General features: G+C 42.5%; 95 protein-coding genes, 1 tRNA gene and 2 pseudogenes. 54 read left to right on the top strand and 44 right to left on the bottom strand.

The features are described from left to right. Window positions 1-179: 179 nt before the first annotated feature. From DWW10_RS19610 to DWW10_RS19595, 4 genes are all read right to left on the bottom strand, one after another. On the bottom strand, window positions 180-1358 hold the full coding sequence (locus DWW10_RS19610; protein WP_118422144.1) for a TolC family protein: 1179 nt from the start codon (window positions 1356-1358) through the stop codon (window positions 180-182). Window positions 1359-1362: 4 nt separating this feature from the next. Beyond that, window positions 1363-4458, bottom strand: a complete 3096-nt coding sequence (locus tag DWW10_RS19605) for an efflux RND transporter permease subunit (protein ID WP_118422143.1) — start codon at window positions 4456-4458, stop codon at window positions 1363-1365. An 18-nt stretch (window positions 4459-4476) separates the two neighbouring features. Next, window positions 4477-5991 carry an efflux RND transporter periplasmic adaptor subunit gene (locus DWW10_RS19600; protein ID WP_118422142.1) on the bottom strand — a complete coding sequence of 505 codons (1515 nt, stop codon included), beginning with the start codon at window positions 5989-5991 and terminating at the stop codon, window positions 4477-4479. A gap of 96 nt (window positions 5992-6087) precedes the next feature. Continuing rightward, window positions 6088-6534: a DUF6769 family protein gene (locus DWW10_RS19595; RefSeq protein ID WP_118487244.1), complete on the bottom strand. Its 447-nt coding sequence runs from the start codon at window positions 6532-6534 to the stop codon at window positions 6088-6090. Between the two features lie 356 nt (window positions 6535-6890). Between DWW10_RS19595 and DWW10_RS26490 the strand changes: the two genes are divergently transcribed. The 6 genes from DWW10_RS26490 (at window position 6891) to DWW10_RS19570 (ending at window position 13916) form a co-directional block, all read left to right on the top strand. Next, window positions 6891-7037: a helix-turn-helix domain-containing protein gene (locus DWW10_RS26490; RefSeq protein WP_256141141.1), complete on the top strand. Its 147-nt coding sequence runs from the start codon at window positions 6891-6893 to the stop codon at window positions 7035-7037. Between the two features lie 155 nt (window positions 7038-7192). Then, complete coding sequence (locus tag DWW10_RS25910) at window positions 7193-7534, top strand: hypothetical protein (RefSeq protein WP_147350479.1); 342 nt, start codon at window positions 7193-7195, stop codon at window positions 7532-7534. 118 nt (window positions 7535-7652) lie between these two features. Further along, window positions 7653-8759 carry an efflux RND transporter periplasmic adaptor subunit gene (locus DWW10_RS19585; RefSeq protein ID WP_118422140.1) on the top strand — a complete coding sequence of 369 codons (1107 nt, stop codon included), beginning with the start codon at window positions 7653-7655 and terminating at the stop codon, window positions 8757-8759. 18 nt (window positions 8760-8777) lie between these two features. Beyond that, window positions 8778-11870 carry an efflux RND transporter permease subunit gene (locus DWW10_RS19580; RefSeq protein WP_007218461.1) on the top strand — a complete coding sequence of 1031 codons (3093 nt, stop codon included), beginning with the start codon at window positions 8778-8780 and terminating at the stop codon, window positions 11868-11870. Further along, a complete protein-coding gene (locus DWW10_RS19575) occupies window positions 11857-13119 on the top strand; it encodes a TolC family protein (RefSeq protein WP_118422156.1) in 1263 nt (420 codons plus the stop codon). The genes DWW10_RS19580 and DWW10_RS19575 overlap by 14 nt, the downstream gene beginning before the upstream one ends. Before the next feature lie 95 nt (window positions 13120-13214). Then, a complete protein-coding gene (locus DWW10_RS19570) occupies window positions 13215-13916 on the top strand; it encodes an SIMPL domain-containing protein (protein ID WP_022392923.1) in 702 nt (233 codons plus the stop codon). A 26-nt stretch (window positions 13917-13942) separates the two neighbouring features. Here DWW10_RS19570 and DWW10_RS19565 read toward each other — a convergent pair whose 3' ends face one another. Continuing rightward, window positions 13943-15475: a carbon-nitrogen hydrolase family protein gene (locus DWW10_RS19565; protein WP_007662724.1), complete on the bottom strand. Its 1533-nt coding sequence runs from the start codon at window positions 15473-15475 to the stop codon at window positions 13943-13945. Between the two features lie 218 nt (window positions 15476-15693). Between DWW10_RS19565 and DWW10_RS19560 the strand changes: the two genes are divergently transcribed. Beyond that, window positions 15694-18969, top strand: a complete 3276-nt coding sequence (locus DWW10_RS19560) for a TonB-dependent receptor (RefSeq protein ID WP_118422139.1) — start codon at window positions 15694-15696, stop codon at window positions 18967-18969. A gap of 97 nt (window positions 18970-19066) precedes the next feature. Here the strand turns inward: DWW10_RS19560 and xylE are convergent, their stop codons facing one another. The 4 genes from xylE to DWW10_RS19540 form a co-directional block, all read right to left on the bottom strand. Beyond that, window positions 19067-20518 carry a D-xylose transporter XylE gene (gene xylE / locus DWW10_RS19555; protein ID WP_118422138.1) on the bottom strand — a complete coding sequence of 484 codons (1452 nt, stop codon included), beginning with the start codon at window positions 20516-20518 and terminating at the stop codon, window positions 19067-19069. Window positions 20519-20603: 85 nt separating this feature from the next. After that, window positions 20604-21920: a xylose isomerase gene (xylA, locus tag DWW10_RS19550; protein WP_007214097.1), complete on the bottom strand. Its 1317-nt coding sequence runs from the start codon at window positions 21918-21920 to the stop codon at window positions 20604-20606. 93 nt (window positions 21921-22013) lie between these two features. After that, window positions 22014-23504: a xylulokinase gene (locus DWW10_RS19545; protein WP_007218455.1), complete on the bottom strand. Its 1491-nt coding sequence runs from the start codon at window positions 23502-23504 to the stop codon at window positions 22014-22016. Window positions 23505-23548: 44 nt separating this feature from the next. Then, window positions 23549-24280 (bottom strand): NUDIX hydrolase, encoded by a 732-nt coding sequence (locus DWW10_RS19540; protein ID WP_118422155.1) that lies wholly within the window; start codon window positions 24278-24280, stop codon window positions 23549-23551. Between the two features lie 466 nt (window positions 24281-24746). On the opposite strand from DWW10_RS19540, the gene fabD reads away from it, so the two are divergent. Together fabD and DWW10_RS19525 are read left to right on the top strand one after the other, a co-directional pair. Continuing rightward, window positions 24747-25634: an ACP S-malonyltransferase gene (gene fabD / locus DWW10_RS19535; RefSeq protein ID WP_007214093.1), complete on the top strand. Its 888-nt coding sequence runs from the start codon at window positions 24747-24749 to the stop codon at window positions 25632-25634. Between the two features lie 178 nt (window positions 25635-25812). Then, window positions 25813-26340 carry a hypothetical protein gene (locus DWW10_RS19525; RefSeq protein WP_409012382.1) on the top strand — a complete coding sequence of 176 codons (528 nt, stop codon included), beginning with the start codon at window positions 25813-25815 and terminating at the stop codon, window positions 26338-26340. Window positions 26341-26350: 10 nt separating this feature from the next. Here DWW10_RS19525 and DWW10_RS19520 read toward each other — a convergent pair whose 3' ends face one another. The 3 genes and pseudogenes from DWW10_RS19520 to DWW10_RS19510 form a co-directional block, all read right to left on the bottom strand. Then, window positions 26351-27082 carry a DUF4396 domain-containing protein gene (locus DWW10_RS19520; protein WP_182021477.1) on the bottom strand — a complete coding sequence of 244 codons (732 nt, stop codon included), beginning with the start codon at window positions 27080-27082 and terminating at the stop codon, window positions 26351-26353. Between the two features lie 118 nt (window positions 27083-27200). Continuing rightward, window positions 27201-27722: pseudogene (locus DWW10_RS19515) on the bottom strand (GNAT family N-acetyltransferase). Window positions 27723-27747: 25 nt separating this feature from the next. Next, window positions 27748-28143 (bottom strand): WG repeat-containing protein, encoded by a 396-nt coding sequence (locus tag DWW10_RS19510; protein WP_229114532.1) that lies wholly within the window; start codon window positions 28141-28143, stop codon window positions 27748-27750. Window positions 28144-28416: 273 nt separating this feature from the next. Here DWW10_RS19510 and DWW10_RS19505 point away from each other — a divergent pair, with 273 nt between their 5' ends. The 3 genes from DWW10_RS19505 to DWW10_RS19495 all read left to right on the top strand — a co-directional run bounded on the left by DWW10_RS19505 (window position 28417) and on the right by DWW10_RS19495 (window position 31162). Continuing rightward, window positions 28417-29262 (top strand): helix-turn-helix domain-containing protein, encoded by an 846-nt coding sequence (locus DWW10_RS19505; protein WP_118422135.1) that lies wholly within the window; start codon window positions 28417-28419, stop codon window positions 29260-29262. A gap of 125 nt (window positions 29263-29387) precedes the next feature. Then, window positions 29388-30479: an alpha/beta hydrolase gene (locus DWW10_RS19500; protein WP_409012381.1), complete on the top strand. Its 1092-nt coding sequence runs from the start codon at window positions 29388-29390 to the stop codon at window positions 30477-30479. Window positions 30480-30589: 110 nt separating this feature from the next. Beyond that, window positions 30590-31162 carry a DNA-3-methyladenine glycosylase I gene (locus DWW10_RS19495; RefSeq protein ID WP_007214080.1) on the top strand — a complete coding sequence of 191 codons (573 nt, stop codon included), beginning with the start codon at window positions 30590-30592 and terminating at the stop codon, window positions 31160-31162. 66 nt (window positions 31163-31228) lie between these two features. On the opposite strand, the gene DWW10_RS19490 is transcribed toward DWW10_RS19495, so the two are convergent. Then, window positions 31229-31882: a DUF4476 domain-containing protein gene (locus tag DWW10_RS19490; protein WP_118422134.1), complete on the bottom strand. Its 654-nt coding sequence runs from the start codon at window positions 31880-31882 to the stop codon at window positions 31229-31231. An 80-nt stretch (window positions 31883-31962) separates the two neighbouring features. Further along, a complete protein-coding gene (locus DWW10_RS19485) occupies window positions 31963-32838 on the bottom strand; it encodes an AraC family transcriptional regulator (protein WP_118422133.1) in 876 nt (291 codons plus the stop codon). Window positions 32839-33067: 229 nt separating this feature from the next. On the opposite strand from DWW10_RS19485, the gene DWW10_RS19480 reads away from it, so the two are divergent. Both DWW10_RS19480 and DWW10_RS19475 read left to right on the top strand, forming a co-directional pair. Next, window positions 33068-34213, top strand: a complete 1146-nt coding sequence (locus DWW10_RS19480) for an acyltransferase family protein (RefSeq protein WP_118422132.1) — start codon at window positions 33068-33070, stop codon at window positions 34211-34213. Window positions 34214-34332: 119 nt separating this feature from the next. Continuing rightward, window positions 34333-34929 carry a sugar O-acetyltransferase gene (locus DWW10_RS19475; RefSeq protein ID WP_007214070.1) on the top strand — a complete coding sequence of 199 codons (597 nt, stop codon included), beginning with the start codon at window positions 34333-34335 and terminating at the stop codon, window positions 34927-34929. 93 nt (window positions 34930-35022) lie between these two features. Here the strand turns inward: DWW10_RS19475 and DWW10_RS19470 are convergent, their stop codons facing one another. Both DWW10_RS19470 and DWW10_RS19465 read right to left on the bottom strand, forming a co-directional pair. Next, window positions 35023-35583, bottom strand: coding sequence for a flavin reductase family protein (locus DWW10_RS19470; protein WP_007214069.1), 561 nt, complete (start codon window positions 35581-35583; stop codon window positions 35023-35025). Between the two features lie 6 nt (window positions 35584-35589). Beyond that, window positions 35590-36126 carry a flavodoxin gene (locus DWW10_RS19465; protein ID WP_118422131.1) on the bottom strand — a complete coding sequence of 179 codons (537 nt, stop codon included), beginning with the start codon at window positions 36124-36126 and terminating at the stop codon, window positions 35590-35592. Between the two features lie 255 nt (window positions 36127-36381). On the opposite strand from DWW10_RS19465, the gene DWW10_RS19460 reads away from it, so the two are divergent. From DWW10_RS19460 to DWW10_RS19450, 3 genes are all read left to right on the top strand, one after another. Beyond that, window positions 36382-37122 carry a CPBP family intramembrane glutamic endopeptidase gene (locus DWW10_RS19460; RefSeq protein WP_118422130.1) on the top strand — a complete coding sequence of 247 codons (741 nt, stop codon included), beginning with the start codon at window positions 36382-36384 and terminating at the stop codon, window positions 37120-37122. 155 nt (window positions 37123-37277) lie between these two features. Then, window positions 37278-38099 (top strand): RNA polymerase sigma factor, encoded by an 822-nt coding sequence (locus DWW10_RS19455; protein ID WP_118422129.1) that lies wholly within the window; start codon window positions 37278-37280, stop codon window positions 38097-38099. 8 nt (window positions 38100-38107) lie between these two features. Next, window positions 38108-38431 (top strand): hypothetical protein, encoded by a 324-nt coding sequence (locus tag DWW10_RS19450; protein WP_118422128.1) that lies wholly within the window; start codon window positions 38108-38110, stop codon window positions 38429-38431. On the opposite strand, the gene DWW10_RS19445 is transcribed toward DWW10_RS19450, so the two are convergent. Further along, entirely contained in the window at window positions 38420-39517 is a 1098-nt protein-coding gene (locus DWW10_RS19445) for a 6-bladed beta-propeller (protein ID WP_118422127.1), read from the bottom strand. The genes DWW10_RS19450 and DWW10_RS19445 overlap by 12 nt on opposite strands. A 208-nt stretch (window positions 39518-39725) precedes the next feature. On the opposite strand from DWW10_RS19445, the gene DWW10_RS19440 reads away from it, so the two are divergent. Further along, window positions 39726-39950: a DUF4248 domain-containing protein gene (locus tag DWW10_RS19440; protein WP_118422126.1), complete on the top strand. Its 225-nt coding sequence runs from the start codon at window positions 39726-39728 to the stop codon at window positions 39948-39950. A 339-nt stretch (window positions 39951-40289) separates the two neighbouring features. On the opposite strand, the gene DWW10_RS19435 is transcribed toward DWW10_RS19440, so the two are convergent. Then, complete coding sequence (locus tag DWW10_RS19435) at window positions 40290-40850, bottom strand: GNAT family N-acetyltransferase (protein WP_182021476.1); 561 nt, start codon at window positions 40848-40850, stop codon at window positions 40290-40292. A gap of 698 nt (window positions 40851-41548) precedes the next feature. On the opposite strand from DWW10_RS19435, the gene DWW10_RS19430 reads away from it, so the two are divergent. The 7 genes from DWW10_RS19430 (at window position 41549) to DWW10_RS19400 (ending at window position 51936) form a co-directional block, all read left to right on the top strand. Beyond that, complete coding sequence (locus tag DWW10_RS19430) at window positions 41549-44467, top strand: SNF2-related protein (RefSeq protein ID WP_220395701.1); 2919 nt, start codon at window positions 41549-41551, stop codon at window positions 44465-44467. Continuing rightward, window positions 44464-45297, top strand: a complete 834-nt coding sequence (locus DWW10_RS19425; RefSeq protein WP_147350478.1) for a hypothetical protein — start codon at window positions 44464-44466, stop codon at window positions 45295-45297. Before DWW10_RS19430 ends, DWW10_RS19425 begins: the two co-directional genes overlap by 4 nt. Window position 45298: 1 nt before the next feature. Beyond that, window positions 45299-47089 (top strand): site-specific DNA-methyltransferase, encoded by a 1791-nt coding sequence (locus tag DWW10_RS19420; protein WP_118422123.1) that lies wholly within the window; start codon window positions 45299-45301, stop codon window positions 47087-47089. Further along, complete coding sequence (locus DWW10_RS19415; RefSeq protein WP_182021475.1) at window positions 47082-49826, top strand: DEAD/DEAH box helicase family protein; 2745 nt, start codon at window positions 47082-47084, stop codon at window positions 49824-49826. The genes DWW10_RS19420 and DWW10_RS19415 overlap by 8 nt, the downstream gene beginning before the upstream one ends. A gap of 105 nt (window positions 49827-49931) precedes the next feature. Continuing rightward, on the top strand, window positions 49932-50339 hold the full coding sequence (locus DWW10_RS19410; RefSeq protein ID WP_118422151.1) for a hypothetical protein: 408 nt from the start codon (window positions 49932-49934) through the stop codon (window positions 50337-50339). A gap of 33 nt (window positions 50340-50372) precedes the next feature. Further along, window positions 50373-50903 (top strand): hypothetical protein, encoded by a 531-nt coding sequence (locus DWW10_RS19405; RefSeq protein WP_118422121.1) that lies wholly within the window; start codon window positions 50373-50375, stop codon window positions 50901-50903. Between the two features lie 22 nt (window positions 50904-50925). After that, a complete protein-coding gene (locus DWW10_RS19400) occupies window positions 50926-51936 on the top strand; it encodes a virulence RhuM family protein (RefSeq protein WP_118422120.1) in 1011 nt (336 codons plus the stop codon). A 777-nt stretch (window positions 51937-52713) separates the two neighbouring features. Here DWW10_RS19400 and DWW10_RS19395 read toward each other — a convergent pair. The 3 genes and pseudogenes from DWW10_RS19395 to DWW10_RS19385 all read right to left on the bottom strand — a co-directional run bounded on the left by DWW10_RS19395 (window position 52714) and on the right by DWW10_RS19385 (window position 56021). After that, window positions 52714-53936, bottom strand: a pseudogene (locus DWW10_RS19395) (site-specific integrase). Window positions 53937-54200: 264 nt separating this feature from the next. Next, entirely contained in the window at window positions 54201-54929 is a 729-nt protein-coding gene (locus DWW10_RS19390; RefSeq protein ID WP_022392317.1) for a nitroreductase family protein, read from the bottom strand. A gap of 195 nt (window positions 54930-55124) precedes the next feature. Further along, window positions 55125-56021 (bottom strand): helix-turn-helix domain-containing protein, encoded by an 897-nt coding sequence (locus tag DWW10_RS19385; protein ID WP_118422150.1) that lies wholly within the window; start codon window positions 56019-56021, stop codon window positions 55125-55127. Between the two features lie 187 nt (window positions 56022-56208). Here DWW10_RS19385 and DWW10_RS19380 point away from each other — a divergent pair, with 187 nt between their 5' ends. The 4 genes from DWW10_RS19380 (at window position 56209) to DWW10_RS19365 (ending at window position 60286) form a co-directional block, all read left to right on the top strand. Beyond that, window positions 56209-56694 (top strand): transcriptional regulator, encoded by a 486-nt coding sequence (locus DWW10_RS19380; protein WP_182021473.1) that lies wholly within the window; start codon window positions 56209-56211, stop codon window positions 56692-56694. A 125-nt stretch (window positions 56695-56819) separates the two neighbouring features. Then, complete coding sequence (locus DWW10_RS19375) at window positions 56820-58511, top strand: alpha/beta fold hydrolase (protein WP_118422149.1); 1692 nt, start codon at window positions 56820-56822, stop codon at window positions 58509-58511. A gap of 10 nt (window positions 58512-58521) precedes the next feature. Beyond that, the gene (locus tag DWW10_RS19370) at window positions 58522-59193 is read left to right on the top strand and encodes a flavodoxin (RefSeq protein WP_118422118.1); all 672 of its coding nucleotides are present in this window, start codon (window positions 58522-58524) and stop codon (window positions 59191-59193) included. Window positions 59194-59539: 346 nt separating this feature from the next. Beyond that, on the top strand, window positions 59540-60286 hold the full coding sequence (locus tag DWW10_RS19365) for a DUF1349 domain-containing protein (protein WP_022392703.1): 747 nt from the start codon (window positions 59540-59542) through the stop codon (window positions 60284-60286). A gap of 107 nt (window positions 60287-60393) precedes the next feature. On the opposite strand, the gene DWW10_RS19360 is transcribed toward DWW10_RS19365, so the two are convergent. Both DWW10_RS19360 and DWW10_RS19355 read right to left on the bottom strand, forming a co-directional pair. Then, a complete protein-coding gene (locus tag DWW10_RS19360) occupies window positions 60394-61041 on the bottom strand; it encodes an outer membrane beta-barrel protein (protein WP_118422117.1) in 648 nt (215 codons plus the stop codon). A gap of 8 nt (window positions 61042-61049) precedes the next feature. Next, complete coding sequence (locus tag DWW10_RS19355; protein ID WP_118422116.1) at window positions 61050-61835, bottom strand: SDR family NAD(P)-dependent oxidoreductase; 786 nt, start codon at window positions 61833-61835, stop codon at window positions 61050-61052. Window positions 61836-61993: 158 nt separating this feature from the next. Between DWW10_RS19355 and DWW10_RS19350 the strand changes: the two genes are divergently transcribed. Together DWW10_RS19350 and DWW10_RS19345 are read left to right on the top strand one after the other, a co-directional pair. Continuing rightward, on the top strand, window positions 61994-62848 hold the full coding sequence (locus tag DWW10_RS19350; RefSeq protein WP_118422115.1) for a helix-turn-helix domain-containing protein: 855 nt from the start codon (window positions 61994-61996) through the stop codon (window positions 62846-62848). A gap of 208 nt (window positions 62849-63056) precedes the next feature. Further along, window positions 63057-63539, top strand: a complete 483-nt coding sequence (locus DWW10_RS19345) for an HU family DNA-binding protein (RefSeq protein ID WP_118422114.1) — start codon at window positions 63057-63059, stop codon at window positions 63537-63539. Between the two features lie 46 nt (window positions 63540-63585). Here the strand turns inward: DWW10_RS19345 and DWW10_RS19340 are convergent, their stop codons facing one another. Further along, window positions 63586-64413: a class I SAM-dependent methyltransferase gene (locus tag DWW10_RS19340; RefSeq protein ID WP_259320508.1), complete on the bottom strand. Its 828-nt coding sequence runs from the start codon at window positions 64411-64413 to the stop codon at window positions 63586-63588. A 16-nt stretch (window positions 64414-64429) separates the two neighbouring features. Continuing rightward, window positions 64430-65182, bottom strand: coding sequence for a class I SAM-dependent methyltransferase (locus DWW10_RS19335; protein WP_118422113.1), 753 nt, complete (start codon window positions 65180-65182; stop codon window positions 64430-64432). 296 nt (window positions 65183-65478) lie between these two features. Here DWW10_RS19335 and DWW10_RS19330 point away from each other — a divergent pair, with 296 nt between their 5' ends. The 9 genes from DWW10_RS19330 to DWW10_RS19290 all read left to right on the top strand — a co-directional run bounded on the left by DWW10_RS19330 (window position 65479) and on the right by DWW10_RS19290 (window position 74615). Next, complete coding sequence (locus tag DWW10_RS19330; RefSeq protein ID WP_118422112.1) at window positions 65479-66369, top strand: EamA family transporter; 891 nt, start codon at window positions 65479-65481, stop codon at window positions 66367-66369. A gap of 230 nt (window positions 66370-66599) precedes the next feature. After that, window positions 66600-67082, top strand: coding sequence for an HU family DNA-binding protein (locus DWW10_RS19325; protein ID WP_118422111.1), 483 nt, complete (start codon window positions 66600-66602; stop codon window positions 67080-67082). Window positions 67083-67190: 108 nt separating this feature from the next. Next, window positions 67191-68312 carry a DUF362 domain-containing protein gene (locus tag DWW10_RS19320; protein ID WP_022210096.1) on the top strand — a complete coding sequence of 374 codons (1122 nt, stop codon included), beginning with the start codon at window positions 67191-67193 and terminating at the stop codon, window positions 68310-68312. A 152-nt stretch (window positions 68313-68464) separates the two neighbouring features. Next, complete coding sequence (locus tag DWW10_RS19315) at window positions 68465-68974, top strand: hypothetical protein (protein WP_007214052.1); 510 nt, start codon at window positions 68465-68467, stop codon at window positions 68972-68974. Between the two features lie 24 nt (window positions 68975-68998). Further along, on the top strand, window positions 68999-69394 hold the full coding sequence (locus DWW10_RS19310; RefSeq protein WP_029328588.1) for a phosphoribosyltransferase: 396 nt from the start codon (window positions 68999-69001) through the stop codon (window positions 69392-69394). A gap of 38 nt (window positions 69395-69432) precedes the next feature. Next, window positions 69433-70368: a DUF362 domain-containing protein gene (locus DWW10_RS19305; RefSeq protein ID WP_007218418.1), complete on the top strand. Its 936-nt coding sequence runs from the start codon at window positions 69433-69435 to the stop codon at window positions 70366-70368. A 27-nt stretch (window positions 70369-70395) separates the two neighbouring features. Further along, on the top strand, window positions 70396-71913 hold the full coding sequence (locus tag DWW10_RS19300) for a 4Fe-4S binding protein (RefSeq protein WP_118487242.1): 1518 nt from the start codon (window positions 70396-70398) through the stop codon (window positions 71911-71913). A 163-nt stretch (window positions 71914-72076) separates the two neighbouring features. Beyond that, window positions 72077-72910, top strand: coding sequence for a patatin-like phospholipase family protein (locus tag DWW10_RS19295; RefSeq protein WP_022210100.1), 834 nt, complete (start codon window positions 72077-72079; stop codon window positions 72908-72910). 7 nt (window positions 72911-72917) lie between these two features. Beyond that, window positions 72918-74615 carry an alpha-amylase family protein gene (locus DWW10_RS19290; RefSeq protein WP_007214046.1) on the top strand — a complete coding sequence of 566 codons (1698 nt, stop codon included), beginning with the start codon at window positions 72918-72920 and terminating at the stop codon, window positions 74613-74615. An 84-nt stretch (window positions 74616-74699) separates the two neighbouring features. Here the strand turns inward: DWW10_RS19290 and DWW10_RS19285 are convergent, their stop codons facing one another. Further along, entirely contained in the window at window positions 74700-74936 is a 237-nt protein-coding gene (locus DWW10_RS19285; RefSeq protein WP_022393546.1) for a DUF6965 family protein, read from the bottom strand. A 300-nt stretch (window positions 74937-75236) separates the two neighbouring features. Between DWW10_RS19285 and DWW10_RS19280 the strand changes: the two genes are divergently transcribed. The 3 genes from DWW10_RS19280 to DWW10_RS19270 are packed head-to-tail and all read left to right on the top strand — an operon-like array spanning window position 75237 to window position 78427. Continuing rightward, window positions 75237-75902: a DUF2461 domain-containing protein gene (locus DWW10_RS19280; RefSeq protein WP_007218413.1), complete on the top strand. Its 666-nt coding sequence runs from the start codon at window positions 75237-75239 to the stop codon at window positions 75900-75902. A 39-nt stretch (window positions 75903-75941) separates the two neighbouring features. After that, complete coding sequence (locus DWW10_RS19275) at window positions 75942-76388, top strand: NanQ anomerase/TabA/YiaL family protein (RefSeq protein ID WP_007214042.1); 447 nt, start codon at window positions 75942-75944, stop codon at window positions 76386-76388. A gap of 29 nt (window positions 76389-76417) precedes the next feature. Then, complete coding sequence (locus DWW10_RS19270) at window positions 76418-78427, top strand: alpha amylase C-terminal domain-containing protein (protein WP_007218412.1); 2010 nt, start codon at window positions 76418-76420, stop codon at window positions 78425-78427. 72 nt (window positions 78428-78499) lie between these two features. Here the strand turns inward: DWW10_RS19270 and DWW10_RS19265 are convergent, their stop codons facing one another. Next, window positions 78500-79255 carry a tetratricopeptide repeat protein gene (locus DWW10_RS19265; RefSeq protein WP_007218411.1) on the bottom strand — a complete coding sequence of 252 codons (756 nt, stop codon included), beginning with the start codon at window positions 79253-79255 and terminating at the stop codon, window positions 78500-78502. A 473-nt stretch (window positions 79256-79728) separates the two neighbouring features. Between DWW10_RS19265 and DWW10_RS19260 the strand changes: the two genes are divergently transcribed. Next, window positions 79729-80355 carry an HU family DNA-binding protein gene (locus DWW10_RS19260; RefSeq protein ID WP_118422109.1) on the top strand — a complete coding sequence of 209 codons (627 nt, stop codon included), beginning with the start codon at window positions 79729-79731 and terminating at the stop codon, window positions 80353-80355. 6 nt (window positions 80356-80361) lie between these two features. Here DWW10_RS19260 and fic read toward each other — a convergent pair whose 3' ends face one another. From fic to DWW10_RS19235, 5 genes are all read right to left on the bottom strand, one after another. Continuing rightward, window positions 80362-80910, bottom strand: coding sequence for a protein adenylyltransferase Fic (fic, locus tag DWW10_RS19255; protein WP_118422108.1), 549 nt, complete (start codon window positions 80908-80910; stop codon window positions 80362-80364). A 79-nt stretch (window positions 80911-80989) separates the two neighbouring features. Next, window positions 80990-81063 (bottom strand) — tRNA-Arg (locus tag DWW10_RS19250). A gap of 100 nt (window positions 81064-81163) precedes the next feature. Continuing rightward, entirely contained in the window at window positions 81164-82618 is a 1455-nt protein-coding gene (locus tag DWW10_RS19245; RefSeq protein ID WP_029427959.1) for an AbgT family transporter, read from the bottom strand. Then, the gene (locus DWW10_RS19240; protein ID WP_007214038.1) at window positions 82611-83339 is read right to left on the bottom strand and encodes a DUF5932 domain-containing protein; all 729 of its coding nucleotides are present in this window, start codon (window positions 83337-83339) and stop codon (window positions 82611-82613) included. Before DWW10_RS19240 ends, DWW10_RS19245 begins: the two co-directional genes overlap by 8 nt. A gap of 11 nt (window positions 83340-83350) precedes the next feature. After that, window positions 83351-87697 carry a DUF5113 domain-containing protein gene (locus DWW10_RS19235; protein WP_118422107.1) on the bottom strand — a complete coding sequence of 1449 codons (4347 nt, stop codon included), beginning with the start codon at window positions 87695-87697 and terminating at the stop codon, window positions 83351-83353. A 178-nt stretch (window positions 87698-87875) separates the two neighbouring features. Between DWW10_RS19235 and DWW10_RS19230 the strand changes: the two genes are divergently transcribed. After that, window positions 87876-88814, top strand: coding sequence for a ribose-phosphate pyrophosphokinase (locus tag DWW10_RS19230; RefSeq protein ID WP_007214035.1), 939 nt, complete (start codon window positions 87876-87878; stop codon window positions 88812-88814). Window positions 88815-88912: 98 nt separating this feature from the next. Here the strand turns inward: DWW10_RS19230 and DWW10_RS19225 are convergent, their stop codons facing one another. The 5 genes from DWW10_RS19225 to DWW10_RS19205 all read right to left on the bottom strand — a co-directional run bounded on the left by DWW10_RS19225 (window position 88913) and on the right by DWW10_RS19205 (window position 95030). After that, on the bottom strand, window positions 88913-90076 hold the full coding sequence (locus tag DWW10_RS19225) for an MORN repeat-containing protein (RefSeq protein ID WP_022391322.1): 1164 nt from the start codon (window positions 90074-90076) through the stop codon (window positions 88913-88915). Window positions 90077-90201: 125 nt separating this feature from the next. Then, window positions 90202-91491, bottom strand: coding sequence for a M16 family metallopeptidase (locus DWW10_RS19220; protein ID WP_022391321.1), 1290 nt, complete (start codon window positions 91489-91491; stop codon window positions 90202-90204). Then, window positions 91485-92234 carry a 3-deoxy-manno-octulosonate cytidylyltransferase gene (gene kdsB / locus DWW10_RS19215; RefSeq protein ID WP_029427955.1) on the bottom strand — a complete coding sequence of 250 codons (750 nt, stop codon included), beginning with the start codon at window positions 92232-92234 and terminating at the stop codon, window positions 91485-91487. Before kdsB ends, DWW10_RS19220 begins: the two co-directional genes overlap by 7 nt. A 73-nt stretch (window positions 92235-92307) precedes the next feature. After that, on the bottom strand, window positions 92308-92673 hold the full coding sequence (locus DWW10_RS19210) for a 2-amino-4-hydroxy-6-hydroxymethyldihydropteridine diphosphokinase (RefSeq protein ID WP_007214029.1): 366 nt from the start codon (window positions 92671-92673) through the stop codon (window positions 92308-92310). Between the two features lie 35 nt (window positions 92674-92708). Continuing rightward, the gene (locus DWW10_RS19205; protein WP_022391320.1) at window positions 92709-95030 is read right to left on the bottom strand and encodes a transglycosylase domain-containing protein; all 2322 of its coding nucleotides are present in this window, start codon (window positions 95028-95030) and stop codon (window positions 92709-92711) included. A 727-nt stretch (window positions 95031-95757) separates the two neighbouring features. Here DWW10_RS19205 and pyrB point away from each other — a divergent pair. The 5 genes from pyrB (at window position 95758) to glyA (ending at window position 99934) form a co-directional block, all read left to right on the top strand. Next, window positions 95758-96687 (top strand): aspartate carbamoyltransferase, encoded by a 930-nt coding sequence (pyrB, locus tag DWW10_RS19200; protein ID WP_022391318.1) that lies wholly within the window; start codon window positions 95758-95760, stop codon window positions 96685-96687. A gap of 37 nt (window positions 96688-96724) precedes the next feature. Continuing rightward, window positions 96725-97186 carry an aspartate carbamoyltransferase regulatory subunit gene (gene pyrI / locus DWW10_RS19195; RefSeq protein ID WP_007214025.1) on the top strand — a complete coding sequence of 154 codons (462 nt, stop codon included), beginning with the start codon at window positions 96725-96727 and terminating at the stop codon, window positions 97184-97186. A gap of 20 nt (window positions 97187-97206) precedes the next feature. Beyond that, the gene (locus tag DWW10_RS19190) at window positions 97207-97773 is read left to right on the top strand and encodes a flavin reductase family protein (protein WP_022391317.1); all 567 of its coding nucleotides are present in this window, start codon (window positions 97207-97209) and stop codon (window positions 97771-97773) included. A 23-nt stretch (window positions 97774-97796) separates the two neighbouring features. Beyond that, the gene (locus DWW10_RS19185; RefSeq protein ID WP_022391316.1) at window positions 97797-98549 is read left to right on the top strand and encodes a porin family protein; all 753 of its coding nucleotides are present in this window, start codon (window positions 97797-97799) and stop codon (window positions 98547-98549) included. A gap of 104 nt (window positions 98550-98653) precedes the next feature. Continuing rightward, entirely contained in the window at window positions 98654-99934 is a 1281-nt protein-coding gene (gene glyA, locus DWW10_RS19180; protein WP_007218378.1) for a serine hydroxymethyltransferase, read from the top strand. 81 nt (window positions 99935-100015) lie between these two features. On the opposite strand, the gene DWW10_RS19175 is transcribed toward glyA, so the two are convergent. From DWW10_RS19175 to DWW10_RS19155, 5 genes are all read right to left on the bottom strand, one after another. Then, window positions 100016-101686, bottom strand: a complete 1671-nt coding sequence (locus tag DWW10_RS19175) for a formate--tetrahydrofolate ligase (RefSeq protein WP_022391315.1) — start codon at window positions 101684-101686, stop codon at window positions 100016-100018. A gap of 101 nt (window positions 101687-101787) precedes the next feature. Then, the gene (locus DWW10_RS19170) at window positions 101788-103347 is read right to left on the bottom strand and encodes a TlpA disulfide reductase family protein (RefSeq protein ID WP_118422106.1); all 1560 of its coding nucleotides are present in this window, start codon (window positions 103345-103347) and stop codon (window positions 101788-101790) included. Window positions 103348-103469: 122 nt separating this feature from the next. Continuing rightward, window positions 103470-104150 carry an ABC transporter ATP-binding protein gene (locus DWW10_RS19165; RefSeq protein ID WP_022391323.1) on the bottom strand — a complete coding sequence of 227 codons (681 nt, stop codon included), beginning with the start codon at window positions 104148-104150 and terminating at the stop codon, window positions 103470-103472. 37 nt (window positions 104151-104187) lie between these two features. Next, complete coding sequence (locus DWW10_RS19160) at window positions 104188-106596, bottom strand: FtsX-like permease family protein (protein WP_118422105.1); 2409 nt, start codon at window positions 106594-106596, stop codon at window positions 104188-104190. Window positions 106597-106616: 20 nt separating this feature from the next. After that, window positions 106617-107912: a DUF4933 domain-containing protein gene (locus tag DWW10_RS19155; protein ID WP_259320507.1), complete on the bottom strand. Its 1296-nt coding sequence runs from the start codon at window positions 107910-107912 to the stop codon at window positions 106617-106619. A 293-nt stretch (window positions 107913-108205) separates the two neighbouring features. On the opposite strand from DWW10_RS19155, the gene DWW10_RS19150 reads away from it, so the two are divergent. Both DWW10_RS19150 and DWW10_RS19145 read left to right on the top strand, forming a co-directional pair. Next, entirely contained in the window at window positions 108206-109597 is a 1392-nt protein-coding gene (locus DWW10_RS19150) for a sigma-54-dependent transcriptional regulator (RefSeq protein ID WP_118422147.1), read from the top strand. Continuing rightward, the gene (locus DWW10_RS19145; protein WP_022392490.1) at window positions 109594-110913 is read left to right on the top strand and encodes a sensor histidine kinase; all 1320 of its coding nucleotides are present in this window, start codon (window positions 109594-109596) and stop codon (window positions 110911-110913) included. The genes DWW10_RS19150 and DWW10_RS19145 overlap by 4 nt, the downstream gene beginning before the upstream one ends. Window positions 110914-111003: 90 nt before the next feature. On the opposite strand, the gene fucO is transcribed toward DWW10_RS19145, so the two are convergent. Then, window positions 111004-112158, bottom strand: a complete 1155-nt coding sequence (gene fucO / locus DWW10_RS19140) for a lactaldehyde reductase (RefSeq protein ID WP_022392491.1) — start codon at window positions 112156-112158, stop codon at window positions 111004-111006. 255 nt (window positions 112159-112413) lie between these two features. On the opposite strand from fucO, the gene DWW10_RS19135 reads away from it, so the two are divergent. After that, complete coding sequence (locus DWW10_RS19135; RefSeq protein ID WP_022392492.1) at window positions 112414-112698, top strand: hypothetical protein; 285 nt, start codon at window positions 112414-112416, stop codon at window positions 112696-112698. Next, window positions 112685-113029 (top strand): hypothetical protein, encoded by a 345-nt coding sequence (locus DWW10_RS19130; protein ID WP_022392493.1) that lies wholly within the window; start codon window positions 112685-112687, stop codon window positions 113027-113029. The genes DWW10_RS19135 and DWW10_RS19130 overlap by 14 nt, the downstream gene beginning before the upstream one ends. 120 nt (window positions 113030-113149) lie before the next feature. On the opposite strand, the gene DWW10_RS19125 is transcribed toward DWW10_RS19130, so the two are convergent. Further along, entirely contained in the window at window positions 113150-115276 is a 2127-nt protein-coding gene (locus DWW10_RS19125; protein ID WP_118422103.1) for an outer membrane beta-barrel family protein, read from the bottom strand. Window positions 115277-115343: the final 67 nt, after the last annotated feature.

The raw sequence follows: 115343 nt of genomic DNA, 5'->3' as shown, positions 1-115343 counted from the left end.
TTCTCCCGTAGTCCATGAAAGAGAAGGAAAGATTGTCAGACAGCAAAACAAGTGGTAATATCGTATCGGGCAATGCGGATCATCGCATTTCAGTACAAAATTCCACACAATCACGCCTGTAATAATACCAATCGCAAGACTTATAGCCCGTCTTACGGCCGGCTTCCTGACTGTCGGTGTCATAACATAGCTGCCAGAAGTTCAGCCAATGCCAATTCCAAATCCCGCTCTGCCTGCAATCTTTTGTTGTAGGCAACGAAATAATATTCCATCTCAAGTAGATAATTCAGCAAGGATATTTCCCCGTTACGATATGCCTTGAATAACAAATCACCATTGTCGTTCTGCTCGAACACGGAATTGTATTGTCTGACATTGTTCTGCAACCCGGACACCTGCACGTATAGATTCTTCAAGCGGTTGTAATATTGCATTCTTGCGTCTTCCACAATCCGCTCGGACGCCTTTACAGTCGCCTTGGCCTGTTTTACCTTATTCTTGTTTTCCCACAAGGGAATGGACATTCCGATCGTTGCACCCTGAAATTTTTGTCCTGCGACGAACTCTCCCATATAGCCTACGGAGAATTTGGGCAACGACGAGGCACGGGATAGTTTTACTTGACGATTGTCTATCTCCACTTGCGATTTGAGATACGACAATGCAGGGTTTTCAGCCTCGGCTTGTGCATACCAATTCTCAAAATCCGCAGGCAATACGGCGGTTTCGTAAACTGCCCGGTCGAAAACTATCGGATTTCCCCCGTTGAGCCGCGACAGTTCTGACAACAGCCTTTTGCATTCAAGGTTTATCCGCTTCACTTCGTTGTCCATGTTGGTGTAGTTCAAAACGGCCTTGTTATATTCGAGCTGATTGGCATCGCCTGTCTGCTTCATCCGTTCGTAAGCCTCCGCAATCTGTTTCGCGTTATCTAACTGACGTTCGTACAGTTTGCCGAGTGCGTTGTAATAGACCAGTTCGATACAGAACGTCTTAGCCGACAGCAACAGCTCCATCCGTTGGGATTTATACTGGTATTCCGCACTGTTGTTCTGCAAATCGGACAAACGGCTGCGCTGTGCGTATACCGTCGGGAAGTCGAACGTTTGCCGAATATTTATGTCCTTACGATTACCTATCGCGGAGGGACTTCCCCACAAGTATCCGAATTCCACTTCGGGATTGGCGGGATTGATACCCGTCTTGTTACCCAGCTTTTGAGCTTCCATCTGTTCTTTCAGAGCTTCCAATGTCGTACTGTTCTGCTCTATCTGCTCCAGAACGGAGGTATATACATCCTGACCGGATACAGACAATACGGAGAATAATACGATGATGCTCAATATTATTTTTTTCATACCCTTATTTACTGTTTAATTTTCTTTTTGCAAACCATTCATACACGACCGGCATCACGTAGATATTGAGCAAGGTCGAGGTCAGAAGACCGCCCAATACCACGATGGCCATAGGGCTTTGAATCTCATTTCCGGCCTTGTCGCCGTTGAATACCAATGGAATCAAAGCCAGAGCGGAAGTCAGTGCCGTCATAAGAATCGGGTTGAGACGGTCGATCGAGCCATGCAGCACCGTTTCATGCAGCGGAGTCCCTGCTTCCTGCAAATGCCGGTATTTTGAAATAAGCAGAATACCGTTTCGCGTGGCGATACCGAACAGCGTGATGAATCCGATAATGGATGGAATACTGATTACTCCCGAAGCAAAGAATACGGCCATAACACCGCCGATAAGCGCAAAGGGCAGGTTCAGCAATACGATGACCGCCAACGAAACATTCTTGAATTCCCCGTACAACAGCAAGAAGATGATGGTCAATGCCAGAACGGTCGTAAGGAAAAGCGTGCGGGATGCGCTTTGCGCACTCTCGAACTGTCCTCCGTATTCCACACGGTAGCCTTCGGGAAGAGAGATGTTCTCATCGATCGCCTTTTGTATGTCGCGGACAACGCTGCCCACATCACGCCCCGAAACATTGGCTGACACTACGAGCTTACGCTGCACATTCTCACGGGTAATCGTATTGGGGCCTCCGACAGACACGATTTCGGAGACTTCCTCCAAAGGTATTTTCCTGCCATCTCCCGTATCGATAAGAGCCTTGCGTACTCCATCCATACTTTCCGTATAGTTTTTGTCGAGACGCAGTACGATGTCGAACTTCCGTTGTCCCTCGTACATATCCGCAATCTTTTCTCCAGCGAAAGCCATTTCGATGAACTCATTGAAATCCTCCAATGTAATCCCGTATTTTGCCAACGCTGCACGATTGGCCTGCACCTGAAGCTGGGGCGTTTCGACCTGCTGCTCCACACTGATATCGACCAGACCATCAATACCTTCGATAGAACTTTTGATCTGGTTCCCCAACATGAACATACGGCTCAATTCCGTACCGAACAGTTTGATTGCAATATTGGCTCGTGTTCCCGACAACATGTGGTCGATGCGGTGGCCGAGCGGTTGTCCGATCGTAGCTGCTACTCCGGGAATGCCTGCCAGCCGTTCCCGCATATCGTTAAAAACCTCTTCCCGACTACGGTCTTTCAGAGCAAACTGAACATCCAGTTCGGCACTGTTGGTCGATTGTGAATGTTCGTCCAATTCTCCTCTACCGGTACGACGAGCAGTACCCGTTACTTCCGGAACTTTCATCAGTTCCTTCTCCATCATGTCCCCTAACCGATCGTTTACTTCGAGCGATACGCCGGGTTTGGCGACGGCGGAAACCACTGCCGATCCCTCATTGAATTCGGGCAGGAAACTTCGTCCCATCGTGGCGAACAGAGCTATGGCTACGATAAAGAATGCGAGGACTGTTCCTACTACCTTTTTCTTGTTGTCAAGAACCCATGCCAGCGATTTGAAATATCCAGCGGAGAGTTTCCGTGTCAGCCAGCTGTCTTTTTCATTCTTATTTAAATACTTGTCGTCGGACAGCATCATCTTGCAGAGTAACGGGGTTACGGTCATCGCCACGATCAGCGACATGAACAGCGAGATAATATATGCGGTTCCCAGCGGTTTCAGCATGCGACCTTCCATCCCCGTCAGGAAGAACAACGGAACGAATGCCACCATAATGATAAACGTGGCGTTCAGAATCGAAGCCCGTATCTCTTTCGAGGCTTCAAACACAACTGTAAAGACAGGCTGTCGTTCTTCTTTGGGTTTGTTATGGTTCTGACGCAATCGTTTATATACGTTTTCCACATCGATAATCGCATCGTCCACCAACGAGCCGATGGCGATACACATACCTCCCAAGGTCATGGTATTGATGTCCATTCCCAGCAGATAGAGTACGACACATGTACCCAACAATGAAAGAGGAATGGCAACGACAGAAATAAGCGTGGTGCGGAAACTCGCCAAAAAGATTACAAGAACAACCACCGCGAACAGTGCCCCTTCGAGCAACGATTGTCCCACATTATTCACGGAGGCTTCGATAAAGTCTGCCTGACGGAAAATGCGCGTGTCCATCCGGACATCCGCGGGAAGCGATTTTCGGATCTCCCGCAAGTTCGTCTCGATTTTCTCCGTTACGTTCAGGGTATTGATATTGGGTTGTTTCGAAACGGCAAGGATAACGGCGGGTTTTGCATCCTGCGAGGCGTTTCCCATCTTTACGGCATGACCGATTACCACATCGGCGACATCGGAAAGGACAACGGGTTGCCCGTTAGCCCTCTTTACGAACGTACTGCCGAGTTCCTCCAAATCGGTCGTCCGGGCCATGCCCCGCAAAGCGTATTCATTGTCATAGTCTCGGATCACTCCGCCCACGGAATTGTTGCTGAATGTTTTCCCAACCTCTTCCAGTTCGGCAAGCGTAACACCGTAAGCATCCATTTTTTGTGGATCGGCGAGAATCTGGTATTGTTTCAGTTCTCCTCCGATATTCGTCACCTGCGACACTCCGCCCGTGGCGAGTATGGCGGGCTTGATTACCCAATCGGCAAGTGTGCGAAGTTCCATCATCGAGGTCGTGTCAGCCTGCAATCCGATCAGCAGGATTTCGCCCATGATGCTGGATTGAGGCGCGAGTACGGGAGTGATTCCCGTAGGAAGGGCATTTCCGAGAGCGACCATTTTTTCAGAAACAATCTGCCGCGCCTGAAAAATATCCATACCCCAGTTGAACTCCGCCCAGACGAAAGAGAAACCCTGCATGGAAGCCGAACGCACCCGACGTACATTCGTCGCTCCATTTACCGCGGTCTCGATCGGAAAAGTAACCAGACGTTCCACCTCTTCAGCTGCCATGCCGTGCGCGTCGGTCATGACAACGACCGTCGGAGCTGTCAGGTCGGGGAACACATCTATATCCATCTTCTGTGAGGAGTAAAATCCGCCTACTATAAGCAACACGGCTCCCAACAGAACAACCAGCCGGTTCTTCAACGAGAACCGGATTATTCCATTTATGAATTCCATAAAGCTGTCCTCCCTTCTTTAATGAGCGTGTCCCGATTCAGCGTCGAGCGAACCCGTTGCTTGTGCGAGTTTTACCAAAACAGCCCCTTTAGCGACCACTCGTTCCTGTCCGTTCAGGCCGGAAAGGATTTCCGTCCGCACCCCGTCCGTTTGGCCGATTTTCACTTCCCGTTTCTCGAAATACTCCGGAGTCAGCTGGACATAGACGAAATAGTTGCCCATCTCCTCCACAAGCGACACGTTCGGTACGGTAATGACCGACTGCTCGCCGCGAGTCCTGATATACATTTCGACGAATGAACCCGGCAGCATTTCGGCGGTGTTGTCTACCTGAAACACGACCGGAAGAAGTGGGCTATTCGTTTCCACCGATTTCCCGTATGAAACCAGACGACCGTTCAAGTCATCCAGCGTATAAACCTTATCGTCATTCAACATGCGGAAACGGGCCGTCGAAATATTACTCAACAACGGGTAATACTTAGGCTGGATTTCAGCTTTGATAAAAAGATTGCGATTTTGAGAGATGGCGACGATCGGTTGTCCGGCCTCGACATATTCGCCGTTACGAACGAGCAGTTGTTTTACGAAACCTCCGATCGGAGCCGTCACCGATTGGCGGCCTGCGGAAAAGTTCTTGCGCAGGTTGTTGTAAACCGCATCGGCCGCTTCATAGTTTGCTTTAGCTTGAAGCAGTTCGCTCTCGGATACGATTCTGTCTTTTGCGAGTTCCTGCTTGCGTTCGTATTCCTTCTTGGTCAAGTTGTAGTTGCTTTCCGCTTCACGATAACGGACGGTAAGGTTATTGTCCGCCATGTCTCCACTCTCGATATAGAACAGAGTTTGTCCGGTATTCACGGATTTTCCGTCCACCAGACCGGCCTCCGGAATGGCAACGATTCCGCTTGTTTTTGCCGTTATGACACGTTCGTCGCCTTGCGACGGCTGAATTTGCGCCATCGTGCGAATGACTTGCCCGAACGGTTCATCGAGGCATGGAACGGTGGAGAAATTCACTTTCCAGCTCATCTCCTTGATGAAAGCGATTCCGTTACTGCTTGTTGCAACAGCCTTTGCCGCCTCGTGTTGCGCGTCATGTTTATCCTTATATACCGTGATTTCCGGTACGACAATTCGGGAGCTTCCCGCAGACGTTTGAATATCGAACTGTATGGTTCCTGGTCCCGCTACTTTCGGAGTAAGCATAAATTTATAAACTCCCGGACGAGACGGACTTTCCAATACCTGACTGATTCTCTCCGTTCCGACTACCAAACTTGCCGTTACCTTGCCGGCTTCGAGCGGTTTGAAATTTTTAAGGAACGTAAAATGGGCAAGAATGTCGCTTGCCTCTCCAGCGACAAAAGGCGTAGCTTCCGCGTATACCTCGAAGTCGTTGCTATATGCCGTCAGCTGGAGATTTTCTTCATGCACGTGCTCTCCTTCGGTTGCTGCGTGTTCGTGCTGATGGTTGCCGCAACCTGTTACGGTTACTGCCACAAGCAGCACCGCGAATAAAATGTATGATTTCATTTAGTTATTTTTTAATTTGTTGCAAATAAATGGACATACGAACCTGGGACAAGCGAAAATCGCCTGCCATACGTTGCGTAAAAAATAATTAAAAAATTAACAGATAGGAGGTGCGCGAAGACCGATGGCGCGAGCAACATAATCGAGATGACTGCCCGCAATATAAGGTTTGGGAACAAATGGCAAACTCCCGAGGAGTTCGGAAGCAACTGTACCGACGACTATATCGGCTGAAAATAAATCGAACTGATAGTCGAAATCAAAAGAACCTGAATCAAAGCTATTATCTTTCTGTAACCGGAAAACAGCAGCGACAACCGTTTCATTGATAGCGCATTCTTCCGAATTCGAACCGTGATGATGTGTCTCGCTGTCGTGTGAATGATTCAGTGCTTTTTGTGCGTCATCGTCAAGAACATTGACGATTGCTGCAAAAACCTTATTGTGATGATGATGGGGTACAACAGCATGGGCCAATATCGCAATATTGGCAAGCAATATAAAAAATATGGATATTGCTCTTTTCATTTGTTGTTCCAACATAATTCTTTCAATTTGCAAATATAACCAATTTAAATTCAACCGGAAGAAAATTTGTAGGAAATTTCAGCCATCGCCATTTAATCGTTATTTTTCGCTTAATCGCCCGACTTCGGAGGGGCGATTGTTTCCCGTCAGGGCAAGACTTTTGAGAGTAACTTACTCCCATATCGGGGAAGAGGCTTGCATCTCCGTAGTTTTTGATACGTTCTGCGTTTTTCAATACCTCCATATCCAGCTATTGCTCGATTATTGTATTCGTTTTTATAACCGTCAGTTTACCGAACGGCATGAATTAAACAAGGATGTATTAGCAGCGTTTCGAGAAGTCTGCCAAAGAATATCTACGGAAGAAATTACTGGAAGCGGCGAAAGAACTATTTCTGAATCCACAAAAGAGCATCACGCCAGTTGGTATTTCCCTCGGCTTCCAATATCCACAATATTTCGTCCGCTTCTTTAAACGCATGACGGGTATGACGCCAAGCGAGTTTCGGGGAAACTGAAATCGTTACAGATATTTTGTTTGCAGCCTTTTTGTACTCATCCGCTATTGGAGCACATCAAACACTTTTATTAGAGTATCCTCAAGTTCTTTGGCGAAAAATAATAGGTTTACGTAATATTCACTACCTTTGTAGCCAAAGCAAAAACATTGCATGTGAAAAGGTTACTTTCCAACATCGTAAAGTATGTACTGATAGTAGTATTTGTTTATTACTACGTAGGAAACACAGCCTTTGTCCATACACATGTAGTCGATAATTTTCTCGTAACTCACTCCCACCCTTACCTGCCGGGCACACATCATTCGCACACAGAAGCACAGTGGGAAACCGTCTCCTGGTTCAATTTATTATGCCTGGACAGTTCGCATGAGTTACCGATAGTCCCCTTTATTTTATTTTTCCTAAGTTTCATCTTCTTGTTGCATGGAGCAAACCGGATTGTTCGCACGGCCCGGTCTTTCCATTTACGTTCTCCACCCTGTCATGTATGCTGAACAGATTTTATTATTTAAGTTTCGTATGTAGCCTGAAAGACAGAGCATATGCGAAACCTTAATCTGTTATTCCCAAAATACATGAAGAAAAACGAGTTCTTATCATAACGACAAAGAAATGAAATACATATATTTATTGTGCCTGACCGGCATGATGTGCTATGCCTGTACCGGTCAGCAAAAAGAACAGGAAAACCAGGAATTTTCTGTCTCAGGAGATACTATTGTGGTATCTTCGGAATCCCCCATCGCCAAGAAACTGAAAATAAGCGAAGTTCAGAAAGAATTGCATGAAACAACATTCACAGTTTCGGGCATCGTGAAAGCCATCCCCAATCATTATGCAGAAATAGCCTCTCCGTTTGCAGGACGGGTGACGCGTTCCTTTATCCGTCTGGGACAAAAAGTGGATAAAGGCAGCCCCTTGTTTGAAATCAGTTCGCCCGACTTCTTTGAAACCGGAAAAGTCTACTACCAGGCAAAGCAGGAAATGGAACTGGCTTCCAAGAATCTGCGCCGCGAACAGGACTTGTATGCACACAAAGTAAGTGCGCAAAAAGAAGTGGAAGAAGCCGAAGTGAACTATGAATTGAAAAAGAAAGATTATGAAAATACGTTGGCTGCCCTGAAAGTATTCCAGATAGAACCGGACCAGTTAGTACTGGGTCAGCCTATGATTGTCCGCTCACCCATTTCCGGTGAAATAGTGAAGAATAACATTGTAATCGGGCAATTTATGAAAGACGATGCTGACCCGGTAGCCGTGGTAGCCGATCTGAATGAAGTATGGGTAGCTGCCAATGTGAAAGAAAAAGATATGTCCCTGCTCTCTTCATTGAAAAAAGTGGAAATATCCCTGGTATCGCAATCGAACCAGACCTTCAGCGGCACAATCTACCATATCAATGAAATGCTGGATGAAGACACACGTTCGGTAGAAGTATTAGTGGCATGCGATAATAGAGAGCGACTGATGAAGCCTGCCATGTATGCCACAGTGAAACTGACTGACGAACCTGCTGAAAGCATTCTGATCCCGACTTCCGCCATTTTGCAGGAAGAAGAACAGGCGTATGTACTGGTCTCTTCGGGCAACAATAAATTCCTGAAACGGAAAGTGGAAACTTCTGCTACGGATGGCGACAAGAGTGTCATTACTTCCGGCCTGCAATCCGGAGAAAAGTATGTTTCGGACGGTGCTTTCTATCTGCTGAACGCCAACTAAACACCGGGGTTACATAATATGAAGAAGTTGATTTTTCTGGCGATACATCGTCGAGGACTGATGTTCGTATTGTTTGCCTTCATTGCCGTGGTGGGTTACTATTCATGGACAAGACTGGCAATAGATGCTTATCCGGATATTGCGGATACCACCGTACAGATTGTGACACAAGTGCCGGGACTGGCTGCCGAAGAGATAGAACAGCAAATCACAATTCCCATTGAACGGGCCGTAAACGGTCTGCCAGGACTGAACGTGATGCGAAGCAAAAACACCTTCGGACTGAGCACCGTGGTACTGGTGTTTGATGACGGAATTGATGACTACTGGGCACGCCAGCGTGTGCAGGAGCGCTTGGTAGATGTAGAATTACCTTATGGTGCCGTACCGGGGCTGAATCCCCTGACCTCGCCTACCGGAGAGATATTCCGCTACGTCATTGAAAGCGATAATCTGGACCTGCGTGAGATCACCGATTTGCATAAATGGGTGATTATTCCCCGGTTGAAACAAGTGACAGGCGTAGCCGATGTAAGCAACTACGGTGGCATCACTACCCAGTATCAGATCGAACTGAATCCACGTAAGATGGAAGAGTACGACATTTCCCTTTCTGACGTGACCGAAAAAGTTGAAATGAACAATGTGAACGCCGGAGGAAGTATGTTGAGCCGGGGTGATCTGAGTTACGTGATTCGCGGTATCGGTCTGGTGAAGGATTTGAAGGACTTAGGACGCATCGTTATCAAAACGGATAATGGAGTACCTGTGTATCTGGATGATATCGGAAAGTTGAAATATGGTAGCCTGGAGCGCAAGGGTGTACTGGGCTTTTATGATGGCAAACGTAATTTTTCTGACGGCGTAGAAGGCATTGTGCAAATGTTGCGTGGCCAGAATCCCTCACAAGTGCTCGAAGGAGTACATGCCGCTATTGACGAACTGAATAACGAAGTACTGCCCAAAGGCACACACATCCATCCTTTTATGGATCGCACGAACCTGGTGGATATGACCTTACACACAGTTTCGCATACACTGTTTATGGGTATGATCCTGGTGATATTGGTACTGATTCTCTTTTTAGGAAGCTGGCGGGGTGCATTGCTCGTTGCCGTCACTATTCCCCTATCGCTACTGATAGCTTTTATCCTGATGCACGTGACGGATATACCTGCCAACCTGCTTTCATTGGGAGCCATTGACTTCGGTATCCTGGTAGACGGCTCTATCGTGATGATGGAAACGATTCTGAAGAAGCGTGAACGGCATCCCGATGAAGTATTGGAAGAAGATTCCATCTTACGGCGTACAACGGAAGTCGCCCGCCCTATCTTCTTCTCTATCCTTATTATTATAACCGCTTATTTGCCCCTGTTTGCCTTCGAACATATCGAGAAGAAATTGTTTACACCGATGGCATATACAGTGGGATATGCACTGATAGGCGCTCTGTGTGTAGCATTGTTTCTAATTCCGGGACTGGCATATATGGCTTACCGTAAGCCTCGGAAAGTATATCATAACCGTTGGTTGGAAAAATTGCAGATGCTGTATCACGCACAAGTGGTTCGTGTAATTGACTGCCCGAAAGCCGTATTGGGAGTATTAGCGGGAATCCTGGTTTTAGCAGGTGTTTTGAGCTACACGGTGGGAAAAGATTTCCTTCCTCCATTGGACGAAGGGGCTATCTGGATTCAGGTACAATTGCCTCCGGGTATCTCCATCGAGCGTTCCAAAGAGATGGGAGCTGAATTAAGGAATAAATTGGGGCAGTTTCCGGAAGTGTCGTACGTAATGACACAAGTGGGACGTGACGATGAAGGTGCAGAAGCCTTTTCCCTTTCGCACATCGAGTGTGGTGTAGGATTGAAACCTTACGATAGCTGGACTACAGGACGCAATAAAGCCAAGCTGATTGAAGCGATGAATGATACACTCATGACCATGCCGGGATATTCGGTAGGTTTCTCCCAGCCGATTATTGACATGGTGATGGACCAGATAGCAGGTGCGCACAGTGATCTTGCACTGAAGATATACGGGGAAGATATCACGGAAACGCGTCATATTGCCGATAAAGTTGTCAATGTCATCAAGCAGATTCCGGGCGCGACGGATGTTGCCGTAGACCAGGAACCTCCCCTTCCCCAACTTCAGATTATAGCAGATCGTGACCGTATTGCCCAATACGGATTGAATGTCTCGGACGTGGCCGATCTGATAGAACTTGCCATTGGCGGTAAGGCTATTTCGCAAATCTTTGTGGGTAGTAAGTCGTATGACGTCATCTGCCGTTTCAGCGAAGAGACGCGCAATACACCGGAACGCATCGGAAACCTGATGCTGACTTCGGGCACAGGCGCCAAGATACCATTGAGCCAGGTTGCGGAGATCAAACTGACCACAGGAGCAAGCACCATTTCACGCGAGATGAATAAGCGGCATCTTACAATCCGCGTCAATCTGCGTGGTATCGACCTGACTTCTTTCTTGCAGAAAGCGAACAGGATGATTGATGACCAGGTGAAATACAATCACGAAGATTTTCACCTGAAATGGGCGGGACAGTTTGAAAACCAGCATCGTGCATACAATCGTTTGGGCGTGGTAGTTCCGTTGGCATTGGGCATTATGTTACTGTTATTGTTTGCCGCCCTCGGCAAATTCCGGCAAGCGGCTTTATTGATGTGTATCATTCCGCTGGCACTCTTCGGAGGTATGCTTGCACTGAATGTACGGGGAATGACGCTGAATGTATCTTCTGCCGTAGGCTTCATCGCACTGATTGGTGTAGCTATTCAGAATGGAGTGATTATGATTTCGCATATCAATAATTTGCGCGAACGGGGGCGCGACTTGCGCGATGCTGTGGTTACCGGTGTGCGCCATCGTTTCCGTCCCATTCTGATGACGGCTACCGTTGCTGTGCTGGGTTTGCTTCCGGCATCCCTGAGTACGGGAATTGGTTCCGATGTACAGCGTCCGCTGGCAACGGTTATTGTATACGGATTGCTGTTTGCTACTGTGGTGACACTGTATATTCTCCCCACTTTATATTATATGATGGAAAAAAAGGAAGATAAAAAGGATGAAAATGAAAAGATATAATATTGCGTTGTTTACCCTTATTGTTTGTGCCTGTTCAGTGCAGGCACAAACTGTAGAACCGATTACTTATAAGCAGTATATGCATAAAGTAAGTGCCGACAATCTGGAATATGCAGCGGAGAAAATGAATGTCAGCGCCGCACATGCAGATGTGATAGCTGCCAAAGTATTTGATGATCCGTCGCTCTCTTTTACTTATTCCAACAATGAAGACCATACTTTGCAAATGGGGCAAAGCTATGAACTGGAACTTTCGCAGAACGTAACTTTAGGAAGACGTACGGCCGGCATCAAGTTGGCACGCAGCCAAAATGAACTGGCGGAGATTGTGCTGGATGATTATTTCCGGAATTTACAGGCGGACGCCACCATTGCTTATCTGGAAGTAATGAAGCAAAAACAACTCAGTGACATCAAGAGAAGTGCATGGAGCAATATGTACGACCTGGCGAAATCCGATAGTATTCGTCTGGCATCCGGCAAGATCATGGAGGTGGAAGCGATACAAAGCAGGCTGGAAGCGGATATCATGTATAATGAGGTGCTGCAAGCTGAGACGGACTTAAAGCAGGCATATATGCAACTGTCCCTCTTTGTCGGAACCACAGTTACAGATACGCTGTTTCATCCGGTGGAAGAACTGAAAAAGCCGGAACAGGTATTTGTGCTGAACGGATTGATTGAGGGAGCTATAGAACATCGTTCTGATTTGCTGGCAGCTTTGAAGAATACGGAGGTTGCACGCCGTGAACTGATTCTGGCTAAGCGTGAAAAGCGTCCAGATGTGGAGTTTTCATTAGGATGGAGCCATAACAAGCGTGTGCGCAATGAAGAAGCACCTGCCCCGGCATTCAATGGAGTCAGTGCGGGGATTGCGATTCCTTTAAACTTCTCTTCTCTGAACAGCGGTGCGGTCAATGCTGCCCGTTTCCGTGCCCGCCAGGCAGAATTGCAATATGAGCAAATGTGCTTGCAGGTACAACGGGAAGTTATGGGAGCCTATCAGCAATTCCAATCGCAGGCACTTCAAGTGAAACATTACGAAGGTGGAATCCTGAAACAGGCGCAGGATGTGCTTGAAGGTAAAATATACAGTTATAACCGGGGCGAAGTTTCTCTGTTGGAAATACTGAATGCACAACGGACGTATGATGAAGTTCAGGCGCAATATATAGAAACGCTGTTTAATTATAATGCGGCACTCGTCGAGCTGGAACGCAGCTGCGGAATTTGGGATATAAAGGGATAAATTGTTGATAATATAAAAATGAGGGTATGTAAACTTTTACAATATCCTCATTTTTCGTATCATTGCAAACATAATCCTCTAAAGAACATACTATTATGAAAACTAGATTTTTATTATTTGCCGTATTTCTATTGGTGTGCAGCACTGCATTCAGTCAAGACAGTGATAATGCGAAGTATATTGAGGTTACCGGAACTTCGGAAATAACCCTTGTGCCCGACGAGATTCATTATCTTATCGAGATTAAAGAATATTGGGAAGAGGAATTTGACGGAAAGTCCAAACCGGAGAATTATCGGACCAAAGTACCACTGACCGGAATAGAGCGAAATTTGAGGGCTGCCTTGCGAAAAATCGGGATTCCGGAAGACGCCATCCGTACACAAGAAGTAGGTGACTATTGGCGTGAACGCGGACTTGAATTCCTGGTATCCAAACGGTTTGATATTACATTGACCGATTTTAGTCAGATAGATGAGATTCTAAAGGTTATCGACACGAAAGGTATCAACTACATGCGTATCGGAGAACTGAAAAACAAGGATATGCAGGTCTATCGGCAACAAGGCAAGATAGAGGCACTGAAAGCTGCACGAAAGAAAGCTGAATATTTGGTGGAAGCATTAGGTAAACGCCTGGGAGATGTCATTCGCATTGTCGAACCGCAGGAAAGTGCAGGTTATTCCCGGTATTTTGCAGCCCAGAGCAATGTAAGTTCATCACAGGCAGAAGCTTATGATGCTTTCCGTACGATAAAACTGAATTATTCGATGCTGGTGAGGTTCGAGATAAAGTAGAATCGTACGGAGAGCAACGAAAGACTCTATTTCTTCATCCTTACCTCATACAAGTCACTTCTTCTGTCTTTCAGATTGCGCACACTGCCGTAAGTATGCAATTCATTCAATAAATCCAGATCCACATCGGATACCAGTATCATTTCTGTATTCGGTGTGGCTTCTGCACGCTTGCCATCCGTCGGGAATGCAAAGTCGCAGGGAGTAAATACACCTGACTGTGCATACTGAATATCCATATTGTGCACACGCGGAAGATTACCTACACTACCGGCAATGACAACGAAACATTCATTTTCAATGGCACGAGCATGGGCGCATACCTTTACACGTGAGTAAGCATTTTGCGTATCTGTCAGGAAAGGAACGAATAAAATCTGCATGCCCTGGTCTGCCATGATACGGGATAATTCCGGAAATTCCACATCGTAGCAAATCAGTACGCCGATTTTTGCACAGTCCGTATCGAATGTCTGCAAAGCCTTTCCGCCACTTAATCCCCAGCTTTTTATTTCATCGGGTGTGACGTGCAACTTCTCATACATCTCAAAACTACCATCGCGACGACAAAGGAAACCGACATTATACAAAAGTCCATCTTCTTTAATAAGCGGCATGCTACCCGTAATGATATTGATATTGTAACTGATAGCCAACTTTACAAATCGTTCTCTAATCTCCTCAGTATAAGCCGCCAGTCCGCGAATGGCCTGTGACTCCCCTTCATTATTGAATTTTGCCATCAGCGGGGCATTGAAGTATTCGGGGAAAAGGATGAAGTCACTCTTATAATCGGATACGGCATCCACAAAGAATTCTACCTGTTCAAACAGGTCATCCAGCGTTTGATAACTACGCATTTGCCACTGCACCAATCCTACGCGCACGGTGGTTTTCGGTGCAATATATTCTTCCGTAGGTTCCTGATAGTAAATGTTATCCCATTGCAACAGACAAGCATAATGCTTGGACTCTTCATCATTAGGCAGGTAATTGCGCATCACCTTGCGTACGTGGAAATCATTGGAAAGCTGAAAGGTCAATACGGGGTCGAAAATTTCTTTCTGCTTTACCTTATCTATATACTCTTTCGGGCGGAGTTGATCCGAGTATTTATAATAGTTGGGAATACGCCCACCGAACATAATAGCTTTCAGATTCAGAGTTTCGCAAAGCTCCTTGCGGTATTCGTACATACGGCGTGCCAGACGAAGTCCACGGTATTGGGGATGAATAAAGACTTCAATACCATATAATATATTGCCTTTAGGATTATGGGTATTGAAGGTTTCTTTACCCGTCACCTGTGCATAAGTATGATCGTTCTTCACATCATCGTAATTCACAATGATGGAAAGTGCGCAGCCGACAATCTTTTCGTCTACCACGGTTACAATCTGTCCTTCGGGGAAAATTCGGATGAGTTTTTCAATTTGTTTGTGTGTCCAAAACACATCGCTGCCATCCGTATATACACGGGTGAATGATTGCGCCAGTTGCTCGTAGTCTTCTATCTGTAAATTACGCAACTGTACTTTGTTGATTTTCAATGAGTCCATAATGTCTCTTTTTTATACCAAAAGTTAAATCCGCTGCAAAGGTACGGTTTAAACTTATACATTGTCTCCCGGAATGCATATTTTTGTGAGAGACTGATTTTGCAATAAAAAAGAAATGAGGATTTAACACTCTAGGAATAAGAGTATTTTGCTTTTTTTATACTTTTGCATCGTTTTCTACAACTTTCAGTTTATTTCTTACTTAAATTTTTAAAATCATGGCTAAAAAGATGTTATTCCTGTTTGTGCTTTTGCTTTCCCTTACAGGAATGCTCAAGGCACAGGTAACTACTGCCGGAATGAGTGGTAAAGTGATGGCTGACGAAGAATCTGTCATCGGCGCTACGGTTGTAGCCGTACACGAACCTTCCGGAACCAGTTACGGTACTGTTACCAATGTAGACGGACGTTTCAGTCTGCAAGGTATGCGCTCCGGTGGTCCTTACAAGGTGACGGTATCTTACATCGGTTATCAGACGGCAATCTATACAGGCATCCAGCTGCAACTGGGTGAAACTTATTCATTGAATGTAACCCTGCACGAAGCTTCGGAATTATTGGGAGAAATCACTATTACGGCCAGTAAGTCAAAGTTCAGTGCTGAAAAGACGGGAGCTACTACCAATATTTCTTCTGAACAACTCACCACATTGCCCAGCATTAACCGCAGTATCAGCGACTTTACCCGCATCTCTCCATATGCGTCAGGAAACAGTTTTGGAGGCCGTGACGGACGCTCCAATACGTTCACGGTAGACGGTGCGAACCTGAATAACAACTTCGGCCTGTCGTCTGGTTTGCCAGGCGGTGGAAATCCGATTTCACTGGATGCCATTGATGAAGTACAGGTTGTGATTGCCCCATACGACGTGCGTCAGGCAAACTTTATCGGTGCAGGTATCAATGCCATTACGAAATCGGGTACAAACGCTTATAGAGGTAGCGCTTATATGTACTTCAACAATGAAGTGATGCGCGGTAACAAAATTGGCGATACTGATTTCGGTGTGCGTGCCGAAGAGTCCAAGACTATTTACGGTGCTACATTGGGCGGTCCTATCATTAAAGACAAGCTGTTCTTCTTTGCAAATGTAGAGTATGAAATGAGTCCGCAGCAAGTAATTACATGGCGTGCGGCAAAAGAAGGAGAAGACCCGAATAACTCTACGATTTCACGAACTACGGAAGCTGATCTGGCGGAATTTTCACAGATTCTGAAAGACAAATACGGATACAATACCGGTTCGTTCACAGATTTCCCTGCCGATGTCACCAACCTGAAATTGCTGGGACGTATTGACTGGAATATCAATCAGGGAAATAAGTTGAGTGTACGCTATAACTTTACCAATAACAAAACCTGGGAAGCACCCAATGGAAGTTCGGGAAATACCGGGTATCGTTTGGCATACAACCGTGTTTCAGCATATTCCATGTCCTATGCAAACTCTTGCTATTCTTTGCAGAACATTGTAAACTCGGCTACTGCCGAATTGAATAGTCGTTTCTCTTCCAATATTTCCAATCAACTGTTGTTTACATACAGTGACATGAAGGATGAACGCGGTACAAACTCCAGCCCCTTCCCTTTCATTGATATTATGGCCGGATATTACGAAAACGGTAATCAGATATTAGAACCTTACATGACTGCCGGTTACGAGTTGTTCACCTATAACAACCTGGTGAAAAATACGGTTATGACTATTGTGGATAACTTCACCTATTATCTGGGAGCTCATAAACTGACGGCAGGCATCAGCTACGAACGTCAAAAAGCCGGAAATTCATACATGCGCAACGGAACCGGATATTATCGCTATTCCAGCTTCGAGGATTTCAAAAACGGAGCTGCACCTGAGTCGTTTGCCTTGGCTTATGGATACAATGGTAATACCAAGCCTTCTGCGGATGTGAAATTCGGCCAGTTGGGCATTTATCTGCAAGACGAATGGAACATACGCGATAATTTTAAACTGACTGCCGGTATACGTATGGATAATCTCAGCTTCCTGAATGATATAATGCGTAATCAGGCTATCTACGATCTAGATTTCAATGGTATGCATATTGATACCGGTGCATGGCCCGATAGCAAACTGCAATTCTCACCGCGTGTAGGTTTCGCCTGGGATGTATTCAATGATAAGACATTAAAAGTGCGTGGTGGATCAGGATTCTTCACTGGACGTATTCCTCTGGTGTTCTTTACCAATATGCCTACCAACTCGGGTATGATTCAAAATCTGGTAAGTATTACGACCAGATATAAGGATGGTGTTGTAACCAGTCGCGATCCCCGCTTGGAATTACTGAAAGGTAATATGATAGCGGATGTAAACCAAATGATTTCCACATTGGGACTTCCTACCACCATCAGTCCGGAAGAAGGTGTATTGCCAAGCTCCATAGTGGGCATCGATCCGGACTTCAAGATGCCGCAAGTCTGGAAAACCTCATTAGCTTTGGATTACCAGCTACCTGTATCTTTCCCGCTGACGGTTACACTGGAAGGAATGTTCTCTAAGGATATCAATGCGGTGCGTCAATACAACTACAACGTGCAGGCTCCGGATAAAGACAAATGGTCGCGTTTTAACGGACCGGATGATCGTTACATCTATCCTGAAAACTTCCTGCAACACACGAATATTAGTAGCGCGAATGTATTAACAAACACTTCTAAAGGTTGGGGATGGACAGGTAACATTACCGTAATGGCAGAACCCGCCAAGAATGTAAATATTATGGCAGCCTATACTCATACCGAATCAAAGGAAATCAGTGGTATGCCCGGTTCGGATGCTAATTCCGCCTGGACAAACGTTCCATCCATCAACGGACCGAACAGCTCGGGACTTATGCGTTCGCAATATGTCACTCCCAATCGTGTAGTTGCTTCCATTAACTGGCGCGTACATTTGAATAAGAAAACATCTTCGAATTTCAGCCTCTTTTATAGCGGATATTCATCCAGTGGCTACAGTTTTATGTACTCTAATGATATGAATGGCGATGGTGTGACCAATGATCTTATTTATATCCCGAAGACTAAAGATGAAATCAAGTTCACGAGTGCTGAAGATGCAGATGCTTTCTGGAAATTCGTGAATCAAGATCCTTATCTGAAGAAGCATAAAGGCGAATATGCCGAAGCTTATTCGGCACGTGCTCCCTGGGTACACCGCTTTGATTTCCGTTGGAGTCGCGACTTCTTTGTGAAGATTGGCAAAACTAAGAATACGCTGCAACTCAGCCTGGATATCCTGAATATAGGTAACTTGCTGAACAGCAAATGGGGTGTAACGAAAAACATGTCCGGGGCTAATGGCGGACGAATTCTGACCTATAAGGGTAAGGATGAGAGCAATACTCCTATTTTCTCTATGTACAAAGACAGTGACGGTAATTACCCTACCGAAAGCTTCACCCGAAACTTGAATTACAGCGAATGTTGGAAGCTTCAGATCGGTCTGCGATACGTATTCAATTAAAGATTCCGAACTTATATTTATCAAAAAAGAAAAGGTGCAACCGAAACATACCGGTTGCACCTTTTTACATTTATAAGATATTAAAGGAGAGAGAATTCTATTTGTTTTTTCTCCAGAGTTTACTCATGTCTTCCAGAGTCTTGCCTTTCGTTTCGGGTACCCAACGCCAAACAAAGAAGGCGGCTGCAACGCAGATGATACCATACAAGCTGTATGCGAACATCGGACTGAAGTCGTACAGTGCCGGGAACGTGGACGATACAATATAATTGAATATCCATTGGAAAGCTACCGCAATGGCCACAGCTTTACCACGAATGGTATTCGGGAAGATTTCTGAAATCAATACCCAGCAAATCGGTCCCCATGACATCATGAAGAATGCTGCGTATACAATTACGGAAAATACCGGAAGAATACCCTTGATTCCCATGCTGTCGCACATTGCCACTGCAAATGCACCTACTGCCATACCGATAGAACCGATAATCAGCAACGGCTTGCGTCCGAAACGGTCTACAGTAAAGATAGCTACAAGCGTAAATACAATGTTTACAATACCCATGATAACAGTTTGCATCATGCCACCGCCTTCAGCACCTGCACTTTCGAAAATACGCGGAGCATAGTATAATACTGCATTAATACCAATAGCCTGCTGGAATACGGAAAGCATGATACCGATAACAATAACTGCCACACCATAAGAGAACAACTTCTCGGTTTTTTCCTTGGAAGTAGCCTTGATTTCTGCCAGAATTTCTTTTGCTTTGTTTGCACCATTCACCTTCTCCAGAATAGAATATGCCTTTTCGTCCTGATGTACCAACACCAGATAACGCGGAGTCTTCGGTACGAAGAAAAGAAGGAAGCCGAATAATGCAGCCGGGAATGCTTCCGAACCGAACATATAACGCCATCCGGTTTGCACGCTCCACATATCCGAAGCGGCATTCACTGACAATATACCTTCAGCACTCTTGTCGATAATAGGATTCGTGTGGTCGCCCATGATCAGGAAGTTGACGAAGTAAACCACCAACATACCGAAGATAATGGCAAACTGGTTACAAGATACCAGCGTTCCACGAATGTTAGAGGGTGCAATTTCTGCGATGTACATCGGACATACGGCAGAGGCAAGACCTACACCGATACCGCCCAATACGCGATACAAATTGAATGCGATGAGCAATTCCATGTTTGGCTCACCGTAGTTGAAGAATAAAAATTCGGGATAGTAAGAACCCAATGCAGACAGGAAGAACAGCACGGATGCCAGTCTCAGCGAATTGCGTCGTCCCAGGCGGGAAGCGAAGAAACCGGAAAGAGCACCACCGATCACACAACCGATAAGTGCGCTGGAAGAAGTGATACCGTGCATCACCTTGTCATATTGGAAATCCGTAGCCATCAGGAAGAAAGCTTCCAAGCCCTTCTCCGCGCCCGAGATTACCGCCGTATCGTAACCGAACAGCAAGCCTCCCAGAATGGCAACGGTTGTAATAGAATACAGGTAGAGTTTACTACCATTGTTAGCATCATTCATGATAAAAAAGATTAGGTTGATAAATGAGTAAAAAGTGATAAAGAGATAAGGTGGTAGAGTGCCCTCACCCTACCACCTTATTATATTAGCAATACATATTCACGATTGCTTCATACAATTCTTGCTTACCGCTGGTTTGTTTCGGTTCGCCATTAGCTTTCGCATAAGCTACAACATCTTCCAAAGACAATTTGCCTTCTTCGAATTCCTTACCCTTGCCACCGTCGAATGATGCGTAACGGTCAGCCAACATCTTCTTGTAAGGAGATTCTTCCAGTAATTTAGCTGCACTTTCCAGAGCACGTGCCATAGCATCCATACCTGCAATGTGAGCGATGAAGATATCTTCCAGGTCGGTAGAGTTACGACGAGTCTTAGCGTCGAAGTTAGTACCGCCATTACCCAAACCACCGTTGCGGATGATCTGCATCATAGCCTGAGTCAATTCGTAGTTATCGATAGGGAATTGGTCAGTATCCCAACCGTTCTGGTAGTCACCACGGTTAGCATCTATAGAACCCAACATACCGTTATCAACAGCTACAGCCAGTTCGTGTTCGAAAGTATGGCCAGCCAAAGTTGCGTGGTTAACCTCGATGTTTACTTTGAAATCCTTATCCAAACCGTGAGCTTTCAGGAAACCGATAACAGTTTCAGTATCTACGTCATACTGATGTTTTGTCGGTTCCATCGGTTTCGGTTCAATCAGGAAAGTACCTTTGAAACCACGAGCACGTGCATAGTCACGAGCGATAGTCAACATCTTTGCAAGGTGTTCTTTTTCACGTTTCTGGTCAGTGTTCAGCAAAGACATGTAACCTTCGCGACCGCCCCAGAACACATAGTTTGAACCACCCAGTTCGATAGTAGCGTCAATAGCGTTCTTGATCTGAACAGCAGCGCGTGCTACAACGTCGAAATCAGGATTGGTAGCGGCACCGTTCATATAACGTGCATGACCGAATACGTTAGCAGTACCCCACAACAACTTGATACCAGTTTCAGCCTGTTTTTCTTTTGCATAAGCTACGATAGCTTTCAGGTTAGCTTCGTATTCTTCGATGCTTGCACCTTCAGAAATCAGGTCTACATCGTGGAAGCAATAGTATTCGATACCCATCTTCTGCATGAATTCGAAACCTGCATCCAATTTATTTTTAGCTGCTTGCAAAGCGTCAGAGTCACCATTCCAAGGGAATTGTTTCGTTCCGCCACCGAATTGGTCACCACCTTCTGCGCAGAGAGTGTGCCACCAAGCCATAGCAAACTTCAACCAATCTTTCATCTTCTTACCCATGATTACCTTCTCAGCATCGTAGTAACGATATGCCATCGGGTTCATACTCTCTTTACCTTCGAATTTAATCTTTCCTATTCCGGGAAAATACTCTTTTGTTGCCATAATTTTAATTGAATTTTAAAGGGTTAATTATGTTTTGATTGTTAACTGTACTATTCTAATTCCCCTCGTTTTCAGAGGAGAGTTAAGTTAGCATTATTTTGCCATTGATTTTTCCAAACGATGTTTCCAGCGTGCATAAGCATCTGCATATTCCTGGCGCTTAGCCTGATTAGGCTCGATAACATCCAGTTTTTCCAGCGTTGCGAATGCCTCGTTATTATCCTTATAGATACCTGCACCGATACCCGCTCCCTTGGCTGCACCTACCGAACCATCCGTATCGTACAGTTCGATTACAGCTCCCGTCACACCTGCCAGCGTATCGCGGAAGATGGAGCTAAGGAACATATTTGCATGGCCTGCATGGATTTTCTGTACAGGAATGCCCATACCTTCCATAATATCTATACCATACTTGAATGAGAATACAATGCCTTCCTGAGCTGCACGCACAATGTGTTGTTTGCCATGCAGATTGAAGTTCAAGCCACGGATAGAGCAGTTGATCTCTTTGTTTTCGAGCATACGTTCCGCACCGTTACCGAAGGGCAGAATACTGATACCTGCACTACCGATAGGAGCTTGTGATGCCAGTACATTCATTTCATTGTAAGAGATGCCTTCGGGAGCAATCGTACGTTTCACCCAAGAATTAAGAATACCCGTACCATTGATGCAAAGCAACACACCCAGACGGGTTTGTTCGTCCGTGTGGTTTACGTGAGCGAATGTATTTACGCGTGATTTCGGATCATAGTTCACTTCACCGTTCACACCATACACAACGCCCGAAGTGCCTGCTGTAGAGGCGATTTCTCCCGGATTGAATACATTCAGTGAAAGAGCGTTATTCGGTTGGTCACCTGCACGATATGTGATCGGTGTACCTTCCTTTAATCCCAATTCTTTTGCTGCGGCAGCATTCACACGGCCTTGTTCGGAGAATGTGGGTTTGATGTCCGCAATCAGAGAGTTATCGAAACCATAATAATCCATCAGGAAGTCGGCTACACGATTGTTCTTGAAATCCCAGAACATACCTTCCGAAAGTCCGGAAACAGTGGTACAGATTTCACCGCTCAACTTCATGGCGATGTAATCACCCGGCAACATAATCTTATAAATCCGTTCGTAGATAGCCGGTTCATTTTCCTTTATCCACGCCAGTTTAGAGGCAGTGAAGTTACCCGGAGAGTTCAACAGATGTGAGAGACATTTCTCTTCTCCCAGTGTTTCGAAAGCTTTCTGTCCGTAAGGCACAGCACGCGAGTCACACCAGATTATGGAAGGACGCAGTACATTCTGGTCTTTGTCCACACATACCAATCCATGCATCTGATAAGAGATACCGATTGCCTTGATTTCACCTGCGTTTGCACCCGATTCATTCATGACAGCCTGTGTGGCAAGTTTTAGATTTTCCCACCAGCTTTCGGGATTTTGTTCCGCCCAGCCCGGTTTAACTGCAATGATTGCCGCCTCTGTCTTCGGGAAGAAAGCAGAAGATACACATTTGCCGGTTTCGGCGTTTACCAGACTCGCTTTTACGGACGAGCTTCCAATGTCATAGCCTAATAAATACATGGTATTAATTATGAGTTTTGATTTATGAATTATTTTATTAATACTTATCTTCTTACCTTATTATATATCTTCTTATCGAATCGATAATAGCGTGCGGCACGGTGGGCAACTCCCTGTTGTTTTTCCTCCAATGGAACAACGTATTCCATCATTGCTATTTTCTTGTGGAAGTTCCGCACATCAATAGGCTTGCCATATATCAATTCATATAAAGTACGCAGTTGTGATGCCGTAAACTTACGGGGAAGCAGATCAAACAAAGCTGACGGATTAATTTCCACGTACTGGCGGATATACACCAATGCTTCTTTAATAATCAGATTATGGTCGAAAGCCAATGCTTTAATATCTTGTAATGCCACCCAATATGCTTCGAAATCAGCCAAATTCTTACTCAATGCCCGGTCTATCTTCACCAGTGACAGGTAAGCAATCGTAACGATACGCTCCACCCTCGATTCCATGGCCCGTTCCAGCCAATGAATGTCTTTCGGGTCCTTCGTCCTATTCTTAGAACCAAATGCCTTGAACTGCATCAGGTTGACGTTCTTCAAACCCGTTAGTTCGTTCAACACACGCTGGGCAGCTTCGTCCAAATCTTCATCCATATAGATCAGGCTTCCGGGAAGCTTCATATCGTGGAAAATTTCACCTTGCTCCTCACCTACACGTTTTATCAACAGAACTTTTAATTGTTCTCCGTCAAAGCCAATCACTACACAGTCTACTGATATATGATTGTTCGCTAATGGGGTTTTATGTTCCATGTTTTGCATAATATCCATGTTTAAGCGCTGCAAATATAAACAGGTTTTTTGAATATACAAGCGCAGAAAACTTAATTTCTATTATGTTATAAAGCACTATTTTTCAATATGATAGATATCGTACATTTTACAATATCAAAATATGGTCTTATCGTTGAAAGTACAATATGTATTGTTGATAAACGGAAGAATCAGGTAATTGTAGGAAGTACAATAAGAGTGAAGTGCTTTATTTTTAAGGATTTTAGTATACCGGAAGATTAAAAAGACAAGTACCTCTTATTGTATTTTAGTTGAAGTGCTATAAAAAGATTTTTTTTCTCATCTATCCCTCTGCTTCCCAATAAACTCCCTTCTCCGAACGGAGGGAGTTAAAATAGCTTATTGCACAAAAATCCTTCGTTTGTGCGGTCAATATCAGAAAAAGCTATACCTTTGCACCACTTTTTTAATTAACTACTAAAACAAGAACAGTATGAAAGCATTTGTATTTCCGGGTCAAGGTGCCCAATTCGTAGGAATGGGAAAAGACTTGTATGAAAACTCCGCTTTAGCAAAAGAATTGTTTGAAAAAGCCAATGATATCCTGGGATATCGCATTACGGATATTATGTTCAACGGTACGGACGAAGACCTGCGTCAGACGAAGGTAACTCAGCCTGCTGTATTCCTCCACTCCGTTATCTCCGCACTTTGTATGGGTGATGATTTTAAACCTGAAATGACTGCCGGTCACTCATTGGGCGAATTTTCTGCTCTGGTTGCTGCCGGTGCATTGAGCTTCGAAGATGGATTGAAACTGGTTTATGCCCGTGCCATGGCTATGCAGAAAGCTTGCGAAGCACAGCCCTCTACAATGGCGGCTATCATTGCCCTCTCCGATGAAAAAGTAGAAGAAATCTGCGAGCAAGTAACCGCTGAAGGTGAAGTTTGCGTTGCAGCCAACTATAACTGCCCGGGACAGATCGTAATTTCCGGTTCTATCGAAGGCATCAACAAGGCATGCGAACTGATGAAAGCTGCCGGAGCAAAACGTGCTTTACCTTTGAAGGTAGGCGGCGCTTTCCACTCTCCGCTGATGAATCCTGCAAAAGTTGAATTGGAAGCAGCTATCAACGCTACTGAAATCCACGCTCCCAAATGTCCGGTTTATCAGAATGTAGATGCATTGCCTCACACTGATCCGGAAGAAATCAAGAAAAACCTTGTAGCTCAGCTGACAGCTTCTGTACGCTGGACACAGACTGTTAAGAATATGGTTGCTGATGGTGCTACCGACTTCACAGAATGTGGCCCGGGTGCTGTACTGCAAGGTCTGATCAAGAAGATTGCACCGGAGGTATCTGCTCACGGTATTGCATAATCCTTAAATACAACATATTTGTAAGGGCTGTCTTTGTAACCAAAGACAGCCCTTTATTTTGTAATCATACTATCCGCATTCAGAATAGGAAGATAAACAGCATCTCAACAAAACTTTTTCATGTAAGTATGGAAGTTCTACATTCAACTTGCGTTATCTTTGCAAAAACATGCATGATATGGAGAAAATCGACGAATACAGAAACACCCTTACAATGCCTCTTTGCAAACTATCAATAGATAAACTGGTGCAGGAAATATGCCTGCATCCGGAATACCTTAAAGATATATACCAGTTGATTTCCGATGATAAAATCGTCGTTTCATGGCGGGCTATATGGGCATGTGAGAAAGTGAGTGAGAAACATCCCGGTTGGTTTGTTCCATTGCTGGATGATGTTATTCAGCGATTATTAGTCTGCAAACATGATGGTTCCAAACGGTTGCTGCTGTCTATATTATACAATGTACCTGCATCTGATCCTGTCTCTGTCGATTTGCTAAATTATTGCCTGGATCATATGTTGGCGCCACAAGAAAGTATCGGTGTGCAGGCATTATCTATCAGAATGGCTTACCAGCTTTGCAAGTCTGAGCCGGAACTTTTAAAAGAGCTGCAACTCATATTAGAGAATGCAGATACCGAATATTACTCCACAGGAGTTAAGACTACCATACGGAATATTCTGAAAAAGATAAATAAATAAGTTCCCATTTTTACATCCCTTTTTTCACTCCTAATTTGATGAGCAGCGCATTCATTGGGTATGCACATGCAAATCCTATCAACATGGCTATCTGCATCATAAACCAGAAAGCCCATGTATCTTTTGCCAACGGAATATCTTTGAAAATCACAAAATATACGATTGCCATCCACCCATACATACCCACTTGCCAGGAAAGTAATGAGAAGAAATCCGCCTTGAATGCCCGTATGAGTCCTGCGGCGACAGATATCTTTTCCATCTCCCTTATAGCATAGAATTGAAAATATATCCCGATAATCAATGCCAGGATAAAGTCGAATACCCAGTTACCGATAATCATGCTACCACCTATACTGATTGGGAAATAACATGTAATCCATTCACCAATAATATCTGCCAAAGTACAACCCGCACCGCAATGCAGAGCCGACAAAGCAATAGATTGCCAGTGCGGACGATCCATATTTCCCATGGGCCTATTCATCGGCATATCTTTCATGCTCATATCCATTTTCATATCAGCCCCCATGTCCATATCCTTACCGTCCTCCTTTGGTGCAGTCTCCATCCCGAACTTAAAGTAAGCCCAGAGAGCGAGATAACTTGCCCAAAGTGCGGTAAGCACCCACACAACATTCATGATTTTCATGGATTGTTTATTCTGTACCAAATCATTGGCGATAATCAGGGCAATGACAAAGCCCGAACAGATGAAAAACAATGAAATTGTTGTAAGCATAACTACGAAGTTTTAAAGTGAATAGCAGAGAAACAGCTTATAACAGAAAAGGTTGATATATAGAATGAAAAAACACTTAAAGCCGCAACTTTTCATGCTAAATGATGAATGGTGCCCCCTAAATTATTTTTCTGTAATCCCCATCACTTTTCTTCTTAAACCCATTACTTAGCAATACCTTTATTGAAGCTGCGTTTTCTTCCGAAGGGTCTGCTGCTATTTCACGTCCTCCCAATTCAATGATCTTCTCTTCCAACTTCCGGATAATCATTTTACCGATGCCTCTATTCAGATACTCTTCTTCACCAATCAAATATCCGATCTCGTAAGTATGGTTCTTTTCGGGGATGTCTCCATACAAACTCTCAAAGTCGTGCCCTTCTTCCTCCAAGTCCTTCAAGAAAAAACAATCAGCAAAAAGACAATACCCAATCTTCTTATCTTTGTAGTAAACAATAAAATGTCTTATGAAGCCATACTTACCATTTCTGTTGTTTACCTCATCCAGCCAGGCCTCTCTTTGTTCTTCCCCATCCGGGCACAGCCACTTATAGATATAATCTTTACTCAACTACCTGTCAAACAACGGTATATCTTCGTCAAGCAAAGGCTTTAATACAATTCCATCCTTATCGAACATAAGCTTATTGAAGTCATTTTCATGTTTATTCAACCCGATTCCCTTTCACATCTATAAAGAAAGTTTCACCGTTCAGTTTCACCTTTGCTTTACCATCTTTATTAAAATAGCGGGCGTCATCATATATAAAAGGAATAACCTCTTTCCCTGTCTGATCTATAAAGCCGCATTTACCCTCCATACATACTGCTGCCAGCCCTGTTTTGGTAAAAGACCATGCAGGATTATATATACATGGAATCACTTCCTTCCCCGTTTTATCCACATACCCCCACCAACCATTCTGCCTGACTAATGCCAATCCTACAGAAAAGGCATGGGCATAGTCATAGATAAACGGCACGACTTCTTCGCCTGTTGCTGCATCTATAAAGCCCCATTTACCATCGTATTCCGTTGGTACTAATTTTTGTACTTTCATTTTTTGAGTATCCATAATTGCTGTAATCCGTTAAACTTTGAATTGATAAACAAGAAATAGTTCAGAGGAATGAACTTACCCATATTGCGGAACATTCAGAATCAGCATACAGAGTATGCTCAGTGGCAAAGATAAAGATAAAAAGCGAGAATAAAACACCGGTTAAGAAGAAAGCTTGTGAAACGAAGCGCAATCAGAAAGAAAAAACAGATTTCAAAAGAATAATTCTCCGCTTTATGCTATTTTTGCAGAAAGCGCTTAAAAAGTATTCTTATGGATTATAAAATAAATGCCCCGACCGATGGAGATGAGATGATATTCAGACATGCGGATATCTTTTTCAGTTGTTTCTACAATGACGAAAATCATTGTGTACATCAATCCCGCGAGCACGCCATGAACTATGTTTATTCAGGCGAAATGCTCATTGATGACGGGAACAAAATCACCCATGTACAGAAAGGCGAGTGTGTGTTTATCCGGCGCGACCACCGGGTTACGCTGACTAAGAAACCACTCGACGGCGAGCAGTATTGCGGTATTTTCCTGATGTTTACACGGCGTTTCCTGCGCGAGATGTTTCAGCGACTTCCTTCGGATAAAGCGCTGGACAATGTGCCCAAAGTCCGTTCAAGCGTGATTAAATTGCCTATCAGCATGGAAATTGATAGTTTGTTCACTTCGATGACTCCTTACTTCAACCAGAAGCTCCGGGCACAGGACGATTTCATGAATCTGAAATTGCAGGAGGGACTGCTGGCGTTGCTACATATCGACGAACGCTTTTATCCCACACTCTTTGATTTCAACGAACCCTGGAAAATTGACATTCTGGAATTCATGGAACAAAATTACATGTACGATTTCAGTATGGAAGATTTAGCTACATTTACGGGACGCAGTCTGGCTACATTCAAACGGGATTTCAAGAAGATTAGCACCCTTACTCCGCAAAAATGGCTGATTCACAAACGCCTCGAAGCGGCCTACGAGAAAATGAAAACCGGCACACGGAAAGTACAGGACGTTTATCTGGAAGTAGGATTCAAGAATCCATCCCACTTTGCTACGGCTTTTAAAAAACAATTCGGCGTCTCTCCTACTGCTATCTCCCAATAAATTTCCGTGAGTTGCGATTGATATAGTAAATTGAGCTTCTGAGAAAGATTCTTTGAGCCTCGCAGCAAATCCGCTGCGGGGCTTTTGCGTTAACTTTGCATTGTTGAATCAAAAGACAAAAAACAATGAAAAAAGTAATAATGCTAATCATGCCTCTGATGCTGACAGTTGTTAGTGTTCAGGCACAAAATCAAAAAGAAATGAAAGGTAGTAATATTAAAGCGCAGGAGTTGGTTCTCACGCAGGAATGGGACAAGACTTTCCCACAGTCCAACAAAGTGAATCACCGTAAAGTGACGTTTGTCAACCGCTATGGAATTACATTGGCGGCAGATCTCTATGAACCGAAAGACGACGCGAAAGGTACATTGGCAGCCATTGCAGTAAGCGGTCCTTTCGGTGCCGTAAAGGAGCAGTCCAGCGGATTATATGCACAAACAATGGCTGAACAAGGTTTCCTTACTATCGCCTTCGATCCCTCATTTACCGGTGAGAGTGGTGGCGAACCTCGCAGGGTTGCTTCACCGGACATCAATACGGAAGATTTTCAGGCTGCTGTCGATTTTCTCTCCACCCAGCCGAATGTTGACCCGGAACGTATCGGTATTATCGGCATTTGCGGATGGGGTGGTCTGGCACTTAATGCAGCTGCTATCGACACACGCATCAAGGCTACTGTTGCCTCTACAATGTACAACATGAACCGCGTAAATGCAAATGGCTATTTTGATGCCGACAACAATGAAAACGCCCGTTACGAGAAACGCAAGCAACTCAATGCACAGCGTACCAAAGAGTACGCCCAAGGTTATTATGAACAAGGCGGTGGCGTGGTCGATCCGTTGCCAGCCGATGCACCTCAGTTTGTGAAGGATTATTACGATTATTATAAGACACAGCGCGGATATCACAAGCGTTCGGGTAATTCCAATGATGGATGGACTGTCACCGGCCCAATGTCATTCCTGAATCAGCCCATTCTTGCTTATAGCAAAGAAATCCGCTCTGCCGTACTGATTATGCATGGTGAAAAAGCACATTCCCGCTATTTCAGTGAAGACGCCTACCGCGATATGACCTCTTACACCAACTATCGTGACAATAAGGAACTTCTTATCATTCCAGGTGCCTCACACACCGACCTTTACGACGGTGGAGGAAAAAATGCCATTCCATTCGATAAATTGGCGGCATTCTTCAACGAGAATCTGAAATAAGAAAATCCGGGAAACGTGGAAGATGATTTCTACCGTAAAATAGCTTATTGAAATTTGGCACACCGTTGTGAATCAAGTATATTTGTACATTCATTATAAGTACTATAATTATGCAAGATTTTGTAAACGGACGCTGTGGTTGGTGCGGAACTGACGAACTGTATGTGAAATACCATGATCAAGAGTGGGGAAATTTAGTGACCGACGACAAGACGCTGTTCGAGTTTCTTGTGCTGGAGAGTGCCCAGGCCGGATTAAGTTGGATAACGATCCTCAAAAAACGTGAGGGATATCGCAAAGCCTTTTGTGGTTTCGATGCCGGACAGGTAGCACAAATGACCGATGAAGATGTAGAACGGCTGATGCACTTTGATGGCATTGTAAAGAACCGTCTGAAAATCAAATCGACCATTACAAATGCAAGGTTATTCCTTGCCATACAAAAGGAGTTCGGTAGCTTCTATGAATATACCCTGTCATTCTTTCCCGACAGAAAGCCGATTATCAATACCTTTCAATCCTTGAGTGAGATTCCGGTATCATCTCCCGAATCCGATGCTATGAGCAAGGATATGAAAAAACGGGGATTCAAGTTCTTCGGATCTACCATCTGCTACGCCCACTTGCAGGCTGCGGGATTCGTCAACGATCATCTGGCGGACTGTATCTGTCGAAAAGGATAAATAACAGATAACTTCATATAAAGTAAAAGGCGGTATTTCCTTGCATGGATTTACCGCCTTTTCGTTTTACTTCTTTATTCCCAAAATACTTCTTGCTTTCTCTTCACTGGAGATAAAATCGAGTGCATTGATTATCTCGTCATAATTCTCCCGGTCGGAGATATTCGGAGCTAAAATTTTCAGGACTTCCAGTTTGTCATCATCAAACCGGTATATCGACATCATCCGCACACACTGTTTGCAACTTAATCCCCTGTTACCGATTCCGGCTTCCAGCAAATCCAGTTGATCGTCTTTGAAAAGTTTGCTCTTCACTTTGTTGTAAAGAGACAAGAAATCCCTTTCGTTCATCCCTCTTCCACCACTAACATGCGGACGGGAAGGGGCTTCTCCACCGATTTCCACAGACGGATAAACTGCTACAGGAGGATTGGTATACTTCTCGTAAGAATCCATATAAGTCACTTTTCCATCCACAAATCCAAGGTCGATGATCGTTATACCGGGAGCTCCGGAAATACTTTTCTCATATCTCCATCCTTCCACTTCGTGATCGAAGCTACGGTGCATCGGCTGTCCCAATATGGATGTGATCTCCTCTTTGGTCATTCCTTTCTGAATTTTCATCAGGGTATTACTGTCAATCCCTAAAATCATGGCACAACTACCCATACAGATTGCAAATGTCAGTAGTGCTAATGTCAGTTTTATTGTTTTCATTGTATATATTGTTTTTAGTTTTTATGTTGCTACAAATATAAGTGGAGAAAAACATATAATATTATCTTTTTCCCTATTATTTAGGGAGATTTCCCTATTTTGCCAGTATTCTTTTTTTCGTTAGCATCAGCTTTGCCACCTTGTTTGTATTCACAGGGGGAGACGCCTTTATGACGCTTAAAAGTCCGGTTGAAATATGGCACATTATTAAAACCAACATTATAGCAGATTTCTGAAACCGTCATCCTCTTCTGCCTCAAAAGCTGGCAGGCTAAACCTATACGATACTCGTTCAGATAAGTGACAAAAGTTTTTCCGGTAGCTTTCTTGAAGAATATACAAAAAGAAGCCCGGTTCATGCCTACATACCGTGCCACATCATCGAGCGTAATGTCCCGCTTTGCATTGCAGATAACGTATGTCTGGATCTGATTCATACGCTTCGTTTCTTTGTCAATCCTCTGATATTTACCTACCACGTGCTCACTGCCGCTATCTGCCATTATCAGGATGAGCTTTATCATGGATGCAACTCTTTCAGCTTCACTTTGATTACACATCTCTTCCAGAAGGTCAATGATTGCCTCCGACTTTTCCTTATCGAATTTCACCGCATCATACTTCTTCTTCAACTTATCTATATGTCCGCACAGTTCCGGAAAAGTACCGGAACACCTATCGAGGAAATCATTGTCGAACGTTACAGTAATGTTCGCAATCCTGCCTTGCGCATCCGTATCATCGCCCTCAAAGTACCAGCAATGCGGAATTTCCGGCGGTATCATAACTACCTCTCCACCAAGAAAAGGTTCCGTCATGTCGCCTATCAACCTCATGCCGGAACCTACGATCACATACGAAAGCTCCCAGGTAGATTGCTGATGCAAACCTATTTGTTCATCGGGCGCAAGATGAACATTCTCGAAAGTAAAAGAACGTCTTTCTGATTGGGGCATTATACTATAATTTAATATTCTCTATTATTTTCCTCCTTATACAGGGAAATATGCAAATATAAGACAATTCTAATAAACGATAAGATAAATGCATAAACTAATTGAGGGATAACTTTGCAGGCGATATAAAACTGATAATATCAGATATCTGGATAACTTAGGTCCTGCCAGGTTTGCGAAAATATGGCAGGTTATTTTTTAGTGTGAAAATGAATTTAATATCAAAATAATGAATACAACAACTTATTTGGCATCGAAGCCGCGCTATGAAATACTGGACGGGCTACGCGGCGTTGCCGCAATGATTGTGGTAGCTTACCACTTGTTTGAAACTTATTCTGCGGGCCCTGTCCATCAGATTTTGAATCATGGTTATCTGGCTGTGGATTTCTTTTTTGTTCTTTCCGGTTTTGTAATAGGATATGCCTATGATGACCGCTGGGACAGGATGTCCATAAAAGATTTCTTTAAGCGACGCTTGGTACGTCTGCATCCTATGGTGATTATGGGCACGTTAATAGGAGCTGTCTTTTTCTATCTGGGCGACTGTTCCGCTTTCCCTCTGATTATGGAAACACCTTGGTGGAAAGTCCTCCTGATGGTTCTGCTCGGTTGCCTGATGATTCCCACACCAGTTTCATGGGACATACGGGGCTGGTGGGAAGTAAACTCCCTGAACGGTCCTACCTGGTCGCTAATGTGGGAGTATATAGCAAACATCCTTTATGCTTTGTTTATCCGCCATTTCTCTAAAATCGCCTTGGGAATCTTTGTTGCCCTGGCAGCGTTGCTGACTATCGACATAGCATTCAATATAGATACTTTTGGTCTGTTAGCCACAAGAGAAGCGGCTGCATATACCTTTATCGGCGGATGGAGCCTTACTCCCGATCAACTCTACATCGGTATATCCCGACTGCTTTATCCTTTCTTCGTGGGGCTACTGCTTTCGCGCGTCAACAAACTGATAAAGATAAAAAGAGGATTTTACTGGTGCTCATTGCTGATAGCTGCCATTTTAGTTATGCCCCGCATCGGCGGTACGGAAGCCATGTGGATGAACGGTGCTTACGAAGCTTTTTGTGTACTTATTATGTTCCCTTTAATAGTAGCGATGGGAGCAGGCAGCAATGTGACGGGAAAACGTTCCGTAGCCATCTGCCAATTTCTCGGAGAGATCTCCTACCCTCTTTATATCACACATTTTCCGCTGATTTATATGCAGATAGCCTGGGCACGGAATCATCCGGACGCACCTTTAGGCATGCATGTTTTGCTTGCAGTTTCCATCTTCATTTTATCCATCGCTATCGCGTATGCCTGCCTTAAACTGTATGACGAACCGGTACGTGAATGGCTGAAAAGGCGTTTTTGATGAAAAAAAGGTAAAACTATGGCGAAAAGCATCTTTTTCTTATCTTTGGCACATTAATATGATAAGTAATTCATCTCCGTAATGACTTGAATGCTCTAAAAATTAGTAGATCTCAATATATGAAAACAGAATTGGAAAAGTGCTTAGCCGGAGAACCGTTCAATGGCGGTGACAAAGTATTGGCAGATATGACGCTGAATGCTAAAAGATTATTGAAACAGCTAAATGAAACGGATTATGCCGACACGGAACAGAGAAAGCGAATCTTTCATGATTTGTTCGGCAAAATGGGAGAACATGTTCACATCGATATTGATTTCCATTGCGAATACGGGAAGCATATTTTCATCGGTGACCAGGTTATCATCAATATGAACTGTACGTTTGTAGACAACAATATCATCGAGATAGGCGACAATGTGTTGATAGCGTCCAATGTACAGATATACACGGCCACCCACTCTACCAAATTACAAGAAAGAGTCGTGGCGGATTGGGAAGCAGGAGAAGGTATTTGCAAAACCTATGCACTCCCCGTAAGAATAAATGATGGAGCGTGGATTGGTGGTGGTGCAATAATCCTACCGGGAGTGACAATTGGGAAAAACAGTGTCATAGGTGCCGGCAGTATAGTAACCCACTCTATTCCTGACAACTGTGTAGCCGTAGGAAATCCTTGCAGGGTGATTAAACAAATTGATAATGAAGTAGTCTAACAGAACTATCACAATGTATCATTGATCTGTATTCCTCAAAGTATTTAAGCTATACTTTGAGGAATATTTTTTTGTGAAGACCTGATTTTAGAATCATTTCAATGCCTTACCATCCGAAAAAGCCTTACCCACCTTTTCGCCCACCTTCAGATAGTCGTTGTTAAACGGATCGAAGATGATGGGAGCTACTTTGGAAGCATCTACTTTTCCATTTTCATCAAGTACACGCTCGTCTACACTTACATTTACGATCTCTCCACGCAAGATGCAGGTTTCGGGATTGTAATCTTTCAGTTTGCACTCCACCGCTACGGACAGTTCGTCAATCAGCGGGGCGTCCACGAACTCCGAACGGGTGGCATGGAAACCTGCACGGGCGAATTTGTCCGTTACCTTATTGCCGGAAACGATACCTACGTAATCGCAGGCAACAACTTGCCCCACTTCCGCCATACTTACTGTAAATGCTTTGCGTTTCAGGATATTCGCAGTGGTCTTGTGTCCTTCGCTGATGCAAATACTGATCTCTTTCATTTCACTGATACCGCCCCAAGCCGCATTCATAGCGTTTGGGAGTCCATTTTCATCATAAGCAGCGATGATAAACACCGGCTGCGGATAAGAAAAGGGTTTTGCTCCGTAATTCTTTCTCATACTAATTTATTTTTTAGTCCATTGTTTAATGTCTTCTTTGGTTGCACCGTTCAGCAGTTTGCCTTTCTGCCACTTCAGATTGGAATAAGTTTTCTGCAACTCTTTTTCGGAATTGAAGATACTGCTTCCGCCCGATGTGGCAAACAGAATCACTGTCTTACCTGAAAAATCACCACTTTCTATAAAAGTATTAATGATTCTCGGAGCTAAATTCCACCAGATGGGAAAACCGATATAAACAGTATCATAGTCCGCCAGGTTCTCCGCTTTGGAGCTTAAAGTAGGACGTGATTTGGCATCCGCCATCTCCACACTGCTGCGTGAGGACTTGTCGTGCCAGTCCAGATCGGCAGAGGTGTACTTCTTCGCAGGCTGTATTTCGTAGAGAGTGCCACCTGTGACTTCTGCAACTACCTTGGCTGCTTTTTCTGTTGTTCCCGTTGCCGAGAAATAGGCAACCAATGTCTTAGAACTTTGTTTCTGTGCGATTGCGGTCAAACATAACGCCATAATCGCTACCATAAAGAATGTAAGTCTTTTCATACGATATATTATTTAGTTCAAACATAGATTACTTTTCCGTAGCAAACGCTTCGATTCGGGAAGCATATTGCAATGATACAAAATTACGGAGTATTATCCAGTATGCAGGTATATAAATTACGGAATATATAACCAATATTACGGATAAAAGAAAAGGTGGGCATGTAAAATGTAAAAGCAGATTGCCCTTTCGATTTATTTTGTAATTTTACGAGCATTCTTTCAAAAGAAGTGTAATCTATAAATTCTACTGCTATGGATCGGTATCTAAAGAAATTCTGGGGCAATCATTTTCAGTTTAATTGGAAATTAGGCGTATTTCTCATATTGTTATTCGGAATACCCCGTTTTATAATCGTGCTACAATCTTATGTGGACAGAAGTTACGGCACTGTCATGTTCGTATTTTTAAGCATGTGGATTGTCCCGTTCATTCTTCTTACAAAGTATGGTCGGAAAGGCATAGGGCTTAAACGTCCCGCGCATTGGTGGAGAATAGGAGTTTCTTTCCTGTCCGGCGGGGTTATTTGCTTGGCCATATTCGGTTTATTTTCTTTTCTGTATGGACAATCTGTCGAAAACGTATTTGTATATATCGGGGGAAATAATCCCAGCAGTGGTATAACAGGAGATGATAAATTGTTGTACTTTACAATCGCTGTTATTCCAAGCATGATATTTAGTCCGATAGGCGAAGAATTCCTGTATCGAGGCATTATTCACGGGTGCTTTGTCCCTAAGTTCGGAGAGACAAAGGCTTCATACTTTGATTCACTGGCTTTTGCATTAACGCATGTAGCCCATTTCGGGATCGTTTATACACTGGGAACATGGTGCTTCTTACCGATTCCTGCCTTGCTTTGGGTGTTTTCAATGTTTATAGTCAGCCAAGTGTTTTTCAGATGTAAGCTGTATTGTGATTCACTTTGGGGAGCAATTGCGGCACATTCGGGATTTAATTTCGTAATGATGTATGGTATATTCTATTTGTTATAATCATACTATGAAACTCCGTTGAGTGTAAAGCATATATCTGGTATTGCAGAGATTATCCGATAAAAAGAATAGTCTCTGCATTTTTTAAATGTTAAAAGCACAAATGACTGTCACAATCCTCTTCGGCCCATGTCTAAATATATAAAACAGAAATCATGGAAATAGAAAACTATCATGTGGATCAAGCGATAAATGGCTCTAAAGAGGCATTAGAAGCAATCATTGAAAATATTGAAGGCCCGGTGTTTAATTTGTCATTGCGCATGCTCGGGCGGATTGAAGATGCCGAAGACGCAAAGCAAGACATACTGATAAAGGTCATCACAAGCCTTTCTTCTTATAAAGGAAAAAGTTTATTTTCGACATGGGTGTATAAAATAGCCGTAAACCATTTAATCAATGAGAAGAATAAAGACTTCGTAAATCATCCTTTGTCTTTTGAAATCTTCGGGAATGATATAGACAGATATATCGCCTCTTCAGTTGACCAAACGAATCCGGCTGAGAAAAAGATTTTCTCGGAAGAGCTGAAACTGTCATGCACCAACGTTTTGCTTCAATGCTTAAATCCATTCGACAGGTTAATCTTCATTCTGGGAACCATGTTTGATGTAGACAGCCGACTGGGAAGTGAGATTACAGGATTGTCGGCTGACAACTTCAGGCAACGGCTGTCACGCTCCAGAAAGGTAATGAGTACTTTCCTGTCAGAATATTGCGAGCACGCAGGAGGCAAGAAATGCAACTGCATGAACCGGGTAAATTATGCCCTCAGCCAACACCGTATCGATCCTGCCCTGCCTTACTCATCATCATTGGTACCGGAGAGAATCTCCACATCGAAGTCTGCCATGGAAAACATTGATGCCGCGACAGCTCTGTATTCAAACTTACTCAGACATTCTTCTAAACAGCAAGCCAAAGAATATCTTTTCAATTTGCTTAAAACGGATGATTTTTCATCACTAACTAAATAATATCTGACATGGACAAATTAATTTTCTCGGCAATTATCGGATTGGTTGCCGGAGTCATAGACATCATTCCTATGATTATGCAGAAACTTCCCCACTACTCCACCGTTTCGGCGTTTTTCCATTACTTTTTTGTTTCAATCATTATTCTCAATGTAGACATACCTCATATCTCCTGGTGGCTGGAAGGAGGCGTTGTAGGCTTGGCACTAACTATCCCGATGCTTATTCAGGTAGGACATTCGGATAAAAAATCTTTGCCAATAATAGCATTCAATGCCATATTATTGGGAACATTGGTTGGACTTGCTGGACACTATATTTCAGTTTCCTAAATCCACACAGAGCAATGTAGGATTTGAGTCATCCTCCTCATTAGCTAAACCATATTGAGCCAATTTATCAATAGAAAGCAATGTATATGCCTTGTTGTTCCGGATAAGGGAAACAGGAGTATTTACAATTGCTTTTTCATTATAAGGCATGGCGTATCCTTTTTCCGAATGAGTCAACAATTCCCCGCTATTTGTATCCCATAGTGTATAATGCCTGCTCTCATTCCAGAAGAAATCATAAAACAACAGGTCATTCACCAATAAAGCATTTTCCGCCTTAATACAATATTTCCCTTCCGTAAGCATACGTTCAAGATCACCATTCAAATCTGTCGGCATCTTTAGCTTGCCCTGATTGATGGCTACAGCGGGAATGAGTTTTTCCTTCCTGCTGGCATACAACGTATCATTAATCACGATACACACTTGGTCGTTTCCGGCTCTGAATCTGGGCACGATGTAGCCACCTGAAAAGCCCGTTACCGATTCAGCATCGAAAGGAAAGAAAGATTGTTTCATGTTCCACTCCTTATCAAAGAAGGCTACTAAGTGCGATTTCTGATATTCTCTTTTGTAGGTTCCCCAATATCCGTTGGATACACCAATAAAATTGGATATACTATCTTTGGGGTATTCGCTGACGAAAGTCCCGTCCGGCTTATATAATTTAGTCTTATTAGGAGTAGCAACATAAATCAACTCTTTTTCTTCATCAAAAAAGCGGGAAAAGATGTCGGCATATTCTTCAGGTCCATTTCCCTTCCTGTCCATCACAGAAAGAAAAGAACCGTTTTCGGCATTAAAGAAATAAAAACTCGTCTTATCTCCGATAACTATGTACTTTGGAGTCACATTAAGCAGGTACGCATTAGCACTCAACAGGCATTTATCATTCGTTTCCAGCCGGATCGTTTTCGGATTTTTGAAAAGAGATTGATATTGTGCCGAAGTGTAGTCCGCATCAAAGTGTTCGACGCCTTTATCAATACTGACTGTAGAAACCTGATCATGTGAACCTTTTTCTCCGGAACAAGCCGTGAGAAGAAAAAGAAAGATGCTGAGAAAGGAAATACAAGAGTGTCGCATATTGTTTTTTGTTATGTTGTAAGTTGGACAAATTTATAAAAAAAACGAATATATAAGATGTTATCTTAGAAAAATGAGAAGAATAAAAAAAAGAAAAAATAAAAGTCAGAAAAACCAACCCAAATACTTGACTTCGCCTTTCTGATGTAGTATCTTTGTAGAGCTTTTAAAAACTGAATTTTAATATTAAACCTAAAACCTTAGCAAAATGGCAAAACTGATTCTTTCTTTCTCCGAATTGGCCGGTATGTATTTCCCCGGTTGTTCCACTTCGAAAAATGCGGTAAGATCTTTACAACGAAGCATTAAAAGGTGTACAAATCTGGCGACTGCTTTAGTTGAAACGGGCTATCAGCCTTATAATCATCGCTGGCTCTCTCCCAAGCAATACGGGCTGATAATAGAGAATCTGGGTGATCCATTCCCAGAATAATAATAGACAATAAAATAGGAAAGGCGGTAATTCTTCATAAGAATCACCGCCTTTTTTGTTGATATTTATCAAATTTAGGCTTAAAAGAGGCTTTTTACGTTTTTAATAAACGTTGAGTGCATTCTTTAAAAACGTTCCCGTTATTCTTTAAAAACGAATAACAGGAAGCTGAACAAGGCAGAAAAACGCCTATAATTTGTATATATTTAAGACTGTGGTATGTTTTATTTCACTTAGCACAAACGAACTTTACGTTTTCACAATACCATACACAAACATAGACAGGTTATCCTTTCACTGCAATACTAAATGTTGTGATATGGAGAATTACAGGGATCACTATATGAATTTTCCTTTAGGGAAATTTAGAGTTACAATTGAGTTCTCAAAATAATTAGCGTATAATTTAGCTTTTGCAGAAATCAGTAATTTGAACACATTTAGCTGAAGAGAATCACTAACATAAGCTCCCTCTCTATCACTTTCTTTCAAAACTAAATTCGAACTTTTTTGCCACCAACCTATATGTTCATAAAAAGGTGAATGTTTCTGTGAGCAAGTAAACAGACCTATATCAAATCTACCATCTTGCATAATCCATTCCGTTGCTTTCCTTACTAACATACTCCCTATTCCCTGCTCTCTATATTCCGGATGTGTACAAACACAGCTCAACCCACACATTTTAAAAGTTTTATTTTTTACGATAATATTCCATGAAACAACTCCTAAATAGCCAATAAATTCATTCTTTTCTATAGCGCAAAATGACATGACATTCATTTCTTGGGGATGAATATCTTCTATATTTATATCCTCCCCAATAAGATAAAGCAAACTTTTTAATAATTGTTTATCTATTTCCGTAATGTTATTATATTGGAAACTTTTTATATCCATAATGGTCCGTTCCGATACTTGGTATCTCACAAAAAAGATAAAAGAGATACGTGACATGGTTTGACAATCAAAAGAACTATTTTAGTTTTTCAACGGCTTGATACAACCATTTGAGAAATAAACATTTAGCAAAGTATTTGAGAAATAGGGGTAACGATTAAGAAACCGTGCGATTTTCAGCGTTTTGCAATATTCTGCTGTCAAATAACTCGTTTGCAAAAATAGTCAAAATTATTGATTAGACAAAGAGAACGACTGCTTTTACTTGTCATTAGTTCAATTTAGTCCATATCTGACTTTTGTTGGGTTACTTCTATTGCATTATGTTCTAATTCATCGTCATTATCGACCGCATCTAAAACCTTGCCTACTAACCGTAGTGTAAGAAATCAAGGAAATGGTACAGAGGTTTTGAAATATAAAGTCAAGTGATAATTAGTTCGACAGTATCATAAGAAAACCGATAGAATTTTTGCTTGAAAATTGCATATAATGCACATAGTTGTTTTTTCTTGCGTTTTCCTTTCTTTTCCACAAGGTTAAATCAACAAAAAATTGTATCTTTGCAGTTGATATGGAACTGCAAATGACCTGAGAGTAAAGAAATAAATAAACGTCATATATAAAACTCCTTCACTTATCCGTAGGCTTTGGTCTGCCTTGCAGGGATAGCGGAGGAGTTTTTGCTTTAAGTAAAAGTGACAGAACAGAATATAACGGCATATCAGGCAAAGTATTTTGCCAACTATTTGTCAAGGCGTTTACCTGCAAATGACTTGACAAAACTTACTGCGTCTTTACAAGATGCACAAGTTGACCTAACGCCCCATCAGATTGAAGCCGCTCTTTTCGCTTTTCAGTCACCACTTTCCAAAGGTGCTATCCTTGCTGATGAAGTTGGTCTCGGCAAGACTATTGAAGCAGGAATTATACTTTCACAAAATTGGGCTGAACATAAACGCCGCCTACTTATTATCTGTCCGGCAAACCTCCGTAAGCAATGGAGCAGCGAGCTTCAGGAGAAATTCTTCCTGCCCTCAATCATTCTTGAAAAGAAATCTTTCAATGAACAAATCGAACAGGGCAACCTTAATCCGTTCAATCAGGAACGTATTGTTATTTGTTCGTTTCAGTTTGCCAAACAAAAAGCACCATATATCAAGCAAACACAGTGGCATCTTGTTGTAATCGACGAGGCTCACCGCTTGCGTAATGTTTATAAACCGACAAATGTAATTGCCCATACAATCAAGAAATCTCTTGTCGACCGTAAAAAAATTCTTATGACCGCTACGCCCTTGCAAAACTCCATATTAGAGCTTTTCGGGCTTGTGTCGATTGTCGATGATTTTGTTTTCGGTGACATCAAGAGTTTCAAAAGCCAGTTCGGACATCCAAACAGCGAAGCGGATTTTTTAACTTTACGTAAGCGATTGGAATCGGTGTGCAAGCGTACACTTCGTCGGCAAGTGCTTGAATATATCAAATATACCAAACGCATTGCCATATTAGAGGAGTTTTCACCATATAAGGATGAGGAAGCCCTCTATGAAATGGTTTCAGACTATCTGCAACGACCTCACCTATACGCACTTCCTAATAGTCAGCGTATGTTGATGTCGTTGATACTCCGCAAACTTCTTGCATCTTCTACATACGCAATCTACGGAACGCTATGCTCACTGATAGCAAGGCTAGAAGCAAAACTTGCTAAACAACCCCAACTCGAAACATCTGATGTCGAACCATACAATTTTGAAGGCGGAATCAATGAAGACGAATGGATTGACGATGAAGAAGCTGACGATACTGATGAAGCTTCTGAAGGTAAAGAAGAGTATCTCCATCCATCCGATATAGATGGTATCAAAAAAGAAATAAGTGAACTTGAAGCCTTTCGCGACCTCGCTTTCAAAATTAAGCGAAACAGTAAAGCCGAGCACCTTTTCAAGGCTCTTGACAAAGGCTTTGAGAAGTTAAAAGAACTTGGCGCAAACCAGAAAGCACTTATCTTTACAGAGTCTCGTCGTACACAAGAATACTTATACGAACTCCTTGAACAGAAAGGTTACAAAGGTAAGGTTGTACGCTTCAATGGCACAAATACCGACAAGCAAAGCACAGATATTTACCGTGCATGGCTTGACAGGCACAAGGGAAGTGACAAGATTACTGATTCAGCTACGGCAGACCGCCGTGCTGCCATTGTAGATTACTTCCGTGAGGAAGCCACCATAATGATTGCTACTGAAGCTGCCGCTGAAGGCATTAACCTGCAATTCTGCTCCCTCATGGTAAACTACGATATGCCTTGGAACCCACAACGTATAGAGCAGCGCATCGGTCGTTGTCATCGCTACGGTCAGCAATTCGATGTCGTGGTTATCAATTTCCTCAATGTAAAGAACGAAGCAGATGTACGCGTTTACCAGCTACTCTCCGAAAAATTCCAATTATTCGATGGCATTTTCGGAGCGAGTGATGAGGTACTTGGTTCTATCGGCAACGGTATCGATTTCGAGAAACGAATTAGTGATATTTACAACACTTGCCGCACTCCGCAACAAATAAAAGAGGCTTTTGATGCACTACAAGCCGAATTTCATGAGGAAATTTCCGACAATATGCTTGCAGCCCGAAGTACCCTACTTGAAAATTTTGACGATGAGGTGGCACAAAAACTGCGTATAAACTTCAAGGAGAGTGCTGCAAGTCTTACAAAATTCAACAAGGCTCTATGGCTTCTCACTCGTTATGCCCTGAGAAACCACGCCCATTTTGATGAAGCCAATTCATCATTCCACTTGTTTGATACAGACCTCAGCGGCTTTGAAGGTCAGTATTGCCTCGTCAATACCGACACCAACACTCGCCGCAGTCAGCTGGCTCTACCGAAACATGCCCAAGTTTACCGTATCGGCCATCCGCTCGCACGACAGATTATTGACGAGAATATCGATGCAGAACTCCCGTGTCATGAGGTAGTCTTTGACTACACCCATACTCCGGTTAAGGTTTCGCTTCTTGAACAGTTTATCGGTAAGTCAGGTTGGCTTCATGTCGAAAAACTCTCAATAGACTCTTTTGAGCAGGAAGACCGGCTACTCATTGCCTGCTTCGATGAAAATGGTAATGAAGTATTCCCCGATGTCGCCGAGCACTTGTTTGAGTTACAAGCCACCGAGCAAATAGAACAGGTTTTTCATCCTGCCGATATCACTTCGCAATGCGACGGCATCATCAGCCGACAACGAGCCGACATTATAGAAGAAAATGCCCTGCGCAATCAGAATTTCTTTGAAGAAGAAATGGATAAACTCGATTTTTGGGCTGAAGATATGAAGATGAGTTTGGAGCGTGAACTGACCGACCTTGATACAGAAATCAAATTGCTCAAAGGTCAGTCGAAAAAGCTCGCCACCCTTTCCGAAAAGGTTGAAGTGCAGCGCAAAATCAAAGACCTTGAAAAGAAACGTGCCGAAAAGCGAAACGCTCTTTTCTCGGCACAAGACGAAATCGATTCTCGCAAGGAAGACCTGCTTTCGTCTGTAGAACGGATGCTCAACCAAAAAGTGGAGCAAAAAGCATTATTTACACTTAAATGGAACTTGGTATGAAATCTTTTCTTAAAAAATATTGGTGGATTATATTACTTCTTTTAATCGCCCCTATAGTGATTAACTATATTATTATATGTCCATCACCTTGTAAAATTGTCGCTGATCAATCTGCATGGTTATCATTTTTCGGTTCATTTTATGGATCTGCTATAATGGTTGGTGTTACTCTTTATGTATTGGAAAGACAATCTCAGGATAATCATCAAGAAAATTTAGCAATCCAAGAAAAAAACAATAGTTTGCATGAATATCAAATAAAAATACAATGGCTGGATAAACTGCGTGATGCAGTCTGTAAATTTTATACATCATTTTATCTTAACGATTTATTGGTTATTGCTGATGATATTATATTTAAGAGAGACTATGTGAATACTAAGCAATTACTTAAACGTCTTATAGACGAAAGTAATGTTGCTTCGTTTAACTTATTCATTCTTTTCCCGAAAAACTTAGACAACGCGGAAATGTCACTTTTAAGCAAGATTCATCAACTTAGTGATGAACACTCAGCGCTTTTAGAAGATCTTGATTGGGTTATTTCTGGGGTAGCTTCTCATAATGGCAATTTTGAAATGCTTAAGGATAATTACATTTCTGGCACTGAAGAATACCGTAATGAAAAAATTAATGGATATCAAACAACTTCCAAGCGAATATGGGAAATAATCAAATTTTATAATTACAACATCTGTGATAATCGTAAGAATATTATAGATGAGCGTATGCTGAGTACAGAGTTGTTTTCTTTCGCCAACTTACAAAAAGCCATATCTGAACTAATTAATTACGAAGAAGATAAAATTAGCAAAATAATAAAACAATAATATGCAGAAACTTGAATTAACATGGATAGGTAAAGATGATGCTCAGGTACCACTGGAGCCACGTATCCTTATCGAGAATCCGAAATATAGCTATGGCACTGTGGAAGAAACCACACTGCCAAGTGGCAAGCCTTGGCATGGCAATATGCTGATTCACGGTGACAACCTTTTAGCCCTCCGTTCGCTCACCCAGCAGTACACTGGTGAAGTAACATGTATATACATCGACCCTCCATATAATACCAATGCTGCAACTCCATACTACGATGATATGGTAGAACATTCATATTGGTTAGGGTTAATGCGTCCTCGCCTTGAATTTCTTCGACAACTCTTAAGCGAAGACGGCACAATATGGATTCAGATAAACGATGACGAACAAGCATATCTAAAAGTACTCTGTGATGAAATTTTCGGTAGATCTAATTTCATCAATATGGTTTCTGTCAATATGAAAAATATTGCCGGAGCATCTGGTGGCGGAGAAGATAAGCGCATGAAGAAAAATTGTGAGTATATTTTGGTATATGCGAAAGATTATTCCAAACTTCCATTGTTCAATGGACCATACGAGTATATAGAAATGTCTGACCTTATACAACAATATCTTGACGAGGGTAAAAGTTGGAAATATACTTCAGTTCTCTTAAATCCTGGCGAGAAAGAATATATCGGTTCAACTATTGATGGCGACGGTAATGAAATTAAAATCTTCCGACGAATCAATGTCGTTACCGCTTCAATTAGCCAATTAGCAAAACGTGATGGTATCAGTCAAAAGGAAGCCTATAAAAAATATAGTGTTAGTGTGTTCCGTACTACAAACGCTCAAACTTCCATTAGAACTCGTATAATTGATTTTCGTAAGGATAATAATATACAAAATGAGTATTTATCCATTGAGTATATTCCCAAAACAGGCAAAAATAAAGGCATCATTTACGAGCAATTCTACAAAGACGATGTTTGCAATTTGTTCGTTTGGCTTAGAGACACCTCTGAAATTATTGAAGGAGAGCTCTATAAAAAGAATCTTCAAGGCACCTATTGGGACATGAACGCATGGATGAAGAATCTCACAAAAGAAGGTTCGGTTCAATTTCCTATGGGTAAGAAACCTGAGAAACTGATTAGCCAAATTTTTGATATGTGTACTCAACCTGGCGACATCATTCTCGATAGTTTCCTCGGCAGTGGTACAACAGCTGCTGTTGCCCATAAAATGGGAAGAAAATATATTGGAATTGAGTTAGGCGACCATGCTTATACTCATTGTCACCCTCGCCTTAAGAAAGTGACTGACGGCGAAGACCAAGGCGGTATCACCAAATCGCAAAATTGGCAGGGAGGCGGTGGATTTAAGTTCTATGAACTTGCACCAAGCCTTTTGAAAGAGGATGAGTTCGGACAATATATAATCAATCCTGAATACAACGCTGACCAACTCGCCGCTGCTATGGCTATGCAGGAGGGATACACTTACTGTCCCGACAAAAACACTTATTGGAAACAAGGGCGCGGCACAGAGCAGGATTTTATCTTTACCACCACCCAATTCCTAACTGCCGAAACTCTTGACCGCATCAAGGAAACAATGGCTGAGGAAGAATCGCTTCTGATTTGCTGCACTGCATGTCAGAAAGAAGCACGTAACCGTCATGCGAACATCTCGGTCAAAAAGATACCGCAGATGTTGCTTAAACGCTGCGAATTTGACCGCGACAATTATAACTTAAACATTGTCTGCCCTCCGCAGATAGATGACACAGAAGAGGAGTTTGAAGATGAATAAGATAGCAATCAACATACGACAACGCCTTTCGCTTCGCAAGCCACTTGCAGAAGCATTGGACGTGGTGGAGCATCTGACCGACTTGCTTTCACTCGAAAAGCAACCGGCAGATGCCGATAATGCAGCTTTCCTCAAAAAAGAACTTGCCAAGGTCAAGATACAGTTTCCTCACGTAAAGGATTTTGAGAGAGAATTTCCATCTTTCGCATTTTCCATTGCCACCGGCATTGGGAAAACCCGACTTATGGGAGCTTGCATCGCATATCTGTATCTTGCAAAAGGTATTCGCCATTTCTTTGTATTGGCTCCTAACCTTACGCTTTATGAGAAACTGATACGCGACTTTAGCGATCAGTCTTATGAAAAATATGTTTTCAAAGGCATTGCTGAGTTTGTGTCAAATGCTCCGGTTGTTGTCACTGGCGACAACTACGAGAAACATCGTAAAAATATGAATCATCCGATGTTTCCCGGAATGGAAGCACCTATTGAAATTAACATCTTCAATATTGCAAAGTTTAATACTGAGAACAAAACAAGCAAAAAAGGAGGTGAAATCCAGGCTCCGCGTATGCGCCGTTTGTCTGAATATATAGGTCAGTCATATTATGACTATCTTGCCGGACTTTCTGATCTCGTTATCCTTATGGACGAGGCACACCGCTACCACGCTGATGCCTCAAAGAAAGCTATCAACGAACTGCGCCCGGTACTCGGTCTGGAAATGACTGCTACGCCAACCGACGAAAAGGGCAAACTGTTCAAAAATATCGTCTATGAATATAACCTTGCTCAGGCACTTGCCGATGGCAAGTATGTGAAAAATCCGACCGTTGCCAAGCGTAAAGATTTTAGCAAAGGCAATATGAGCGACACAGAGGTTGATACTATCAAACTGGAAGATGCTGTTTCTGTTCACGAAAAAGCAAAACTTCATCTGGAGAAGTATGCACTTGACCACAACGTTCCACTTGTCAAGCCCTTTATTCTTGTGGTATGCCGTAATATTCAACACGCAAAAGAAACTGTAGAACTTTTGGAGAGTTCGGGATTTTATGAAGGTCGCTATCAAGGTAAAGTGTTACAGATAGACAGTTCCACAAAAAAACAAGAGGAAATAGAGCAGCAATTTGTATCGCTCGAAAAGCCTGACAACAAAATAGAGATTGTGGTTCATGTCAATATGCTGAAAGAGGGTTGGGATGTTACCAATCTTTACACCATCGTGCCGCTTCGTGCCGCTGATGCGCCTATACTCATCGAGCAGTCAATCGGTCGTGGTCTGCGCCTGCCATACGGTGGTCAACGTACCGGCGACCCGGAAGTTGACAAACTTACAGTTATAGCCCACGAAAACTTTGAAGCCGTTATTGCTAAGGCAAATGACCCCAACTCTGTATTGTCAAAACTTACTTATATCGTACTTGACAAAGATGAGGATGTCGTACCAGGAACTAAAATCGTAACAGCACCGACTGTACAGCAAACCGCTATCACAGATTTGCTCAAACAGGCGGAAACCGCACCAACCGTCCAAAAGCAAAAAGAGATTCAGGCTAACGTCGATGCTCGCCGTGCTGTTTGGACAGTGCTTGAAACTCACAACATTACTATTAGTAATACAGAACAGCTCCTCACTCCCGAAGAAACTTTGCGCGTGGAAGAGGAAGCCGTTGCTTTTATCAAGTCGAATGCTGCAACTTCAGGGTCACTTTTTGCCGAGGAGGAAGCCAAAGAACAGATTGCACAAGTGAAGCAAGTGCTGAAAGTGGTTATCAGCGAATTTGTTGAAAACGTGATACCTATCCCACGCATAACAATCCAACAAGATGAGGTAAAAGCTGTTTACAACTGGTTTAATCTTGACACTTCGCTTGATCGCTTCAAATATTCATATATCAATCCTGAGATTATCCGCGTTGGATTAAAGGACAAGTCAGTTGAAACATTTGCCGGTACCGAGAGCGGTTTGCTCATAAATTCACCACGCGACCTTATCGTTGGAGAACTGATTAACAATGATGATATTGACTATGATAAATGTAACAAATTGCTTTATCATCTCGCCAATCAAGCCATAGAAACCATCGCTTCATACGGACACGATAATAAGGTGGTGGCTGCAATTGTGCATCAACACAAAAATGACATCGCCGAGAAAATATACAATCAAGTGATGCAGCACTTCGAGATACAGTCTTCAGGATTCAAAGCCTCCAAGATTTTACCATTCATCAAAATTCTCCCTCAGAATATGACCGAAGTTCCAGGTTACGGCAAACGAGATTTCCGCGATATAATCGAGTCTAAATCTGTTGTAAAGAAATACATTTTTACAGGCTTCCTCAAATCTTATTTCACAGAAAACAAGTTTGATAGTTCTACCGAGCAAGATTTCGCTTATGTGCTTGAAGCCGACAGAAAAGTGCTTCGATGGCTTCGTCCTGCTCCTAACCAATTCAGCATCTACTGGGGCAACGGGGCAAAGAAGTATGAGCCTGACTTTATCGTGGAAACCGAGGATGCAATCTACATGATTGAAACCAAGGCTTCAAAGAATGTGGACGATAAGGATGTCAATGACAAACGTGCTGCCGCAGAACTCTATTGCGAGCGTGCCACCGAATTTACAACCGCCAACAGTGGCAAGCCTTGGCATTATATCATGTTACGTCATGATCACGTTACTCGTACCAATTCTTTTGAATACCTTATTCAGCACAACTACATTCCATAGGAAACAACCCCGAGTTTAGGGATGTTATTCATCCCTAAATTCAAAATGCTGTTTCTTAATAAAACATATAAGCGAAGTAATTATAACAGTAAAAAACGAATTGTCATGAAAACCAGACGAATATTTCTTTTAAAAGGGAAAGAAAACATGATTGACCATGTTAAGAGCATTCAGTTATTAGGATGTGCTTACTGGAAAAAGGCTCGCAATAAAAAATTGAATGTAGGAGATATATGTTATTTATATCTGATTGGTAAAGGGCATTACCAGGTACGTTATCGTCTGGAAGTCGTAGATATAAGTTGTATTCGCGAAGATAGCTCATGTTGGATTGCCCCTTTCAAAGCCGACAATGACTGTTATAAACTCACCCCAACAGCTGGAATGTATGAAGGCAATAGATTATCATTAGATACTCTTGAGGAAATTGGCATTAATCGACACGCCCAGTTCAAAGAGCTTAATGAGCATCAGGAAGCTTTTTTGAAACAATATTTTCAGCAGCTTCGATAAAACAGATATAACTACCCAGTAATAACAAGTAATATGAGTATGCCCAACGATACACGCTCTCGAATAATAAATGTAACACGCAAGCTGTCAAAATGTCCGGTTTGCGGTAGCGAAGTCATAGATATTGTGTACGGAACAGGCTATATGACTGAAAGCGAGTTTTTGCTGAAGTACCGCAAAAGTGCCATTATGGGTGGAAACAACATTCCTCGGCGTCCGCCAATATGGTGTTGTACATGCGGATGTAAGCGGTTCAGAAAGGTGAACGAAGATGGAACAGATACACAGGTAAAAGTAAAGATGCTGAAAAATATCCGCAAAGCTCCTGCCTCTAAAATTACATGGAGTTCGAGTATGGTCGAAACAGCCTTAGATAACAGGAATTTATATACGACACACAACTACTCTGCAAATGTGGTTACAGAACTTTGCGAACAGGAGACTCTTAGCCTGACAGCCATCAACATTGACGATGCGAAAGAGCTTGCAATGAGATTAGTGTCGGAAGGATTTATCGGGCTTAAAGGTCGTACCTGCGTGAAGATAAAAATAAAGGAAGATTAATATAAACAGATTAGGATTTGTTATGAGTGAACAACAGAACAAAGGAAACATCATTCTCTATCAAACACCGGATGGGCAAACGAAGATAGAAGTAACCCTATCAAACGATACGGTGTGGCTCACTACAGACCAAATGGCGGAGTTGTTCCAGCGGAACAAGTCCACTATTTCACGCCATATAAGAAATATATTTGAAGAGGGTGAGTTACAAGCAGATTCAACTGTTGCATTTTTTGCAACAGTTCAAAATGAGGGAATCCGTAAGGTAGAAAGAAACATAGCTTTCTACAACCTTGATATGATAATCAGCGTAGGTTATCGTGTAAAATCGCATCGAGGCGTTCAGTTCCGCATTTGGGCAACACAAGTGCTTCGTGAATATATAGTGAAAGGATTTGCCTTAAACGATGATTTGCTGAAACGTGCCGGAGGCGGCAATTACTTCGACGAACTATTGAGTCGTATTCGTGACATACGTTCATCAGAAAAAGTATTCTATCGGAAGGTGCTTGAAATTTACGCATTAAGTATCGACTACGACCCTCGCGCCGAAAGCACACAGCTTTTCTTCAAGACTGTGCAGAACAAGATGCATTTTTCTGCCCACGGACATACGGCTGCGGAAATAATCTATGAACGTGCCGATGCCGAAAAAGATTTTATGGGTTTGACTTCGTGGACGGGGGCACTGCCAAAGCGCACGGATGCCGAGATTGCCAAAAACTACCTTTCGGCAGACGAGCTTGACACGTTGAACCGCATCGTCAACCTGTATCTTGAATTTGCTGAACTGCAAGCGAAGTCGCATCAGCCAATGTATATGAAAGACTGGATTCAGAAATTGGACGATTTTCTCAAACTCTCCGGCAAAGAACTTCTCACTCATGCAGGCAGAATATCAGCCGAGCTTGCCAAGCAGAAAGCTGACATAGAGTATGATAAATTCAAGGAGAGAACTGCATACGAATTGTCCCCTGTCGAGATTCATTTCTTGGAGAATTTTGAAAAAGAACAGAAAAAACTAAAACAGTAACATCGCTTTAATGAATGGAAGAGGAGTTATAATGATGGACAGTTTTTTTTTGAACCATACACTATATTTCGTTGGTTATTTATACAGTTGTTTCCTGACTTTGGAGGGAATGATTTTACGCCATTGTTTTGGGGCACCGGAAATATTTCGGGTGCCCCAAAACACAACTTGCCATGTTCGCTTGAACATAAAAGCAAGGCTTGGTAAATGATGAAAATTCCCCCCCAAAAAAAGCGAGTCAAAACAAAATTATGACCGGTAGATATTGGCTTATTGGTCATATATGATGATTGTACCAGTAACCCTACCAACCAACTGACTACTCTATCAGTCATCCTACCAGTCATTCACTCATTCACTCATCCACACATTCAGTCATTCCTACACTTATTCAGAAATATCCGCTATGACAGAGGACTAAAAAATAACGGAATTGCACGGCTTCCCAAACGCACGATGCCACAAATTCCGTGAAATATCGAAATAAGATAGACGGAGCGATATTAAAAAGGCAAAGAGAGGTAATCAACAGAAAATCTTTTCTGGAGGGAGCGCAGTTTGCCGTCTGCCTATTTCATTGTATTTCTAAAAAATATCCGTCCCAAGAAAATTAAGAACAGCTTGATAGACAGGTGGTTGATTTTTACCCCATTCTATATGCTGTTTTTTTTTAGGTATTTTATCCGACTTTTCCGTCAGTCGCTTGTTTCCGCTGCCGTCATCGTCCATTGTACAGACTTCGTTGAAAGGGAATAGGCGACTAACGGTTAGATTTCTTTAAATGGAGTTACAAATTTCCTTTTCCAAGTCTGTCAATTTACCGGAGAGTTTTTCCAAATCCTGACTTATCTTTTGGGCTGTTATCTTCGCATAGATTTGGGTGGTCTTTATATTGGTATGCCCTAACAGACGGCTAACGGTTTCAATAGGTACTCCGTTGGATAACAATATGGTAGTTGCTGCCGAATGGCGGCTTTGATGATATGTCAAGTGCGTCTTTATACCGCACAATTCGGCTATGGCTTTCAGTATTTTGTTGCAGGTCGTATTGCTCGGCATCGGGAACACCTTGTTATCTTTTGTCATACCTTCGTACTTCTCTATAATCTTCTTGGGAACATCCAACAGACGAATGTTTGATTCCGTATTGGTCTTCTTTCTTCGGGTGATAATCCAAAGGTTGTCATCAAAGAATATTTATAAATTGTCAGCGGTTAAGTTCTTCACATCGGAATACGCCAGCCCTGTGAACACCGAAAAGAGAAACAAGTCCCTTACAAGCTCGTGGGTCTTGTCGGGCATTTCAGTGTTCATAAGAGTATGTATCTCCTCTTTTGTGATATACCACTTTCGGGAGAGTTGATATACCCTGCAAAGGGATTGAACGGCAGACGGCCGTCATTCCTCGCTATCGAAATGATGTGCTTCAACACTATCATATAGCCCCAAATGGTGTTGGTGCGGCACTTCTTCACCGTGCGCAGGAAATACTCGAAGTCGTTGATGAACGTGAGGTTCAACTCTTTGAGGGGAATATCCTCACGCCTGTATGTATGGGGCAGGAACTCCCGTATATGCTTACAGACGGTTATATACCGTTGAAAAGTTCCTTTGGCTCTGCTATGTCCGACTTTCTTGGCAAACTCAGCATTGTGTTGCTCAAAGAGTTTTAGCAATGTTTCCTGTTTAATACCGATACCGAGATAGGTGTCTTTCAACTTAGCTGCCGTGACATATCCGTCATTACGCATCAATTCCTGATAATGTCGGTTCAAATCCACACGGATTTTGTCAACTTCATCATTGACTTTCTTTGCTTCGACACTTTTTCCTTTGGCTCTACCTGATTTGACATCCCACAGATGCTGCGGGATGTCCATCTTGCAACTGAACTGTTTTATCTCGCCGTCAATGGTCAGACGACACATCAACGGAGGATTTCCGTTCGGTTTTTCACTGCCTTTCTTCACATAGAAGAGGAGCTTGAAGGTACTTCTCACACTCACTGTTTTTAGATTACAAAATTAATTACCAGTGAGTTATCTGACACTATGAATAGTAATGCAAAACGGTGACAAATAGGTACTTGCAAGTTGAATTCAGCCCAATCATATAGTAATGATATGGTAACTGAAATATTGCACCATTTATCTACATTACCGCTTTCTTTCCATTTTATCAAGAGAAGAATATAGCGTAACATTCAATTTCTCAATCTGTTTGCTACGATTCGCTCTTTTTTACCCTCTCATTATGTGTTTATTTTAAATTCTACGATAAACTTCATCAAACGGTACTCTGCACCGTTCTCCCCAGATTCCTTTATTTCCGTCCCGTATTCCACAGGGGATAACCATATTTATTTCAGCACCATGAGGCAATTTCAGTATCCTTTTTAGCCGACGGCTATCCAAACCTTCCAGAGGACAAGTGTCATACCCTTCGTTTGCCATAGCAATCATAAACGTTTGGGCAGCGAGTGCACAAGATTTATGGGCAGTCACGCGCATATCATTTTCGGAGACTTCGAGCATCATCGGGCGGAAAATGCTGATGATGTTAACCAGTAGTTTTCTGAATAATCCCAAAATTCCAAAGAAACGGGCATAAACAAACGGCATCAATTTGCCATAGTATAATTCCCGGTCTTTGATGCGTTTGGCCTGACGCTCTTTCGGACTGTAACGCCGGATATTCTCCCGCTCGAAGTCAAGTACAAACCGCGCATGTTTCCTGTACCAATCACGCCGCACCACGAAAACAACTATTTGTGAAGCTGTAGAAGTGGCTTTCTGATCGAGACAGGCTCTTGAAACCTTTGCCAGCAATTCGGGCTGAGTGATATGATAAAACTCCCACAACTGCATATCCGAGCTGTTGGGAGCTAATGTTGCCAATTCCAGATAATGTTTTATTCTTTCCGGATCTATCAGTTTTGTTCTGTCATACGCTCGCACAGAGCGACGATAATGGAGGACTTCGTCTAAATTCATAATGCTGTAAATGTTATAATACTATTATACTTTTCCTTAGAGCTAAAAATCTTCAGAATATTCATAGAATTAATTCTATCTTAGTATAAGATTAAAACAGCCCCATAAGCTAATTGTTCCTCAACTAACCGGACTTTTCGTGTAATCAGAATGATCGATGTGCTGTATATCACTAATTCGTGATGAGATATTTAATTACGATGTCCTATATTCATTCGGTGAACATCCTATAATACGCTTAAACGCTTTACTGAAATATTGTGGATATTGATATCCCAAAGCGTAGGCTACATCACTGACTGATTTGTTCGGGTCGGCAAGCAATTCTTTTGCCGCATCCATTGTTTTTATCAGAATATATTCCTGTGCAGAAGAACCAGTCTCCTTCTTAATCAGATCTCCAAAATAATTTGCAGACAGATGCAGTTGGTCTGCACAATAAGCCACGGTTGGCGTACCGAATTTCGAGGGTTTGTCCGACGTGAAATAGTCGTTCAGCAACGCTTCGAAAGAACTAAGTGCATCTTTGTTCTCCTTTTTACGGGTTATGAACTGCCGGTCATAGAAACGGATGCAGTAGTTTAACAGCAATTCGATGGCCGAAGCGATAATCAGCTTGCTGTGTTTGTCCGTTGCTCCCTTGATCTCCTCGTCGATTTTCATCATACAATCTATCACAGTCTGCCGTTCCTGCTTAGAGAGATGCAAAGCTTCATTAACGGCATAGGAAAAGAACGTGTAATCCTGCATGTGGCGGCCAAGCGGTGTACCGTGTAACAATTCGGGCTGAAATGTCAGCCACCAACCTTTGGGCTGGAATGACTCTCCTGTATCGTCATTGCCAATGATCTGTCCCGGAGCGGCGAATACCAGTGTCTCTTCCTGAAAATCATAGAATTTACGGCCATACTTTATCACATCGGCGCACTTGATGTCCTTCAGATAAATGACATAGAAGCCAATGTTTTTGCAGACATGGCGCAACGATTTGATTTTGGAAGCGTCGATTACGCTTACCAACGGATGGGGAGTTTCTATACCCAGAAAATCATTGTAATCCTTGATCGTATTCAGCTTTATAATCTTCTCCATAACAGTGGATTTCATTGTTTTTACGCAAATATATAAAATATCTTCGGGCGATCTGTTTCAACCTGTAATAATTATCCGTGAAACCGTAATTTATACCCTATGGAACTTTCGGATAGCCCGTAATTTTGCATCATGGAAAAATAAATAGAAAAAAAGAACAGTGATACAAATAAATAATTCCGGACTTATGACTATTGATATGTTCAATAAATTGACGGGACATGAAACGCTGCATCCGCAGATTTGCATGATTGATCTGTCGAAAACGAATTTGAGTGAGGATATTCGGATAGTGTGTGATTTTTATGGGTTACTGTACTACAACTCTCCGAAGCAGAGCAAAGCGTCGGAAAAGGAATGGTTACGGCTGATTTATCCCGGTGAGGTGGTCGAGATACCCTCGAAGCAACACCGGCATGCCGACTACTATTCGGGTGTGCTTTTCCATCCCGACCTGTTGTGCGACACATCGCTTGAAAACCGTATCGAAACCTATCCGAAACGCTGCCGTTGCCGGGGTGTGCTGACAGAACATGAACAACAAATCATAACCGATAACCTGCGGGAGATTGGCGAAGAGTTGCACCATGCCATCGACCGTTATAGTGCATCGATCATCGCCTCACACATCGAATTGCTACTTAACTACTGCGTACGCTTTTGCAGTCAATAAAATAAAGAAGATGCAGCAAATCCGTAAAAATTATCCTTCAAACCGTAATTCATGACCGGTCGAAGCGAAAATTCCAGCCTAATTTTGCATCAGATAAAAACAGGAAATATAAAATGATAGAGATTATGGAAATAAAAACGAGAATTAGGATGACGCTGATCTGTATCCTTTTCGGATATGGAATCGCAGCCGCCCAAAACCCAAAAATGGAACAAGTTATGAACAGTAAACGGAAACACATTGCAGAGGTCGCCACCCTTACGGGTAAGGGAGACCTCGATAAACTGAAACCTGTCCTTATCGACGGATTAAATGACGGAATGACCGTGGGTGAACTCAAGGAAGTGATGGTACACGCCTACGCCTATTGCGGTTTCCCGCGTGCCTTGCGCGGACTACAAACCCTTGTTGTGGTACTCGATGAACGGAAAGCGAAAGGTATCGAGGATAACCGGGGTCGTGAAGCATCGCCGATAACTGATACCCGCAGCAAGTACGAACGCGGACGTGATATTCTTGCCGAAATTTCGGGTGCTCCGGCAGATGCGCCGAAAGCCAATTATGCTGTACTGGCTCCGGAAATCGAAGTATTCCTGAAAGAGCACCTCTTTGCTGACCTTTTTGAGCGGGATGTCCTGACATACGCCGAACGGGAACTGGTGACCGTTGCCGTGATCGCCTCTTTGGGCAAAGGCGTAGAGCCGATGCTAAAAGGGCACATGGGTATCGCACTGAATGTGGGCGTAACACCGGATGAATTACGTGGTGTGATGGCCATCATCGAAAAAAACATCGGTCGCAGCGAGGCTGATGCCGGCAAACTAATATTGAACGAATTGCTACAAAGTAAAGGAGTAATCGCTGATTCCCAAGCCCTGGCCGTGGCAGTGGAGAATGGCGTAAAGAAGCAGAAGGTAACGTTCCACAACCGTTTCCTTATTGATGTGGTTGGCGATCTTTATTTCCCTGCAAACTACGACCCTGCAAAGAAATATGCTGCCATCATCGTCGGTCATCCTTTCGGTGGTGTCAAGGAACAGACTTCGGGACTACATGCCCGTAAGTTGGCAGAATTCGGTTATGTGACATTGGCTTTTGATGCTTCCTATTATGGTGAGAGCGGCGGTTATCCGCGTCGTATCGAGTCGCCCGAGGTGCGGGTGGAAGATTTCAGTGCAGCGGTCGACTTCCTCACGAACCATCCGGCTGTTGATGCCGATAAGATTGGTGTCATTGGTATCTGTGGCGGAGGATGTTATTCCGTCAGCGCAGCGCAGATAGACCATCGCATCAAGGCGTTGGCAACGATCAGTATGTACGACATGGGACGTGCCCGCCGTCAGGGTGTGGGCGATTCCCAGACGTATGAACAACGTATGGCAATTCTCGATGAGATCGGTCGCCAGCGCACGGCGGAATATGGCGGAGTTGCACGTAAGGATATCCGTGCGCTACCCGAAAAAGTAGATGAAAACACACCGAAGTTTGCCATTGACTTCCTCGATTACTATGACAATCCGGAGCGTGGCCAGCATCCCAATTCTACGGGCTATTACTCCTACACGAGTCTTGCACCGATGATGAACTTCTTCCCGTTCGCACAGATCGAGACCATATCGCCACGACCGGTACTCTTCATCGTGGGAGAAAACGCTGTATCAGCTTACTTCTCGGAAGACGCATACGCAAAAGCAGTCGAACCGAAAGAGCTGTTTGTCGTACCCGGAGCAACACACGTAGATTTGTACGACCAGCCGGAGTATCTGAAAATCACGCTGCCCAAACTGGACACATTCTTTAAACAACATCTTAAATAACCATTTGAATATGAGAAAATTATTTTTTATTCCATTTTTGTTCCTTCCGCTGACGACTATGGCAGCTTGTTCTTCAGATGACACTCCTGCATCGCAGACGGAACAGTCGACAACTCCCGATGATCCTGACAATCCGTCCGGTAACAGTAAAACTCTCGTAGCCTACTTCTCCGCGCAGGGGCACACGCAAGCCGTAGCCGAACGAATTGTGGAACTTACCGGTGCTGACATATATCGCATTGAGGCGGCCGATCCGTATGCCGAAAATCCATACGATGACAGCGACCGTATTCAGAATGAGGCTTACAACGACCTGCGTCCCGGAGTGGAAAACCTACCCGATAAAGAAATTATCGCGCAATATGATACGATTTTCGTTGGCTCACCTTGCTGGTGGCATCAGCCTGCTATGGTGGTTTGCACATTCCTCGAAGCATACGATCTGAAAGATAAGGTTGTTATCCCGTTCTTCACTTATGGAGCTACAACCTATTTAAACGAATCAATGCAGAAGATTTATAAAGTAACCCCTGAGTCAAAGCATATTCCGAAAACGCTTCCCGAAGACCTCAATCCGGATGACATTACTACTCCCGGCCCGCCCGACGATGCAGGTATTGATATGCCAGGCAGTGCTAATGACACGGAGGCTTGGCTTCGGAGAATCGGAATCATCAAATAAAAAACATAAAATAAGGAAAAGATGAAAAAAGGAAATCTTCATGTACGGACTCCGGTTTTGATATCCTAAGAATACAGAAAATAAAATCTAAAGAGGGTATCAAAATAAAGCTTAGAACACAAATTACACGAATTACGCAAATAATTCATTTTTTATACTTCTGATAATCAGAGCTTATCTGATTTGTTATTTACGTAATTCGTAGAAGTGGCTTTTTGATCGAGTTCCGAATCTAGCTCCAAATAGTTTATTGTCTCGTTATGAATTTGGTTATTTTTCACCATTGTGTGAATGGCCGAAACAGACTATTTTTGCAAAAAATTAATCATTCATAATCTATTAAGCAATGAAAAGTAATACTATTTGTCAAGTAATTCTTGCAGGAAGCATCATATTGGCTTCTTGCCAATCTAACAATTCTGCCAAGCAAGATGAGTCTCAACAAACAATGAACGAAACAGTTATGAACAAAGTTACAGATTGCAAAATCAGTGCGGGAAACATCACTTTCACTAATGCCATCAATGGAGCTGAAAATTGCGTGAAACTGCTTGATGATGGCGCATTGGAATTCCATTGTGCCGAAGGACTGGATTTCTTCAGTGACCCGAATGGAAAACTGTCAAATACAACGCTTCCTATTCTGCTTGTCCCCGTTGAGAACACGAAACCTTTTACGTTAATAGCCAAGGTTACTCCGGAGTTTACAACAGAGGGATTGTATAATGCAGCCGACCTTTTTGTATATTCTTGTGATTCACTTTGGCAGAAACTGGCATTTGAACAGGATGAATACGGTAACCACCGTATTGTTACAGTAAGAACACAAGGAACATCCGATGATAATAATCATGATAAATTAGATGTTTCATCTGTTTACCTGAAGATTTCATCTGATACAAAAACCATTGCCAGCTATTATTCCATCGACAAGAAAAGATGGAACATGGTTCGTCTATACAAGAATTATTATCCAAAGAACATCTATTTGGGCATCAGCAGCCAGTGTCCTCAAAAAGGCAGCTGCACAAGTCGTTTTGAAGAAATTTCTTTGTCTCACGATAATGTTAGCGATTTCCGCTTGGGAGAATAAACTTTGAAAGTTATAAAAAAGAGTAAACACTTACCTTTTAAGGTGTGGGAATGACTGAAAAGCCCTCCCCACACCATTTAAACATTAGAACTATACTCTCCAAAAACTTATTTCGATAAAGTATAAGCAATTCCCAAGCTGATGATACCCGGACGTAGAGTAGCAGTGTTTCTTTGTGCATCGAGTACATCAAGCAAGCCTAATTTATAGGAAGCGCATACCTGCAAACCAAACCGAAATTCATACCCAACTGTCAGTGCAGCCCCGGCATTAAACCGCTTTAATGACGTATTGCCATCAACGTCCTGTTTATACAAATCCGTTTCAACTCCATTTGATTTACTCTTGGCATTTATTCCAAACTCTGCAAACGGACCGGCTCCAACCATGACGTTTCCATTGCCAATCTTCCATTTTCCAATACCATAAATAGTCATTTGTGTACCAATGTTCTTGATATCATGATTCACAAATTCCCGTTCAAGCATAGAAGTCCTGTAATACACAGAGAAGTCTTCTTGTATGGCGAAATGAGATGATACTCTAAGCCCGATAAAACCTCCAACTGAACCGCCAATCCCCATTTTACTTTTCGTTCCCTTCATGTCTGACAAAAAGAAATTGGATGCATTGGCTTCTATTTTGGGACCGGCATACATCTTTGACATCAGTTTTTTCACAAATCCCTGCCCCTTTACTTGTGTCAGACTGAGAGAAAACATCAAAAGGACAAATAAAATTTTTTCTTTATACATATCTTGTTTTAAATTTTATGGTTTATAGTTGATGAAATCACATTTATTGCCCTTTCCGGATCAATCTCGTACAATTGTCTCATCATTTTAGAATCTTCGCCTATATAAATCGTAGCATTTTCCTTCTCCACTGCTGTTATAATAATACGGGCTGCCACATTCGGTTGTAAGGCATTTTTTGCATTCTCCAATGTCGCATCGTCTGCAATTTCAGAATTTTTCTTAATATCCGTGTTCATTGCTCCCGGAAAAACCGTGATAACTTTAACGTTCGTACTTCGCAGTTCAATGTTAAGACTTTCCGACAACATCTTAACCGCTGCTTTTGATGCTCCATAGATGGATTGCCCCGGAATAGGAAGAAATCCGCCCATACTTGAAACGTTTACTAGCATTGCATTTGGACGTTTTTTCAAGTGCGGGAGAAAAGATTGAATCATGTTCAGTGTTCCCCAAAAATTCACGTTAAAAATGCGTTTGGCGACATCATGGGCAATAAATTCCGTATGGAGAAAAGGCTGAATGATGCCAGCATTGTTTATCACTCCATCTATGTCACTGCATGATAAGATGTTATTTGCCAAGCAATTCACTGCCCGGGTATCAGCAATGTCAGTCACTGCATAAGTAAAACGTTTGTGGCTTCCGGTCAGACGGTATGTCTCTTTCAGTCCATCCTCATTTATATCAACTGCTATCACATAACAGCCTTTTTCTAATAAGGTAAGAATAAGCTCACGCCCCATACCACTGCCACCTCCGGTGACTAAGATTCTTTTGTCTTTTAATTCCATAATCAATGTATTTTTATTTTCGACTGCAAAACTACAGGCTTATAAAACATTAGAGACAATACATAGAGTGCATAAAAAGGTATAAAGGTCGTATCATACTTGTATATACCCAGAAATACATCTATTTTTGCAGTAAATTATACGCATTACAAAAAGATATGGAAAGTTATATAGACTGGAAGCATGCAATAAAGGATGTTGCTATGAAATCAATCGGCGAGGACTTCATTATAATGGACGCCCCTGTATTGACGGATATTCCCCTTGAGCCATTTAAAGCGAATGTGACGACAATAGTATTGTGCCAAGAAGGTTATTTGGATGGTGAAATAGGTTTAGAGCGCTTCACGGCCCATGCCCCAAGTCTTGTTGTTCTGCTTGCGGACAAAGTACTGGAGATGAAATCCATTAGTAGGGACTTCAAGGGGCAAGTCCTGATAATGTCGAAACGTTTTACGGACAATCTGTTGCTGGAGATAAAAGACCGTCTACCACTTACCATGTCGGTAGAGAACAAGCCTTGCCAGCCGTTAAGCGAAGAGGCAACACACAGTTTGGAGAATTATTTCTCCATGATGAAAAAAGCAATGCAGATGAAAGAAAATCCTCACAGATCAGAAGTAGCAAGGCACTTGATGCTTGCTTTCATGTACGGACTCCGGTTTTATTTCCATTCGGAAGCTAACAACCCTAAAACGCATAACGAACAGCTTGTGGAAAGTTTTTTGGCATTGGTGAAGCAATATTTCTATAAGGAACGTATGTTGAAATTCTACGCCGACAAACTGTGCCTGACCAGTAAACATATAGCGAAAGTAATCAAAGACACGACAGGAAAAGCAGCCAATGAATGGATTGACGACCATGTTATCCTCGAAGCGAAAGCGTTGCTGAAGTCAACAGACATGACAATCCAACAAGTCAGTGATATACTGTGCTTTGACAATCCTTCTTTCTTCACGAAATACTTCAAGAGACACATGGGGATGACACCCAAAGAATACAGACTGTGAAATCATAAAAGCATTCTGTTTAAGAATGTTTTTATGATTTCTGCAACACGCTTTAAATCATTCATTTACAACTTTTCTCAGAAAAACCCACTCCAAGGCATCAAAAGAGTACAATACTTCCCGCACTACATCCTATCTTTGCAATGTCATCAGAAATAAATGATGGCAAGTGAACCTTATTTTTTTAACCAATTAAACTTTAACTATTATGGCTTTAGAGTATGTAGTGACCAAAAGAGTGTTTGGCTTTGACGACACAAAGACAGAGAAGTACGTAGCGAAATCTGTACGTTCGGGACAGATGAGTTTTAGTAAAACGTGTGCAAAGGTTAGTCGACTTTGCGGAATCCACCGAAAGGTAGTAGATTTAGTAGTCAGCGGTCTGGTTGATATGATGGCGGAGGATATTGATGACGGAAAAAGTGTTCAATTAGGAGAGTTCGGCATCTTCCGCCCCACCATTAAGGCTAAAAGTGCGGATACAGCGGAAGGTGTAACGGCAAGTAATATAGTGCGCAAGCGTATTGTATTTACTCCGGGAAAGATTTTCCAACGTACTTTGGGAGAAATGAGCGTGACACGTTCTATTCCCGTTGATACAGATTATACGGACGGAAGCAGTTCTGGTGGTAACGGCAGTGGTGGAAATCAGGGCGGTGACGGCGGTTTGGATGAAAATCCATTAGGATAAATCTCCTTATCAGAGTGAAAAGTGAGTTGTGAAGTTCTTTCGCTACTCACTTTTCTGCTACTATAAAAATTTCACAGCTCGATGTAAAATCATTCTTGCCGAGTAGTTCTTTATAAATAGATATTTTACGAAATCCTACCTTTTTCAATATACTTGTTATTTCTTCCTCCGAATAATACCTTTCCCAAATGATGAAATGTTTGGCTGTGTCTTCAAGTATCAGGTTATATTGATATGCAAAAGCTTTGTTCTCCGGATAATGAAATGTCTGGCTTAGAAGTAAATATTCACTTTCATTCCAGAACCCACCGCAAGGGGCATATTCCCAATTCCGGCTTTCCTGTCTGTCATCAATAATCCCTTCCGAGAAAATATCAAAAATGAGAACGCCTCCATCAGCCAGCGAAAGATATATATTGTCCAGCAATCGGTCGCGATCACTATCCGGATGGGTTCCCATATCACAATAGATCATGGTGATTGCATCGTACTTACCCATAGAATAATTATTGATGTAGTCACCCAAAATATAGTTGATTTCCTCCCGTTTTCCAATGGCATATTCTATAGAAGCTTTATTAAAATCAATGCCCGTCACCATATAATCCTTATCTGCTAAAAGCGATGTGTACAGTCCCGGACCGCAACCTAAATCAAGCAAATGACTTTGGGGCTTTGTGTGCTGGAGTATGAAATCCACTATCTTCAGAACTGATTCCTGCTTCCGGCTTGCACCATCAGATTGCGGATCAAGGTGATCTTTTAATATCTGCTGCTGAATATACGGGTCGGTCCAAATATTATGAGCGGACTTTTCAAATAAAACAGGTTTATGATCTATGATTCTCATGCTTTCTTGTAGATAGTCTTTCATATTATTCATTAATAGCTCATTGGCAAACAAATATCTGCTTTTCCGAATGATCACAAAATGCTTCTTCTTCAAAACTGCCAAACTTATGAAGAATTTTAAAACCGTTCCATTCCAGGTATGAATCTAACTCTTGAGGAAAGAATAACCTCATATCCAAATTCTGAACCGAATCAAACTCACCATTAATGAAATAGTGCCATTCTATGCGATTTATCTGAGTTTTGCTCTCGTATCGCATAATCTGCTTTATCAATACTTCTCTCCCATCTTTGGTGGTATATTCAGCAATTTCTATTGGTTCTTTTTCATGTTCTACAATGTATTGGATATTGGGATTAAAACAATCTAACAAAAATATGCCTCCTGCTTTGAGATGATTTTTAATCACACGTAATGCTTTAAACAAATCTTCATTTTGATATAAATGATGGATCGAATTGAAAGGAATAAAGACAAGGTCATATTTCTTCTTTAAGTCGAGAGTTCTGATGTCAGCCTCAATAAATTCTATTTCTAATCCTGCTCCGGCAGCTTTTGTTTTCGCTTGTTCAAGCATAGAAGCAGTGTAGTCTACCCCGCTGATATCATATCCTTCCTGTGCTATCGGAATAGTAAGTCTGCCTGTACCGCAACAAAGTTCAAGTATACAGGCATCCTTGTTTTTAGGCAGCCATCGCTTGTAAAATAGCAAATCATCTATGTGGGTATTCATTCCATCATAAATATTCGCATCATAAATTAAATCCCCAACTTTATAATTGCTATTCATCTGACTCTTCAATATCTGGTGAGTACTAATATTTACTGTTAAACATACAAAGGTAGTACTATTTATCGTGTTTTTTCCTATCTTTGCAGCTATTCTTAAGAGAACTATAGATGTATTACAATAACCTGTTTACTACAAACAATCCCCCGGTAGCAGTCTAAAAGCTGAGCAACCGGATTCCATTTATATCATTTTCCTACCTTTCAAGGGTATTGGAATAGAAGGATTATGCCTATTCCTTTTCAAGGTTGTTCAGCCAAATCTTTTGGTTTTATTAATATAAAAACAACTTTGAAATGAAAAATCTGAAATACATTTTCATGGTTCTGCTCGGTGGAACCATGTATGGTACGATGTCTTCCTTTGTGAAACTATCGTACACAAAAGGCTTCAATGCCGCTGAAATATCTTTTTGGCAGGCTTTTATCGCCGCCTTATTACTTGCAATATATGCTTTTTCCACAAGAAAGAATATCAAGGGTAAGTTGACCTTCGGCAATTTTATATTCTTACTTTTTACAGGCAGTGCTATCGGACTAACGAATTTCTTTTATTATGAATCCGTAAGTTACATCTCGGCATCATTGGCTATCGTCATCCTTATGCAGTTCACATGGTTCAGCCTGTTGTTGGAATGGCTTATATTTAAAAGCAAACCGTCCAAACCCGAATTGATTACTGTTTCATTTATCTTGGTCGGAACGATAATGGCTGGAAATATCCTTGGGGCAGAAGCATGGGAGTTTTCGATGAAAGGTGTCCTGTTTGCATTAAGCTCTTCACTCACTTATACCGTGTATATCATAGCCAACAGTCGGGTTAGCAAGAGTGTTCGTTGGCAAACTAAAAGCATGGTTATAATGATGGGATCTTCATTGTGTCTATTTTCAATAAACAGTGAAATAATTCTGTCAAGTGATTATCTAAATGACAAATTTTTCTGTTGGGCTATATTTCTTGCCGTTGTGGGCACGACTGTTCCGACAGCCTTGTTTGCCTCCGGCATTTCAAAGATTGGTGCCGGTATCAGTTCTATACTAATGACTGTAGAGCTTCCCGTTGCCATTATTTGTGCAAGAATAGTGTTGAAAGAGCAAATAGGTTCCCTGCAAGTTGTTGGAATAGTGATTATGCTTGCATCTATTTGCATAATGAATTATTATAAAGTTTATAAATTTAAAAGGTGAATATATAGGTTTTACGATAATAAGATAAAAAAAGAATCGCACGGTATTTGGGGTAAAGTATTGGTTCTTATTTAGATAAAAATGTATATTAATATTTTCCTCCGAATTATTCGTTTAAAGGTACCGAAAGGGGACAATCTCCCTTGTGCCATATAGTACCTTTGCAAAGTCATCTGAAACAAATGACAACAGTAAACCTTATTTTTTTAACCTATTAAACTTTAATTATTATGGCTTTAGAGTATGTAGTGACCAAGAGAGTGTTTGGCTTTGACGACACAAAGACTGAGAAGTATGTAGCAAAATCTGTACGTTCGGGACAAATGAGTTTTAGTAAAACGTGTGCAAAGGTCAGCCGACTTTGCGGAGTCCATCGAAAAGTGGTAGACTTGGTAGTCAGCGGTCTGGTTGATATGATGGCGGAGGATATTGATGACGGAAAGAGCGTTCAATTGGGAGAGTTCGGCATCTTCCGCCCCACCATTAAGGCCAAAAGCGCAGATACTGCGGAAGGAGTTACGACAAGCAATATAGTACGTAAGCGTATTGTATTCACTCCGGGGAAGATTTTCCAACGTACTTTGGGAGAAATGAGCGTAACCCGCGCCATTCCCATCGATACAGATTATACGGATGGAAGCAGTTCCGGTGGTAACGGTAGCGGCGGCAACCAAGGAGGTGACGGTGGTATAGAGGATGATCCGTTAGGATAATGCCAAATTAAAGTAGCGAAAGAACTTCGCTACTTTTTTTGTTTCCATACCTATTTATATGGATAATATCTCTTATTTTTGCACATATTATAACTATAAATAGGTAATATGGAAACATCAAAAGTCTACTACACAGACCTGCGTACCTCTCCTACTTCCAATCTTCTGGATAAGATGGAGCGTCTGGTAAAGCGGGCAGGTATTGAACAGCTACCCTTAAAAGACAGTTTTGTCGCTATCAAGATTCACTTCGGTGAGCCGGGAAACCTTGCTTATCTTCGCCCGAACTACGCGGCTCGCATGGCAAACCTATTGCGCAACAATGGTGCAAAACCTTTCTTGACGGACTGTAACACACTATATTCAGGCCGTCGTGCCAATGCCGTCGATCACCTGCAAAGCGCAATGGAAAACGGTTATAATCCTATATCCGCCCAATGTCAGGTTATCATCGGAGATGGATTGAAAGGTACGGATTGCCGGGAAATTCCCTTGAACGGTGAGTACTGTGCCGCCCCTAAGATTGGTACTGCCATAGCCGATGCGGATATTATCATCAGCATGAATCACTTTAAAGGGCACGAACAAGCCGGTTTTGGCGGAGCTTTAAAGAATTTAGGCATGGGCTGTGCCAGCGTAGCCGGAAAATTGGAACTACATTCGGCCTCTCAACCCAAAATAGATACGGGAAGTTGCATCGGCTGCAATATCTGCGTGAAGCACTGTGCACACGACGCCGTACATCTGAATGCAGGACGCAAAGCAGAAATAGATTACGCGAAATGCGTAGGTTGCGGGCAGTGTGTCGCCTTGTGCCAGTATGACGGCGCCATTATGGGCGATGAAGATACGTCCGAACGCTTAAACTATAAGATTGCCGAATATTCACTGGCCGTAGTGAAAGATAAGCCCAACTTCCACATCAGTTTTATAATGAATGTATCTCCGGAATGTGACTGTTGGAATCATAATGATGCCGCCATTGTACCCGACCTCGGTATTCTGGCTTCTACAGACCCGGTGGCTCTGGATAAAGCGTGCGCGGATATGGTGATCCAGGCTCCTATACTGCACACGGGTAACCGCCTTTCTGCCGGACATGAGCACGATGATTTGTGCGGCCATGACAAGTTCCACATGATGCACCCGGATACGGACTGGCTGGCTGGATTGCGCCATGCGGAAAAGATCGGATTGGGCAATATGCAATATGAATTGGTGAAGATTTAAACCTTTTCCGTCCGAAAGAGTCTTAATATAAATCTAGCGATACAAAACCTGTAAGGATTGAGACAAATCCTCAAACAAAATGAGCGCTCATCTCCTACTTTTGTATCTTGAAGAAACATAATAATAACAAATTAAAATCTAATCATTGAATAATGGAAACATCTGCTAAACTCTACTCTTTGTCGTTCAGTAACGTGAAGACCTATTTGTTTGCATTCTTATTTGTTGCAGGAAATATAGCATTGCCGCAGCTTTGCCATCTGGTTCCCATGGGCGGACCGACTTTGCTGCCTATCTATTTCTTTACACTGATTGCTGCCTATAAATTCGGTTTCCGTGTAGGACTGCTTACAGCTTTACTTTCTCCGGTGATTAATCATTTACTGTTTGGTATGCCCGCTGCCGCTGCATTGCCTGTATTGCTGATAAAATCCGGTTTGCTTGCAGGAGCCGCTGCATTTGCCGCACGATATACAAAGAAGATATCCTTAGTTGCATTGCTTGGTGTGATTCTTGCTTACCAGGTGATAGGCACTGCTTTTGAATGGGCTATATGTGGTAACTTCTTCCTGGCCGTACAAGATTTCCGTATCGGTATTCCGGGTATGCTGATCCAATGGTTCGGTGGTTACGCTCTGCTGAAAGCTATTTCCAAACTTTAATAATAGACTATCTCCCATAACAATATGGCAAAAACAATGGAAGAAGTGCTGGAACGCTTCCGCACAATTGAATTCCACGATGATTTTGATATGATCGTGGCTATTGCTAATGGCGGTATCGTTCCGGCAGGTATCATCAACCAGCGATTGCAAAAAGAAGTGCATCTGCTACGTATCAATTTGCGAGATGAATACCAGCATCCGAAGTACGATGCACCCCAGTTGCTCGCTCCGGTTGACTTTGATTTTAAAGATAAAAGCATCTTATTGGTAGATGACCGTATTAAGACAGGCTCTACCATTCGTCTGGCGTGCGAATTACTGAAAGAGGCACGTCTGATAAAAACATTCGCAGTCAATGGTACGGCAGATTATGCCTTGTTTGATGAGACGTGTTTTAAGTTCCCATGGATACTATGAATAATTGATAATTAATAGATTAATAATCTGAAGGGCCTATGGATAGAAGGGATTTCTTAAAGACTCTGGCGGTAACGGGGGCGGTGATGACCGTGCAACGTTCCGAAGCAATGGACATACTGGCGCAAAAGCTGACAAATGCTGGCGGCGGTAAGGTGGATCTGGTAGCTGTGATGGGTGGAGAACCGGAAGCGATGTTCAGGCGTGCTATTACAGAAATGGGTGGCATGAAACAATTTATCAAACCGGGACAAAAGGTAGTGGTTAAACCGAATATTGGTTGGGATAAAGTACCCGAACTGGCCGGTAATACGAATCCGAAACTGGTTGCGGAAATTGTGAAGCAATGTCTTGCCGCAGGTGCCAAGGAAGTTACGGTTTTTGATCATACTTGTGATGACTGGCAGAAGTGCTACAAGAACAGCGGCATTGAAGAAGCTGCCAAAGCTGCGGGTGCCAAGGTTATGCCGGCTCATCTGGAAAGCTACTACAAACCAGTCTCATTGCCCAAAGGCGTACGCATGAAAAGTGCCAAGGTACACGAAGCTATTCTGAACAGTGATGTATGGATCAATGTGCCCATCCTGAAAAACCATGGCGGCGCCAACTTGACGATTTCCATGAAGAACCACATGGGTATTGTCTGGGATCGCGGTTTCTTCCATTCCAACGACTTGCAGCAATGTATTGCCGATATCTGCACAATGGATAAGAAAGCAGTACTGAATGTGGTGGATGCCTATCGCGTTTTGAAAACCAATGGTCCGCGTGGACGTTCTGCTTCGGATGTGGTATTGACCAAAGGATTATTTATTTCACAGGATATTGTGGCCGTAGATACGGCTGCCACCAAATTCTTTAACCAAGTTCGCGAAATGCCGCTTGAAAGTGTAGCTCACCTTGCTAACGGGCAGGCATTGAAGATTGGAACGATGGATTTGGATAAGCTGAATGTGAAGCGTATCAAGCTTTAATTCAAGCGATATAAAGTATACACACTTATGTTGAGAAAAGCACGTATTATATTGTCCGTTGTTATCTTCGGGCTGATAACCTTTTATTTTCTGGATTTTGCGGAAATATTGCCAAATAGTTTCCACAGACTGGCACATATACAGTTTGTGCCGGCATTGATGTCACTCAGTTTTATTATCCTGGCAGTGCTGATACTGATTACCTTGTTATTGGGACGTATCTATTGCTCTACAATTTGTCCGATGGGTATCTTTCAGGATATAGTGACCTGGATTTCTAAAAAAACAGCAAAGAAAAAGAAACGTTTCCGCTACTCGCCTGCCAGGAATATACTGCGCTGGGGAGTATTGGGTGTAACGGCGATAGCTTTTCTTTTCGGATTTACGGTCATTTTAGGTCTGCTCGATCCTTACAGCGCTTTCGGACGTATGACGGTCAATGTGTTTAAACCTGTGTATATGTTAGGGAACAATTTGCTGGAAAGCATATTTTCAAGTTTTAATAACTATACTTTCTATCAGGTGGACGCTTCTCTTCTGAGTATCTCGTCCTTTGTTATCGGACTGTTGACGTTCTTGGTGGTTGGCTTTCTGGCATGGAAATACGGACGTACCTGGTGCAACACAATATGCCCGGTAGGTACGCTGCTTGGCTTTCTAAGCCGCTTCTCACTATTTAAAGTACGTATCGATACAGAAAAATGCAATCATTGCGGACTGTGTGCCACTAAATGCAAAGCCTCATGTATTAATAGTCCGGAACAGACTATTGACTACAGTCGTTGCGTAGATTGTTTCGATTGTCTGGGTGAATGTCGTCAGAACGCACTTAGTTATACCACTCCCCTCAAAACAGAGAAACAGGTGACTGACACTTCCAAACGCCGTTTTTTACTTGCCGGGCTGACAACTGCCGCTGCAACTCCCAAAGTAATGGCACAAGCCCAGAACGTAGCAGCTGCGGCAGCCGGAATGAAAAGTGATAAACGTCAGACGCCTATAACACCGCCGGGATCTATCAGTCTGGAACATTTTCAGGCACATTGCACCTCGTGCCACCTGTGTGTCAGCAAATGCCCCTCTCATGTACTGAAGCCTGCTTTTATGGAGTATGGTTTAGGGGGAATGATGCAACCGACCGTTTTCTTTGAAAAGGGTTTCTGTAATTTTGATTGTACCGTATGCGGGGATGTTTGTCCGAATGGAGCTATCCTGCCACTGACGAAAGAGCAGAAACACCTGACACAGATGGGTAAAGTTGTCTTCATCGAGGAAAACTGCATCGTCTACCGCGACGGAACCAGTTGTGGGGCTTGTTCGGAACATTGTCCTACGCAAGCTCTGTCGATGATTCCTTTCAAGGACGGATTGACAATTCCTCATATAGATACGGAAATTTGTGTAGGTTGTGGCGGTTGTGAATACGTCTGCCCTGCCCGCCCCTTCCGCGCCGTATACATCGAAGGAAATGCCGTACAGCAAGAGGCTAAACCCTTCACCGATAATCATCAGGAAGAAATTCAGGTAGATGATTTTGGCTTTTGATTAAATATTTTCCCGATTCCCACTGACGCCTGTCTTCGATTGTATAAATTGGGGGCAGGCGTTGCTTTTTCTCTATACTTAGCACATTTTTCTCCCTTTTTACTTTCAACCTACGATAAAATCACTAATTTCGTGGCGAACAAATATATGGTAGATTTTTTACATGGAGGCAACATCAAATAATTGGTTTACGAACAAATATCCTATAGGATATGCTTTGAGCGGTGGTTTTATCAAGGGTTTCGCACATCTGGGCGTGATGCAGTCATTGTTGGAACATGACATCAAACCTAATATCCTTTCGGGAGTAAGCGCAGGGGCTTTGGCAGGCGTGTTTTATGCAGACGGTAACGAACCGCATAAAGTGCTGGATTACTTCTCCGGGCATAAGTTCCAGGATCTGACCAAATTAGTCATCCCGAAAGTGGGATTGTTCGAGTTAGGCGAATTTATTGATTTCCTGAAAACCAATCTGAAAGCAAAGACGATGGAAGAATTGCAAATACCTCTCATCATCACTGCAACCGACCTCGATCACGGACGTGTGGTGCATTTCCACAAAGGGAATATTGCCGAACGTGTGGCGGCTTCCTGTTGTATGCCTGTCCTTTTCTCTCCTGTAAAAATAGAAGGAACGCATTATGTAGATGGTGGGGTGTTTATGAACTTACCTGTATCTACCATCCGACGTGTTTGCAGCAAAGTGGTGGCAGTAAATGTTAGTCCGCTACTGGCGAACAAATATAAGATGAATATTGTAAGTATTGCCATGCGTTCCTACCACTTCATGTTCCGTGCCAATACGTTCCCCGAACGGGAAAAAGCGGATTTATTAATAGAACCGTATAACCTGGATGGATACAGCAATACCGAACTGGAAAAAGCAGAAGAAATATTTATGCAGGGATACAATGCCGCTAACGCTCTTCTGGATCAGTTGAAAGCGGATCAGGGAACCATCTGGAAAGATGAAAGTAATTATCAAATCATAAAATAAAAATAGAATGGGGAAAGATGAAAAAATGATTATCTATCAAGTGTTTACGCGCTTGTTTGGTAACAATCATAATCACTGCATCAATAACGGGAACATAACAGAAAACGGATGCGGTAAAATGGCGGACTTTACAGCCAAGGCACTCAATGAAATAAAGAAGTTGGGAGCTACCCATATTTGGTATACCGGTATCATAGAACATGCCACGCAAACGGATTATCGCCGTTACAACATACGTCCCGATCATCCGGCTATTGTTAAGGGAAAAGCAGGCTCTCCTTATGCCATCAAGGATTATTATGACGTGGATCCGGACTTGGCAAACGATGTACAGGAACGTATGAAGGAATTTGAAAATCTGGTACAACGTACTCATCGTAGCGGTCTGAAAGTCATTATCGATTTTGTTCCGAATCACGTTGCCCGCCAATATCATTCGGATGCACAACCTGACGGAACTTCACAGTTGGGTGCAAATGATGATCCTAATTACGCTTTCAGCCCATATAATAATTTTTACTATATCCCTCAATCCGAATTGCATGGTCAGTTTGATATGAAAGGATCGGCTGCGGAACCTTATAAAGAATGTCCTGCCAAGGCTACGGGAAACAATCGTTTCGATGCTTATCCCAATATCACCGACTGGTACGAAACCGTGAAGCTGAATTATGGAGTGGACTATCAGAATGGTGGAACCTGTCACTTCAATCCCACTCCGGACACCTGGACAAAGATGCTGGATATCCTTCTTTTCTGGGCAGACAAGAATATCGACGGTTTTCGTTGTGATATGGCTGAAATGGTTCCGGTTGAATTCTGGGAATGGGTGATTCCGCAAGTGAAAGAAAAGCATCCTGACTTGTTATTCATTGCAGAGGTTTATAATCCGGCAGAATATCAGAATTACATTTTCCGCGGAAAATTTGATTATCTATATGATAAGGTAGGACTTTATGATACGCTTCGCAATGTGATTTGCGGCTATGATTCGGCTACGGCCATTACCCGTTCCTGGCAAAGTCTGGGTGGCATTGAGAAACGGATGCTGAATTTCCTGGAGAACCATGACGAACAGCGCATTGCTTCTGATTTCTTCGCCGGCAATCCGCGTAAAGCCATTCCGGGACTGATTGTTTCAGCTTGTATGAATACCAATCCGATGATGATTTATTTCGGGCAGGAATTCGGTGAACTGGGCATGGATAGCGAAGGTTTCAGTGGCAGAGATGGGCGTACTACTATTTTTGATTATTGGAGTGTAGATACCATACGTCGTTGGCGGAATGGTGGGAAGTTCGATGGCAAGATGCTGACGGAAGACCAAAAACACATCTATAGTATCTACCAACGCATCCTGACGCTTTGCAACAAAGAAAAAGCAATCACTGAAGGAGAATTCTTCGATCTGATGTATGCCAACGCAAATGGCTGGCGCTTCAATGAGCATAAACAATACACATTCTTGCGCAAAGCTGGAAAAGAGTTATTGTTCATTATCGTGAACTTTGACCACATTTCAGTAGATGTAGCTATCAATGTGCCTTCTCATGCCTTTGACTTCCTGCAAATACCGCAGATGGATATTTATCCGGCGGTAGATTTGCTAACCGGAAAGACGGAAAGTATTAGTTTACTGCCTTATAAGGCTACGGAAATTTCTGTAGAAGGATATAGTGGAAAGATATTGAAAATCAAGTTATAATAAGATTTTCACCACGGAGTAACACAGAGTTCCACAGAGTAATCTTTATTCGAAAGAATCCTTATTACTCTGTGGAACTCTGTGTTACTCCGTGGTGCTTTCTCCTTCCAGTTTTTCCTTCAGTCTGTACAGACGCGTAATGGCCGGATTGTAAAACTCATCCGGATAATGCGCTTTGATATCGTTTATATTTGCCACTACGTATTGTCTAAGATTCACAATATTTTCGGCCTCACTTAGTTGTAACTCTTTGGGTAACTGTGCGTTCTCAGCCCACTTCATCAAGGCATTCACACTTTCTTCATCATACTTATATTCCATATGTTCGTATAATTTTTCTACAAAGATATAAACAAATGATAAAAACACACATACCCCTTCGAACTTTTTCTGTGGAGACGTGTTATATTATTGTGTTTTTCATAGTATTAGATATAAGATTAATTAAAGGAGACTGTACCCGCTTGTGATAAGTAAGTACATCAAAAACAGAAGCGTCTGTTTGATTGATAAATGTGTAAGGAGCATCGGTTTACCAGAGCCGATGCTTTTTTTGTCCCTGTTTGTAGCATGTTAGGAAAATTATGCGTAATTTTGTCAGATAATAAGGAAAATACCAATATGAACATCCCTGTTATTTTTCAATTCTTAAAAGAAGTGTCCGCTAACAATAACCGCGAATGGTTCAATGCTCACAAGGACTTGTATGAAGAAGCCCGTGGGGAATTTGAGAACCTGTTATCGGCTATAATTACCCGTATCTCGCTTTTCGATGAAAGTATTCGTGGCGTTCAAGTCAAAGACTGTACTTACCGGATTTATCGTGATACGCGCTTTTCGCAGGACAAGACCCCGTATAAAACTCATTTGGGCGGATACATCAACGCCCGCGGTAAGAAATCAGACCACTGCGGTTACTATGTTCACATTGAACCGGGCAACTGTCTGTTGGCAGGTGGTAGCTATTGCCTGCCTCCTAAGACGCTGAAAGCCGTGCGACAGGCAGTGTATGATAACATAGACGAATTTCGCGGTATAGTTGAAAATCCGGATTTCAAGCAATACTTCCCGGTAATAGGCGAAGACTTCCTGAAAACAGCTCCCAAAGGGTTTCCAAAGGATTTTGAATATGTACAATATCTGAAATGCAAGGAATATACCTGTTACTGCAATCAACCGGACAGCTTCTTTCTGGCACCCGATTGCGTGGATCGTACGGCGGAAATCTTCAAGCAAATGAAACCTTTTGCTGATTTCCTGAACTACACGATTGACGACTTTGAATAAAATTTGATAATAATATAACTAACTTAAAACATTAAAGCTATGGTAGTAGATAGATTAGAAAATTTAGAAAAATATGCATCGTTGAACCCCTTGTTCGCCCAAGCTATTGAATTCTTGCAATCGCATGACTTGAACGCGATGGAAGTTGGCAAAACCGAACTGAAAGGTAAAGACCTGGTTGTAAACGTAGCTCAAACTACCCCTAAAGCTAAAGAACAAGCCAAACTGGAAACACACAATGAATTTATAGATATCCAGATTCCTCTCTCCGGTGCGGAAGTAATGGGCTATACCGCAGGAAAAGATTGCGTACCGGCTGATGCTCCCTACAATGCAGAGAAAGATATTACTTTCTTCGAAGGACTGGCTGAAACTTATATCACTGTAAAACCTGGAATGTTTGCTATATTCTTCCCTCAAGACGGACATGCTCCCGGCATTTCTCCCGACGGTGTGAAGAAAGTCATTGTGAAAGTGAAAGCATAATAATCCAATCAATCAAAAACTCATCCTTTATGGAAACATTGAATTTGATCAAAAACGACCCCTGGCTGGAACCTTTCGAAGATGCCATCAAAGGCCGTCATCAGCATGTATTAGACAAAGAGGCTGAACTGACGAACAAAGGGAAACAGACTTTGTCTGATTTTGCCTCGGGATATTTATATTTCGGACTTCACCGTACTGCTGACGGCTGGATTTTCCGTGAATGGGCACCCAACGCCACAGAAATATTTATTGTGGGCACATTCAATGAATGGAAAGAACTAAAGAAGTACAGTCTGAAACGTAAGGATTATGGTGTTTGGGAAATCAAACTTCCGGCAGATGCCATGAGACACGGTGATTTATACAAACTCATTGTACATTGGGAAGGCGGTTGCGGAGAACGTATTCCTGCCTGGGCAACACGGGTGGTACAAGACGAGCAAACCAAGATTTTCAGTGCGCAGGTCTGGTCACCGGAAAAGCCATATAAAGTAAAGAAGCGTACATTTAAACCTAATACGGATCCTTTGCTTATCTACGAATGCCATATCGGTATGGCGCAACAGGAAGATAAAGTAGGAACTTACAACGAGTTCCGTGAAAAAACTCTTCCGCGCATAGCTAAAGCCGGATACAATTGCATTCAAATCATGGCTATTCAGGAACATCCCTACTACGGTAGTTTCGGTTACCATGTATCCAGTTTCTTTGCCGCTTCTTCCCGTTTCGGTACTCCGGAAGAATTGAAGGAGTTGATCGATACCGCACACGGATTGGGTATTGCAGTGATTATGGACATCGTTCATTCTCATGCAGTAAAGAATGAAGTGGAAGGCTTGGGCAATTTTGCCGGTGATCCGAATCAATACTTCTACCCCGGCGCACGACGTGAACATCCGGCTTGGGACTCACTTTGTTTCGACTATGGAAAAAATGAAGTTATCCATTTTCTTCTTTCTAATTGTAAGTACTGGCTTGAGGAATACGGATTCGACGGCTTCCGGTTCGATGGTGTAACATCTATGCTCTATTATAGTCACGGACTGGGTGAAGCCTTCTGTAATTATGGAGACTATTTCAATGGCCATCAGGATGACAATGCCATTTGCTACCTGACACTTGCCAACAAACTTATCCACGAAGTAAATTCCAAAGCAATAACGATTGCCGAGGAAGTATCGGGAATGCCCGGTCTTGCAGCTAAAGTTGAAGACGGCGGCTATGGTTTCGACTACCGTATGGCGATGAATATCCCCGATTATTGGATCAAGACCATCAAAGAAAAAATAGACGAAGATTGGAAACCGTCCAGCATGTTCTGGGAAGTAACCAATCGTCGTAAAGATGAAAAGACTATATCTTATGCAGAAAGTCACGACCAGGCATTAGTGGGCGATAAGACGATTATCTTCCGTCTGATAGATGCCGATATGTACTGGCATATGCAGAAAGGTGATGAAAACTACACAGTAAATCGTGGTATTGCTCTTCACAAGATGATACGTTTACTGACTTCAAGTACTATCAATGGTGGTTATCTTAACTTCATGGGCAACGAATTCGGCCATCCCGAATGGATTGATTTTCCACGTGAAGGTAATGGATGGTCATGTAAGTATGCCCGTCGTCAGTGGGATCTGGTAGATAACAAGAATCTTACTTACCACTATATGGCTGACTTTGATGCTGATATGCTCAAAACCATTAAGAGCGTGAAAGCTTTCCAGGCAACACCTGTTCAGGAAATCTGGCACAATGACGGCGATCAGGTATTGGCATATATGCGTAAGGATTATGTCTTTGTGTTCAATTTCAATCCCAAACAGTCATTTACCGATTATGGCTTCCTGGTTTCTCCGGGCACATATGAAGTAGTATTGAATACGGATAATCCTGCTTATGGCGGTAATGGATTGACTGATGACACTGTAAAACATTTCACTATTGCTGATCCTCTTTATGAGAAAGAGAAGAAGGAATGGTTGAAGTTATATATTCCTGCCCGTACAGCAGTAGTATTGAAGAAAACGAAATAAATAACATACTATAAATAAGAAAGCCGTGTCGGGAAATTCCAACACGGCTTTCTTATTCTTCTTTTCGATAGATTATTTCAATTGCGCTTCAATTTGCGGCAATAGTTTCTTAATATTATCTATCATACTTTTTTCACGAGGTTTGTCTGCCGAGAGTAAGGGGAGTGCACGCTCCAGATACGTTTTAGCATTCTGGAAGTTTTTGTCAGCGATTTCTTTCTGTGCATCGTACTTAGCTTTATCTGAATTAGCCAATGGTGCTGCATTCTTCAGAACTAAAGCTGCCTTATTATAAGAAAGTGTACCCAAGCTGTACAATGCGTTGGTATTCTTTTCATCGTCAGCAAGTACTTGTTTGAAAGCTTCTTCAGCATCATCCAGTTTATTAGCCTTTTGTGCTTTAATACCGGCATTCAGATAATAATTAGCATGAAGTCTTTTCAATGTCTTATTTTCCGGAGCTGCTTCTATACCCTCTTTCAGAGTGGCAAGATACTCACTGTCTTTTTTCAAATCCTTCAATGCACCGGCTTTACCTACATATGCATTTCCCAGATTGTATTTCTTTTGAATAGCAATATCAAAATACTTGAGAGCTTCTTCCGGTTTTTTGATTTTATCGGCACAAACGCCGCAGTTGTAAGCGATAACGGAGTCCTGATTGTTTGTCTGTGTCAGGTAGGTACTGAATTTTGTAAATGCTTCCTGGTAATTTTTGGCTTCGAGTGCTGCCTTTCCTTCGTTAATTAGATTTCCAGGTTCTGTAGTTTGCGCAAAAAAGTTAGTTGCTGCACAACACAGCGCAATGGATAACAAAAATTTTTTCATGTGCTTTAAATTTTAAAAGTTGATATCCCAAAATTAGTGTTCATAGCTATAGAAGCAAAACCATTTTAACTTTTTTGTAGTTTTTAGGACAGCTGTAACAAATGTTATTTTACGTAAATTTCAAGAGGAACTGAATGTTAAACACTGTCATTTCAGGCTGTACTATACACCACCGGTTACTCTTCAGATAAATATTTTTAAAGAATTAACTCGAAACTATCTACAATTTAATTGCTTTTATCCAATAAACTAAATACCTTTACTGCATAAATGAAATAGGATGTTTATAAACAGCTGATAGGTTGGTAACAAACAACTTATTGGCTGATTATAAACATTCAATAAGTCTGATATAATCAACTGACTACATTTAATAATAAAAAGGAATTGGTTATCGCGCTGTATGAAGTTAATTTATGTACCATCCTAATTTAATTTCACCAGTATAAAAGAATATCTAAATAAAGCAACTCATGGCATTTTATGATCTGAAAAAGAAACCCGCCCTCACAACAAAAGAGGGTGAAAAGGAAACACTCTACCCGAGCATAGTATATAGCGGCACACTCTCTGCACGCAAATTACTGGAAAGGGCCTCGTATGGAACCGGCTACACTGTAGGTGAATTGGAGGGAGCACTAAGTATAATTATGGATACAGCTGCACGCTACATCGGTGAAGGATACCGTGTAGAACTTGGTGAATTCGGTTACTTTGCCGGAAAAATTAAGGCATCACGCATGGTAGCTAAGAAAACAGATATCCGTGCTGCTTCCATTCGTTTCAATGGGGTAAGCTTCAGAGCTTCAAAACAATTCAAAATGAAGTCGGCAGGCGAATTAGAACGTGTACCTGAACGTGCTTTTCGCACTTCCAGCCAGTTAAATATAGAAGAACTGGAAAGGCGAATGATGATGCATCTGGAACAAAATGGTTTTATCACACGATCCATCTATACAAATTTAACCGGACGCCTGAAGTGGAAGGCCACAGAGGACTTGAAAATATTCGTGGAAAAAGGATTAATACGAAAGATGGGCAGAGGGAATCAGATGTATTATGTGAAGGTAGAAGGCAGTTGTACAAACAATCTACCTTGAATTGGGCTATGGCTCATAGCCTTCATAATAATAAGATTGAGTAATCCCTTTGAATACTACTTCCCGATCATCTACCTGATCGGTGAGTGCTTGATACAGTAAAGTACGCAGTTCCAAGTCATTAATCGGGCTTCGCTCCATCGCTTGCAAATACAGATACTTATCCACATTCCGCCAATCAACAACTCTTTTAAGATTCTTTTTTAATATCATATCGAGCCAAATGCGCATAGTCCTTCCATTTCCCTCCATAAAAGGATGGGCTATGTTCATTTCAACATATTTTGCGATTATTTCATCGAATGTCGTTTCGGGCATTTTTTCTATTACAGGTAATATGACATCAAGATACATGCAGTTGGCAAAACGAAAGTTTCCCTTTGCTATATTTAGAGTACGCACCTTTCCAGAGAATTCATACAAACCGTCAAACAAATAGCAGTGTATATCGCATAATCCTTTTACCGTCCCTATTTCGATACGACTTATATCACCAGTATCAAACAGAGCATGGGCTTTTACGAGGCTTAACTTATCTATTTCGTTAGTATTCATACGCAGGTCTTTGAGGTAGGGAAAAAGAAAGAGAGCTCAAAACACTGTAATTGTCAGTATATTAGCTCTCTTTTCAAAGTGATTCCGTTGCGATTCGAACGCAAGACCCACGCCTTAGAAGGGCGTTGCTCTATCCAGCTGAGCTACGGAACCATCCTTAATTGCGGTGCAAAGGTACGCTTTTCTGTGAAATTTGCAAAGATTTTACGCAGAAAATATTTTGTAAATAGATGCTTTTATATCCGATTAGATGTTATAATCCTAATGGTAAACCAGTTACATACCATAAAATAAATAACAAAGTCCAGGCTAATAATATATATAGAGAGTATCTCCAGGTATATTTCAGTAATGAACCATAGGTCGCTTGCTTATCATATTGCTGCATGTAAGTAAGGATAAGAGGCATGTAGAACATGAAAGGAGTGATGGCATTGGTGGCACTGTCGCCAATACGAAAAGCGCATTGCACCATATCCGGAGAAATCCCCATATTGGCAAAGAACGGAACAAAAATGAAGGACATGAAAGTCCACTTGGCAGTGGCAGAAACCATAATAAGGTTCACAAGTGCTGTAAAGAGAATAAATAGAATGAGTATCCATAAACTCCCAAGATGGATGGACGAAAGCATGTCCGCTCCCATAATGGCTATACATTTATCCAAATGAGAATACTCGAAACACGCAAACATCTGAGCAGCAAAGAAAGCGATAACAAAGTAAACACCCAACAATTTCATAGGTTGAGTAAGCCCCTCAATCACATCTCCATCTGTACGATAACGGCCGGAAGCAAAGCCATAAACCATCCCCATAAGCCCGATACCAAAAGACAGCAGAAACAGAATGCCCTCTATAAAAGGAGAACGGATCAGACCACCATTCACACTACGCAAAATACCCCATGAAGAGAAAGTAGCCCAAAGAATCACGGTTGTATAAATCACCCCAATAGATACTGCACCTATCATAGCACGACGCTCTTTGCGAGATAATTGCTTATAACCATTGAAACGAATATGACCGGCATATTCCCCCAAAGCCGGAAGAAGATTACGACGGGTTACCTGATAAATAATAAAAGCCAGCAAAAAAGTAGATGCAAACAAGAAATAGTAATTGCATAAAGGCCCTGTATTTCCAGGTGACACATTTGCCATGTCCGCAGCTTCTTGGGTAGTGGCAGCAAGCATAGGATCCAAAGTACTCAGCATCAGGTTAGCACTATACCCACACGAAACAGAAACGTATGCCGTAATAATACCTGCAACCGGATGCAGCCCGACCGAATGGAATAAAGTTGCTGCAATCGGTAAAAGAATTATGTATCCGGCATCACCTACTACATTGGAAAGCAATCCCAAGAAAATAACCAGTATCACCATGCGCCATGGATTATGCTTACGACGTGCCCCACCGCGGATACAAGCATCTATAAAACCTGAATGTTGTGCTACCCCGATACCAAACATAGCCACAATTACCAAGCCCAGCGGAGCAAACCCCGTGAAATTAGTAACCACATGCCGCAACAGCCAACGAACACCTTCCGGACTAAGCAAACTTTGTACCCGTATCTCCTCCCCTGTTTGCGGTTGAAACACGCTCAGGCCGTAAATGTCAAATATCCATGATAAGACAATGACAGCCAGCGTCAACAAGAGAAACATTGTTGCCGGATGCGGTAAACGCCATTTGCTATTCATCATCTGCTTCCAGATTATCTATATCAAGAATACGGAGTTCCAAAGCACGCACAACCAGACGGGTTGCATTCACTCCTACCCGCTCTCCTTGTGGAAACAGACGGTTTACCAGATCATTCTGACGCTTTTCCAGAGATTTAACTCCAAAAGGCATACCTTTCAGGTTAGCAATCATATCTTTGGTATACCCCAATGCCAGATGGCGTAGGAAACGTTCGTCATACTCATCGATATCATAACTGATAACCGCTTCCTGACGTTTGGCATCATTCGCAACAGATTGCTTGAAACGGTCTACAATTTTTTCCAGAATAGGATAATTAAAAACCAGCTTCTTTCCATCCATTACTGCCTGTACATCTGTTTTCGTAAGCAGCTCACCTGTTTTCAAAATAATACCGTCAGCACCCGCATTCAGAACATCCACCCAAAGCTTTTCATTCAGAATTTCTCCGGTAAATATGAGTACGTGTACTCCCGGATAACGCTTAAATATATTCCGGCAGATATCCACACCAATAGTAGTAGAACCACCCAAACCTAAATCCAGCAATACCAAGTCAGGAACTCCGGCTTCTATCAATGTCCAGAATTCACTTTCGGTCATGGCCGTACCGATAACTTCTGCGTTAGGTATTTCATGGCGGAAGATTTCTTCCGTTCCTTTCAGTTCAAGCTTGACGTCTTCTACAATAATTACTTTGAATTTCTTGTCTTCCATATTCTTTAATTTTATTTTCTTCTCGGTATCGTGAAATAAACTGTAAATCCACTATTCTCAGCCGGTTCAGCATTGATGCGACAGCCACGTTTTCCGGCAAACTCATCATGGTCACGAATAATCTGCTTGCAGACGAGATACTCCGTACCTCGCAACTCTCCTTTTTCTCCTGTTGCCGTCATACGTTCCAGGTTTGGATAGAAAAGTTGATTTAATTCCTCACGGGTTTTCGTCCTTCGCATATCAGTGAAAAGGAAACGAATATATTCTCCGTCTACTGCTGCTGCCAAATGTATTTCTCCATCCAGAGGAACAGACAAAGCTTCATCTATCAGATTCTCCAATAAGAAGCGGAGTTGGATAAAATCTCCGACCACTCTTTCATCAATAGCTCTTGTAGAGAAAGATACAGCAACCCCTTTTCCCTTATTTGCTTTACGGAAATACTTTTCTGCCAGAGCAAACAACTCCGGTACGGAAATTATCCCGCGACGGAACGTAACTTCTTCCAACTGTCGCGATGCGCACGAACTCAATATGGTAAATATACCTTTATAATATTCTATCAATTCGCTGATAGCTGAAACCGTCTCTTTTTCTTCCGTTTCTGAGAGAATACCTGAACGGAGTTTACCAATGAGTTGCTTGATCTTATTCGGATAATAAATTGTCTCATGCTTGATGGTGGAAAGACAATTATCAAGCACCATATTCTGCACATGCAACATACCGTCCTCCCATGACGCCCGGTGTGCTTCTTCATGTGCAGCTTCGATGTCGCGGTATTTTGTTGCCAGTTTCACAACTGCATTGAAGACCACAATCGCTATATACCGCGCAATCAATTCCAACAATAGATGAGCCGTCTCTTGATCGACATTCTCTTGCCGTTCAAGATATAACACACCCACACAGCGCGAATCACCCGCAGCATCCACTACCAAAGGCAAAGCTTCAAATCCCGGTGCGGACAGTTGAGTATGCTGTGCAAAACAGCGTTGAACTACTTCCTTCCAAAGTTCATCTTCTGCCGTAGATGTTCCATTATCTCCCGCAGAGGACAGCTCATTTTCTATAGAATTTGACGCATATTCCAGTTGATGTGTCGTTTCATTATAAACGGCGATTCCCAACCGATCAATACTTAGCAACTCATTTACGGCATCGAAGCCTTCGTCAACGATACGTTGAGGAATAGCTTTCAGGGTATCTTCTTCCCGTTGCAATGCCTCTTCTGTTTCGGGAACTTGTATCAGGGAGGCAGCAAATATCTGTCTATTGATTTCCAAGACCTGTTCCAGATTCCAACGGTTTACAAGACGTTTACGAATATACAGAATGTAATATCCTAAAAGCAACATAGCTATAAGTCCGATAAACAGGATAACCCCCACCATCTTATTATTCGTAGAACGTTCCAGTTGACGACAATATTCTTCCAAAGACTGGTCTTCACCCAATAATTTGTACATGGTAGTATAGGCGGCATTATTATAACTGTACGCATCCCATTGTTTCAAAGCCAGAAAAGCGACAGCCGCCTCATTCCGGATATCCAGAATGACATGAAAGTCCGAATTGAAAAGCTCATTCCACCAGGATAACTCACCCGGCTCCCCTTCTCCTCTCAATGACATATAGCGCTGCGGCTCCCGGGCATACCTTTTATAATGCGCATTCAGGCAAGACATGGCAGAATCTACATATTCCAAAGCCTGTTCAAAATTTCCTTCCACATTACTATAATAGGCATCATTGGCATAGTCGGACGCCTCATTCAACAGAGCTTCAAACTCATTTTCCGCAGCTAATGACAAAGAATCCTGAGCCGTTTGCGCATAGATTTCATCCGGTTGCATCACCGCTTCCTCCACTGCTTTATTGCATGAACTCATACCTATAGAAAAGAATATGCACAGAAATACCATCAAAGTTTTACGCACTCCTGTAGGCAAACGGAAATAAAAACGGCTGCCCTTCCCTAAAGTACTTTCTACATTGAACAAACAGACTCTGAATACTTCGTTCGTCTTCCGGTATTTCTCAATGATACCTTTACAATTCATCAGGCCGAAGCCGCTCCCTTTGTTTTTTAGCAGTTCTTCCCGATCGGCAGCATCCAGTATGCCTATTTCCTGCGAATTATACAATTTCTCACCGACAATACGCGTCACATCTTCTTCAGAAAGACCATAACCGGTATCTTCTACTGAGATTTCCACATATTCTTCTGTCGGATTTGCATAGACTTTTACCTTGCCTCCCTTTGGAGTATATTTACGGGCATTTTCTGCAAGCGTGTTTATCATAAACAGCGTCAACGCCTTGTCAGCTTTCACATAGGTATCCGTTGGTGTCACTTCCAGTTGCTGCTGTTTCATTTCGAAAGCACGGCTTCCTTTCCGTATCAGATCGAAAAGCTCGTTCAACCCGAATGTTTCTATATTCAAGCTCAGGCTACCCTGTTTCATTTTAATCCATAAAGCAAGGATATCATTGTATTCATTGATGGTTGTCACCAATTCGTCCATATATTGATACTTCTCGGCTTTGATGTGTTCGTCATGGATAAAACCCTTTTCCGTCAGTTTATGCACTTCATTAATAATACGGTCTATGTACGGATGAATACCGTTCACAATGGCCATACACGCTTTCTTTATAAGATTCTGACGTTTATTTCCGGCTATATGCTGTTCGTACACGTACCGTTCTTTTTCCAACCGGCGGCGTTCGTCACCCAGCGAAATGGAAGTCATGCCATTATCAAGCGCCCATGTAATATAAGGAGCAATCACATGTAGTATTGCTTTCTCATCCTTCGTAAGACGTTTGGGTAATACCAACTGCCCATCTTCTATCCGGATGTCTTTTACATTGAAAAGTTCCTCTATATCTGTCTGCACAGCAGAAAGAATGGCATCTACAATTTCTTCTTCCGTCTGCGCGTCCGTGGGAATAGAAGCGGTTATTTTCTGACAAATGTCCAACATCTGCCTCAAACGGTGCAAATGGATATGATTACGTTCTTTAGACCGCTTATTGAATATCCAAAAAAATAAAACCACCAGTATAAAACCGACAATCACGAAGAAGAGTAAAATATTGAGTTGCCGGGCTTCACTTTCCAAAGCCTGATAACGGCTTTCCAACTCCTTATCCTGCCGGGTATCTTCCAGAATATCCAGATAAATATTGCGATTATAATCGGAATGTTGCTTCATTTCCAGTCCGGCATACGTAACACTCAGTTGTTCGCGAATACGTGAAATCCATTCCGGAACGGTTCGTAACTTACGCTCTATCCATGCTTTTTCTGAAGAAATGGTATCCCGTATATCATAGGTTTTCAACCAGTCCAGGCTATCGTGGCAATCATAAAAACGGCGATGATGACTGTTCACGCACTCCAAGGCAAGCGTCAATGTATCCAATGCTTCGGCGTAGTTATCATGCGCATTCAAATATTTACCAATAGAAACATAGGCACCGGCAATCTGATACACATCATTATATTGCTTGAATTTCTTCAAAGCCAATTGTCCTAAACGCATGGGCAACAAAGAATCCACGGGAACATCAAACTGTTTCAATGCATGAGAACGCCTGACCTGGAAAAAGTCATAATTATCGGGAGATGCCATCAGATTAGCAAGCCCCTGCACTCCATTACCTTCAAAATACAAGTATCCTCCGCGGGATGCCATTTTCCAAGTTGTATACAACTCGTCGAATTCACGCAAACGACGCTCATCCGCCGTTTCACCATCACAAAGTGCTGCCGATCCTTTTATATAATGATAATACAGTAACTGGTTCGTATCCGCTACAAGTTCTTCCTGCGGATATATTTCGTTGATGGAAGCCACCGCTTCCGGACGTTGTTGCAGATAGTAGTAATAAACTGCGGAAACGATATAAAATTCGGAGCGTGCATAGTTCAGTCTCAACCGTTCGTGCTTATCTACGAAAAGCTTGTTATCTTCATCTATTCGTTTCATGCGGCGGAGGGCACTGTTCCGATAGTCATAAAATTCTTTGTTCATGGCCGTCCGCTGATAGATTTTCATCAATCCGATATCGGCAACCAGCAATTCCAGTTCATTTTTCGTGAGACTATACACATCTTTATGAAACTTCTCCGCTTTCTCAAAATCCATGCGCATAAAAGCGCAAAAACCCAGATTATTGGATGCTTCCGCTTTCCCCTGACTATACAGATTTACTTTTCCATAAGCTTGTGTGGCAGCATGACAAGAAGAGTCCAGGTCTTTATAACGATAAGAATAAGCCACTTGGTTGAGCGAATCGATAAGATATACTTCCTTGGTGGGAGCAGTACCCACACAAGAAATCATTACTATGCAAAAACACAGTAAGCCCACCAATCGTATATGAGGAAACCGTTTCACTTAGCAAAGCTACAAATAAATCCGGGAAAGAAAAAAGATTTTTCTACAATAAGTCTTGTAGAATGTAGCGGGAAATTCATAACTTTGCAGCCGTATTAAACAAATAGGTAACATCTATTACAAAATGAGCGAAAAAGCACCCGTAATGGTATTCTCCGGAACTAACTCGAGATACCTTGCAGAGAAAATCTGCGCAAGCCTTGATTGCCCTCTGGGAAAGATGAACATCACCCACTTTGCTGATGGTGAGTTTGCTGTTTCCTATGAAGAGTCAATTCGTGGCGCACATGTATTCCTGGTTCAATCCACTTTCCCTAATTCCGACAATTTAATGGAACTTCTGCTGATGATCGACGCTGCTAAAAGAGCGTCTGCTAAAAGCGTTGTTGCAGTCATTCCATACTTCGGTTGGGCACGACAGGACAGAAAAGACAAACCTCGCGTTTCTATCGGCGCAAAGTTAGTAGCCGATTTACTTTCAGTAGCAGGTATCGATCGTTTGATTACGATGGATCTCCATGCTGATCAAATTCAAGGTTTCTTCAACATTCCGGTAGATCACTTGTATGCTTCGGCAGTGTTCCTCCCCTATATTGAGTCCTTGAAATTGAAAGATCTTGTAATCGCTACACCGGATGTGGGTGGTTCCAAACGTGCCAGTACATTCTCAAAGTATTTGGGAGTTCCCCTGGTATTGTGCAACAAATCACGTGAGAAAGCAAACGAAGTTGCATCCATGCAGATTATCGGTGATGTAACCGATAAGAATGTAGTATTGGTAGATGACATCGTAGATACAGCCGGTACTATCACCAAAGCAGCTAACATTATGTTGGATGCCGGTGCTAAATCAGTACGCGCTATTGCAAGCCACTGTGTAATGTCCGATCCGGCGTCTTTCCGTGTACAGGAATCCAGTCTGACCGAAATCGTATTTACCGATAGTATCCCCTACTCTAAGAAATGCGCGAAAGTGAAACAACTCAGTATTGCTGATATGTTTGCAGAAACCATTAAGAGAGTGGTGAATAATGAGTCTATCAGTTCACAATACATTATCTAAATTGCCAAAGGTAATTTAGAAATTAAAAATTAATAATTAAAAATTAAAGGCTGCGCGATGTTACAACTGCGCAGCCTTTAATTTTTAATTATTAATTTTTAATTTAATTCCAGTCTTCCCATTTTGTACGTGCCCTTTTTTATTACTTTTCCGTTTTTATCCGTTTCAACAAAAGGACCGTGTTTTTTGCCTTGTTTGAAGAAGCCTTCGTAACGATTACCGTTTTTATCCTCCTGTATACCGTTACCTTCTTCCATACCATTCACAAAACCACCTTTATACTTAGTTCCGTCTGTCATAATCAGGGTTCCCTGACCATTGAACTGGTTGTTTTTCCATTCGCCTTCGTAGGAATCACCTACATTCCATTTATAGGTTCCGCGGCCGTCACGTTGATTGTCTTTCCAGTCACCGTCATAGACTGCACCATTTGCCCAGGTGAATACACCTTTTCCATGTTGCATGCCGTCTTTGAAGTTTCCTACATATTTATTGCCGTTGGCGTGATAATAAATACCGGCTCCAGTACGTTCACCCTGCACATACGCACCTTCATAGCGATCGCCGGTGTGGAAGAAGTAAATACCCTTGCCATGTTGCATATCATCTTTCCAGTCGCCTACATATTTATCTCCGTTGGCATATTCGAAAGTTCCTTTTCCATCACGCACATCGTTCTTCCAGTCACCTTCATATTTACAGCCGTCATTCCAGACAAAAGTACCTTTACCCTCTTTCTTATCATTCTTCCAGGAACCTTCATATTTGGAACCATTTTTCCAGGTATATGTGCCTTGACCTTCACGCTTGTCATTTACCCAGTCTCCTTCGTAAATGTCACCGGTATAATAATACATCGTACCTTTGCCTTGCTGGTAATCCTGAAACCACATACCGTCATAACGGTTGTTGTTCATGAAATAGTAAATGCCTTTACCGTGTTGCTGGTCCTGGAACCATTGTCCTTCGTACTTTTCACCATCAGGAAACATATAAATACCATATCCTTCACGTTTACCTTTCACATATTCACCTTCATAGACATTGCCATTTTTGAAAACCGTCTTACCTTTTCCGTTGGGTTTACGGCCTTTCATTTCACCTGTGTATACGGAGCCATCCTTGAAGGTATGAGTCCCTATCTTTATTTCAGAAGAAAAAGTTGTTTTTACTTTGTCGAAGAAACCAGATTTCTTTTCCTGGGCCGTCACCCCGCCTTGGGACATGAATACCAGAATGAGTGCAGTATATAGATATTTCATTGAAAATTATAAATTAGCGATTTTAATAATAAGACGTGTAAACGCAGCAACTTGTTACACGTCTCATATAGTATTTGCACAAAGATACAATTAATCTGCTAAAAGGAAGGGGTATCACACCTTTTTTATGACATTTTTTTGCCGGATACGATTTCTTTTAATGTCTCTTTGCACAAATAGCGTGAGGCAAGTTCGCGTATCTCGACAGGAGTAATTGTCTTCACTGCTTCTACGGCATCCCTCACATACGAGTCCGGGAGGCCGGAAGTATGAATAAAGATCCAGGCATCCGCCAGTGAGAAAGCAGATTCATAGCTGCGACACATATCACCCAACATATAGTTCCTCACCATGGCAAGTTCTTCGGCAGGTACGAGGTCATTTTGCAGGCGATCTATTTCATGGTAAACTTCTTTGATAAGCGGTTCTACAAATTCATTGGCAGTCTCTGCATTGACAACCAACAGCCCACTATCGGGATAAGGCATGATACCGGCAGATATACCATACGTATATCCTTTATCTTCACGAATATTAGACATCAAACGGCTACCGAAATAGCCTCCGAACAAGGTAACCAGAACGCGAACTTTCAAATAGTCAGGATGGCGTCGATCCAAAGAAAGCATTCCCATACGAACAGCACTTTGCATTGCATCGGCACGCTCGGTAAAAATACGTTTCTCAGAAGAAGTTACCGGAACATAAGACCGTTTTTCCGGTTTCCGGAAATCTTTGCCGAAAGGTTCACTTCCAAAAAGAGTTTCAATACGACTGATAATGTCTTCGCTGACCTTCCCTGCAAGATAGATACTGCAATTTCCGGAATGATAATATCGGTCGTAAAAAGATTGCAGAACAGAAGGATTAATCAATTGATAATCCTCTTTCTGCACTAATTGCCCGCACGGATGCATATCGCCATACACGGCATTTATCAAAGTACGATGAGCCAGAAAGTCCACCTTGGAGCTGTTCACAAGAAATTGCTGGATATTGCTGTCGATAATCACTCCCAGTTCTTTTTCAGGGAAAAGAGGTTCTTTTACGATAGATTCAAAAATATCTAAAGTTTCCGGCAGATATTTATTCAAAGAATAAAGGGTGATATAAGCATACTCGGACGAGCTGGAAAGCTCCAACCAGGCACCATAGTAATCCAACTTTTCGGCAATGGCCGTGGCCGAATAACGCCGGGTACCTTCGCGCAGCATCCGGTTGGTAAACAAAGCCTGCAAGCGTTGGCTCTGTTGCCAGCGTCCACCTTCTATCAACAGGTCAATTCGGACTACTTCATTATCCCCGGCATTGAGTATATATAAAGGTATGCCATTTTTCATCACCCGGCATTCGGGAGATGGCACTGCCAGTTGTTCCGGCTCACAAATACGGGGCTGGATAGTTCTGTCTAACATATTTTCAAGAATTCTTCAGCCTTTTCCAAATCCTGGGGAGTATCAATGCCAATGGTCTCTACTTCGGTAATACCGGCTTTAATGGTATAACCATTCTCCAGCCAACGAAGTTGTTCCAGCGATTCTGCCAGTTCCAACGAAGATTGCGGCAACGAAGTAATCTCTTTTAAAACTTCAGCACGATAAGCGTATAATCCTATATGCTTATAATAAGTGTGATTTTTCAGCCAATCTTGTTTTTCCGCATTTCGCTGATAAGGAATAATGGAGCGGCTGAAATAGAGTGCATTCATATTCTTATTCAGCACTACTTTCGGAGAATTGATATTCTCCAAAGCTTCAAACCCATTCTCAGGAGTAAAAGGTTTCACCAGTGTAGCAATCTGGGTCGTAATGTCGTCGAAGCAAGCTTTTACAGTTTCCAGTTGGGAGGGTTGAATAAAAGGCTCGTCACCCTGAATGTTGACTACGACATCAAAGTCTCCCCCTATTTTAGTATATGCTTCATAGCAACGATCCGTGCCGCTTTTATGATTAACGGAAGTCATCACTACTTTACCTCCGAAAGCTTTTACAGCTTCTTCGATCCGTTCGTCATCTGTGGCCACATAAGCATCGTCCAGAATACCTGCCACTTGTTCATATACTCGCTGTATTACAGTTTTACCTCCCAGCATCGCCAACGGTTTTGCAGGAAAACGCGTGGATGCGTAACGGGCGGGAATGATTCCTAAAAACTTCAACATGTTTATATTTACGATTTAATAGATACGCGTTCGTCCACTGTATCCGCGTCGTCCGCGTACCCATTTTAAATTACTCTATTTCTTTTAATCCCCGGCAAATATAGTCCCTTTTTAAATCGTCAGGTTTATAGACTGTATCATCACATGATAATAAGTCCAGATCCAACCGGACTATTTCTTGCTTTTTCTCTTCAGGCATCCGCCCCGCTTCCCGTTCAATAGCTTTCAAACAAGAAGTTATTTCCGCCGCATCGCTACTGGAAATAAAACGTGCCACCTGATTGGAAAATAAGGATGAACGCCGGAAATAAAGCGGTTTAGTCTCTTCTTCCGTAGAAAAACGAATACCAGGAAACAGTTCTTTCAACCGCTTCCGCGCCAACGAAAGATTCTCTTTCTGTTGCTCGTTACTACCGATGCTGATTGTATAAACCACTTTCGAAATCAAGAATTTAGACCGACACTTGAATTTTAATCAAAGAAGTCATCCAAACCAGTTTCTGATGCCGGTTCAGAATTAACGTCCCCGTTATCCTTACAGGGATCGAAACCTTCCGGAAGTTGGAATGTCTCATTTTCATCATATCCCAGTGTCTTGTCTCCAAGTACTTTTACCATATATTTAGACCAAATAGGCAATGCCATAGAAGCACCTTGCCCATGCAGCATAGTGTCGAAATGAATATCGCGTTCTTCACCGCCAACCCAGCATCCGGATACCAGTGAAGGAGTAAAGCCCATAAACCAACCATCTGCATTATAGTTAGTTGTTCCGGTCTTACCACCCATATCAGCTTTTACACCTAAACGACGAACACGTCCACCTGTTCCCTCATTGATTACGGCACGAAGCATAACCAACATCTTATAAGCACTGGAAACACTGACAACTTCTTCCATTTCCGGAGAGAACGTAGCCAGTACATTACCATCACTGTCTTCTATACGGGTTACAAACATAGGTGCCACACGAATTCCTTTATTGGGGAATGCCGTATATGCACTTACCATTTCTCCTACTGAGATCTCGCAAGGTCCAAGGCAAAGAGCAATAGAAGGTACTATCTCACGATTGCGCACGCCGAAACTATGTAACAATCGTTTCAGCTCATACGGGTTTAATTTACTCATCAATCGTGCCGTAATCCAGTTGTCCGAATTAGCTAAGCCCCATTTCAAAGTCACCATTTCTCCGTAGCGTTTAGTATTTGCATTACGGGGTGCCCAAGGGTTACCATTTTCATCGAAGCCCTGAAATTCCACATGTCGCATCTCATCGCAAGGAGAAAATCCATTCTCCATAGCCAGTGAATATACATAAGGTTTCATAGTAGAACCAATCTGACGACGTCCTACCATTGCCATGTCGTATTGGAAGTAATTATAATTAGGCCCGCCTACATACGCCTTTACATGTCCGTTGTGCGGATCCATTGACATAAAACCGGCACGAAGGAAGTGTTTGTAATAACGGATAGAATCCATAGGTGTCATGATCGTATCCTTTTCACCATTCCAGGTAAATACCGACATTTCTTCAGGCGTATTGAAAGCCTTTTCTATTTGAGCATCCGATGCTCCGGCTTTCTTCATGGTCCGATAACGATCAGACTGTTTCATGGTGCGGGCAAGGATTTCATCTACCTGATCCTTCGTAATTCTATTACTGTAGGGTGCTTGTTTCCGTCCCTTCTTTTCTTTAAAGAAATAGCCTTGTAGTTCTTTCAGGTGCTCTTCTACTGCCTCTTCTGCATATTGCTGCATACGGGAGTCAATAGTCGTATAGATTTTCAGACCATCCGTATAAAGGTTATACTTTGAACCATCTTTCTTTATATTCTTTTCGCACCAGCCGAACAGAGGATTATTTTCCCAATCAAGAGAATCTTCATAAAATTTTTGCATCTGCCAGCCCCTATAATCTCCCTTCACAGGCTTCTTGGCATTTAATACTCCACGCAGATATTCACGGAAATAGGTCGCCATACCTTCTTTATGGTCAACACGGGTATATTTCAAGGTCAGTGGAAGTGCTTGCAGTGAATCACATTCTTCGGCAGTGATATATCCTGCTTTACGCATTTGATCGAGCACCACATTACGGCGTCCGCGTGAACGCTCGTTGAAACGAACGGGATTATAAAGAGCCGGATTTTTACACATACCAACTAAAGTGGCAGCTTCTTCTATTTTTAAATCTTTAGGTTCACAGCCAAAGTAAGTGTTGGCTGCAGTTTTGATACCGACTGCATTGTTTAAAAAGTCAAATTTATTAAGATACATCGTAAGTATCTCTTCCTTGGTATAGTAACGCTCCAATTTCACAGCAATTACCCACTCAATGGGTTTCTGAAACAAACGTTCCATTACATTGTCCGCACTGGGCGAATAGAGTTGTTTCGATAATTGTTGGGTAATCGTACTACCCCCACCTGCATTCTTCTGGAATAATAAACCACGCTTCACAATGGCGCGAAACAGAGCAATAGCATCAATTCCGGAATGCTCGGCAAAACGCACATCTTCTGTTGCAATCAATGCATTGATGACATTGGGGGATAAATCATTATAGCCCACATATACACGGTTCTCTTTGCTAAACGAATAAGTACCAAGTACCTTCCCGTCTTCCGAGAAAACTTGTGTAGCAAACTTATAATTGGGGTTTTCCAGATCTTCAACAGGAGGCATATAGCCTATCCAACCTTTAGCAATGGAGAAGAAAACAGTGACGCAAGCCAATACTATGACGGCTAAGAATATCCAAAGGATTTTTATGATGTTCTTTATCATGTTTATTACTGTAAATTCACTAAATCAATAAAATAGATTACCTGTAAAAATAACAAGGCAAAGGTACGGAATTATATTGGAACACCCTTATAAATTCTATAGAAAACTCTTAAAACGCCACACTTTATCATCCAAAATGCCACATCTTAACGGGTAAAACGCCACACTTCAGCAAGCACAAAGTGTGGCATTTCGGAGAATGAAATGTGGCATTTCCGATGATAAAGTGTGGCGTTTGAGGGGATAGAATATGGCATTTTGGTGACCAAAAAGGTGGGGGAATTGAGCATTTTAGAGGCATTTTTTGCTTGGAAATCGACTGTTCCCATGCTGTTTTCGCTTAGGGAAAAAGTAAAAAATCGAAGAATAAATTATTATTATTCAACACTTTAGTCAAAACAAATAGTACATTTTTCTTTCTTATATATTCTTTATATAATAACAACAGCAGAAAAGAAAAAGAAAAGCTGCTGCTGATGCTGGTAATGATCCAAGCAAATTCCGGCATTCATTTCACCACATGAGCAGCTTCATCCCATGGGATTGTTTTTTTTGTCTCATGAGATATTTTTTTTCATCCCACGGGGCAAAACTTTTTGTCCCATGAGCTGAAGATCTCCGGCTATGGAGACGAAAAAAACTTCTAAATTTTCTCCCGTCTTTCTTCCGTACTCCGCATCTTTTCCGTACCTTTGAACTCTCGAAAAGAAACAAAATAACGAACGATATGGAAAACAGAAGTTTAGTCACCATTGCCGAGCATAGCAAGGAAAAAATCCTCTACATGATCGAGATGGCGAAGCAGTTTGAAGCCCGTCCCAACCGTAGGCTGCTGGAAGGGAAAGTGGTTGCAACCCTCTTTTTCGAGCCGTCTACCCGTACAAGACTCAGTTTTGAAACAGCAGCCAACCGCTTAGGAGCCCGTGTAATCGGGTTTAGTGACCCCAAAGCAACGAGTTCTTCGAAAGGCGAAACCCTGAAAGATACCATCAAAATGGTGAGCAACTACGCCGATATCATCGTGATGCGGCACCATCTGGAAGGAGCAGCCCGCTATGCCAGCGAAGTAACCACAGTACCTATCGTCAATGCCGGAGACGGAGCCAACCAGCATCCTTCACAAACGATGCTCGACCTCTACTCCATCTACAAAACCCAGGGTACACTGGAGAACCTGAATATTTTCCTCGTTGGTGACCTCAAATATGGCCGCACCGTACACTCACTGCTGATGGCAATGCGTCACTTCAACCCAACTTTCCACTTCATAGCTCCTGATGAATTGAGAATGCCCGAAGAATACAAAATTTACTGCCGCGATCATGGCATCAAGTACGTGGAACATACGGACTTTACGGAAGAAACCATAGCAAATGCCGACATCCTCTACATGACTCGTGTGCAGCGTGAACGCTTCACTGACCTCATGGAGTACGAACGGGTGAAGAACGTCTACATCCTGCGCAACAAAATGCTGGAACATACCCGTCCTAATCTGTGTATTCTGCATCCCCTGCCCCGCGTCAATGAAATCGCTTATGACGTAGACGATAATCCGAAAGCTTACTACTTCCAGCAGGCACAAAATGGTCTGTATGCCCGTGAGGCTATTCTCTGTGATGTATTAGGCATCACACTGGATGAGGTGAAAGCCTGAATTGTACTTTGTAAATTGCTAAATTGTAAATTGAAAGATGAGCGAAAAAAAACAAGAATTACAGGTTGCCGCATTAGAAAACGGTACAGTTATCGACCATATCCCCTCTGAAAATCTGTTCACTGTAGTCTCTTTACTGGGACTGGAACACATGAATAACAATATCACCATTGGCTTTAATCTCAAAAGCGGAAAGCTGGGAACTAAAGGCATTATTAAAATTGCGGATAAATTTTTCTGCGATGATGAAATTAATCGCATCGCTGTGGTAGCACCTAATGTGAAGCTGAATATTATCCGGGATTATGAAGTGGTGGAAAAACGTGAAGTTAGCCTTCCTGAAGAACTTCGCGGCATTGTAAAATGTGCCAACCCCAAATGTATCACGAACAACGAACCCATGGCGACGTTATTCCATGTAGTAGACAAGGAAAATTGTGTGATCCGATGTCACTATTGCGAGAAAGAACAAAACAGGAACGAAATTGAAATAATATAAAAGCTCGTAACTCTTTAGTCATGAAACAAGACTGGAAGCCCGGAACAATGATTTACCCGCTTCCTGCCGTATTGGTAAGTTGCGGAAGCACTCCGGAAGAATACAACATAGTAACAATTGCATGGACGGGAACGATTTGTACGAACCCGCCCATGTGCTATATTTCAGTACGCCCGGAACGTTACTCTTACGAAATCCTGAAACGGAATATGGAGTTTGTCATTAATCTCACGACCAAAGATATGGCGCGTGCAACGGATTGGTGTGGCGTACGTTCCGGGAAAGACTACAATAAGTTCGAAGAAATGCATCTGACACCGGGAAAAAGTACTGTGGTCAATGCTCCCCTTATTGAAGAATCCCCCTTGTGTATAGAATGCCGTGTAAAGGAAATCATGTCACTCGGCTCGCATGATATGTTTATTGCCGATGTGGTAAACGTACGTGCCGACGACCGGAACCTGAATACGGAAACCGGAAAACTGGAACTGGCGGAAGCTAATCCACTGGTTTATGTACATGGAGGATACTATGAATTGGGTGAAAAGATCGGTAAATTTGGCTGGTCTGTTGAGAAGAAAAGATAGTGATTAACGGTTAGTGATAAGTGATGAACAAAGTTTTGAAAATATTTATCCTGTGCCTTTTGTTTTTCCCCGCTACAATGTGGGGGCAATCTCATCTTGTGCCTGGCACGGCGGTTGAAGAACCTCTGAGCAAACATCACCATGACCGTCCGGTGAACTTTGGTATTAAGGGTGGCTTCACCTCTTCCCTCTTTCTTGTATCCAACCTTACATTGAACGGTATCACCATAGACGAGGTGCAGAATAACTATAAGATAGGTTATTTCGGTTCTGTTTTTATGCGTATCAACTTTGAACGCCACTTCCTGCAACCGGAAATATCCTACAACATTAACCGTTGCAACATTACTTTCGAGAAACCTGCCGCAGAGGATGCCCCTTTGGAAATGGCATCTATTACGTCATCCATTCACAGCGTAGATATTCCTGTGATCTATGGATATAATGTTATCAAGGAGGGACCTTATAGCCTGGCTGTATTCGGCGGTCCTAAGTTCCGTTATATCTGGAATAAAAAAAGCGAAGTCACTTTTGAGAATTTTGACCAGCAGGGAATCAGCGAAAGATTGCGACCATTGAACCTCAGCTTCACCCTTGGAGTAGCCGTTACCATTTCCCGCATTTTCTTCGACTTCCGTTATGATATAGGATTACATAATATATCGCGCAAAGTGACTTATGATGATGGTGTCGTCGAAGGTGATCCACCCGCCGACGAAATACGTTTCCACCGACGAGACAATGTTCTCAGCTTTTCCTTTGGAGTATTCTTTTAGAAAGTAAATTTCTGTCTTTTCTGACAGTTTATTCATTTTTTTACCGTAAATTTGTGCGCTTAATAAGAGAACACAGATTTATCAAACTTATCTAAGTAAGCAAAATGAAAAGAGACGATTTAATTTTCGATATCATCGAAAAAGAACATCAACGTCAGCTCAAAGGTATTGAACTGATTGCATCAGAGAATTTTGTAAGTGACCAAGTAATGGAGGCAATGGGCTCCTGTCTCACTAACAAGTATGCAGAAGGTTATCCCGGCAAACGTTACTACGGAGGCTGCGAAGTAGTAGACCAGAGCGAACAAATTGCTATCGACCGCATAAAGGAAATCTTTGGTGCAGAATGGGCTAACGTGCAACCCCACTCAGGCGCACAAGCTAATGCAGCTGTATTCCTCGCTGTATTGAATCCGGGTGACAAATTCATGGGATTGAATCTGGCTCACGGCGGTCACCTCTCACACGGTTCTTTAGTAAATACTTCCGGTATCATCTATACTCCCTGTGAATATAATCTGAATAAGGAAACCGGTCGCGTAGACTATGACCAGATGGAAGAAGTTGCTTTGCGCGAAAAACCCAAAATGATTATCGGTGGTGGTTCAGCATATTCCCGCGAATGGGACTACAAGCGTATGCGCGAAATCGCAGACAAAGTAGGTGCTATCCTGATGATCGATATGGCTCACCCTGCCGGACTGATTGCAGCCGGATTGCTGGAAAACCCTGTGAAGTATGCTCATATCGTTACTTCTACCACACATAAGACTTTGCGTGGTCCTCGCGGAGGTATCATCCTGATTGGCAAAGACTTCCCTAATCCTTGGGGCAAAACGACACCGAAGGGTGAAATCAAGATGATGTCTCAGTTGATCGACTCAGCCGTATTCCCGGGTATCCAAGGTGGTCCGTTGGAACACGTCATTGCATCAAAAGCTGTAGCATTCGGTGAAATCCTGCAACCTGAATTCAAAGAATATGCTGCCCAAGTGAAGAAGAATGCAGCCGTACTGGCACAAGCATTAATCGACCGTGGCTTTACAATCGTTTCCGGTGGTACGGATAATCACTCTATGCTGGTCGACCTGCGTAGCAAATATCCTGATCTCACAGGTAAAGTGGCTGAAAAAGCATTGGTATCTGCCGATATCACTGTAAACAAAAATATGGTTCCGTTCGATAGCCGCTCTGCATTCCAGACTTCCGGTATCCGTCTGGGTACTCCTGCCATCACTACTCGTGGCGCTAAAGAAGATCTGATGCTGGAAATTGCAGAAATGATTGAAACGGTTCTGTCCAATGTAGAAAACGAAGCGGTTATTGCCGAAGTTCGCGCACGCGTGAATAAGACTATGGAAAAATATCCGCTGTTTGCATACTAAGAAAACGTATATAAAAACGTTATAAAAAATCCGCAGCCTAATGAAAGACTGCGGATTTCTTTTTTATGTCTAATAGCTGATTTAGCTCAAGCCTTCTATATTTCCATCCACAATATCAATATGCATAGCCTGCGGTTCTTTGGGAAGCCCCGGCATACGTAAAATTTCTCCTGCAATGGCAACAATCATTTCCGCACCGTTATTGATTACAATATCTTTGATGTGGAATTCAAAATTATTCACTGCACCATATATCTTCGGATCGGCAGAGAAAGAATATTGAGTTTTGGCTATACAAACTGGATAATGGCCAATGCCCATCTTCTCTATCAGTTTAATGATTTTGCGTGAATGAATGCTATAAGTCACCACGCTGGCACCATATAGATTACAAGCTATCTTCTCTATCTTCTGTTCTACACTATCATCCTCACTATAACTGAAGTTCAAAGGTTCGGAAGGTTTCTTCTCAATAGCATCCACTACCAGATTAGCAAGTTCCACAGCTCCTTCTCCACCTTCTGCAAATGCATTATTGACAGCAAAGCCAACGCCTAATTTTTCCTCACAGTGATGACGGATCGCTTCCACTTCCTCATCCGTATCACTGGCAAAACGATTGAAAGCAACCACCACCGTCTGACCGAACGAACGCAGATTACGTATATGCTTATCAAGATTACCGAAACCTTGCTGCAATCCCTCCATATTGGGCTCTTTAATACGATCGAGGCTGACACCTCCATGCATTTTCAAACCTTGTGCAGTGGCAACAATCACAGTCAACTTTGGTTGCAATCCACTTTTACGGCATTTGATATTATAAAATTTCTCCGCACCGAGGTCAGCACCGAAGCCGGCTTCCGTTACAACATAGTCACCGAAAGTCATGGCCATTTTCGTTGCCAGAATAGAGTTACAACCATGTGCAATATTCGCGAAGGGACCACCATGAACAAAAGCAGCCGATCCTTCGGTAGTTTGAACTAAGTTCGGATTAATGGCATCTTTCAACAAGACAGTAATAGCTCCAGCAACACCTAACTCCTTCACTGTGAACGGACAACCATCAAAGCGGAAACCAAGAATAATATTCTCAATCCGTCGTTTCAAGTCGTCTATATCCTTTGCCAGACAAAGAATAGCCATAATTTCGGATGCGGGAGTAATATCGAAGCCGGACTCTTCAGTAATACCGTTTGTACTGGGACCTAAACCCGTGACAATACTACGCAAAGAACGGTCGTTCACATCCAGCACACGCTGCCAGATAATTTCTTTCAGTCCGAAACCGTCTGCCTGATGCTGATACAGATAATTATCGAGCAAAGCCGATATCATATTGTGAGCCGAAGTGATGGCATGAAAATCCCCCGTAAAATGCAGATTTATCTTCTCCATGGGAAGCACTTGGGCATAACCGCCACCTGCTGCCCCACCCTTCATTCCGAAACAAGGTCCTAATGAAGGTTCACGCAAAGCAACAATCGCCTTTTTACCAATTTTATTCAATCCCAAAGCCAGACCGATAGAAACTGTTGTTTTACCAATACCTGCTTTGGTGGCAGTAATGGCGGTAACCAGAATCAGGTTACTCTTCTTCACTTTCTCTTCATCAATCAAATTCGTTGGAATTTTAGCGATATACCGTCCGTAGTTTTCTACTTCTTCGCGCGGAATACCCACACCTTCGGCCACCTGCTTAATTTTCTTCAGCTCTATGCTGCGAGCTATTTCAATGTCTGATTTCATACAGAGTATTTTTTAAAATAACAACTTTCTTTTTGAAAGCTACAAATGTACGAAAAAGAGTGCAGATAGCAAGATTTTAGAATAAGAAAGCCTCTGCTGTCTTATTCAAGTGTCAAAGCGATACCTTCTACTCGATCCGGTTTTGAACCTTCCGGCTCGATCATATCGAAAGAACGTGTTCCGGCCGGCAATGGAGCGAAATAAAGAGTATAATCAGCTTCCCCACTTTCCGGCATGTAGAATTTTTCCCCTAAAGGAATACCTTCCGAACGAAGCACAGGACATACAGTTCCATTGTCCGCTACCAACTGGATATTCTTCATTATTTGTATCCAGTATTTCGGTATATAATAGGCACGAATCCGCAGAATCGTAGCAGTATCCGTTAATACAACCTGGCGAATTTCAGGAATATCGTTATTGCTTTTCTTCACAGTCGGGAAGTTCACCACTTTATGTCCATTCTCTTCCCCTAAGCTCATCACATATTCGTTTGCATTTAGCAGGCGGCGAAATTTTCGTTTCAAGCTGTGTGCACTATATCCGAACCATTTTTCTACGATGCGTCCTTCAGGTGAAATAAGGACATAATTTGGAATTCCACGTACTCCGTATTTGGCAAATAATCCATTGCTTCCTTTCAATTCATTCAGATTCTGCCAAGTCATTTCATGGGTTTTAGAAGCAGTTTCCCAACCTTTCTTGGTATCGATGCTCAGACTTACTATTGTCAGGCGATCTTTGTACATCTCAGCCACTTCCTTCATTTCGGGTAGAGCCATAAGGCACGGACCGCAACCACGACTCCAGAAATCCAACATGATATATTTGCCTTTAAAATCAGCCAAGTGGTGTACATTTCCTTCCAGATCATACAAATCAGCATCTGCCATTTCATCACCCACTTCCACTACTTGGGGAGGAAAGAGATATGTATATGTATTCATTGCCAAATCGGTCTGTTTTTCTTCATTGGTCAGTCCTTCATAGAGAGCAATCACTTCTTCTTTATAAGGATAATTTTCAGTATACTTTGCTGACATTGCCAACTTCTCCAATTGCTCCAGCCAAATATCGTCAACAGGAATCTGCTTCATACGTTTTATAGTGTTGGCATCAATACGGATCGTAATTTCATCTTCCAGCTTCCGTAAACTATCAGCTTGTGCACGTATCGCCTGTCTTTCTTCGTCCACCGCACTTCCTGCATACTTCCGGCGATATGCACGCTGCAACAAAGAATTGCGCTGATATTCATTCCACAATTCGCGTGAGTCGTTTATAAAGGCCTGATTAGCTACTTGTTCCGGAACAGTGCTTTCCACATTCCAAGTTCGTATCAGTGTGTTTTCACCGCTTATCCGTATATTATCTCCCGGACGAACCCAAAGCCTTAAACTCATGGAAGGAAACTTATCACTTCTTCCCATCATATCCACTATTTCTGTTTCGTTCCCCAATGTTTCTGCCTGAAAACGAAAATGTCCGTTACGAATCGTATCAACACCGATACTGTTACCCACATTTCCATCTAAACGAAACAAAGTGATTAAAGCTCCGTCTTCTACATTCTTTACTTGCCCTTCTATTGTAAAAGTCCCTTGAGCTTGTGCTGCCCAAACACTTGTCATTAAGAACAGCGTTACAATCTCTTTTTTCATATACGTGCTGTTTAGTTATAAAATTATATATCTATGCACAAAACTATATGATTTCTCCGAGATCGGCAAACAAAATTACGATTATTTCGTAATAACCTGTTTCCTTTATCATTAAGTATCTTCTACCGGGCGTTTTTACTTTCAGTCAATATATATCCGTCCATCATCCGTATGATTCTTTCTGCTTCGCGGGCATTCTCTTCAGAGTGGGTAACCATAACAATAGTAGCCCCATCACGATTCAGCTCTTTCAGGAGATTCATCACTTCATTACCGTTCGTAGAATCCAGATTTCCCGTAGGTTCATCGGCGAGGATAATACGGGGATTGGTAACAATGGCACGCGCTATGGCCACACGCTGCTGCTGTCCACCAGAAAGTTGTTGCGGATAATGCTCGGTGCGGTGAGCTATTTGCATGCGCTCCAAAGCCTCATTGACACGTTTCACACGCTCACGCGTGGACACTCCGGCATAAAGCAAAGGAAGTTCCACGTTTTCAAAGACTGTAAGTTCATCTATCAGGTTGAAACTTTGGAATACAAAACCAAGATTTCCGTTACGCAAATCCGTACGGTCATTCTCGGAGTAGTGGGAAACTTCCTGATCCAGAAACCAAAGTTCACCGGAAGTGGGATTGTCAAGCAAACCTATCATATTCAGCAAGGTAGACTTGCCACAACCGGAAGGTCCCATAATGGCTACAAACTCTCCCTGATTGATTTCTAAACTTACTTCATTCAATGCAGTGGTCTGTACGCTTTCCGTACGAAATATTTTGGTGAGGTTAACTGTTTTAATCATAATCGTATATTGTATTGTTATTATCTTAAACATTTATTTATTCATATCTCAAGGATACTACCGGATTTTGAGAAGCCTTCCGCCAGGTTTGCCCGATGACCGTAAGCAAAGTAATCCCTGCAATGACTGCTCCTGCCAATATGAACAACCACCAACTTATGGCAGTCTGATAAGCAAATTCGCTCAGCCAACGGTACATAAGGTAATATCCAATGGGAGATGCCACAACAAAAGCAATTCCCACCCATTTGAGGTATTCCATACAGAACATCTTAACGATCCGGTCGGAATGGGCACCGTTCACTTTACGGACACCGATTTCTTTCGTTCGCTGTTCCGTGGAGAGGGCAACCAGGCCAAATACACCCAGCATAGCAATAAGGATGGCCAATACTGTGAAGAATAGCAACATCCGGCTTTGTTGATGTTCCTTGGCATAGTTCTTATTCAATGCATCGGAAAAGAACTGGTAACTGAAATCCTTTACGAACAAATCATCCTGTACAGCCATCTCTTCGTATTTTCTCTGAATGAATTTCAGAGTCTCCTGCCGATGTTCGGGAGCTATTTTTATATGCATATACGATAATGCTTCCGGAGAATAATAAAGAATAGCAGGTTTTATCTTTTCGCGCAGAGACTGGAAATTGAAATCTTTCACCACTCCTACAATATGCATCTTACCCCAGGTACTCATTTGTAACTCCATACCGATAGGATCAGCTACCTTCATGCCCTTCCAGGCAGCCTCGTTAATCACAATACCGGGATTCCTGTCTCCCCAGTATTTTTCAAAATCAGATTCCAGCAATTTCCCTTTTATCAACTCCAAACCAAATGTCTTACTAAAATCCCCATCTGCAAATACCATTACCATTTTTAGCGAATCTTCCTGTCCGTCTATATTTGTCCAACGGAATAGGTTACCGTCTCCATGGGCTTCACCTTCTCCAAGGTTCTCGATAGGTGCTCCCATAGATATACTTTTCACATTTGGATTTCTCAATAATTCCTGCTTGAATCCAGCCACATTATACCATAAACTGGTATAGACGGATACCACATTTTCCTTATCAAGTCCCAAATCTTTGTTTTGCATATAGTGAAGCTGTTTAAAGACGATAGCAGTCAGCAACATCAGCGTAAGAGCTATAATAAACTGTATGCATACCAATCCTTTGATAAGTCCTCCCTTCTTACCTGTTTTCTGTCCACCCTTAAAAGCAAGTAATGGATTGATGGAAGAAAGATAAAAAGCCGGATAACTCCCTGCCAAACAGCCGATTCCTACTATACCGAACAATATATAAAAGAAGACAGCCCAACTTAGCCGCAGTGAGATTTCCGTATCCATGAACTTATTGAATAACGGCAACATCAACTCTGTCAAAGCTAATGCCAGTATCAAAGAGATGAATGCCTGCACCAGACTTTCCGAAAGAAACTGTGAGATCAGAGTTTTCCGCTTGGCGCCTGTTATTTTGCGTACGCCTATTTCTTTATAACGCATGGAAGCCCGTGCCGTAGAAAGTGTTGTAAAGTTGAAGGCTCCCATAAAGATAACTAATATAGCCAGAGCTGTAAACAGATAAATAGTGGCCATGTTGCCATGATTCTTTACGCAAGGATCGGGAAAAGTAGTATTCAGATGAATATCTTTGACTGATTGAAAACGCAACAAAGTTCGCTTTTCCCCAAACTTACTAAGCGCCCGACTCATGCTTTTCAATTCCTGCTGATACATTTTTCCTTCGTCACCAGCCTTCATCTTTACATATACATGGATACTCTCACGAAAATGATCCCAATCATAACCCATCATCCCCATGCCATAAGCCTCCATCGGATAAACAATATCAAACCGGATATGGCTCTTTGAAGGTATCTTCACCACTGCAACTACATTATAGATTCTTTCTCTTCCATATCCGCTATAAGTTAATTTCTGTCCTACTGCCGGTTTCTTACCAAACATTTTCTGTGCCGTCAATTCCGACAAAACGACATTATCAGGATTATTACTTATATACTCCGGATTTCCTTCCAACACCGGAAAAGGAAATATCCGAAAGAATGCAGAATCAACATATACCCCATGTCCGCTGATCTTCTTGTGGCCTTCCGTCTCAAATGTATGCAACTCTCCATACTTAATAGCTGAAGCTTCCTCTACTTGTGGAAATTCTTCACGAAAGACTTTAGTAAGCGAACGTACCGTCGAAGGAGACTCCTTTATTTCCCCACTCGGCTCCCGGTTCACCTCAATAGTCCGGTAAATACGATTCACTTCGGGAAAGCAGTCATCATACGTCAGTTCGTCTACTACCCAAAGGTAGATGAGGAACGCCGCCGCCATGCCGAATACAAAACCCAGCATATTGATGGAAGAAAACAAGAAACTCCGCTTTATAAGCCGAAGCGCAACTTTCACATAATGCTTTATCATCTGTTATTCTCCTATTTTAATTATTCTATGGTTAACACTATTAATTCATCATCCGGTATATCCTGTCCTTTCAGAACATCCGGATATTTTTCTTTCATCTTCATTGCATCGAGACAAGTATAAGGGATATTTCCAACTACTCCATCGGGATAAAACGACATATTTGGTTCGCCATCGGCAGTAAGATACGGAAATTCGGGTTTTTCACTATTGCTTTCAGGAGGAAGTGCAAAGAAGTCTCCGGATCGCTTATCATATATAAGTGAATAAAGAGAAACGGATTTAGCTTTCCGGGCATTGGGTGAGTCATACCCTTTCGTTATTTTGATAAACAGGTGGCGATCTGTCTCCAGCCACCGATCCACAAAATAAGAATCATCCACATTACTGCCACCTATAACCTTCTGCCCATCAGCGCGCTGTAAAGAGCCAAAATCCAATCGATAAATAGCTTTCAGCGTGGATGAATTTTCCAGTTGGTAAAGCGTATTATCATAGGCTAAACATATATGCGTTTTACCTTGATAATCATAAATATGCCATGGCTCTCCGCTCCGTACAGAACCGCCACTTCCTGAAGGGGGATAATCCGGTGAGTGAGTCGGCTCGAAATAACACAGGGTATCTCCCTTTAGCTCATTGGTGTAAAAGCGACTGGAGTAAGGTATGCCACGTATAAAACCTTCCGGTATAAACTTAAACAAAACTCTATAACCCAGATTACCCTGCAGAGGGATACTGTCTGCTATATCTTTTTCCATCAAAGGTTCTGTGGCAGCTGTTAAAACATCCCAGGGAAGAAAAGCCAGAAAGGTCCGGGATTTATTTTTTTCATGACCACGTACCGCATACGCCCCTTGAATTTGTTTATGAACATCATCATAATAGACACTCTGCAGTAGGGTGCGTAATTGGAAAAAGCCCCTTTTTCCGTCTCGTTGAAAAACAATATCATTTTTAAATAGCTGCTTGATAAGTTTAAAGCCTTTATCCAATAAGTAGATACCTTGGTAACTATTCAATAAGTAACCCTCTTCCACTGACATCAAACTACCGCCCATTGGCACCAATGCTCCTGTACGGTGGATACGAAGTGTACCGAGTTCGCTAACTTTCATAGAACGTACATTCTTCAACGCAGCCTGTACATTAAGGGTTTTCACTCCGGCAGTTTCTATTTTAGCTCGATATTTTATTCCGGCAGGAGGTGTATAATCTTCCGTAACTTCCGGCATTGCAGCAGAAGCCGCCTTCACGGCGGTTTCATGTTGCATGGCTTGCTCGTCCAAAGTCCGGACAATTTCATCTCTATTCATACCCGGATTCTTAGAACTACAAGCTATAAAAGAAACAATTAATACAATATAAATCAGTTTTTTGTGTAGCATATGTTTTTCTTATTCGTTTACTTTAAAATAGATGGCAACAACCATACCAAATGGTTAGATAGCTAATATACAAAGATTTATCTAAATGCTATCTGCACAAAATTGCACGATATCGTACACCGAATGCACGCTTCCGTACACTACTATCTCGAAAACTTTCTATATCTTTGCGATTGGTATGCGTACCAATCTTCACCAACAAGTCAAACCAATCCTTTCGAATTATGATGAAACGAGGTAAAATCCTAATCGTAGATGATAATGAAGACATCCTCTTCACTCTGAAAATGCTGCTGCGCCCTATTGCAGAAAGCATAACTACTCTAAATGACCCAAGAGAATTATTACCTGTCATCTCACGTACCCGTTTCGATGTTATCTTGCTCGACATGAATTTCCGTCAGGATGCTGTCAGTGGCAAAGAAGGCTTTCATTGGCTGGAAGAGATACTGAAACTGGATGCAAAAGCGGTCGTTATCTTTATCACAGCCTATGCAGATACAGAGAAGGCTGTGCAAGCCATTAAACAAGGTGCCACAGATTTCATTCCCAAACCCTGGCAAAACGAGAAACTGATAGCCACCGTCTCCTCCGCACTGCAACTCAGTTTCAGCCGGACGGAAGTAGAATCCCTGAAACAACAGAAGGAGACTTTAAAAGAACAAACAGAAGCTTTGACTCTTCCCCCTGAGCCAACGCGCGTCATCGGTGAATCTGCCGCCATGCAAGCTATTTTTCAGACGATAAGAAAGTTCTCCGAAACAGATGCGAACCTTTTGCTCCTGGGAGAAAACGGAACGGGAAAAGACTTGATTGCTCGCTTTGTTTACGAACAGTCCCCCCGAAAGAATGAGATATACGTACCTATCGATTTAGGAAGTATTCCGGACACATTGTTCGAAAGCGAATTGTTCGGATATGAAAAGGGTGCGTTTACCGACGCCCGCAAGAATAAGCCGGGACGTGTGGAAGTGGCTTCAGGCGGAACGTTGTTCCTGAACGAAATCGGCAATCTGAGTCTTCCGCTTCAAGCGAAGTTACTTTCGGTCATAGAACAAAGAAAGAGTTCACGGCTCGGTTCTACCACCTCCTACCCTGTAGATGTAAGGTTGATTTGTGCCACAAATACGGATTTATACAGTGCCATCGACGACGGACAATTCCGCCAGGATTTACTGTACCGCATCAATACGATTGAAATTCGTATTCCGCCTTTGCGGGAACGGGGAAACGACCTGTTCCTGTTAGCCGATTTCTTTCTCCAACGTTATCGGAAGAAGTATAAGAAAGAACTTCGGGGAATTTCCAAAGAAGCACGAAAGACGCTACAGCTTTACCGTTGGCCGGGCAATGTGCGTGAACTCGAGCATGCCATCGAACGTGCCGTCATCCTCTCTACAGGAACCATGCTGACTCCGGATGATTTCATGTTACGCAGTCCCCGGTCTTCCAATACTGTATCTGAAAAAGATAAGTATAATCTGGAACGGATGGAAAAGGATGCGATCAATGAGGTAATGAGAATGTGTGGCGGTAACATTACATTGGCAGCAGAAATGCTGGGAATCACAAGGACTTCACTTTATAGAAGGATTGAAAAGTTCGGATTATGAAAAGACAAACTTGGGTAAAAACGCCACTTTGGCTCACAATTACATTATTGATATGTTGCCTCGTTTCGGCTTGGTTGGCTGTACACGGCTTTTATTTTAGCCTGTTCGTGGCGCTCTGCCTCACGGCGTTTGTTGCTTATACCATATATAGGTATATCTTACGTTCTGCCCGTGCCATGGCCCAGTTTATCTGGTCTGTGCGCTACTCTGAATTTCTTTCTTCTCCCACTTCCAATCCCAATACCACCCAGCCTCTTCCCGAAGAACTGCTGACTGAAATGCAGGATGCCCTTGAACATTACCGGAACAACCTGCAAAAGAAAGAAAGCAAATTGCAATATTTTCAGGCACTTGCCAATCATATAGACATGGCTATTCTTGTTTATACGCCCGACGGGCAAATGGAATGGGTCAATGATGCAGCCAAACGCCTGATACATATCGATTGTCCGCATACGATAAATGATCTGGTCGACTTTCACTCCGATCTCCCGGCTAAGCTGCATACACTGAAAGCAGGCGATTTGTCCGTATGGCAAATCAAACAGGAAGAAGAGACTGTGCAATTCGCTCTTTCCGGTATGGAGTTTATCATTCAAGGCAGGAAACTTTTGATTGCCGGAATGAAGAATATCCATTCTGCCCTGGATAACCGTGAGACGGAAGCCTGGCAAAAGCTAATCCGTGTACTGACACATGAGATTATGAATTCCATTACCCCCATCATTTCGCTTACAGAACTTCTTGCCAAGTACGCCGACAGTCTGGAAGGTGACGAAGAAACCAAAATGGAAATCAGACAGATGTTGCAAACCATCGGTCGCAGAGGAAACGGGCTGGTACGCTTTATGAATAGTTACCGGGAAGTATCACATCTGCCCCACCCTTTATTGAAACTTTATAATGCCGGAGAATTGCTGAAAGGAGTCGTTCAATTGATGCAAAATGATACAGATGATCTACACCTCTCTCTTCCCAACGTTCCGTTGCGCTTGATTGCAGATAAAGAGCAAATAGAACAGGTACTTATCAACCTGATACGGAATGCCCGCGAAAACGAAGCGACACAAATCACTCTTTCCGCGGGCATAACTCCAGGAAATCACCTTTTCCTGCGTGTTACTGATAATGGAACCGGCATCGATCCGGAAGTTCAGGAACGTATTTTCATTCCATTCTTCACCACAAAACCGACTGGTTCAGGTATCGGGTTAACCATCTCGCGCCAAATCATGCACCAGCATCATGGCAGCATTACGGTGCAATCAAAAGTGGGAGAAGGAAGCACGTTTACACTTCTGTTCCCGATAGTTTAATAAGTGATTAGGGGTTAGTGATAAGTGATTAGTCTCCTTGCGGCATTATAGCGCAGCACTAATCACTTATCACTAACCCCTAATCACTTATTACAACGCTTTTTTATATAAATCCAGAATAATCTCCTTCGTCACCTCGCGAGGATTACCCGGTGTACAAACATCGGCAATAGCAGCCGTAGCCAGCTTGTCGAGATCGCTTTCCTTGATACCTAATTCAGAAAGGTGTTGCGGAATACCTACTCTTACTGACAGTGCTCTCACTGCATCTACGGCAGCACGTGCAGCTTCTTCCTGGCTCATTCCTTCTTTATATACTTTCATCGCCTTAGCAATTTCCACATACTTATCAAGCGCAGCAGGAGCATTGAATTCCATAATGATAGGCAGCAACAACGCATTAGCCACACCGTGAGGTATGTCAAAAATAGCACCCAACGGATGTGCCATACCATGAACAACGCCCAAACCTACATTAGAAAATGCCATACCTGCAATATATTGCGCTACCGCCATACCATTACGTGCTTCTGCATTTGTCGGCTCAAACACTGCTGTTTCCAGATAACGGGTAATCATTTCGATGGCTTTAATTTCAAACATATCACTCATTTCCCAAGCTCCCTTAGTAATCAGACCTTCAATAGCATGTGTCAATGCATCCAGTCCCGTAGAAGCGGTCAGCCCTTTAGGCAAAGTGTACATCAATTCGGCATCTACAATAGCGATGGCAGGAATATCATTCGGATCTACACATACCATCTTCTTTTCATTCACTTCGTCGGTAATCACGTAGTTGATAGTCACCTCGGCAGCCGTTCCTGCTGTAGTAGGCAAAGCAATGATAGGCACGGATTTCTTCTGAGTCGGCGCTACTCCTTCCAGAGAAACCACATCACTGAATTCCGGGTTATTAGTGATAATGCCGATAGCTTTTGATGTATCGATGGAAGAACCACCACCAATAGCCAGAATAAAATCAGCACCGGATTCTGCAAACGCTTTCACACCTGCATTTACATTGCTAACCGTAGGATTTGGTTTAATATCGCTGAATACAACATAGGGTATGCCTGCCTTATTCAGTACGGAAAGCACCTTGTCAGCTACACCAAATTTAATCAGATCTTTGTCAGTAGATACAAAGGCTTTTTTCAAGCCGAGACGTTTAATTTCCTGTGGGAGCACTTCGCGGGCACCCGGTCCGAAGTAGGATACTTCGTTCAAGACGAATCTGTTAATCATAATACGATAATTTAGGTTCCGCAGTGTCATTTTGAGATTGAGTGTGCGGAAGGTTTATACTTCATTTTGTTCCGACAAAATTAAGAAATATAGAGGAGGAAGGGACAAAAGATTCTGATTTTTATAGTATGCGGAATGTTTTTTAGTAATCATAAAAAAATAAGTTCTTCATTTAAATGGCAGCAAATCATTGAAAGATAAAGCAAACATGCTATATTTGTACTATCATTGAAACGATTATTAAAAACGATAGATATGGGAAAGAAAGAGACCAAAAAATATTCTGATATTCCGGTGCAACAAACGAACGCTTCCGAACCGTTAAGTATCTACGGAGATATAAATGCGATGAAGGTTCAATTGGTCAATCGTATAATGCGTATAGACGAACCGGAAGAATTGAATTCTGTATTGGAGTTTGTGAAAGAACGCATTGCACAAAAAGATAAATTTGAGCAGGAATGGGAACAGGGACTAACCGTTGAGGATTTCCGCATACAGTGTAAACGCAAATTAAAAGAAATGTATGCTCGCAACTAAAATCCTTATACACCCTTCTGTTTCAGATTTTTTAGAGGAACTTCCTAATATCCTGATAACTGAAGGTTATCTGAATATTTATGAAAATGCAGAACTACTTGTAGACGAAATTATCGATTTTATTCAGAAAATTCCAACGGCAGTTCATTACCACCTCAGCCCTGCAGCCGAAAGCCATTTTTCTCGTTACGGAGAAAATATGCAATACACTTTTTTCAAAAGAAGCAAGTCACCTCGTACAACATGGTATATCTTTTTCATTAAACAAGACGAACGTATTCTGGTTAAGTATATAACAAACAATCACAAGGAAGGACAATACATACGTTAAGATTTGCTACGAGCTACCAGTAACGAGTAACGAGTTGCTGCGCTGTACTCGTAGGCGAATAATTATTCGCCCATCTATCATGCCGAAAAGTACTTGTCACTTGTAGCTTGCAGCTCGTCACTATTTAAACCTCGACGTATCCACCTCCTCCCTCTTCTTCTCCCTATATCCTCCGAACTTATACGTAAACGACACCCCGATTTCCCTGAAACAAGCATAATCATTCGTCACGTTCTGCGTACCAAAGCGGATACGTGGTTTTATCTGTCCCGTCTCAAAAATGTCATTGCAATAAAGATTCAGAATAGCCTTTCCTTTGGCAAAGCCATACCGCAAAGCAGCATTTACATACCCTGAAGACGGTAAATCATAAATTCCCTGAGTCGCTTTACTACGAGCCATTCCTGTCAGTGTCAGTTTCAGATCAGGCTTCTTGGAGAGAGTGAAAGTATTTGTCAGTACGGCAATACCATAACAAATATTCCGGTTAAAAGGAATATCCCAGAAATCATCATCCTTCTCATGATGCCACACACCAATCAAAGTTAAACGAGAGTTTAACCATTGCTTTATATCAAATGGTATAGAAGCTTGTACTCCTGCTTGTTGTTGGTAATTAAAATTCAAATGCTTATAGATCTCCACCAGACGTTCGGAAGATTGATAAAGAGTCTGGGTAGAATAATCTTTCGTATGAGCAAACCATGCGCTAAAGATGTATTTACTCTTCAAAATATGTGTCAACTGAAGTTGATATTCCTGAGCCGGTTTCAGGAACGGGTTCCCATGTATTTCAGAATATCCACCGCCCAGATAAGAGATAGCGTCCTGCACCGCCCAATAATCAGGATAGTCCTTATCGCTGCTCAAAGCCAATTGCCAGACATAGCCGGGGGCAGGCATATAACTCAGATTAATGGTAGGATACCAATCCCACTGATTCCATACCGGCGTCTTGTAATGTTCCACGGCAAGCGAAGCGTCCAGGGAAAGTTTATCACCGAAACTTTTATTGAAACCCGCATAGAAGTTCAAAGTTTGTTCGCGACGGCGGGATTGCATATTATCGGGAATACCTGTGCTCACACCTGCCTTTGTTCCCGCATCCTTCTCCGTATCATAATAATATTGATAACTGTGGTCGATACTGGTCGTATAAACGGCACCATAATTCAATCCCCATCCACGACCCAGATTATGCTCCTGGGCAAGGAAAAATTTCCAGCGATTGATGCGCTGACAGTCTTCGGTATAAAAGGCAAGCTCTTCATCTTGCATGCTGCTATGCAATAACTGATCGGACGGAGAACGATAATAAGTCAGTTCAGCACCGGCTTTCAATCCGAAAGGTGTACGGTAATCCAGACGCCCGTTGTGCAGCCAATCGGTACTGTTGCTACGAGTATTGGACTGCTGCGTACCGTAAATATCCATCAAACTATGATGAGTCGAATAACTTCCATTATAAACAAAGCTCAGCTGATGGTCCTTGGCAATATTATAATCCATTCCTACCCGGAAACTATGAGTATGTGAACGGCTTCGGCCCATCTCATCGGTTGTGATGTGATGAACCGAACCGTCCGCCAGAGAGTGCATAGCTTCTTTATCGGTTAAAGAATATCCCCGTCCGTGGTTGTGTGAGTAAAGAAAATCTGCTGAGAATTTATTTCCGTTATAGATCAGGCTGGCACGTTCGTTGAAGCCCTCGTAATGTTTCTGATTATATTTACCATAAAGCTCTCCCTGCCAGGAAGACGGGCCTCCGGTGCTTTGTTTCAGTGTGATATTGATGAGTGCACCCCGCACCTGATAGCGTGCCGGAGCATTGTACATCACTTCCGCCTTCTCAATGCGACTGGACGGGATGCTTTTCAATAAAGAATAAAGCTGTTCGGTACTCATGGTGGTAACTTTGCCATCCAATATTACAGTTACCCCCTGCCCTGCCAACATCAACCCGCCATTCATCTCGGTTACGCCCGGCAGTTCTTTCACAGCATCATAAGCATTATCTACGGGTAGATTACCGATAAGACGCGGAAGATCGTACACCAGTTTACCTTGCTCCGCTTTCACGATGGGACGTTGTCCGGTAATCATTACTTCAGGAAGAGATTGATAAAGACTGTCCAGCTGCTTGTCTTGTGTTATAATACTGCCCGCGCTGAGCGTCCGTTCGCTCTCTACATCCGTACTCTTTGTTATTTCCTGAGCGGAAACTCCTGCACTCAATGCACATAGCATCAGGGAAAGATAGTAATAAGACTGACTTAATACAGAAATGGTTTACACCTATTTAACTAAAAACGGT

Origin of the sequence: Bacteroides intestinalis (genome assembly GCF_003464595.1) — a bacterium.
Lineage (GTDB): Bacteria > Bacteroidota > Bacteroidia > Bacteroidales > Bacteroidaceae > Bacteroides > Bacteroides intestinalis_A.
The sequence above is the reverse complement of the archived record's forward strand: the minus strand, read 5'-3'. Positions and strand labels throughout refer to the sequence as shown.

What these genes read in the sequence shown, in the direction of transcription:
- DWW10_RS19610 (WP_118422144.1), bottom strand. Translation starts at nt 1,358, where the DNA reads ATGAAAAAAATAATATTGAGCATCATCGTATTATTCTCCGTATTGTCT.
- DWW10_RS19605 (WP_118422143.1), bottom strand. Translation starts at nt 4,458, where the DNA reads ATGGAATTCATAAATGGAATAATCCGGTTCTCGTTGAAGAACCGGCTG.
- DWW10_RS19600 (WP_118422142.1), bottom strand. Translation starts at nt 5,991, where the DNA reads ATGAAATCATACATTTTATTCGCGGTGCTGCTTGTGGCAGTAACCGTA.
- DWW10_RS19595 (WP_118487244.1), bottom strand. Translation starts at nt 6,534, where the DNA reads ATGTTGGAACAACAAATGAAAAGAGCAATATCCATATTTTTTATATTG.
- DWW10_RS19585 (WP_118422140.1), top strand. Translation starts at nt 7,653, where the DNA reads ATGAAATACATATATTTATTGTGCCTGACCGGCATGATGTGCTATGCC.
- DWW10_RS19580 (WP_007218461.1), top strand. Translation starts at nt 8,778, where the DNA reads ATGAAGAAGTTGATTTTTCTGGCGATACATCGTCGAGGACTGATGTTC.
- DWW10_RS19575 (WP_118422156.1), top strand. Translation starts at nt 11,857, where the DNA reads ATGAAAAGATATAATATTGCGTTGTTTACCCTTATTGTTTGTGCCTGT.
- DWW10_RS19570 (WP_022392923.1), top strand. Translation starts at nt 13,215, where the DNA reads ATGAAAACTAGATTTTTATTATTTGCCGTATTTCTATTGGTGTGCAGC.
- DWW10_RS19565 (WP_007662724.1), bottom strand. Translation starts at nt 15,475, where the DNA reads ATGGACTCATTGAAAATCAACAAAGTACAGTTGCGTAATTTACAGATA.
- DWW10_RS19560 (WP_118422139.1), top strand. Translation starts at nt 15,694, where the DNA reads ATGGCTAAAAAGATGTTATTCCTGTTTGTGCTTTTGCTTTCCCTTACA.
- xylE (WP_118422138.1), bottom strand. Translation starts at nt 20,518, where the DNA reads ATGAATGATGCTAACAATGGTAGTAAACTCTACCTGTATTCTATTACA.
- xylA (WP_007214097.1), bottom strand. Translation starts at nt 21,920, where the DNA reads ATGGCAACAAAAGAGTATTTTCCCGGAATAGGAAAGATTAAATTCGAA.
- DWW10_RS19545 (WP_007218455.1), bottom strand. Translation starts at nt 23,504, where the DNA reads ATGTATTTATTAGGCTATGACATTGGAAGCTCGTCCGTAAAAGCGAGT.
- DWW10_RS19540 (WP_118422155.1), bottom strand. Translation starts at nt 24,280, where the DNA reads ATGCAAAACATGGAACATAAAACCCCATTAGCGAACAATCATATATCA.
- fabD (WP_007214093.1), top strand. Translation starts at nt 24,747, where the DNA reads ATGAAAGCATTTGTATTTCCGGGTCAAGGTGCCCAATTCGTAGGAATG.
- DWW10_RS19525 (WP_409012382.1), top strand. Translation starts at nt 25,813, where the DNA reads ATGGAGAAAATCGACGAATACAGAAACACCCTTACAATGCCTCTTTGC.
- DWW10_RS19520 (WP_182021477.1), bottom strand. Translation starts at nt 27,082, where the DNA reads ATGCTTACAACAATTTCATTGTTTTTCATCTGTTCGGGCTTTGTCATT.
- DWW10_RS19510 (WP_229114532.1), bottom strand. Translation starts at nt 28,143, where the DNA reads ATGAAAGTACAAAAATTAGTACCAACGGAATACGATGGTAAATGGGGC.
- DWW10_RS19505 (WP_118422135.1), top strand. Translation starts at nt 28,417, where the DNA reads ATGGATTATAAAATAAATGCCCCGACCGATGGAGATGAGATGATATTC.
- DWW10_RS19500 (WP_409012381.1), top strand. Translation starts at nt 29,388, where the DNA reads ATGAAAAAAGTAATAATGCTAATCATGCCTCTGATGCTGACAGTTGTT.
- DWW10_RS19495 (WP_007214080.1), top strand. Translation starts at nt 30,590, where the DNA reads ATGCAAGATTTTGTAAACGGACGCTGTGGTTGGTGCGGAACTGACGAA.
- DWW10_RS19490 (WP_118422134.1), bottom strand. Translation starts at nt 31,882, where the DNA reads ATGAAAACAATAAAACTGACATTAGCACTACTGACATTTGCAATCTGT.
- DWW10_RS19485 (WP_118422133.1), bottom strand. Translation starts at nt 32,838, where the DNA reads ATGCCCCAATCAGAAAGACGTTCTTTTACTTTCGAGAATGTTCATCTT.
- DWW10_RS19480 (WP_118422132.1), top strand. Translation starts at nt 33,068, where the DNA reads ATGAATACAACAACTTATTTGGCATCGAAGCCGCGCTATGAAATACTG.
- DWW10_RS19475 (WP_007214070.1), top strand. Translation starts at nt 34,333, where the DNA reads ATGAAAACAGAATTGGAAAAGTGCTTAGCCGGAGAACCGTTCAATGGC.
- DWW10_RS19470 (WP_007214069.1), bottom strand. Translation starts at nt 35,583, where the DNA reads ATGAGAAAGAATTACGGAGCAAAACCCTTTTCTTATCCGCAGCCGGTG.
- DWW10_RS19465 (WP_118422131.1), bottom strand. Translation starts at nt 36,126, where the DNA reads ATGAAAAGACTTACATTCTTTATGGTAGCGATTATGGCGTTATGTTTG.
- DWW10_RS19460 (WP_118422130.1), top strand. Translation starts at nt 36,382, where the DNA reads ATGGATCGGTATCTAAAGAAATTCTGGGGCAATCATTTTCAGTTTAAT.
- DWW10_RS19455 (WP_118422129.1), top strand. Translation starts at nt 37,278, where the DNA reads ATGGAAATAGAAAACTATCATGTGGATCAAGCGATAAATGGCTCTAAA.
- DWW10_RS19450 (WP_118422128.1), top strand. Translation starts at nt 38,108, where the DNA reads ATGGACAAATTAATTTTCTCGGCAATTATCGGATTGGTTGCCGGAGTC.
- DWW10_RS19445 (WP_118422127.1), bottom strand. Translation starts at nt 39,517, where the DNA reads ATGCGACACTCTTGTATTTCCTTTCTCAGCATCTTTCTTTTTCTTCTC.
- DWW10_RS19440 (WP_118422126.1), top strand. Translation starts at nt 39,726, where the DNA reads ATGGCAAAACTGATTCTTTCTTTCTCCGAATTGGCCGGTATGTATTTC.
- DWW10_RS19435 (WP_182021476.1), bottom strand. Translation starts at nt 40,850, where the DNA reads ATGGATATAAAAAGTTTCCAATATAATAACATTACGGAAATAGATAAA.
- DWW10_RS19425 (WP_147350478.1), top strand. Translation starts at nt 44,464, where the DNA reads ATGAAATCTTTTCTTAAAAAATATTGGTGGATTATATTACTTCTTTTA.
- DWW10_RS19420 (WP_118422123.1), top strand. Translation starts at nt 45,299, where the DNA reads ATGCAGAAACTTGAATTAACATGGATAGGTAAAGATGATGCTCAGGTA.
- DWW10_RS19415 (WP_182021475.1), top strand. Translation starts at nt 47,082, where the DNA reads ATGAATAAGATAGCAATCAACATACGACAACGCCTTTCGCTTCGCAAG.
- DWW10_RS19410 (WP_118422151.1), top strand. Translation starts at nt 49,932, where the DNA reads ATGAAAACCAGACGAATATTTCTTTTAAAAGGGAAAGAAAACATGATT.
- DWW10_RS19405 (WP_118422121.1), top strand. Translation starts at nt 50,373, where the DNA reads ATGAGTATGCCCAACGATACACGCTCTCGAATAATAAATGTAACACGC.
- DWW10_RS19400 (WP_118422120.1), top strand. Translation starts at nt 50,926, where the DNA reads ATGAGTGAACAACAGAACAAAGGAAACATCATTCTCTATCAAACACCG.
- DWW10_RS19390 (WP_022392317.1), bottom strand. Translation starts at nt 54,929, where the DNA reads ATGAATTTAGACGAAGTCCTCCATTATCGTCGCTCTGTGCGAGCGTAT.
- DWW10_RS19385 (WP_118422150.1), bottom strand. Translation starts at nt 56,021, where the DNA reads ATGGAGAAGATTATAAAGCTGAATACGATCAAGGATTACAATGATTTT.
- DWW10_RS19380 (WP_182021473.1), top strand. Translation starts at nt 56,209, where the DNA reads ATGACTATTGATATGTTCAATAAATTGACGGGACATGAAACGCTGCAT.
- DWW10_RS19375 (WP_118422149.1), top strand. Translation starts at nt 56,820, where the DNA reads ATGGAAATAAAAACGAGAATTAGGATGACGCTGATCTGTATCCTTTTC.
- DWW10_RS19370 (WP_118422118.1), top strand. Translation starts at nt 58,522, where the DNA reads ATGAGAAAATTATTTTTTATTCCATTTTTGTTCCTTCCGCTGACGACT.
- DWW10_RS19365 (WP_022392703.1), top strand. Translation starts at nt 59,540, where the DNA reads ATGAAAAGTAATACTATTTGTCAAGTAATTCTTGCAGGAAGCATCATA.
- DWW10_RS19360 (WP_118422117.1), bottom strand. Translation starts at nt 61,041, where the DNA reads ATGTATAAAGAAAAAATTTTATTTGTCCTTTTGATGTTTTCTCTCAGT.
- DWW10_RS19355 (WP_118422116.1), bottom strand. Translation starts at nt 61,835, where the DNA reads ATGGAATTAAAAGACAAAAGAATCTTAGTCACCGGAGGTGGCAGTGGT.
- DWW10_RS19350 (WP_118422115.1), top strand. Translation starts at nt 61,994, where the DNA reads ATGGAAAGTTATATAGACTGGAAGCATGCAATAAAGGATGTTGCTATG.
- DWW10_RS19345 (WP_118422114.1), top strand. Translation starts at nt 63,057, where the DNA reads ATGGCTTTAGAGTATGTAGTGACCAAAAGAGTGTTTGGCTTTGACGAC.
- DWW10_RS19340 (WP_259320508.1), bottom strand. Translation starts at nt 64,413, where the DNA reads ATGAAAGACTATCTACAAGAAAGCATGAGAATCATAGATCATAAACCT.
- DWW10_RS19335 (WP_118422113.1), bottom strand. Translation starts at nt 65,182, where the DNA reads ATGAATAGCAATTATAAAGTTGGGGATTTAATTTATGATGCGAATATT.
- DWW10_RS19330 (WP_118422112.1), top strand. Translation starts at nt 65,479, where the DNA reads ATGAAAAATCTGAAATACATTTTCATGGTTCTGCTCGGTGGAACCATG.
- DWW10_RS19325 (WP_118422111.1), top strand. Translation starts at nt 66,600, where the DNA reads ATGGCTTTAGAGTATGTAGTGACCAAGAGAGTGTTTGGCTTTGACGAC.
- DWW10_RS19320 (WP_022210096.1), top strand. Translation starts at nt 67,191, where the DNA reads ATGGAAACATCAAAAGTCTACTACACAGACCTGCGTACCTCTCCTACT.
- DWW10_RS19315 (WP_007214052.1), top strand. Translation starts at nt 68,465, where the DNA reads ATGGAAACATCTGCTAAACTCTACTCTTTGTCGTTCAGTAACGTGAAG.
- DWW10_RS19310 (WP_029328588.1), top strand. Translation starts at nt 68,999, where the DNA reads ATGGCAAAAACAATGGAAGAAGTGCTGGAACGCTTCCGCACAATTGAA.
- DWW10_RS19305 (WP_007218418.1), top strand. Translation starts at nt 69,433, where the DNA reads ATGGATAGAAGGGATTTCTTAAAGACTCTGGCGGTAACGGGGGCGGTG.
- DWW10_RS19300 (WP_118487242.1), top strand. Translation starts at nt 70,396, where the DNA reads ATGTTGAGAAAAGCACGTATTATATTGTCCGTTGTTATCTTCGGGCTG.
- DWW10_RS19295 (WP_022210100.1), top strand. Translation starts at nt 72,077, where the DNA reads ATGGAGGCAACATCAAATAATTGGTTTACGAACAAATATCCTATAGGA.
- DWW10_RS19290 (WP_007214046.1), top strand. Translation starts at nt 72,918, where the DNA reads ATGGGGAAAGATGAAAAAATGATTATCTATCAAGTGTTTACGCGCTTG.
- DWW10_RS19285 (WP_022393546.1), bottom strand. Translation starts at nt 74,936, where the DNA reads ATGGAATATAAGTATGATGAAGAAAGTGTGAATGCCTTGATGAAGTGG.
- DWW10_RS19280 (WP_007218413.1), top strand. Translation starts at nt 75,237, where the DNA reads ATGAACATCCCTGTTATTTTTCAATTCTTAAAAGAAGTGTCCGCTAAC.
- DWW10_RS19275 (WP_007214042.1), top strand. Translation starts at nt 75,942, where the DNA reads ATGGTAGTAGATAGATTAGAAAATTTAGAAAAATATGCATCGTTGAAC.
- DWW10_RS19270 (WP_007218412.1), top strand. Translation starts at nt 76,418, where the DNA reads ATGGAAACATTGAATTTGATCAAAAACGACCCCTGGCTGGAACCTTTC.
- DWW10_RS19265 (WP_007218411.1), bottom strand. Translation starts at nt 79,255, where the DNA reads ATGAAAAAATTTTTGTTATCCATTGCGCTGTGTTGTGCAGCAACTAAC.
- DWW10_RS19260 (WP_118422109.1), top strand. Translation starts at nt 79,729, where the DNA reads ATGGCATTTTATGATCTGAAAAAGAAACCCGCCCTCACAACAAAAGAG.
- fic (WP_118422108.1), bottom strand. Translation starts at nt 80,910, where the DNA reads ATGAATACTAACGAAATAGATAAGTTAAGCCTCGTAAAAGCCCATGCT.
- DWW10_RS19245 (WP_029427959.1), bottom strand. Translation starts at nt 82,618, where the DNA reads ATGAATAGCAAATGGCGTTTACCGCATCCGGCAACAATGTTTCTCTTG.
- DWW10_RS19240 (WP_007214038.1), bottom strand. Translation starts at nt 83,339, where the DNA reads ATGGAAGACAAGAAATTCAAAGTAATTATTGTAGAAGACGTCAAGCTT.
- DWW10_RS19235 (WP_118422107.1), bottom strand. Translation starts at nt 87,697, where the DNA reads ATGATTTCTTGTGTGGGTACTGCTCCCACCAAGGAAGTATATCTTATC.
- DWW10_RS19230 (WP_007214035.1), top strand. Translation starts at nt 87,876, where the DNA reads ATGAGCGAAAAAGCACCCGTAATGGTATTCTCCGGAACTAACTCGAGA.
- DWW10_RS19225 (WP_022391322.1), bottom strand. Translation starts at nt 90,076, where the DNA reads ATGAAATATCTATATACTGCACTCATTCTGGTATTCATGTCCCAAGGC.
- DWW10_RS19220 (WP_022391321.1), bottom strand. Translation starts at nt 91,491, where the DNA reads ATGTTAGACAGAACTATCCAGCCCCGTATTTGTGAGCCGGAACAACTG.
- DWW10_RS19205 (WP_022391320.1), bottom strand. Translation starts at nt 95,030, where the DNA reads ATGATAAAGAACATCATAAAAATCCTTTGGATATTCTTAGCCGTCATA.
- pyrB (WP_022391318.1), top strand. Translation starts at nt 95,758, where the DNA reads ATGGAAAACAGAAGTTTAGTCACCATTGCCGAGCATAGCAAGGAAAAA.
- pyrI (WP_007214025.1), top strand. Translation starts at nt 96,725, where the DNA reads ATGAGCGAAAAAAAACAAGAATTACAGGTTGCCGCATTAGAAAACGGT.
- DWW10_RS19190 (WP_022391317.1), top strand. Translation starts at nt 97,207, where the DNA reads ATGAAACAAGACTGGAAGCCCGGAACAATGATTTACCCGCTTCCTGCC.
- DWW10_RS19185 (WP_022391316.1), top strand. Translation starts at nt 97,797, where the DNA reads ATGAACAAAGTTTTGAAAATATTTATCCTGTGCCTTTTGTTTTTCCCC.
- glyA (WP_007218378.1), top strand. Translation starts at nt 98,654, where the DNA reads ATGAAAAGAGACGATTTAATTTTCGATATCATCGAAAAAGAACATCAA.
- DWW10_RS19175 (WP_022391315.1), bottom strand. Translation starts at nt 101,686, where the DNA reads ATGAAATCAGACATTGAAATAGCTCGCAGCATAGAGCTGAAGAAAATT.
- DWW10_RS19170 (WP_118422106.1), bottom strand. Translation starts at nt 103,347, where the DNA reads ATGAAAAAAGAGATTGTAACGCTGTTCTTAATGACAAGTGTTTGGGCA.
- DWW10_RS19165 (WP_022391323.1), bottom strand. Translation starts at nt 104,150, where the DNA reads ATGATTAAAACAGTTAACCTCACCAAAATATTTCGTACGGAAAGCGTA.
- DWW10_RS19160 (WP_118422105.1), bottom strand. Translation starts at nt 106,596, where the DNA reads ATGATAAAGCATTATGTGAAAGTTGCGCTTCGGCTTATAAAGCGGAGT.
- DWW10_RS19155 (WP_259320507.1), bottom strand. Translation starts at nt 107,912, where the DNA reads ATGAATAGAGATGAAATTGTCCGGACTTTGGACGAGCAAGCCATGCAA.
- DWW10_RS19145 (WP_022392490.1), top strand. Translation starts at nt 109,594, where the DNA reads ATGAAAAGACAAACTTGGGTAAAAACGCCACTTTGGCTCACAATTACA.
- fucO (WP_022392491.1), bottom strand. Translation starts at nt 112,158, where the DNA reads ATGATTAACAGATTCGTCTTGAACGAAGTATCCTACTTCGGACCGGGT.
- DWW10_RS19135 (WP_022392492.1), top strand. Translation starts at nt 112,414, where the DNA reads ATGGGAAAGAAAGAGACCAAAAAATATTCTGATATTCCGGTGCAACAA.
- DWW10_RS19130 (WP_022392493.1), top strand. Translation starts at nt 112,685, where the DNA reads ATGCTCGCAACTAAAATCCTTATACACCCTTCTGTTTCAGATTTTTTA.
- DWW10_RS19125 (WP_118422103.1), bottom strand. Translation starts at nt 115,276, where the DNA reads ATGCTATGTGCATTGAGTGCAGGAGTTTCCGCTCAGGAAATAACAAAG.